Source organism: Sulfurimonas sp. (genome assembly GCF_028713515.1).
Lineage (GTDB): Bacteria > Campylobacterota > Campylobacteria > Campylobacterales > Sulfurimonadaceae > Sulfurimonas.
Genome location: NZ_JAQTOD010000001.1, coordinates 173,015 through 288,357, shown reverse-complemented (window position 1 = coordinate 288,357; position 115,343 = coordinate 173,015). Strand labels below are relative to the sequence as shown.

Annotated in this window: 103 protein-coding genes and 1 tRNA gene (2 of these 104 running past the window's edge); 29 read left to right on the top strand and 75 right to left on the bottom strand. The window is 35.6% G+C overall.

Annotated elements, in window-relative coordinates; translation table 11 throughout:
• The 11 genes in view from asnB to rsmH are tightly spaced (at most 51 nt apart) and all read right to left on the bottom strand, a layout consistent with a single transcriptional unit that may run on beyond the window.
• Positions 1–82, bottom strand: partial view of an asparagine synthase (glutamine-hydrolyzing) gene (gene asnB, locus PHV22_RS01465; RefSeq protein WP_295021357.1) — the beginning only. The gene continues 1,817 nt to the left of window position 1, outside the view; the window shows 82 of its 1,899 coding nt (coding positions 1–82); its start codon is at positions 80–82; its stop codon lies beyond the left edge, outside the window.
• The gene (locus PHV22_RS01460; protein WP_295021359.1) at positions 70–1,173 is read right to left on the bottom strand and encodes a glycosyltransferase family 4 protein; all 1,104 of its coding nucleotides are present in this window, start codon (positions 1,171–1,173) and stop codon (positions 70–72) included. Before PHV22_RS01460 ends, asnB begins: the two co-directional genes overlap by 13 nt.
• Positions 1,174–1,221: 48 nt before the next feature.
• Positions 1,222–2,079, bottom strand: coding sequence for a glycosyltransferase family 2 protein (locus PHV22_RS01455; RefSeq protein ID WP_295021361.1), 858 nt, complete (start codon positions 2,077–2,079; stop codon positions 1,222–1,224).
• Positions 2,076–2,960, bottom strand: coding sequence for a methyltransferase domain-containing protein (locus PHV22_RS01450; RefSeq protein WP_295021363.1), 885 nt, complete (start codon positions 2,958–2,960; stop codon positions 2,076–2,078). The genes PHV22_RS01455 and PHV22_RS01450 overlap by 4 nt, the downstream gene beginning before the upstream one ends.
• Entirely contained in the window at positions 2,960–3,625 is a 666-nt protein-coding gene (locus PHV22_RS01445) for a class I SAM-dependent methyltransferase (protein WP_295021365.1), read from the bottom strand. Before PHV22_RS01445 ends, PHV22_RS01450 begins: the two co-directional genes overlap by 1 nt.
• Positions 3,626–3,676: 51 nt before the next feature.
• The gene (locus PHV22_RS01440; protein ID WP_295021367.1) at positions 3,677–4,294 is read right to left on the bottom strand and encodes a CatB-related O-acetyltransferase; all 618 of its coding nucleotides are present in this window, start codon (positions 4,292–4,294) and stop codon (positions 3,677–3,679) included.
• A 35-nt stretch (positions 4,295–4,329) separates the two neighbouring features.
• Positions 4,330–6,045: an ATP-binding cassette domain-containing protein gene (locus PHV22_RS01435; protein WP_295021369.1), complete on the bottom strand. Its 1,716-nt coding sequence runs from the start codon at positions 6,043–6,045 to the stop codon at positions 4,330–4,332.
• The gene (locus PHV22_RS01430) at positions 6,046–7,299 is read right to left on the bottom strand and encodes a nucleotide sugar dehydrogenase (RefSeq protein ID WP_295021371.1); all 1,254 of its coding nucleotides are present in this window, start codon (positions 7,297–7,299) and stop codon (positions 6,046–6,048) included. It lies immediately after the preceding gene.
• Positions 7,296–10,415, bottom strand: a complete 3,120-nt coding sequence (locus PHV22_RS01425; protein WP_295021373.1) for an efflux RND transporter permease subunit — start codon at positions 10,413–10,415, stop codon at positions 7,296–7,298. Before PHV22_RS01425 ends, PHV22_RS01430 begins: the two co-directional genes overlap by 4 nt.
• A gap of 9 nt (positions 10,416–10,424) precedes the next feature.
• Positions 10,425–10,730 (bottom strand): hypothetical protein, encoded by a 306-nt coding sequence (locus tag PHV22_RS01420; RefSeq protein ID WP_295021375.1) that lies wholly within the window; start codon positions 10,728–10,730, stop codon positions 10,425–10,427.
• A complete protein-coding gene (rsmH, locus tag PHV22_RS01415; protein ID WP_299945894.1) occupies positions 10,727–11,656 on the bottom strand; it encodes a 16S rRNA (cytosine(1402)-N(4))-methyltransferase RsmH in 930 nt (309 codons plus the stop codon). The genes PHV22_RS01420 and rsmH overlap by 4 nt, the downstream gene beginning before the upstream one ends.
• A 122-nt stretch (positions 11,657–11,778) precedes the next feature.
• Here rsmH and PHV22_RS01410 point away from each other — a divergent pair, with 122 nt between their 5' ends.
• Complete coding sequence (locus tag PHV22_RS01410) at positions 11,779–12,801, top strand: hybrid sensor histidine kinase/response regulator (protein WP_299945260.1); 1,023 nt, start codon at positions 11,779–11,781, stop codon at positions 12,799–12,801.
• A gap of 40 nt (positions 12,802–12,841) precedes the next feature.
• On the opposite strand, the gene PHV22_RS01405 is transcribed toward PHV22_RS01410, so the two are convergent.
• The 5 genes from PHV22_RS01405 to PHV22_RS01385 all read right to left on the bottom strand — a co-directional run bounded on the left by PHV22_RS01405 (position 12,842) and on the right by PHV22_RS01385 (position 17,832).
• Complete coding sequence (locus PHV22_RS01405; protein WP_295021379.1) at positions 12,842–13,144, bottom strand: iron-sulfur cluster assembly protein; 303 nt, start codon at positions 13,142–13,144, stop codon at positions 12,842–12,844.
• An 8-nt stretch (positions 13,145–13,152) separates the two neighbouring features.
• Positions 13,153–14,388 (bottom strand): MFS transporter, encoded by a 1,236-nt coding sequence (locus tag PHV22_RS01400; RefSeq protein ID WP_299945256.1) that lies wholly within the window; start codon positions 14,386–14,388, stop codon positions 13,153–13,155.
• Positions 14,389–14,394: 6 nt separating this feature from the next.
• Positions 14,395–14,736, bottom strand: a complete 342-nt coding sequence (locus PHV22_RS01395) for a hypothetical protein (protein ID WP_295021382.1) — start codon at positions 14,734–14,736, stop codon at positions 14,395–14,397.
• A 228-nt stretch (positions 14,737–14,964) separates the two neighbouring features.
• The gene (locus tag PHV22_RS01390) at positions 14,965–16,197 is read right to left on the bottom strand and encodes a glutamate-5-semialdehyde dehydrogenase (protein ID WP_295021384.1); all 1,233 of its coding nucleotides are present in this window, start codon (positions 16,195–16,197) and stop codon (positions 14,965–14,967) included.
• Positions 16,198–16,269: 72 nt separating this feature from the next.
• A complete protein-coding gene (locus PHV22_RS01385; protein ID WP_295021386.1) occupies positions 16,270–17,832 on the bottom strand; it encodes a phosphoethanolamine transferase in 1,563 nt (520 codons plus the stop codon).
• Between the two features lie 78 nt (positions 17,833–17,910).
• Here PHV22_RS01385 and PHV22_RS01380 point away from each other — a divergent pair, with 78 nt between their 5' ends.
• On the top strand, positions 17,911–18,669 hold the full coding sequence (locus PHV22_RS01380) for a pyrroline-5-carboxylate reductase (protein ID WP_295021388.1): 759 nt from the start codon (positions 17,911–17,913) through the stop codon (positions 18,667–18,669).
• An 18-nt stretch (positions 18,670–18,687) separates the two neighbouring features.
• On the opposite strand, the gene PHV22_RS01375 is transcribed toward PHV22_RS01380, so the two are convergent.
• The 10 genes from PHV22_RS01375 to PHV22_RS01330 all read right to left on the bottom strand — a co-directional run bounded on the left by PHV22_RS01375 (position 18,688) and on the right by PHV22_RS01330 (position 29,767).
• The gene (locus tag PHV22_RS01375; protein ID WP_295021389.1) at positions 18,688–19,899 is read right to left on the bottom strand and encodes an EAL domain-containing protein; all 1,212 of its coding nucleotides are present in this window, start codon (positions 19,897–19,899) and stop codon (positions 18,688–18,690) included.
• A gap of 36 nt (positions 19,900–19,935) precedes the next feature.
• Complete coding sequence (thrC, locus tag PHV22_RS01370; RefSeq protein WP_299945250.1) at positions 19,936–21,408, bottom strand: threonine synthase; 1,473 nt, start codon at positions 21,406–21,408, stop codon at positions 19,936–19,938.
• A gap of 38 nt (positions 21,409–21,446) precedes the next feature.
• Positions 21,447–22,673, bottom strand: a complete 1,227-nt coding sequence (locus PHV22_RS01365; RefSeq protein WP_299945247.1) for a peptidoglycan DD-metalloendopeptidase family protein — start codon at positions 22,671–22,673, stop codon at positions 21,447–21,449.
• A complete protein-coding gene (locus PHV22_RS01360) occupies positions 22,670–23,482 on the bottom strand; it encodes a cell division protein FtsX (protein WP_295021394.1) in 813 nt (270 codons plus the stop codon). The genes PHV22_RS01365 and PHV22_RS01360 overlap by 4 nt, the downstream gene beginning before the upstream one ends.
• Positions 23,469–24,140 carry a cell division ATP-binding protein FtsE gene (locus tag PHV22_RS01355; RefSeq protein ID WP_295021396.1) on the bottom strand — a complete coding sequence of 224 codons (672 nt, stop codon included), beginning with the start codon at positions 24,138–24,140 and terminating at the stop codon, positions 23,469–23,471. The genes PHV22_RS01360 and PHV22_RS01355 overlap by 14 nt, the downstream gene beginning before the upstream one ends.
• Complete coding sequence (gene trmB, locus PHV22_RS01350; protein WP_299945243.1) at positions 24,133–25,305, bottom strand: tRNA (guanosine(46)-N7)-methyltransferase TrmB; 1,173 nt, start codon at positions 25,303–25,305, stop codon at positions 24,133–24,135. The genes PHV22_RS01355 and trmB overlap by 8 nt, the downstream gene beginning before the upstream one ends.
• A gap of 12 nt (positions 25,306–25,317) precedes the next feature.
• Entirely contained in the window at positions 25,318–26,691 is a 1,374-nt protein-coding gene (locus PHV22_RS01345) for a hypothetical protein (protein WP_295021399.1), read from the bottom strand.
• Positions 26,639–27,613 carry an RluA family pseudouridine synthase gene (locus PHV22_RS01340; protein WP_295021401.1) on the bottom strand — a complete coding sequence of 325 codons (975 nt, stop codon included), beginning with the start codon at positions 27,611–27,613 and terminating at the stop codon, positions 26,639–26,641. Before PHV22_RS01340 ends, PHV22_RS01345 begins: the two co-directional genes overlap by 53 nt.
• Before the next feature lie 73 nt (positions 27,614–27,686).
• A complete protein-coding gene (locus tag PHV22_RS01335; protein WP_299945239.1) occupies positions 27,687–29,213 on the bottom strand; it encodes a GGDEF domain-containing protein in 1,527 nt (508 codons plus the stop codon).
• A gap of 14 nt (positions 29,214–29,227) precedes the next feature.
• Complete coding sequence (locus PHV22_RS01330) at positions 29,228–29,767, bottom strand: multiheme c-type cytochrome (protein WP_299945236.1); 540 nt, start codon at positions 29,765–29,767, stop codon at positions 29,228–29,230.
• A gap of 203 nt (positions 29,768–29,970) precedes the next feature.
• On the opposite strand from PHV22_RS01330, the gene PHV22_RS01325 reads away from it, so the two are divergent.
• Positions 29,971–30,360, top strand: a complete 390-nt coding sequence (locus PHV22_RS01325) for a hypothetical protein (RefSeq protein ID WP_295021407.1) — start codon at positions 29,971–29,973, stop codon at positions 30,358–30,360.
• Positions 30,361–30,398: 38 nt separating this feature from the next.
• Here the strand turns inward: PHV22_RS01325 and PHV22_RS01320 are convergent, their stop codons facing one another.
• Genes PHV22_RS01320 through PHV22_RS01305 form a run of 4 tightly spaced genes read right to left on the bottom strand, consistent with a single transcriptional unit; the run spans position 30,399 to position 33,680 of the window.
• Positions 30,399–30,728, bottom strand: a complete 330-nt coding sequence (locus tag PHV22_RS01320; RefSeq protein ID WP_295021409.1) for a hypothetical protein — start codon at positions 30,726–30,728, stop codon at positions 30,399–30,401.
• The gene (gene murC, locus PHV22_RS01315; RefSeq protein ID WP_295021411.1) at positions 30,728–32,041 is read right to left on the bottom strand and encodes a UDP-N-acetylmuramate--L-alanine ligase; all 1,314 of its coding nucleotides are present in this window, start codon (positions 32,039–32,041) and stop codon (positions 30,728–30,730) included. Before murC ends, PHV22_RS01320 begins: the two co-directional genes overlap by 1 nt.
• The gene (locus PHV22_RS01310) at positions 32,038–32,547 is read right to left on the bottom strand and encodes a hypothetical protein (protein WP_295021412.1); all 510 of its coding nucleotides are present in this window, start codon (positions 32,545–32,547) and stop codon (positions 32,038–32,040) included. Before PHV22_RS01310 ends, murC begins: the two co-directional genes overlap by 4 nt.
• Positions 32,544–33,680: a succinyldiaminopimelate transaminase gene (locus PHV22_RS01305; RefSeq protein WP_295021413.1), complete on the bottom strand. Its 1,137-nt coding sequence runs from the start codon at positions 33,678–33,680 to the stop codon at positions 32,544–32,546. The genes PHV22_RS01310 and PHV22_RS01305 overlap by 4 nt, the downstream gene beginning before the upstream one ends.
• A gap of 264 nt (positions 33,681–33,944) precedes the next feature.
• Between PHV22_RS01305 and PHV22_RS01300 the strand changes: the two genes are divergently transcribed.
• The 4 genes from PHV22_RS01300 to PHV22_RS01285 all read left to right on the top strand — a co-directional run bounded on the left by PHV22_RS01300 (position 33,945) and on the right by PHV22_RS01285 (position 40,686).
• Entirely contained in the window at positions 33,945–34,688 is a 744-nt protein-coding gene (locus PHV22_RS01300) for a FecR family protein (RefSeq protein WP_295021414.1), read from the top strand.
• A 92-nt stretch (positions 34,689–34,780) separates the two neighbouring features.
• Positions 34,781–36,076, top strand: coding sequence for a porin family protein (locus PHV22_RS01295; protein WP_295021416.1), 1,296 nt, complete (start codon positions 34,781–34,783; stop codon positions 36,074–36,076).
• 6 nt (positions 36,077–36,082) lie between these two features.
• Positions 36,083–38,299, top strand: coding sequence for a CHASE2 domain-containing protein (locus PHV22_RS01290; protein ID WP_299945230.1), 2,217 nt, complete (start codon positions 36,083–36,085; stop codon positions 38,297–38,299).
• A 2-nt stretch (positions 38,300–38,301) separates the two neighbouring features.
• Positions 38,302–40,686 carry an HD domain-containing phosphohydrolase gene (locus tag PHV22_RS01285; RefSeq protein WP_299945227.1) on the top strand — a complete coding sequence of 795 codons (2,385 nt, stop codon included), beginning with the start codon at positions 38,302–38,304 and terminating at the stop codon, positions 40,684–40,686.
• Positions 40,687–40,775: 89 nt separating this feature from the next.
• Here the strand turns inward: PHV22_RS01285 and PHV22_RS01280 are convergent, their stop codons facing one another.
• The 4 genes from PHV22_RS01280 to PHV22_RS01265 form a co-directional block, all read right to left on the bottom strand.
• A complete protein-coding gene (locus tag PHV22_RS01280) occupies positions 40,776–41,297 on the bottom strand; it encodes a hypothetical protein (protein ID WP_295021422.1) in 522 nt (173 codons plus the stop codon).
• 13 nt (positions 41,298–41,310) lie between these two features.
• Positions 41,311–41,982 (bottom strand): ThiF family adenylyltransferase, encoded by a 672-nt coding sequence (locus tag PHV22_RS01275; protein WP_295021424.1) that lies wholly within the window; start codon positions 41,980–41,982, stop codon positions 41,311–41,313.
• Positions 41,983–42,068: 86 nt separating this feature from the next.
• Positions 42,069–43,883, bottom strand: a complete 1,815-nt coding sequence (gene glmS, locus PHV22_RS01270) for a glutamine--fructose-6-phosphate transaminase (isomerizing) (RefSeq protein ID WP_295021426.1) — start codon at positions 43,881–43,883, stop codon at positions 42,069–42,071.
• An 8-nt stretch (positions 43,884–43,891) separates the two neighbouring features.
• Entirely contained in the window at positions 43,892–46,405 is a 2,514-nt protein-coding gene (locus PHV22_RS01265) for an HD domain-containing protein (RefSeq protein WP_299945891.1), read from the bottom strand.
• 102 nt (positions 46,406–46,507) lie between these two features.
• On the opposite strand from PHV22_RS01265, the gene PHV22_RS01260 reads away from it, so the two are divergent.
• The 6 genes from PHV22_RS01260 to lsrK all read left to right on the top strand — a co-directional run bounded on the left by PHV22_RS01260 (position 46,508) and on the right by lsrK (position 51,789).
• Complete coding sequence (locus PHV22_RS01260; RefSeq protein ID WP_299945221.1) at positions 46,508–46,795, top strand: putative quinol monooxygenase; 288 nt, start codon at positions 46,508–46,510, stop codon at positions 46,793–46,795.
• A 43-nt stretch (positions 46,796–46,838) separates the two neighbouring features.
• Positions 46,839–48,548: an AAA family ATPase gene (locus tag PHV22_RS01255; RefSeq protein ID WP_295021429.1), complete on the top strand. Its 1,710-nt coding sequence runs from the start codon at positions 46,839–46,841 to the stop codon at positions 48,546–48,548.
• Positions 48,535–49,425, top strand: coding sequence for a hypothetical protein (locus tag PHV22_RS01250; protein WP_295021430.1), 891 nt, complete (start codon positions 48,535–48,537; stop codon positions 49,423–49,425). The genes PHV22_RS01255 and PHV22_RS01250 overlap by 14 nt, the downstream gene beginning before the upstream one ends.
• Positions 49,426–49,573: 148 nt before the next feature.
• Positions 49,574–49,822: a hypothetical protein gene (locus PHV22_RS01245; RefSeq protein ID WP_295021432.1), complete on the top strand. Its 249-nt coding sequence runs from the start codon at positions 49,574–49,576 to the stop codon at positions 49,820–49,822.
• A 2-nt stretch (positions 49,823–49,824) separates the two neighbouring features.
• A complete protein-coding gene (locus tag PHV22_RS01240; protein ID WP_295021434.1) occupies positions 49,825–50,217 on the top strand; it encodes a PIN domain-containing protein in 393 nt (130 codons plus the stop codon).
• 9 nt (positions 50,218–50,226) lie between these two features.
• Positions 50,227–51,789 (top strand): autoinducer-2 kinase, encoded by a 1,563-nt coding sequence (gene lsrK, locus PHV22_RS01235; protein WP_299945217.1) that lies wholly within the window; start codon positions 50,227–50,229, stop codon positions 51,787–51,789.
• A gap of 80 nt (positions 51,790–51,869) precedes the next feature.
• Here lsrK and PHV22_RS01230 read toward each other — a convergent pair whose 3' ends face one another.
• On the bottom strand, positions 51,870–52,880 hold the full coding sequence (locus tag PHV22_RS01230; protein WP_299945214.1) for an NAD(P)-dependent oxidoreductase: 1,011 nt from the start codon (positions 52,878–52,880) through the stop codon (positions 51,870–51,872).
• A gap of 331 nt (positions 52,881–53,211) precedes the next feature.
• Here PHV22_RS01230 and PHV22_RS01225 point away from each other — a divergent pair, with 331 nt between their 5' ends.
• Positions 53,212–53,964, top strand: a complete 753-nt coding sequence (locus PHV22_RS01225; RefSeq protein ID WP_295021440.1) for a tetratricopeptide repeat protein — start codon at positions 53,212–53,214, stop codon at positions 53,962–53,964.
• A 59-nt stretch (positions 53,965–54,023) separates the two neighbouring features.
• Here the strand turns inward: PHV22_RS01225 and PHV22_RS01220 are convergent, their stop codons facing one another.
• Positions 54,024–54,311: a c-type cytochrome gene (locus tag PHV22_RS01220; protein ID WP_295021442.1), complete on the bottom strand. Its 288-nt coding sequence runs from the start codon at positions 54,309–54,311 to the stop codon at positions 54,024–54,026.
• Between the two features lie 262 nt (positions 54,312–54,573).
• Here PHV22_RS01220 and PHV22_RS01215 point away from each other — a divergent pair, with 262 nt between their 5' ends.
• Entirely contained in the window at positions 54,574–55,035 is a 462-nt protein-coding gene (locus tag PHV22_RS01215; protein ID WP_295021443.1) for a c-type cytochrome, read from the top strand.
• Between the two features lie 80 nt (positions 55,036–55,115).
• Here PHV22_RS01215 and ccsA read toward each other — a convergent pair whose 3' ends face one another.
• From ccsA to PHV22_RS01160, 11 genes are all read right to left on the bottom strand, one after another.
• Positions 55,116–58,331, bottom strand: a complete 3,216-nt coding sequence (ccsA, locus tag PHV22_RS01210) for a cytochrome c biogenesis protein CcsA (protein ID WP_299945209.1) — start codon at positions 58,329–58,331, stop codon at positions 55,116–55,118.
• 119 nt (positions 58,332–58,450) lie between these two features.
• Positions 58,451–58,945 carry a hypothetical protein gene (locus PHV22_RS01205; RefSeq protein WP_295021447.1) on the bottom strand — a complete coding sequence of 165 codons (495 nt, stop codon included), beginning with the start codon at positions 58,943–58,945 and terminating at the stop codon, positions 58,451–58,453.
• The gene (locus tag PHV22_RS01200; protein ID WP_299945206.1) at positions 58,929–61,016 is read right to left on the bottom strand and encodes a cytochrome c3 family protein; all 2,088 of its coding nucleotides are present in this window, start codon (positions 61,014–61,016) and stop codon (positions 58,929–58,931) included. Before PHV22_RS01200 ends, PHV22_RS01205 begins: the two co-directional genes overlap by 17 nt.
• Positions 61,013–62,041 carry a 6-bladed beta-propeller gene (locus PHV22_RS01195; RefSeq protein WP_295021451.1) on the bottom strand — a complete coding sequence of 343 codons (1,029 nt, stop codon included), beginning with the start codon at positions 62,039–62,041 and terminating at the stop codon, positions 61,013–61,015. Before PHV22_RS01195 ends, PHV22_RS01200 begins: the two co-directional genes overlap by 4 nt.
• 22 nt (positions 62,042–62,063) lie before the next feature.
• Positions 62,064–63,821 (bottom strand): hypothetical protein, encoded by a 1,758-nt coding sequence (locus tag PHV22_RS01190; RefSeq protein ID WP_295021452.1) that lies wholly within the window; start codon positions 63,819–63,821, stop codon positions 62,064–62,066.
• 19 nt (positions 63,822–63,840) lie between these two features.
• On the bottom strand, positions 63,841–64,785 hold the full coding sequence (locus PHV22_RS01185) for a peptidyl-prolyl cis-trans isomerase (RefSeq protein WP_295021453.1): 945 nt from the start codon (positions 64,783–64,785) through the stop codon (positions 63,841–63,843).
• Positions 64,782–65,849, bottom strand: a complete 1,068-nt coding sequence (locus tag PHV22_RS01180; RefSeq protein WP_295021454.1) for an SMP-30/gluconolactonase/LRE family protein — start codon at positions 65,847–65,849, stop codon at positions 64,782–64,784. Before PHV22_RS01180 ends, PHV22_RS01185 begins: the two co-directional genes overlap by 4 nt.
• Before the next feature lie 146 nt (positions 65,850–65,995).
• Positions 65,996–66,697, bottom strand: a complete 702-nt coding sequence (locus PHV22_RS01175) for a cytochrome c3 family protein (protein ID WP_295021456.1) — start codon at positions 66,695–66,697, stop codon at positions 65,996–65,998.
• Positions 66,698–66,957: 260 nt separating this feature from the next.
• Complete coding sequence (locus PHV22_RS01170; RefSeq protein ID WP_299945200.1) at positions 66,958–67,989, bottom strand: cytochrome c3 family protein; 1,032 nt, start codon at positions 67,987–67,989, stop codon at positions 66,958–66,960.
• A complete protein-coding gene (locus PHV22_RS01165; protein ID WP_295021459.1) occupies positions 67,990–69,210 on the bottom strand; it encodes a cytochrome c3 family protein in 1,221 nt (406 codons plus the stop codon).
• A gap of 38 nt (positions 69,211–69,248) precedes the next feature.
• Positions 69,249–69,596 carry a c-type cytochrome gene (locus PHV22_RS01160; RefSeq protein WP_295021460.1) on the bottom strand — a complete coding sequence of 116 codons (348 nt, stop codon included), beginning with the start codon at positions 69,594–69,596 and terminating at the stop codon, positions 69,249–69,251.
• Between the two features lie 190 nt (positions 69,597–69,786).
• Here PHV22_RS01160 and PHV22_RS01155 point away from each other — a divergent pair, with 190 nt between their 5' ends.
• Positions 69,787–70,287 (top strand): hypothetical protein, encoded by a 501-nt coding sequence (locus PHV22_RS01155; RefSeq protein ID WP_295021463.1) that lies wholly within the window; start codon positions 69,787–69,789, stop codon positions 70,285–70,287.
• Between the two features lie 203 nt (positions 70,288–70,490).
• Here PHV22_RS01155 and PHV22_RS01150 read toward each other — a convergent pair whose 3' ends face one another.
• From PHV22_RS01150 to kdsB, 11 genes are all read right to left on the bottom strand, one after another.
• Positions 70,491–71,666 (bottom strand): glutathionylspermidine synthase family protein, encoded by a 1,176-nt coding sequence (locus PHV22_RS01150; RefSeq protein ID WP_295021464.1) that lies wholly within the window; start codon positions 71,664–71,666, stop codon positions 70,491–70,493.
• Between the two features lie 3 nt (positions 71,667–71,669).
• Positions 71,670–72,251 (bottom strand): hypothetical protein, encoded by a 582-nt coding sequence (locus PHV22_RS01145; RefSeq protein ID WP_295021466.1) that lies wholly within the window; start codon positions 72,249–72,251, stop codon positions 71,670–71,672.
• Positions 72,248–72,679, bottom strand: coding sequence for a hypothetical protein (locus PHV22_RS01140; protein WP_295021468.1), 432 nt, complete (start codon positions 72,677–72,679; stop codon positions 72,248–72,250). The genes PHV22_RS01145 and PHV22_RS01140 overlap by 4 nt, the downstream gene beginning before the upstream one ends.
• 2 nt (positions 72,680–72,681) lie before the next feature.
• A complete protein-coding gene (gene carB / locus PHV22_RS01135) occupies positions 72,682–75,939 on the bottom strand; it encodes a carbamoyl-phosphate synthase large subunit (protein ID WP_295021470.1) in 3,258 nt (1,085 codons plus the stop codon).
• 69 nt (positions 75,940–76,008) lie between these two features.
• Positions 76,009–76,770: a rod shape-determining protein MreC gene (gene mreC, locus PHV22_RS01130; RefSeq protein ID WP_295021473.1), complete on the bottom strand. Its 762-nt coding sequence runs from the start codon at positions 76,768–76,770 to the stop codon at positions 76,009–76,011.
• Entirely contained in the window at positions 76,763–77,800 is a 1,038-nt protein-coding gene (locus PHV22_RS01125; RefSeq protein ID WP_299945192.1) for a rod shape-determining protein, read from the bottom strand. The genes mreC and PHV22_RS01125 overlap by 8 nt, the downstream gene beginning before the upstream one ends.
• Positions 77,801–77,809: 9 nt before the next feature.
• Positions 77,810–79,054, bottom strand: coding sequence for an ATP-dependent Clp protease ATP-binding subunit ClpX (gene clpX / locus PHV22_RS01120; protein WP_295021476.1), 1,245 nt, complete (start codon positions 79,052–79,054; stop codon positions 77,810–77,812).
• On the bottom strand, positions 79,051–79,836 hold the full coding sequence (gene lpxA, locus PHV22_RS01115) for an acyl-ACP--UDP-N-acetylglucosamine O-acyltransferase (protein WP_295021478.1): 786 nt from the start codon (positions 79,834–79,836) through the stop codon (positions 79,051–79,053). The genes clpX and lpxA overlap by 4 nt, the downstream gene beginning before the upstream one ends.
• Positions 79,837–79,838: 2 nt before the next feature.
• Entirely contained in the window at positions 79,839–80,288 is a 450-nt protein-coding gene (gene fabZ / locus PHV22_RS01110) for a 3-hydroxyacyl-ACP dehydratase FabZ (RefSeq protein WP_295021479.1), read from the bottom strand.
• Between the two features lie 46 nt (positions 80,289–80,334).
• Positions 80,335–81,417 carry an epoxyqueuosine reductase QueH gene (locus PHV22_RS01105; protein ID WP_295021480.1) on the bottom strand — a complete coding sequence of 361 codons (1,083 nt, stop codon included), beginning with the start codon at positions 81,415–81,417 and terminating at the stop codon, positions 80,335–80,337.
• Entirely contained in the window at positions 81,418–82,134 is a 717-nt protein-coding gene (gene kdsB, locus PHV22_RS01100) for a 3-deoxy-manno-octulosonate cytidylyltransferase (RefSeq protein WP_295021481.1), read from the bottom strand.
• A gap of 52 nt (positions 82,135–82,186) precedes the next feature.
• Between kdsB and PHV22_RS01095 the strand changes: the two genes are divergently transcribed.
• From PHV22_RS01095 to trpC, 4 genes are read left to right on the top strand one after another with little or no spacing between them, the layout of a single operon-like run.
• Entirely contained in the window at positions 82,187–82,882 is a 696-nt protein-coding gene (locus tag PHV22_RS01095) for a methyltransferase (protein WP_295021482.1), read from the top strand.
• On the top strand, positions 82,870–83,253 hold the full coding sequence (locus tag PHV22_RS01090; protein ID WP_295021483.1) for a YkgJ family cysteine cluster protein: 384 nt from the start codon (positions 82,870–82,872) through the stop codon (positions 83,251–83,253). The genes PHV22_RS01095 and PHV22_RS01090 overlap by 13 nt, the downstream gene beginning before the upstream one ends.
• Positions 83,243–84,523: a hypothetical protein gene (locus PHV22_RS01085; protein ID WP_295021484.1), complete on the top strand. Its 1,281-nt coding sequence runs from the start codon at positions 83,243–83,245 to the stop codon at positions 84,521–84,523. Before PHV22_RS01090 ends, PHV22_RS01085 begins: the two co-directional genes overlap by 11 nt.
• Positions 84,520–85,305, top strand: coding sequence for an indole-3-glycerol phosphate synthase TrpC (gene trpC / locus PHV22_RS01080; protein ID WP_295021485.1), 786 nt, complete (start codon positions 84,520–84,522; stop codon positions 85,303–85,305). Before PHV22_RS01085 ends, trpC begins: the two co-directional genes overlap by 4 nt.
• Positions 85,306–85,416: 111 nt before the next feature.
• On the opposite strand, the gene PHV22_RS01075 is transcribed toward trpC, so the two are convergent.
• Together PHV22_RS01075 and thiC are read right to left on the bottom strand one after the other, a co-directional pair.
• A complete protein-coding gene (locus PHV22_RS01075; RefSeq protein WP_295021486.1) occupies positions 85,417–86,526 on the bottom strand; it encodes an Mrp/NBP35 family ATP-binding protein in 1,110 nt (369 codons plus the stop codon).
• An 89-nt stretch (positions 86,527–86,615) separates the two neighbouring features.
• Positions 86,616–88,004: a phosphomethylpyrimidine synthase ThiC gene (gene thiC, locus PHV22_RS01070; RefSeq protein ID WP_295021487.1), complete on the bottom strand. Its 1,389-nt coding sequence runs from the start codon at positions 88,002–88,004 to the stop codon at positions 86,616–86,618.
• A 218-nt stretch (positions 88,005–88,222) separates the two neighbouring features.
• Here thiC and PHV22_RS01065 point away from each other — a divergent pair, with 218 nt between their 5' ends.
• The 4 genes from PHV22_RS01065 to PHV22_RS01050 are packed head-to-tail and all read left to right on the top strand — an operon-like array spanning position 88,223 to position 91,918.
• A complete protein-coding gene (locus PHV22_RS01065) occupies positions 88,223–89,344 on the top strand; it encodes a bifunctional 2-C-methyl-D-erythritol 4-phosphate cytidylyltransferase/2-C-methyl-D-erythritol 2,4-cyclodiphosphate synthase (RefSeq protein ID WP_295021488.1) in 1,122 nt (373 codons plus the stop codon).
• The gene (locus PHV22_RS01060) at positions 89,341–90,228 is read left to right on the top strand and encodes a response regulator (protein ID WP_299945181.1); all 888 of its coding nucleotides are present in this window, start codon (positions 89,341–89,343) and stop codon (positions 90,226–90,228) included. Before PHV22_RS01065 ends, PHV22_RS01060 begins: the two co-directional genes overlap by 4 nt.
• A complete protein-coding gene (locus PHV22_RS01055; RefSeq protein WP_295021490.1) occupies positions 90,206–91,396 on the top strand; it encodes a sulfate adenylyltransferase in 1,191 nt (396 codons plus the stop codon). Before PHV22_RS01060 ends, PHV22_RS01055 begins: the two co-directional genes overlap by 23 nt.
• A gap of 45 nt (positions 91,397–91,441) precedes the next feature.
• Positions 91,442–91,918: a methylated-DNA--[protein]-cysteine S-methyltransferase gene (locus PHV22_RS01050; RefSeq protein ID WP_295021491.1), complete on the top strand. Its 477-nt coding sequence runs from the start codon at positions 91,442–91,444 to the stop codon at positions 91,916–91,918.
• A 69-nt stretch (positions 91,919–91,987) separates the two neighbouring features.
• Here the strand turns inward: PHV22_RS01050 and PHV22_RS01045 are convergent.
• From PHV22_RS01045 to PHV22_RS01020, 6 genes are all read right to left on the bottom strand, one after another.
• Positions 91,988–92,077: transfer RNA gene (locus PHV22_RS01045), tRNA-Ser, on the bottom strand.
• A gap of 70 nt (positions 92,078–92,147) precedes the next feature.
• Positions 92,148–92,831, bottom strand: coding sequence for an orotidine-5'-phosphate decarboxylase (gene pyrF, locus PHV22_RS01040; protein ID WP_295021492.1), 684 nt, complete (start codon positions 92,829–92,831; stop codon positions 92,148–92,150).
• Positions 92,832–92,871: 40 nt separating this feature from the next.
• Positions 92,872–93,465: a class I SAM-dependent methyltransferase gene (locus PHV22_RS01035; protein ID WP_295021493.1), complete on the bottom strand. Its 594-nt coding sequence runs from the start codon at positions 93,463–93,465 to the stop codon at positions 92,872–92,874.
• Between the two features lie 95 nt (positions 93,466–93,560).
• Entirely contained in the window at positions 93,561–95,507 is a 1,947-nt protein-coding gene (gene acs, locus PHV22_RS01030; protein ID WP_299945176.1) for an acetate--CoA ligase, read from the bottom strand.
• Between the two features lie 161 nt (positions 95,508–95,668).
• Entirely contained in the window at positions 95,669–96,040 is a 372-nt protein-coding gene (locus PHV22_RS01025; protein WP_295021495.1) for a hypothetical protein, read from the bottom strand.
• Between the two features lie 57 nt (positions 96,041–96,097).
• Positions 96,098–97,330: an MFS transporter gene (locus PHV22_RS01020; RefSeq protein WP_295021496.1), complete on the bottom strand. Its 1,233-nt coding sequence runs from the start codon at positions 97,328–97,330 to the stop codon at positions 96,098–96,100.
• Positions 97,331–97,501: 171 nt separating this feature from the next.
• Between PHV22_RS01020 and ppsA the strand changes: the two genes are divergently transcribed.
• Positions 97,502–99,880: a pyruvate, water dikinase gene (gene ppsA / locus PHV22_RS01015; RefSeq protein WP_295021497.1), complete on the top strand. Its 2,379-nt coding sequence runs from the start codon at positions 97,502–97,504 to the stop codon at positions 99,878–99,880.
• A gap of 91 nt (positions 99,881–99,971) precedes the next feature.
• Complete coding sequence (locus PHV22_RS01010) at positions 99,972–100,475, top strand: peptidylprolyl isomerase (RefSeq protein WP_295021498.1); 504 nt, start codon at positions 99,972–99,974, stop codon at positions 100,473–100,475.
• A gap of 51 nt (positions 100,476–100,526) precedes the next feature.
• Here PHV22_RS01010 and rpsO read toward each other — a convergent pair whose 3' ends face one another.
• The gene (rpsO, locus tag PHV22_RS01005; RefSeq protein WP_295021499.1) at positions 100,527–100,802 is read right to left on the bottom strand and encodes a 30S ribosomal protein S15; all 276 of its coding nucleotides are present in this window, start codon (positions 100,800–100,802) and stop codon (positions 100,527–100,529) included.
• Between the two features lie 137 nt (positions 100,803–100,939).
• On the opposite strand from rpsO, the gene PHV22_RS01000 reads away from it, so the two are divergent.
• From PHV22_RS01000 to PHV22_RS00990, 3 genes are read left to right on the top strand one after another with little or no spacing between them, the layout of a single operon-like run.
• Positions 100,940–101,341: an Rrf2 family transcriptional regulator gene (locus PHV22_RS01000; RefSeq protein WP_295021501.1), complete on the top strand. Its 402-nt coding sequence runs from the start codon at positions 100,940–100,942 to the stop codon at positions 101,339–101,341.
• Between the two features lie 4 nt (positions 101,342–101,345).
• A complete protein-coding gene (gene flhA / locus PHV22_RS00995; RefSeq protein ID WP_295021502.1) occupies positions 101,346–103,517 on the top strand; it encodes a flagellar biosynthesis protein FlhA in 2,172 nt (723 codons plus the stop codon).
• Positions 103,518–103,525: 8 nt separating this feature from the next.
• The gene (locus tag PHV22_RS00990) at positions 103,526–104,605 is read left to right on the top strand and encodes a phosphoesterase (RefSeq protein WP_295021504.1); all 1,080 of its coding nucleotides are present in this window, start codon (positions 103,526–103,528) and stop codon (positions 104,603–104,605) included.
• Positions 104,606–104,658: 53 nt separating this feature from the next.
• Here PHV22_RS00990 and PHV22_RS00985 read toward each other — a convergent pair whose 3' ends face one another.
• From PHV22_RS00985 to PHV22_RS00950, 8 genes are all read right to left on the bottom strand, one after another.
• Positions 104,659–106,062, bottom strand: a complete 1,404-nt coding sequence (locus tag PHV22_RS00985; RefSeq protein ID WP_295021506.1) for an N-acetylmuramoyl-L-alanine amidase — start codon at positions 106,060–106,062, stop codon at positions 104,659–104,661.
• Positions 106,063–106,068: 6 nt separating this feature from the next.
• Positions 106,069–107,160 (bottom strand): nitronate monooxygenase, encoded by a 1,092-nt coding sequence (locus PHV22_RS00980; RefSeq protein WP_295021507.1) that lies wholly within the window; start codon positions 107,158–107,160, stop codon positions 106,069–106,071.
• Positions 107,160–108,359 (bottom strand): tyrosine--tRNA ligase, encoded by a 1,200-nt coding sequence (gene tyrS, locus PHV22_RS00975; RefSeq protein ID WP_295021509.1) that lies wholly within the window; start codon positions 108,357–108,359, stop codon positions 107,160–107,162. Before tyrS ends, PHV22_RS00980 begins: the two co-directional genes overlap by 1 nt.
• A 24-nt stretch (positions 108,360–108,383) precedes the next feature.
• Positions 108,384–110,531 carry a RelA/SpoT family protein gene (locus PHV22_RS00970; RefSeq protein WP_295021583.1) on the bottom strand — a complete coding sequence of 716 codons (2,148 nt, stop codon included), beginning with the start codon at positions 110,529–110,531 and terminating at the stop codon, positions 108,384–108,386.
• A 9-nt stretch (positions 110,532–110,540) separates the two neighbouring features.
• Entirely contained in the window at positions 110,541–110,759 is a 219-nt protein-coding gene (locus PHV22_RS00965) for a DNA-directed RNA polymerase subunit omega (RefSeq protein ID WP_295021510.1), read from the bottom strand.
• 111 nt (positions 110,760–110,870) lie between these two features.
• Entirely contained in the window at positions 110,871–111,581 is a 711-nt protein-coding gene (pyrH, locus tag PHV22_RS00960; RefSeq protein WP_295021511.1) for a UMP kinase, read from the bottom strand.
• Positions 111,582–111,688: 107 nt separating this feature from the next.
• Positions 111,689–113,596, bottom strand: coding sequence for a ferredoxin--nitrite reductase (locus PHV22_RS00955; protein WP_295021513.1), 1,908 nt, complete (start codon positions 113,594–113,596; stop codon positions 111,689–111,691).
• Positions 113,597–113,668: 72 nt separating this feature from the next.
• Positions 113,669–115,343, bottom strand: partial view of a molybdopterin oxidoreductase family protein gene (locus tag PHV22_RS00950; protein ID WP_295021515.1) — the 3' portion only. Its footprint extends 314 nt past the window's final position; 1,675 of the gene's 1,989 nt are visible here — the last part of the coding sequence; its start codon lies beyond the right edge, outside the window; it ends in the stop codon at positions 113,669–113,671.

The window sequence follows — 115,343 nt, the reverse complement described above, 5'->3', positions numbered from 1 at the left end:
CGCGGTACGACTGAATTTCCAGCATATCCTTAAGAGTATCTATATTTTTTTCTCTGCCAAGAAACCCAACTAATCCACACATAATAAATCACTTTTTTTATTGGTTAAATCTTCAAATAGCTGAAAAATAGTTGGCTGCGTAACTTGTAGTGAGTATTTCTGCTCAACTTTTGTCCTTGCTGCTTTGCCAAATTGCCCTCTTAATGTTGGTTTTTCAATCAACTTTATTAGAGCATCTTCCCATGAAGCATCACTGTCTGCTAGATAACCAACATCTGGAGTGACAATATCATGATTTGCTCCAACGGGCGATGCTATAACTGGTTTACCTAAAGCCATATACTGAATAAGTTTATAGCCGCATTTACCTCTCTCCCATGGTGAATCAAACAGTGGCATAACACCAATATGGATAGAGTTTAACAAAGAGACTTCTGTTTCAAGCGTCCAGTCATGCTGTTCAACCAGAACTCCAGAAAAGCTTAATTTTGGCGCACCAATAGTTACAAGTATAATTTTTTTTACTAACGCAACTTTACGAAGTGGCTCTGCTAGTATTTTCAAATAAGGTGAAGTTGATGGGCTACCTATCCATCCTATCCTTATAGTCTCATCGCTTGGCTCATGCTTAAGCATATATCTATTTATATCAACAACCGTAGGACAAAGATAAACATTTTTTGCACCACTTTGGTATGAGAGATTTGCCAGATATTGACTACCTGCTGTTACTGCACTAGAGTTTAACAGCAATGGTTTTAGCTTGTTCTTGAGCAGAAATCTAGTGATAAACGATGATGCTAAATCATAATTATGAAATATTGCATCATCATAATCAACCACATACTTAATCCCTCTCATAGATAAAATAAGCTCACATAATCCAGGACAGTATGGAAAAATCTCTTTTTCAATCCACACAACATCATAATTTCTACAAAACAGCACACTACGCAATCGTTTAAAATAGTAAGTGATAATTTTACCGAGATTCAAAAATCTATTTAAAAATCTGTTTTTTGATTTATAAAGCAAACGGAGATATTTATCATCAAACAGAGGCGATACGGTAACCTCTGCTCCCATTTTTTCAAACCATGGAATATATTGCAACATTCTCACTCTACTGCTAGCTCCAAGCTGATCATAGCGACTTAGTATCAATATTCGCATACTCAACAGTTACCACTCTCACTTTGAAATTTAGTAAAAAAAGAGAAACTAGTCATGATATTTTCCAAAAATATTACGCTTATAATCAAGATAGCCACGCAACATCATTTTAAATTTCTTAAATTTTTGTTTTTCATACAACAGAACAATAACAGCATCAACAAAAAATCTTGATTTTTCAAACTTACAGTAGTCTGGAAGATGCTCTTTATAAATTTTTATAATTTTCAAACGATTTCTAAAAGCGTAATATCGTCGAATTGGACTATGGTTGGTACTATAAAATCGCTTCCAAAGAAACTTATGTCTTTTTAAATCTCCTAGCTTATGATTTAGTATAGCTCTACTAGCTTGGATAACATGGTAGCCCATTTTATTGCTTCGCAGGCAGTATTCGTTATCAACATAATCAATAAAAAACTCTTCTAGAAAAGGACCTATCACTTTGTAAGCCAAAAGGTTGAGCAGATTGCCTGATGTCATTATCACTAAGACAGGTGAACACTGCTCCTCTGAGACAAGTGATGTATGATAAGGATTAGCGTGAAATGGCGCAATAATACTAATAGTTGATAGATCTTTATCATGGGTACACTCAAACATCTCATGCAGCATTGTTTGTGTCACTTTACTATCTTGATCCATTGTTAAAAGCCACTTATAACCAAGCTCTATTGCCTTGTTTGCACCAACATTTAACGCGTGAGCTATTCCTTGATTACCACCATTGTTAATATATTGAATTTTTGAGTTTTTGGTTAGTTGTTCAACAAAAGATTGATTTATTGCTTCTGAATTATCAACAGCAAAAAGAGCATCAACATCGTTGATATAAGAGTTGATATTGCTTAAAATAGTATCGTCTGGATTATATAAAACGACTACACCAGCAACAAGTGAAATCATAATCGGTCAGAGTAAAATGGAGATTTAAAAGAAGGCATTTTAAGAGAACTCAATAAAGCATCATTTTTAACATCTATATTTGTGGAGAGTTTTTGTGCCACAATCATAATGTGCATCGGGTCAATGGGTTCTATCGCAACAATCTTTAACTGGATATAATCAATTAACTCCGCAAGCGATAAAGTAGTGAACGCGTGATGATGAAGAGATCTATTTTGATAGTTGTCATAAGATCTTTTTTTGAAATTTTCATATGAGCCTGCCTCTGGGTCACGCAACAAGTCATGAAATTGTAGAATTTCTTCTAAATGAGTTAAATCATCTTCTTTTATATCATTTTTATAGTCATGTATTAGATGTTTTAGCGTCGTAGTTGGTCGCTTGTGATCAAAAGTACCATCTTTGTGTGGCACTAAAAGAATTAGATGCCCATCAACTTTCAATATCCGCTTCCACTCCTCTAAAGCCTTAATTGGATTTGCAATATGCTCAAGCACATGAGAAGAGAGTAAAAACTCATACGATTCTGACTCTATTTGAGCCAAATCAACACTATCTTGGATAAACTGATAGCCGTCCACTTTGGATGGATGATACTTATAGGAATATCCCTCTTTAAGATTAGAATTCCACAAAGTATTATTTTGAAAATTACAGTTATCTAGTTTTTCTATATAAGGGTAAATAGGGAGTATATTACTACTTTGAAAGATTGTACTAGGTCCACCAATCTCAATACCTTTGCCATGAGACACAATCTCTTTAATAAGAGGTAATGATTTTGGTTTTTGTTTAAAAATCCGTTTTACAATAATAGACACGGTCTCTATTATGCCTTTTGTTTTATACACGCTATAGATTTTTTTACCAAGTACTAGCATTATTTATCCTTTTTTCTAGCAGTTACAAGGAATTGATAGACAAAAAAATCATGAAAAATTCCAAATGTAATTTTATTAAGCCAATATTTTTTACTTTTTATTGTCTCTTTGTCGAAGGAGGATGTAATAAGATTAATCTTCAAATCAGCATTTTCCAGCAACTCAACAATGTTCTTTTTGCAAAAAAATCTTAAATGAGTTTTATCCAAAATACCACGCTCTTTATATTTAAAATCACCATCAAATACTATTGATTTAACAACACTATAGTAACGAATATTTGGGATACTTGTGATGATTAGTCCATCTTTTGCAAGAAGTTTGGATATTTTTTTCAAGGAAGACCACGGGTCAACCAAATGCTCCAATACATCGCCTAAAATAATAATATCAAAAGCGCCATGTATTTGGGCTGGAAAAATTATTGTCTCAATATTTTCAGAAAAGAAATAATCAATAAAATCATAATAATTATCTTTTGATGCAAAAAGTTCTATGCCTGATGTTGTTCCAGCAATGCCAAGCTGCTTAAGCCTGTGGAGTGTTGCTCCACTACCACACCCTACTTCAAGCACATTGCATCCTTTAAAACCCACAGGAATTAAAGATATTAAATCTTCTCGTACGCTTGAAAAGTAGTCTTGATTTTTGTCATCATATAACATATTTTTCTCTTAAACTATATTTTTGTGATACTAAAAAATTTTAAATAGACATTATTGTTCAATATATAAATCTTTTGCTGCTTCAATAAACCTGTCAATATCATCACTTAACATAAATGGAATCAAAGATTCTACTGTTTTATAATCAAAATTCCACCAAGAAATACTTAATAATTCTTTTATTATTTTTTCACTAAATCTAAATCGTATATGACTTGCTGGATTTCCGCCTACAATTTCATAGGGCTTGACATCTTTCACCACCAAACTTTCAGCCGCTACAACAGCACCATCACCAATCGTTACTCCACTCATAATAGTAGCGCCCCTACCAATCCAAACATCATTGCCAATAAAAATATCGCCCTTAGTTGTAGGATGACCCTCAATATTTGAAAAATTCTGGTAAATAGAGCCAAAAGGGTAAGTTGTTATCCAGTCTGTTCTATGCTCTCCGCCCATAAAAATCGTAACATTATCAGCGATAGAACAATATTTTCCAATTTTTAAAAAATTTCCCTCATTCCAAGACAAAATTTTTGGATTACCATAAGTGTAGTCGGCTATTTGTATATATTTAGATTTATAGATGGGGTTTGTATTTGTATAAAAATAGTTTCTTTTAAAAAGAGAAACTACTTTATTTTTAATTGTATTAAATATCATCATTGAAAATAAAAGTATAAAAAATTGTACTTACCATTTTACTTATCCATCCTAGTAATCTGCTGATGTACTAAAACATTCCCTTCAATTTTATAAACAGTTTCACACCCCTCAATCGTACTCAATCTGTGGGCAATCACTATCAATGTTTTATCATTGCGTATTTTATAGATTTCTTCCATAATTTTCGCTTCAGTATCGGTATCAAGGGCACTAGTCGCTTCATCAAGCACTAAAATCTCAGGATCACTGTAGAGAGTGCGCGCTATTGCTATTCGCTGACGCTGTCCACCGCTTAGTTTTATTCCACCCTCTCCAACATCGGTATCTATTCCATTATGATTTATTTCTAAAAACTCTAAAATATTCGCCTGCTGAAGAGCATCCTTAATTTTGTCTTCATCAAAACTCTTTCCAAAAGCTACATTTTGAGCAACCGTGCCATCAAAAAGGTAGATACTCTGAGGAATGTAACCTATCTTATGTCGCCATGTTTTAATATTATTTTCGTCTAGTGTTACACCATCCACCACAATCGCACCATTTTTTGGACGATAAAGACCCATAATGAGATCAAGAAGGGTAGATTTACCGCTTCCACTCTCACCCACAAAAGCTATCTTTTGGCCTTTTTTTATAACTAGACTTATATTTTTCAATATTGACTTGTTCTCTTCATACTCGAATGAGATACTTCTTAGTTCTATCTGATCGTTAAAATTTATCTCTTCATCTCCTAAATTTTCACTATCATACATGAGGTCATTATGGATAATATCTAATGATTTATGATAAAACATAATCTGATTGTAGCTAGTCATAATTCTGCTTACCGATGGCATAAGCCGATAAAGAGCAAGAATAAACATTGATATAATAGAAAGCATGCCGGAGATATTAGTTTCATACTTATAAACTAAATATGAGATAATAAAAATTATCAGCCCAAATCCAACGGCCTCTAAAAAAAGCCTTGGTACATGCGAGAGGGTTTGGTGTGTGATGTTTGACTTAGCATATACAAGGCTAGCATCGGAAAACTCTTTTAAAATCTCAGAATCATTCAAACTAAGCTTTATGAGTTTAAAATTTCCAAAACTTCGATTTATAATCTCATAAAATCTTTTTTGAATATCCGCTCTTATAGTTCCAGCTTTTTTGATAGTTATTGCAACACTCTTCATCATTAATACAGCATTAAAAAATAGTATGATTGTCAACAAAAGCGTAATTTTATAATTAACATAAAGCATCATTAGATAGATAAAAATAACTATAAAAATTTCACTCATCATAAACAAAACAGCAGAAATAAGATTTGTCAAATTAGCTGCTTCACTTATAATTGATTTTGTAAGTGTAGAGGAGTTTCTTTTTATAAACTCATTATATGGAAGTCCCATATAGTTTTCAAAAAGCCTATAAACTAAAAGATGGTAGCGTCCCTGTGTAAACCTATTTAAAAAATAAAAATAAGCAAGATTTATAAAACTTCTAAATATATAAAAAAGTATTAAAATAGAGCCAAATGAGATGACAAATTTTACATCATTTTTAAAATTAAAAAAATCATATATAAATTTATAATATTGATTTGAGTGAATGATAGTAAAGTCTGTTGCCACTGCAATAAATGGCATGATTACTGATATACCAGCTGTCTCTACAACCGAGATAAATATAGAAAAAAACAGTAGACCAAGTAGAAGTTGCTTATCTCTTTTTGTTAATAGACTTCTTAACTTTTTTATCAACTATAGCCCTCCGTCACAATGTTCTAATACAGATTTGATGTCATAAACAACCTGTTTTTTACTATCAAACTTTAATCCTCTATACTCGTCATGAGCGACCGCCAAAACAACTGCGTCATAGTTGCAAAAATCTACTATACTGTTTTCAACTAGTCTAAATCCATACTCGCGCTCTACCTCTTTAGCATCCGCCCAATAATCACTTGCATCGACTCTGCAACCAAACTCTTTAAGCTCTTTTATCACATCTATAACTTTTGAATTTCTTATATCTGGGCAATTTTCTTTAAAGGTAACTCCTAAAACCAACACTCTTGAGCCCTCTATTTTGTGACCTTTTTTTATCATAAGTTTTATCACCTGATTTGCCACATAAATGCTCATACTATCGTTTAACCTTCTTCCAGCCAATATGATTTCTGGGTTGTAGCCTACCTCTTGGGCTTTATGTGCAAGATAATATGGGTCCACGCCGATACAGTGTCCGCCAACAAGTCCTGGGCGAAATGGCAAAAAATTCCATTTAGTTCCAGCGGCTTTTAAAACTGCATTTGTGTCGATTCCTAGACGGTTAAAAATCATGCTTAGCTCATTCACAAACGCTATATTTATATCTCGCTGGCTATTTTCTATAATCTTTGCAGCTTCTGCTACTTTAATAGTTGGTGCAAGGTGCGTTCCTGCCGTGATAACGCTAGCATAAAGCTCATCTACTCTCTTGCCTATCTCTGGCGTACTTCCTGAAGTAACTTTTAGGATTTTTGTAACCGCATGCTCTTTATCTCCAGGATTAATACGCTCTGGCGAGTAGCCGCAAAAAAAATCTACATTAAATTTCAGTCCGCTAAATTTCTCCAGAACCGGCACACACTCCTCCTCTGTACATCCAGGATAAACAGTTGATTCATATATAACAATATCATCTTTTTTAAGTACGCTTGCAACACTTTTGCTAGCCATCATAAGTGGAGTTAAATCTGGTTTTTTATGTTTATCTATGGGTGTCGGAACGGTTACGATATAGATGTTACACTCTCTGATGTCGTCTATATTTGTAGTAAATGCTATACTATTTGCTAGAGCCTCTTTTACTTGTGCTTCATCTAGCTCCAAAGTTCTATCATATCCACTGCATAACTCATCCACTCTACTTTGGGCTATATCAAAACCAATTACTTTATACTTACTACTAAAAGCATGAGCCAGAGGAAGTCCAACATAACCCAAGCCCACAACACAGATTTTGTCTTTCATACTATTGCTCTCTCCTCTTTGATTTTATACACAACCGCATAAAGCAGTGGTACAAAAATAAGATTTAGCAGAGTTGCCCAAGCGATTCCAAACCCGAGCGATACCGCCATTGGCTGAAGTATAATCGCCTGACCAGAGGCAAAAAATATGAGTGTAAAGAGTCCAAGAATAGTGGTTAAAGATGTCAAAATAACAGGTCTAAGTCTAGTTTGAGCCATCTGCATCAACTCCTCTGTATTTTTTGCATCTCCTATGAAGCTTACAACCAAAAGTCCATCATTCACAACAACTCCTGCCAAACCAATTATTCCTATCATTCCTGGTATACTCAAGTTAATGCCCATCAAGATATGACCAACTAAAACTCCAACCAAAACAAGAGGTATAACGCTGATGATTATAAGTGGCTTTTTTATAGAATCAAAAAGCCAAATAAGGGTGATAAAAATTAAAAATATTGCAATTAGTGCTGATTGCATCAACTCTCTTTTGTTTTTATTGTTCTCTTTCTCTTCGCCTTTTATCTCTATTTTATAACCATCTTTTTTAAGCTCCTCAAGTATCGAGTTTAGTTTTTCAATTGCTTCTGATGAAGTTATAATCTTTTTATCAAGAGATGCCATAACGCTTTTTTCTCTAACTCCATTCTCTTTTTTAAGCTCAACAAACCCCTGAACCATAACAAAATCGCAAATATCTTTAACCAAAACAAACTGATCTGTTGATGGAATCTGAACCTCAACTCTATTTATAGAATCAATTTTTTCATTTATATGGCTCTCAATTTTTATACGAACAATCCCACTGCTATTGAACATTTTTCCCTGCTCACCCTTAAGGTAGTAAGACCTAAGCTCCCTAGAGATAAGCTCTTCATTGAATCCGAGCTGCTGTCCATATTCGTTTACTCTAAGTTTTAGCTCTTTTTCTCCTAAAATTGAATCATCCGAGATATTGTTAACTCCATTTATTGAGCCTAGCACATTTTCTAATTTTTTTACTCCACCAACCATCTTTTTCTCATCTACGCCACTCAAACTTATCTCAATATCTGAAGAGACTATTCCAGCTCCTGGAACTCTTACGACAAGCTCTTCATAAACCAAACTTCCATCTTTTTTTATCTCTTTAAATGGTTTTACTATTTTTTCTATATCTGATGCTATGCTTTTTGCATCTCTTTGTCTCTTTAGAAGATCCTTGTTGTACTCTATTGAGAGATATGGATTTATATACTTATCAAAAAAGTTATCAGGTGCTCTCTCTTTTAAATCAACAAATATATGAAAAAGATGATTGCCAGCCTCGGCTTCATTTTTTGCATCAAGTCTAAAACCAACAATAGAAGTTATAGAGGATACATCATCTCCTTTTATATTTTCTAGTAGTTTTTTCTCCAGTGCTGTAACTATTGCTTCTGTATCTTTTAGCTCATTGTTTATATTTACTTTTCCATAGACATAAACTTGCGTTGTATCAAACTCGGGGAAGAGTTGGAATTTGGAGTTTTTCAGAAGCATGAATGTTGAAAAGAAAATTGTAGAGACAATCACTATAAGAGATATCCACTTCTTTTTAAACACAAAATGCAATACCTTGTTGTGCAAAAAACCCATTTTTTTCCATACTTTTTTTGTGAAACTGCCCTCTTTTGAGACCTTTAAAAAATCATGCGCGTGAAGTGGTAGAAAATAAAATGCTTCAAATAGGGATGAAAGAAGAAGAACAGTTATCATAATGGGGATTATTTTTATAAACATCCCCATTTCACCACTCAAAAGAAGCATTGGCAAAAATGCAAAAATCGTCGTCAGCGTAGATGCTACGACCGCTGGAAACATCTCTATCGCGCCCACAATTGTCGCCTCTCTTTTATCCATTCCATTTTCTAAGTGTCTATAAATATTCTCAGCAACAACTATTGCTTCATCGACTAGCATCCCAAGGGCGACAAGTGTGCCAAGCAGAGAAAGCATATTTAAACTATCATTCATAAGCTCTGTCGCAATAAGCCCTATCATAAGACTAACTGGGATTCCAAGTGCAACAACAACAGCGATTCCACGATTTATGAGGATTAGCATAGAGAGAAAAACAAGGATAAGACCAAAAACTATATTTGAAAAAACTGTATTTAGGCGATTTTTTATCCAGATTGATGTGTCTGTATATATCTCATACTTTAATTCTGGATACTGTTTTGATTTTGCCTTTAAAACTTCTCTTATCTCTTTAACAAGTGCTATAGCGTTTCCGTCTTTGGATTTTGAAACATTAAGAGATATATTTCTCATGCCATTATAGTGAGAGAGTTCCGACTCATCACTAAGTCTAAAAGAAACATCCGCAATATCGCCTATCCTAACTCTTGCATCTCCCACACCAATCACTGTATCTTCTACACTTTTTTTATCTTTTTCACCATTAAATGTTGATATATAAAGGTGTGAACCTCGCTCTTTTATTGTTCCAATTGGAAATATTGAACTAATGTTTTTTAAAGATGCAACCACCAAAGAGGGCTGAAGTCCAAGAGCTAAAACTTTTTGTTCATTTATCCCAAACACAAGCTCAACATCAGCGTCACCGCGAATAGTTATCTCATTTAACTCTTTAAACTTGCTAAGCTCACTCTTTAGCTCTTCTGCTTTTTCTAGAAGTTCTTCTTTACTTTTATCCCCAGCTAGCGCAATTAAAATAAGTGGAAAACTGTTTAATTTTATCTTTGCGACAGGTTCATTCATGTCGGATGGCAAATCTTTTCTTACTTTGGTTATTGCATGATTTACATCATTTAAAACATTGATATTTTGTGAACCTGGTTTTATCTCTGCCACAATAGAAAAAGAGCCATTTTTGATGGTTGATTTTACTTTGCTTAACTCATTTATATTTTGAAGATCATCCTCTATAGTTTTTACAACCATCCTATCCAAGATATCAGCAGAAGCACCAGAGTATCCACCCGTAACGATTATTTTGTCCATGCTCATGGGTGGAAATATCTCTTTTGGAACATTTATATATGCAAACACCGAGAGGACAACCACAAAAAGAAGAAGTATATGATTTAGTAGTGGCTTATCTATTGCAAACTCTAAAAAGCGGCGAAGCATCTGTTACCTTTAAAAAAGTGGGTCTATTATCTGGTTTTTAAACCTAATCGACTCTACTGAACTACTAATTAGCCTATTTTCCTCTTTAAGTCCGTCGTACTCGCCCTTTAGTTTAGCTACATCTCTGCTTATAAAGTATATCTGTTGCTGTATATATATCTTTGGAAACAGCACAACTAGCACAAACAAAATCGAGAACAAAACATACGCTAGAAATTTTTTATCTAGCATCATCTTAGGGTTTATGGCTTCATCAATCTCTTCAAGCAAATCTGCTTTATCATTTGCTTCCAACTGCTCTATCTCATCACTCATTTTTGGCTTTCCATATTAAAAACTCTCATCTTCGCACTTCTACTTCTTGGATTTTGCTTTAGTTCATCATCTTGCGCCATTATTGGCTTTTTTGTCAATATTTTACCCAATGAATAATTATTTGCGCACAAACATCTCATCGCTTCTGGTGGACAGATACAATTTTCCTTCCATTTTGTAAAAGTATTTTTAACAACTCTATCTTCAAGCGAGTGAAAAGAGATAATTGCTATCTTTGCATTTGAGAATTTTGCCTCTTTTATACTTTCTAGAAGTGACTCCAACTCGCCGAGTTCATTGTTAACCTCTATACGAATTGCCTGCATCAAAAGTGTTGCAGGATGGATTCTTTTATCTTTTGGTAGCATCGGCGAAAGTGCATCACTCAACTCTTTTGCGGAACTAAATGGGCGATTAAGAGCTATAAAAGATGCAATTTTTTTGTAGTTTCTAAGTTCTCCATACTCCCAAATCACTCTCTCTAGCTCTTTTGTAGAATAATCATTTACAACACTCATGGCACTTAGCGGAGCATCTCTGTCCATTCTCATATCTAGATTATCACTCTCGTATGAAAAACCTCTATCTTTTTGATCTAATTGAAGAGATGAGACTCCAATATCAGCCAAAACTCCCCTAATATTGCCAACTCCGCACTCTTTAATAATATCTTTTATGACTGAGGAAAAACGACCTTTTCTTATCTCCGCCCTATCACCGTACTTTTTCAGTCTGTTTGTGGAGAAATCTATTGCAGTTTGGTCTTGGTCTATGCCAATAAGTTTAATATGTGGATTTGCCTCTAAAATCATAGAGGAGTGCCCGCCATAACCCATAGTACAATCAATAATAATTCCACTTTTTACATCACTGAAATTTTCCAAAACTTCACGATACAAAACTGGGATATGGGGAACATCTTGCATAAAACCTACTGTATTATATTTGACATCATTATACATTAGAGTTCTTTTATCAGCTATGAAAAAAAGATTATTAGGTTTGTAAAATTTGAATTTTTACAGTATTATAAAAAAAAGGATTTCAAATGGGATTTATAAATAATTTTTTTACGGAAATAGTAGCGGTCGTAGCGGTTGTTATAGTAGTGACAATTTATGTAGTCACTAAAAAAAGTAAAAGCAACTCAGAGATAACTCAAAATGAAACAGCAGAAGAGAGTGATAACAAAACCAACAAAATACAAAGCGTAGTGGCAGAGGAAAAAATAGTTCCTCAAAAAAAGATAGATGCACCAAAAATAGCTATAGATAGAAAAAAAAGAGCCTTGTTGCCACACGAAAAAATAACAAAAGATGATTTTTCTATATTTAAAAACATAAGAATTTTAGTGGCCGAAGATAATGTCATAAACCAAAAAGTGCTAACTGGAATTTTAGGTGGCTCTGGTATGGATATTGTCATAGCAAATGATGGGCAAGAGGCACTGGATATGCTAGAAAATGATACTAATTTTGCATTGATTTTAATGGATGCACACATGCCTGTACTAGATGGTTTTCAAGCAACAAGACTCATAAGACAAAACCCAAAATATGAGCATATTCCAGTCATCGCACTAAGTGGTGATACTGCGGCTGATGACATAAGAAACATGTTAAATGCCGGCATGGAAGCACATCTTGAAAAACCAATAAGGATGGACTCGTTGTATGATGTGCTTTTCGTCTACTCTTCTGGCAACGAGTCAAAGCTGGCGCAAGATAGTGATTTGGAGTTTGATAGCGAAAAGGGATTAGAGATATCTGGAAATGACAAAGATTTCTATATAGAGATACTAGATGAATTTATACTCAAATATTCTGATTCTGCTTCAGAAATTCAAAGACTCCTAGCAACTGCAAACAGTGCTGGTGCAGATAAACTACTTTTAGATATATCTGGAATAGCAGCAAATATCGGTGCCGATAATCTGTATGGCATCACTATCACACTAAAGCAGAGTATAATAAATCCAACCGATTTAGAGTACATCACAAACCTAAAAAATTATCAAAGAGCTTTAATAAAAGTTTGCGACGCCATTAAAGAGTATAAATTAAATGCTTAACATTAATATAGTTTATTTTTGTGATATTAAAGGAGTGCAACTAGCTTCTATTTAGTGCTTTTTTAACATGCTCATCAGCCATTGTGATATTCCACTCTGGCTCCCACACCAAATCAATCTCAACTTCTTTTATGTTTGCCATCTTTAAAACAGCCTCTTTTACCCATTGTTGGATTAGTTGATGCATAGGGCACGCTTTTGTTGATAGTGTCATTTTTACATACACTTTACCATCATCATCGCATGAAGCGTCATATATAAGTCCCATCTCTACAAGATTAAAACCAACTTCTGGGTCGATCACGGTTGAAATAGCTAAAAATAGCTCCTCTTTTGAATACATCTTAACTCCTATTTATAATTTATCATATAAAAAATACTTCTCACAAAAGCAGCAGCGCCTATTAGTAAAAACGAAGCACCTGCTTTTATGAGCATGTCATCTTTTAGTAGTATCGCAACAGCAACAACCACAACTCCAACCCCACAAAAAAGAACTTGAGCAGATGAACTTTTTTTTGGGAGCATATCTGCAAGCATAGGCACTTTTTGTTTTCCGACAAGCGGGGAAAATCTCTCAAACCAGACTAAAAATGGGACAATTTTGTATATATGTCCAGTAATTGCAAAACCAAAAAAACCAAAAAACATTAACCATCCAGCGCCAAGCAATAATGGCTCATACCCAACAATCAAATAGAGTGTCGCTAAAGCCAGAGAAGCAAGCATTGAAAAATAGGCAATTATAAGTGATTTTGCATATATATCTATCTCTTTTCTAGCTCTTGTTTTGTAGATAATCTGTACCAAATAAAAGTAGATAAGAAGGGCAGCAGTTGCTAGTAAATATCCAAAATACTCAAACAAAACAGAGTTTGTAAATGAAGAGAGTATAACAAAAAGCACCGCTGCACTCATCATACCAATAGCAATTTTAAGTGGTTTCAGGGAAAACCCATGAGATAGTCCAAACATTGGTAAAAGCACAATAGAAAGCCCCATAAGCGTAATGGTTACATATCCGCCGATTACAGAAAAAACATGGCTTCTAAGAAGTGCGCTTATATTCAAATTGATGATTCCAGCGTATGAGAGCGCCATTAAAAGTCCAAAAATTATCCCAATTAACAAGAAAATATTTGCAATTAAAACACTACTCATTATGATATTTAGTTTTAGAACTTTTTTTATTGTTAAAAATATCTCAACTATAAATATCATAATAGCAATCAAAACAGTAACGCCACCAAAAGGTAAAAGCATAGGGTAGCTCACAAAACCAAGCACCATCAAAAGAGTACCTATCATAAGAAGTGGCCAAATAGCGTAAAAAAGCTCCACTCCAAAGTGCCCAACTTCAAGTACAACTGGCACTAGTTGCGCCATTGCTCCAAAGATAATCATCATCACAAAGCCAAGTAAAAATAGATGCACAAAACCTAAAACAGCACCACTAAGCATTGTTATATTTTCACCAGTTATAAAAAATAGAAACAAAACAGAGAAAAGATAAAAAATACTCCCTATTATAAAAAATGGGGAAATTAGCTTAAATGGCGGTGCAAAATCTTGTGAGATTGAAAACATCTGATTTTAGTGTTTTATGCTATCAAGATTTGAAGTTGTTGTTGAAGTGCTGTTGCTAGAAAAAGTAACTTTAACTAAACCATCTTCTGTATTTTGCATCTCATGAGAGATATCATCCCCAAGTTTTGCAAGCAGACCACCAGGAGCTTTATGGTTAATCATAACAAGCTTATCACTAGTTCCACCAATCAGTTTAAGTCCACAAACAGCGTTTACCATCGGATCTGGCGGACCACATTTTGAAGTATCGAAATAGTAAGTACTCTGTCCATCTTTTTCTAATTTAAAAAAATCAACAGTTGCTCCAACTACTTCTATTTTTAGAGCATCATTTGGAATATTTGACATATAAAAATCCTTTTTACTGATATTACACACTAAAGTGAACAAGCCACCTTTGGCGGGAGGGACTCTTCGTCCATACCAACCCCCTAAAACTACAAAAAAATGAGTTTTTCGAGAACTACAAGACACCTTCCAACTTTTTCACAAAAGTATATAATATCAATTTTAATATTAAGTATTATATTTAAGATATTTATCAGTATCGTTGATTTGTATCAACAATTTGTCACTTTATCTTATCTGTCCGCTTCCGTAAATTTTGAATTTGTAAGTAGTTAAACCCTCAATCCCCATAGGTCCTCTTGCATGAAGCTTGTTTGTGCTAATACCAACTTCAGCGCCAAATCCAAACGCTCCTCCATCTGTAAAACGAGTAGAGGCATTTACATACACAACTGCCGAATCTATCGCGTTTAAAAATCTCTCTGCGGTTGTGATATCCTCTGTTATAATCGCCTCTGAGTGACCTGAACCAAATCTTACAATATGCTCTATCGCGCCCTCAACACCATCAACTACTTTTATATTTAGTATATTTGCTAGATACTCCGTGTCATAATCTTCATCGGTAGCATTCTGCACATCAATAATTGCCTGAGTATTAGCACACCCTTTTAGCTGGGTATGAGCTTTGTCAAACTCTTGTTTTAGTTTTGGCAACGCATCTTTTGCAATTACGCTATCGACCAAAAGTGTCTCCATGGCGTTACAAACTCCAGGTCTCTGAACTTTTGCATTTATGGCAATTTTTATGGCATTTTCTAGTTTTGCATCCTTGTCTATGTAGGTATGACACTGACCTTTATCATGCTTTACAACACTAACGGTGGCATTACTGCACACATACTTTATAAGCTCCGCACCACCTCTTGGGATAATTAAATCCACATATTTATCCATCTTTATAAGCTTTGCGACACCCTCTCTTGAGGAGTCTGGAATCAAAGAGATAAGAGCCTCTGGTAAAGAATTTTTTCTAAGAACCGTGCGTAAAATTTCTGCGATTGCCTCATTTGAGTTTTGTGCCTCTTTACCGCCCTTTAAAACACAAACATTTGAGCTTTTAAAACATAACGCCGCCGTATCACTTGTTACATTTGGGCGAGACTCATAGATGATTCCTACAACCCCAATTGGGATAGAGACTTTCTCAATCTTTAGTCCATCTTCAGTAACCCAGCCATCAATTATCCGTCCAACAGGCTCTTTTAGTGATGCTATCTCCTCAACAGCTACCGCCATTGCTTCTACTCTTTTCTCATCCAAAAGCAGTCTATCTTTTAATGCTGAAGTTAGTCTATTTACCTCGGCATCTCTCATATCAAGAGCATTTGCCTCAAGCAGACTCATCGTGTTTGCTCTTAGAGAGTTTGCCATTTCTCTTAAGATTCTATTTTTATCATGACCGCTAATTGTTAATAAAATTCTACTTGCTTTTTTTGCTTCGTCTAAAAATTTTTCCATAAAAACACCTTTTTTTTCAATAGCGTTATACTACCACAGCTGGGTAGTAATACATTTTAAAACACCGCTTGGCTACTTACTACCACCATAAAATTCAAGTCTGTCATAGTCAATGATATTTTCAGGTTCCAGTGCAAAAACATCATTTGAGTACGAAATATTGCTATTATTGCTCATGCCACTTATATACTCAATCATATAGTTTAGATTTTCAAGATTGAAGTATCTTTTTTTATTACTTTTATAAATCTCATCAATTCTACTATTTTTGACGCTGCTATATATAACAAAAGGAACATCATACTCATCTTTAAACGCTGGAAGAAAGCCATGGCCGTTTTGCTTGGCATTTATTACCTCTCCATGGTCTGAAACATAGATAAAGAGTATCTTTTTATCTGGGAATTTATCTCTGAAATATGTAAAAATGTTTTGCAAAACATAGTCCGTATAGTAGATACTGTTATCATACTCTTGAATTATGTTGGTTGGGTTTTTAAATAAAATATTTTTATCATCATATCTGTCTGTATAATCAGAATGAGAACCCATCAGATGTATTAGATAAATCTCTTTTGAAGAATTGTCCTTGATTCCATCTAAATAAGATAGCACCGCTTCATCTGATTTTGCGCTTGAAAACTCTAAATTTTCGACATATCGCACATCGGCTTCTTGAACCATAGAGGCGATAGAGGTATCATGTTTTCCAGCCAAACCTTGGTTTGAAATCCAATATGATTTGTATCCATGCAAGTTAAAATCACCAATAATTGACCTTGAGTGTATAAATGGTTCTGAGAAATCATGGACGGTTGCTTTGGTATGAAGAATCGGTACAGAGTATCTTGTCTGGTTTGTTGGCGCAATAGCGTTAAAGACGAACAGACTCTTTTTAGATTTTAAAAGAGATAGAAATGGGGTTGTGTCTTCATTGTAACCATAGATTGACATGTGGTGTTTGTTTGCGGATTCGCCTTGAATGATGACAACTTTATCATAAACCAAACTGCTATTTTTATCATAAACTTTTGCCATACCCTCAAGATAATCTGTTCTTGTTTTATAAAACTCACTATAACCTTTTAGCTCTATGTATTCTGCTGGAATATTAAAGGGTTCTTGATTTTTAATGGGATTAAAATAGTAACCAAACGCCACGATGACCGAAGTTGATGCTATAAAACTTAAAAATCTTATAACTTTAAAAGAGTGCTTGTAGTGAACTAAAAATCTATACAACAATCCCAATATAAAAATAGTATAAATAACCAACAGCGCATCTCTATAATCTACATATGACTTTAAATATTCTAAAGTTTCATACATAGGAGAGACCATGGAAACCGCCATTCTTGGCTCTATGCTTGTATTAAAATATCCCCAGTGGATAAAAATATGTCCAATAACTATGTTTGTCAGATTGATATAGATTATAAATATAGAAAAAAGCAGTTTGTTAAATTTTGAAATCAAAATAGTAGTAAACAAGACGGCAAATAAAAATAGAAGATGAGTTGAGTCATACGGCGCAGAAGCGATACTTTGCGGGATTATTGTTAAAGTAGCTATCAAATAACTAAGATATATATATTGTCTATTTTGCCCTATCTCTTTTTTAATTTTTCGTATCAATTAATTCCCTTTGACTTAGATGCATATACTTTTTAGTTTAGCAAAATGCTATACTACCATAAAAAATAGGGGCATTTTATGGAAACTATTACTTTTATTGGAAATGGAAATATGGCACTAAGCATCGCAAAAGGGCTTAGTGGTAAATATGATATTGAGGTTGTTGGAAGAAACTTAGATAAACTGAGCGAGTTTGAAAATGAGCTTGGTACAAAAATAGAAAAATCACTTATTTACAACTATGACACGCAAGGCAAAACTATTATTTTATGTATAAAACCTGCAAATTTAGAAGAGGTAGCAAAAGCAGTGAAGGGAAAAGCTAAGGTTATCTTTTCTGTTTTGGCTGGTACATCCATAGAAAAAATAAAACATAGTCTTAATCCAGATGCTGTAGTCAGAGCTATGCCAAATCTAGCCGCTAGTGTTGCAAAATCTATGACAACACTCACAGGCGATGAGGCTTTTAAGGAGGAAGCGCAAGGGCTACTTAACTCTGTTGGTCAGACTCTTTGGGTTGCAAGTGAGAAAGAGATAGACATTGCAACAGCGCTCGCAGGAAGCGGTCCCGCTTACCTATGTCTAATAGCTGAAGCATTAGCTGATGGAGCCGTAAAACAAGGGATGAGAAGAGATGATGCGATGATTATAATGCGTGGTCTATTTAGTGGTTTTGGTGAGCTTATCCAAGTCATCCACCCTGCTCTACTAAAAGATGGTGTTATGAGTCCAGGCGGGACGACTGCAGCTGGATATAGCGCACTCGAAGATGGAAATGTTAGAGCTTCTTGCATTAACGCCATTGAGAGAGCCTATAAAAAAGCGAAAGAGCTATAATCGATATTTTAAGATATCTTATAGTCTGCTTCTATTCACCTTTATGCCGCCAAATCCTAGTGCATAAATTATATCAACCGTGTTTATCTTATCAAAGTTATCAATAACTAATCTTTTAAGATATTCTCTCTCGGACTCCTCTGCTTTAAGAAAGCTAAGAGCAAATTTTCCTTTTTTATCAACTACTAATGAAGTTATATCTTTATCTAGATTTACATACTTCATTAAGTCTTTCATATCCGTTTCCATTATTGCATCCATTAACGAAAACATACCAGCAAGGTAAGCTTTATCTTTATCAAGCAACAAGGCATCAGCTTCCATACGCTCTGCTCTCTTGGTAGCCATTTTTAGTATGATCTCTGATGCTGGGTTGTTTGATAGTTCAGAATAGACATAGACCATTAGCCACCTCAGCAACTTATCACGACCTAGCATGGTAATAATCTGGGTAATAGATTCGACTCTCTCAACAACTTTGCCCTGGTTGTTTAAAAATCTTAAAAGCTTGTATGATAGTTCAGGTCGTTGTTTAATATAAGCCTCTATTTCAGATGTCTCACCATCTCCCCTAATCAGCTTAATAAGATGCAAAATTATAATTTGAGTAGATTCTTTATATCGGTTAATCTCCAAAACTTCAGGCATATCAAGATAGTAGCCTTGAAATAGATCAAAACCCATTTTAGCATATTCATCATATGCCATCTTGGTCTCTATTTTTTCTGCAAGAAGTTTTATGCCCATCTGCTTTAGTCTTGAGATGACATTTCTTAGGTTTTCAGGTTCACTTTCCATTACATCTATTTTTATAAAATGAATATATTTTAAAATTGGGAGAAATTTCTTAATCATCTCACCGCTACAATCAAAATCATCAATAGCTATCTTAAACCCTCTATAGTGATACTGTTTTATTTTGTTAATTACTTTTGCAGTCAAATCTACTGTTTCCAAGAGCTCTAAAACAAATCTCTCTTTATTTAGAACATCTACAGCATCCGATAGTAAAATCTCTTCATCTATATTTACAAATCCAATTCCATCTATACCAAGCAGCTCGTTAGTGCTTATGTTTGTCAATGAATTGATTATTACATGTGAAGTTGCTTTTATATTTGTTGGAAAATCTTTAATCCCATGTGCGTAATCTCTAAACAGCAACTCATGGGCATAAACTTTGCCAACCTTATCAAATATTTTTTGTCGAGCTATAAAGACATTATTCACGGCGTATCCATTTACTGTTTTTTATGGTTTTGTAACTTATAAAAATTTTAATATCTCTTTTTCAATATCCTCTTTTTCTATGATTGTGCTTTGAGCTATCTTTTTGCTAAATAACTCTTTTATCATAGATGGAATCTCTAATTTCGCCTCTTTTGAGATAGACTCTAACGCCACAATATCCTCTGCATCAACCTCGCCAGTGAGTGCATTGGCAATAACTGGAGAAAACTTTGTCCACTCAGCCGTAGAGTATGCTATGGTTTTTATCTCTGGGTTTGAACATGTCTCGTAAGACTTTAAACATGTTGCGGTGTGTGGGTCTAAAAGATAGTTATAATTGTAAAACATCTCTTTTATGTACTTTTTACCCTCTTCCCCATTACAAAAATCAGCATCAAAACACTCTCTGAGTTTTGTAAGTTCATCACTGTTTAACTCATAAAAATCATCTGCTTCAAGGTTTTGCATCAACTCTTTTGTTCTTTCAAATCCAAACATATCATACAAAATTCTCTCGACATTTGATGATCTTAGTATGTCCATAGCAGGCGAAGTCGTACTCACAACCTTGCAATCCCTTAAATCATACTTTCCTGTTTTTATAAGTTTTGTTAAAACATTGTTCTCGTTTGAAGAGATAATTATTTTCTCAACAAAAAGCCCCATTTTCCACGCATAGTAAGCTCCAAGAGCGTTTCCAAAGTTTCCACTAGGAACATTTAGATAAACTTTTTCACCCATTTTTATACCATCTTGACGGACAAGTTCTAAGTAGCTGTGGATATGATAGATAATTTGAAAAATAATGCGTCCAAAGTTTACAGAGTTTGCAGCTGAGAGAAGTATATTTTTCTCTTTTAAGGCCGACTTGAATTGACTAGAAGCTAAAAGCTTTTTAAGCGCATTTTGAGCATCGTCAAAAACGCCATTTATTCCAATCACTTTTAGGTTTTTAGCATCTTCTGTAACCATTTGAAGTCTCTGAACATCACTAGTTCCGCCATCAGGATACAAACAAGCCACTTGTACATTTGCACGGTTTTTAAAAGTCTCTAATGCCGCTGGACCTGTATCACCACTTGTTGCAGCTAAGATAAGATAGTTCTCGTTTCTCTTTTGAGCAATCGATGATAAAACCACGCCAAAAGGCTGAAGAGCCATATCTTTAAAAGCGCGGGTCGGCCCATGGTAAAGTTCACTAACAAAAAAATTCTCTTTTACTTTTACGACAGGTACAGGGTTTGATGGAGTGTCAAACTCATCGTAAAGATTAAGCGCCTCTTTTATAACGCTAGGTTCTATGTCTATCTCAAATCGCGAGAGCATATCAAATGCTAACTCTTTATATGAAGAATCTAGATGTTTGCTTAAAAATTCTTCACCTAGTTTTGGTAAATTCTCTGGCACATAAAGACCACCAAAAGAAGCAATTGGACTTAAAATTGCCTCAGAAAATGTAACACTCTTTGCTCTGTTTTTATCGCATCCGCGAGTTTGAATAAAGTTCATAATATCTCAACCTAAATTTTTTTTGAAAGTATACCAAACTATCGAAAAAGATTAACTGGGTTTAGGTGGAATGATTTTTGAGTGGCTGAAAAAATCAACTCTTGCTCAATTCGTCCTATTGTATAGCCCTGTCTTATTTTTTTACCTTTTACAATATCTGGAGATATTTGAGATAAGTTTGCATATATTGTGTGAAGACCATTGTCGTGCTCAACAATTACTATATAGTTTAAAACCGCTGTTTTGGCTGCATATATTACTTTTCCATTTAAGACTGTTTGGATTTTTGTATCTCTACTACCTGATTTCATTGTGATGGATTCATTAAATGTCTTGATACCATAAATTGGATCTGTATAGTTACCAAACGATTTTGTTATTGTGTATGACTCAAACGGTGGAATTGTTTTTTCACCATCATATTTTTTTGTCTCAACGCTTGCGTAACTGTTACCATGTTTTTTTACATCTGGAAGTTTTGCTTCTCTTGAAGATGGCGATGGAGCACTAAATGCTTCTTTAATTTTTGCATCTTCTGCTGCTTTTTTTATCTCATCTATTTTTATAATATTTAACTGCGCCAAAGTTCTCTTTAACTCATCTTGCTTACGAATCAACATCTCAAGCTCTCTTTTGTAAGAAGACTCTGCAACTGTTAATTTTTTCAGTGACTCTTCATTTTTGGCTTTAATGTTTACCAAATCTTTTCTTTTTGCATCAATACTTGCTATGGAGGCTTCCAAAGAGTTAGTTTGCACACTCAATGAACTTATATTTTTAGAATTTGATTGAAGCTTTTCATTTAACTCTTCAATCTTCGACTTTGAATTTTTCAACATAATTTTTAGTACTTCAGACTCCATAAGTGACTCTTTTGTAGCAGAATATTTCTCCTCAAGTATCATAGAGAGTGAAACGCTCTGTGCTATTGTAAAAACAAGATCTTCTTCTAAAATATCCCCATTTTTTTTAAGCGCATCTTGAGTACTTTTTAACTCTTTAAGTCGCTTTTTGTTCTCTTCGTAGCTGCTTTCTTTTGTTGATAACTCATCTTTTATAATTGTTAAGTGTTTTTGCTGCATACTTATCTCATTTTTATGTTTTGAGACCTCTATTGCGTTTTGTTCCATTTTTTTGTTAATCTCTTCATAACTTCTGCCATAAGAACTTAACTCTGAACTTGTGTGCTTTATCTTGTTGTCGATACTTGTTTTTGCATCCAAAAGCAGCAGTATGGACATCAAACAGAGAGAGAGTCGAATCATACTTCTTCTTTATGACCAAAAACAATCAATGATGCCAAAACTATAGAGATAGAGACAGAAACACCGAGCATAATTAGAGAGTCTTCTAGCGGATTAAATATCATAACCTCTATCCCAATATTTTTAAGCTGATCAAGCACCCACCATGAGTTTGATATATATATAAAAATTCCAAACGATACTGCACTCGCTATAAGAGCATCCACTACCGCAAGTCTAAAAAGTACCATAGAGCGAAGCCAAAGAGCTGCCCCAAAAAGACCCATGATATTCATTCTCTCGTTGTGTTTATACTGCCAAATCCTAAGCTCTTTAAATATAAGAAGGAGCGTCACAATTAGTACAACGATAGCAAAGACAGAAACAACATATTTAAATAGAAGAAGAAGCTTATAGGTAGAATCATGGCTATATGAAAAATTTTCAACTTTAACGATTGAGCTATTTTTTAACAGATCATTTGTTAGTTTATTTACCTCATCTGTACTCGGATAGTAAGCTAGGATTAGTTTATAAAATTTTGGCAGAGTAAGTTTAAGCAGCTCAATATTTCTACTTTTTATTCCGCTGTTTAATCTTTTTATGACATCATCTGGAGAGAGCTCTTCACTACTTGTAATAATCTTATTTATTTTTAGAAAATTAGCATTAGATAATGTTTTTTGACTAACAACAATAACAGAGTAGTTAGATGCTAGATTTTTATTATACGCTTCTATGGATCTATTCACAACCATAAAAATTTGAATTGAAAAGAGGATACTTAAAAGTGCGATTATAAGCGAGAGATGATTTCTAATTGATTTCACTAATGCCTCCAAGCTCTATATGAAGATGCTTGTAACTAACATTTAAGGTCTGAGGAATATTGTGTGTGACAACAACAATTGTAGTGTTTAGTTGTTGATTTGCACCCTCTAAAAGCTTCCATATAAGTTCTGATGAGTACTCATCAAGATTTCCCGTTGGCTCATCCGCTAAAATAAGCATTGGATTGTGTGAGAGCGCTCTAGCCATTGCGGCTCTTTGCTGTTCCCCGCCACTTAACTCAAGTGGAAACTTTCCACTTTGATGATTAAGTCTAACATGCTTCAAAAGTTTCTCTACCTGATCTTCAGCGACACTTTTGGCATACCCATTAATGATAAGTGGAAGCATAATATTTTTATCCACAGTCCACTCTTTTACAAGCTTGTAATCTTGAAAAACTATGCCAACATGTCGTCTTAAAAAATTTAATTTATGACGAGAAATACCATTTAGTTCTACCCCACCAACAATCAAACTACCATGCTTCGGACTAAGTGCGCCATAAAGTGATTTTAATAGCGTTGATTTTCCACTGCCACTAGCCCCAGTTATAAAAACGAAACTACCAGAAGCGATGGAGAAATTTATTTTATTGATTATAGTTTCATTGCTTGAGTACGACAACGACAAATCACTTGCCACAATAACCTTATCCATGAAGAGCCTCATTTAACAATTTATGTGCCATCAAGTTACTTTTTGATTTAAGTGGAAGTGATGGGAAGTAACTTACACTATCCTTTTTTACTATAACAAAAAGATTTTCAGGTTTATCAAAACTGCCCATAGAGACACGGAACATCAAACCATCATTCATCCTGTAAGCTCTCTCAAAGTGCATAAATCCTCCATCAAATCTTTTTGTTTGACCGTAAAGCTTGATTGTCTCATCACCTAAAAGCTTTTCATTGGAAAAATTAAAATCGCCATTTATAGATAGTTCTGGGGATAATTCTTGATTTATCATAGTAATATCATAAATATTTTTCTCCATTTTTCTCCATCTATCTTCATACTTAGACACAATAGCAATATCCTTGTTTTTATTTATATGAAGTGATGTTTTATTAAAATTTATAAAAGTCTCATAAGAGTAGGCGTAATACTCTTCACTGTCAGTTCTTAGCTCAAGCTGTCCATCAACTTTTAGCACTCTATTTACCTCTTCAATAAAACTAGTTGAAATAACTCTTCTATGAGGCTTTTTCTCCCATGGAACAGGAAAGTGAACAAATATTTTTCCCACAATATTTGAAGGAATCAGCTCCATAAAAAGTCTTGCATCATAATCAAGTATTAGTAAGTTTTGTATATTTTGAATTGCAATCTGTTTTAAAACTTGCTCGATTGATTGTCTGTGAATCTCAATGCCAATAAATAGTATGTCTGGATTTTGAACAACCTGATGCAACAAATGCCTACCAGAGCCAAAACCAACCTCAATTTGAAGCTCTTTATCGTATGAAAAATTGGATGCAAAGTACTCTATACTCTTTAGAGCACTTACTGTCTCAAGATGAATATTTTTCTGATTATCTGGCACATTTGAACTTAGTGTCTCAAGCTCTGCTAATTTTGCATAAGCTAGCAGTGCTTTATGCACATTATAGATAGAAGCAGGTCTTGTAGTCTTGTCAGACTTCAAAAGCACTCTACTCTCTTCTTCTCTAACAAGTAAGAAGAAATTATCATTCTCCACACTAACAGAGATCAGTTTTTCCTCTTTATGTGTTATGTTATCTGCGCTAAAATGGAAAGAAACACCATCTTTGCTGTTTGGATACTCTATCTCTTTAAACTTGGCTATATGTAGATGTGGCATAAATTCTCGTTCTTAATTAAAATCTTTTACTGGCGTAATTACACTCTCAACTGGAGCGCTTTTTTTCTCTTCTTGTTTTTTTTGCTCTTTTTTAACTTCTACTTGCTCTTTTTTTTGCTCATATGTCTCTAAAACTTTTCCAACTATTATCTCAACCTCAATACTAGATTCTGATATTATGTAGTTTGCATCTTGACTAAATACTCTGTAATAGTAAGTTTTATCAGACTGAATATCTGAGTCAACAAACTCGGACTTTTTTATATTCTCAATATCTTCTATTGACTCTTCAAAAGTACCTTTTTTATATCTTTTTTGGACTATAAAACTCTTAACCCTTGGATCAGAATTTGACCAAGATAATTTTACCTTTGAATCAAAAAACTTTGCTTCAACCAAAGATGGAGTAGCTGGTTTAACTAATGTTTTTCCATGAACAGAATTTTCATCACTCCTGCTCTCAAGTTTATCTTTATCAACAACACTAACTCTATAAAAATAGTCTTTTCCATCCTCTTTAAGAGTGTCAATATATAAATTTTCCGTTGTTGATGCAATTAAGCTGTAACTTCCATCTATATTTGTTGATCTATATACATTATAATGTAAAAAATCACTAGCTTCTGATTTCTCCCACTTAAGTTCGACTCTTTTAGGCAAATCAGTTGTTGCTGCAATCTTATTTACTGATTTTGGCAACTCTTTCGTGATAACACTAACTTCAACACTAGGGTTTGATACTAACCCATCATATGTTGTTGTTCGTATTCTATACTTGTATGTATATTTATCTTTTAAATTTTTATCTATATACTCAGCACTTAATCTTCCAAAAACAGTTGCAACACTATTCCATGCATCCTCTTCTAGTGTTTTTCTCTGGATTGTATATGAAACAACTCTTCCATCGGGATGCGGTCTCCAGATTATTTTTGCACTTCTTGGCATATTTTCAATGCTATGTATCCAGCTGACAGAGTTCATATTTGGAAGTGATTTTATTAACGATACATCACTCTTTAACGACTCGGCTTTATCACTAAATGTTTTAAAATAGTAGTCATATCTTGAATCAGCTTTTATTTTTGTATCAAGGTAGTGAGTCGCGAAACGGCTCTCAACACTATCATAAAACTCATCCTGTTTTGAGTTATTCTCATCAAGAGCTACCTTGTAAATAAAAATACCCTTTACTCTCTCGTCACTTATAGCTTCCCACTCTAATGCTACTGCATTGATATCAGCTATTGTTCCATTGCTTGTAAGTTTAATTACAGGAAGTGTTTTATCAATCAGAGGCTCTTTTTTTGGTACTGGCTTTGAAGAACAGCCACTAAAAATTAGTAATAAAACCGCACATGATGTTGCTAGCGTTGATAATCTCATCTATACTCTCCATATTAAATTTATCTTTTATGTATTGACTCATATGCTCATCTAATGGTGCTGTAAAAGTTAATTTTTCACCACTTGTTGGATGAATAAAATATATTACATAAGCATGGAGCAAAATTCGTTCCGACTTCTCTAGTTTTGGGTTTTGCGCATATATATGATCACCAATAATATGACGATTTAGACTTTCCAAATGAACTCTAATTTGATGAGTTCTTCCAGTAAAAAGTTTACAAGCAACGAGTTGATTTTTTTCGTCATCTGAGTAGGCTAGTGACTTAAAAATTGTTTTTGCGGTTTTTCCACCATTTGCAACACAAGCCATTTTTAATCTATTGTGAGTGCTTCTATCAATATTTTTCTCAACTATAGTGATATCCTCTTTTAAAGGCGGATTTAAAACTGCAATATAATATCTTCCCATACTTTTATCTTGCAACTGATTAGATAAAAACTCATGCGCTTTATTGTTTTTAGCAATAATCATAGCTCCACTTGTGCCCTTATCTAGTCTATGAACAATCCCATGTCGCTCTTCACCACTTATTGTCGAGAGCCTTATACCTTTTTGTTTCAACCACTCAATAAGTGTCGCTTCTTTAACACTTGGTGCTGGATGAACCACAACTCCAGTTGGCTTGTTTATAACCAAAACATCATCATCTTCATATAAAATATCTATATTAAAATCAAAATCCTGCAGTGGCTTTAACTCAGCCTCAAAAAATTCTACCTTAACGCTCTGTCCTACTTTTAACTTTACACCAGCGCGAGTAACTACTTTACCATCTACAGAGACACCATCTTTTTTGATCAACTGCGCTATTTGTGAACGACTTTGATCTATGTGGAGCGCCAAAAATGTATCTAGCCTCTCCTGCCCATCAGATAGATAGCTCTTTATTTCGCTCATATATTAAACCTTTGCAATACAATTTTTATACTAATTTTTATACTAGCCTAAAATGGGTCTAGCAAAAAAAGAACTATTGCCCATAAAGACTCACACGATTTCTACCATTACTCTTAGACACATAGAGTGCCTCATCTGCTTCTGAGAATATATCTTCATAATGCTCATGCTCGTTCCTGATAATGCTAACTCCTATACTGACGGTTACCGGTATTAACATTTCTCCAAATTTAATTGGCTTTGCTGCAACTGTGCTGCATAGCTTGTTGGCAATTTCTAATGTTTGCTCAATTGTTGTCTCCGATAAAATAACAACAATCTCTTCTCCTCCATATCTGCCTATAAAATCAGTTTCGCGCAAGCACCCAGAAAGACATCTGCTAACCTGACGCAAGACCTCATCTCCGCCTAAATGTCCATATGTATCATTAACTTTTTTAAAATAATCCAAATCAATAACTAAAATTGCCATCGTACTTTCATATCGTCTTGCATATTTAAATTTCATATCCATCATCTCTTCAAGATAGCCACGATTCCATATACCAGTAAGAGCATCTGTCTTGCTTAGGAGTTCGATTTCGTGAGTCCGCTCTTTCACAAGTCTCTCCAGTCTCTCTTTATCTTCACGAGAGCGCTCAATGGCACTATAATAGATAATTCTAGCAATAAAAAGAGCAAACAAGATAGCAATAACAGCCGTCAACATAGCAGTACGAAGGAGACGCTCCTCATTTTGAGCATATACAGTAGCATCAATAAGAAGCAACAGTTGCTCTTTTGTATTGCCATCAACTCCTATACTTGGTTTTATTAGTCGATAGATAGGCAGTTTATCAAGATTTACTATCTCTGGTGGTGGAAAATCAGCAATATGAAGAGTTTTTCCTATATCACTTTTGTTGCTACTAATAAGTACTTTTCGCTGTTGATTTACAATAGATATTTTTACAATATTTTTCGCTGATTCAACATATTTTTTTAAAAAATCATGAAAATCTGTTTTTGATGTAATCTCTATGCTGTTATGAATTGAACCCTCTATTGCTTTTAGAAGGTTAAGTATATCTATCTGTCTGCGCATTAAAGAAAAATCAATCTTGCCATGAGACACAACATCTTTATACTCAGTTATGTCAACAGCAAGATCAATAATGCCAATGACTTTTTCATCTATTTTAATTGGATAGTAAATGGCCATAACAGGAACATAATCACGGGTTTCAAAAATGAACTCTTTTGAATTTACAGTTCCTTGCAACAGTTGAGCAAAACTTTTCCCCTTAAAAGCTTTCCCTATCTCCTCTTTAAACATAGAGTTGCGAACTGTTCCATCTGTTTCAATATAGCGAAATTCAAATATCTCTAATCCAAGAGAGATGTCACTTACTAACTTCTGAACTCTCATTGTTGATTTTATATCATAAAATCTATTCATAGCCGCAGTAATTGAGCTAGCAATATCCTCTGCATCACTCTCCATCTGCTTTAATAGAAGATTCTTTTGTGTGTAGTAGTTAAAAAAAGAGAGAGCAGAAAGAGATACTACGAGAGATAACAATAGTATCGGTATATTATAGTTTTTCCAAAATTTAGTCACAAATCTATCCTTTTTTATTTTGGAGCTGGTTTTTTATATCGCGCATACGCATCTTGAAAATTAGCATTAGTAAATGAGTGATTCCAACGCGATGTGTGACAAGCTTTACACATCTTTTTGAGACGCTCATGATTGTCTGTTCCGACTAGAAATCCTCCCCCAATTTTCTTGATTGTAGCTATCTTTAAATGGTTGCTTCCAGGACCATGACACCCCTCACACTGAACATTTACAAGGCGGGGAGTCTGCTCAATTGTGGTAAAACCGCTAGGAACACCATAGCCAGTCGCATGACAAACAAGACAACGGGGATTATCTCGATGCTCGCTTGTTGTTATATACTCTAAAGAGTGATCATGTAGGTCATGTTTTCGTCCGATAAAAAAATCACGATGACATAAGCGACACTTATCATTACCAACATATCGATACTCATTTGAAGCCATAGCTTCATTGTATGCAGCTTCACCAATTGCACTCTTTAGTGGAATTTGTGTCATAGGACTTTTTAGCTCTTCCAACACACGACTATTTTCAGCGCAAAACACATTCATATTAATAAATAAAACTAATACAAAACTAATAATAAAAGATTTAAAATTCACGCCTACCTACCATTTACAAGTTTGTTATATTATAACATAAAGTTTAACAACTTAAATCTAAAGCGTTAGTAAACAGTAGCAAAAATAACTAGTAGCTTGAAATTTTGGTCTATAGTTAGATATTGTTATATTTATTAAAGGTATCAGCAGTTATGAATATTTATAAAACAGTTGTAGGAAGTTTGTTGGTGATGTCTAGTTTGCATGCAAATGATAGTCTTAGTAGCGAACTTAGTCATTTTGCAGGTGGAGCAGTAATGGCTGGTGGTATCACTGCCGTTGTTGATGTCTATTATCCTGAGTATCGTTCTGATCGTGGAATGATTGGCTTTGGAATCAGCTCTGCTGCTATTGTTGTTGAGCAAGGTGTTGAGTTTATTTTAAATGGAAACGCTAAAGGACAATTGCTTGATGTGGTCTCTCACATAGCAGGTTCAGCGTTTGGAGTATATATAACAGATCGGTACATTTTAACGCCAGTTATTAAAGATTGTGCTCTGGAGGGTAAATATATTGGTTTGGTTATGCAACACTCTTTTTAGTAAAAAGTGTTGCATACAGACAGGTAAACTGCTAAAAATTATTCACACGCAGAGACATTAATCATCAAGCCTTCTGCTGAGGTTTTGTTTTTGCCTATGAAAGTATAAGTTCCAACACTAAGAGAATAGTTTGTGTTGTTTACCTCTTTATCTTGGCATTTTATGCTCTTGCCTTGCTTAAACTTTGTGATTACATCTAATGTTTTTTGTGATTGCGCATTGCTTTGGTTATTGTAGAAAAGTGCAGAGAGTATGACGAGAAAAACAACTAGCGTTGCTATGAGTTTTTGCTTAAGGTTAAGCTCTGTAAAATTGTGCAAAATTAGAAAAAAAAGTCCTATCGCAAGAGTAGCAATCAAGTAACCCACTAAAGAGTTCCTCTGATTTGGTAGGTTATATCTCCAGCACCAAAGCTGATAATGAGACCTTTGTCTATGGTTTTTAGTGTCTGGTGATTTTTTACAATCTCAACTCCACTACCGACTCTTTTTATACTATCCGCCATTATTGGATTATATTTTTGAAACTCATTTTTAAAGTCAATATCTCTAATAGCCTCGCCAGCAGCCCATACAGGAAGTATAATAAGTTCAGAAGCTCCCTCAAAACAGTTCACAAACTCTTTTAGATTATCAATAGTTCGAGAGTATTTATGAGGTTGCCAAATCGCAGTTATTTTGTCAAAACCTTTTAGCTTGGCATACTCTTTAACTGATTCAAAAGTAGCTTTTATCTCTGTTGGATGGTGACCATAGTCGTCTATTATAACGCTCTCTTTTTCTAATCCAACAATGTCAAATCTCTTTTTAATTCCCTTAAATTGAAGTAGATTTTTTCTAATATCCTCAATATCCATAGACTCTATAGCCGCTAAAATAGCCAAAGAAGCATCAAGCGCTATGTGCGTTCCAAATCCCCAAACAACAAAGTTTCCTAACTCTTTAAGTGAAAATTTTGTGTGCGGCTCATCATCTATAAGGATAAATCCTATGTTTGTAATATCCTTGGTTGGATAGAGCCAGTTAGCTTCAATCTCACCAATAAGAGTGCTTAAAAAAACATCTTCTGCATTTAAAACACGGTGTCCAGCCGATTTTATAAAAGTTTTATAGGAGTCATAAAATCTATCATAGTTATAGTCATAATACTCCATATGTTCTGGTTCTGCGTTAATTACTACTGCACAATATGGATTTGTATTTAAAAAACTTCCATCGCTCTCATCAGCTTCAAAAATCATAATATCTGAATCTTTTTCATATCTTACATTTGAACCAAACGCTTTTGATTCTGCGCCAATGATTGTTGAGCCATTCATGATGGATGCTAAAATTGCAGTAGTTGTGCTTTTTCCATGCGCTCCAGCAACTGAGTAAACTTTGGAACCTTTTAATATTTGTGGCAAAGCTTCACGACGAGCCACAACTTCAATACCTTTGGCTTTTGCCTCTATAACTTCTGGATTATCGGGGCGGATGATAGCGGAGTGAACCACTAAATCTTGATTTGTTATAGCCAAAGCATTATGAGGAACAGTTACTTTTATGCCTGAGGCAATAAGCTTTTTAGTGATTGCAGAGTTTGAAATATCAGAACCACTTACCTCATGACCTCTGTACTGCATAAATTGTGCTAATCCCGATATACCGATTCCGCCAATTCCAATAAAATGAATTTTCATCTCTCTCCCTCATCTACTTGCTCTTTATTGAGCAATTTTTGTGCCTCTTTTGTAAAACAACTTATATAAAAAGTTCCAGCTTTCTCAGTCTCATCAATATCTGCAATATTTGATAAAAAATCATCCAAAGATAGATTCTCATTTGAAGCAATCCAGTGAAATTTTAGAGATGTTGAGAACTTTTTATCATTACTGAGTCCGCTGAGAACTTCAAAAAGAGCGCTTGCATCGCTGATTTTACCAGCACTATAGTGTTCCATGGCATACTCATAAAGCGCTCTAAGCGTTGCAAAGTCCTGAACTTCACTCATATCCATCACTCTTTGAATTTCAAGAACATCAGTCAATCTCTCAAGCGCCAAATCAAGAATATTTGCATAAAAAGCCTGCAATATCTCTTCATCAAATGTATCTTGTGCTTTTTGTTCCAACACAAAAAGTGAGGCTATATCTGAGTTTTGTTGCGCCTTTAAAACCTCGGCTTTAAGTTTCTCTACTTTACTCACAACATCGCCTCTTTAACTCGCAGTAGTGCACTTCTGGTTTTATCTGCATCTTCAACCAAAGCGATTCTTATGTAATCTTTCCCAGGGTTTATTCCATTTGCATCAGCTCTTGCTAAAAACTCCCCTGGTAGAACTTTTACATTGTAATCATTATAGAGTTTTTTTGTAAATTCTATTGGATTTTCCACTCTTAGCCAGATATAAAAAGTTCCAGCTGGAATAGTTATCCCCAAAATCTCTTTTGCAATCGCGAAGTTGTTTTTATATATCTCTCTTGAAGATGCAACATGAGCTTCATCGTTCCAAGCCGCAGTTGCAGCACTTTGAAGAGGAAGCGGAGATGCGCAGCCTACATAAGTTCTGTATTTCAGATACTCTCTTAGTATATTTTCATCTCCTGCAATATATCCAGAACGAAGCCCAGGAGCAGAGGAGCGTTTTGAGATCGAGTTTACAACTACAACATTCTTGAAGTCTACATTTCCAACAAACAGAGAAGCTTCTAAAAGTGATGGGATAGGCTCATTTGTATAAATCTCGCTGTAACACTCATCATTTAGCAGAACAAAATCATGTTTTAGCGCCAAAGAAACCCACTCCCCAAGCTCTTCTACGGTTAGAGTTGAAGTTGTTGGATTGTTTGGAGAGTTCAAAATAACCAAGTCACATTGTGTCAACTCCTCCTCATTTATCTGAGGTTTAAAATCATTTTGTGGCAGTAGATTTAGATGGATAACTCTAGCTCTTGAAGCAATCGCAGCACCCTCGTAAATCTGATAAAATGGGTTTGGATAAGCCATAACCGGCTCTTTTTTGTCAAACAATAAAAACTGAGGAAAATTAAAAAGAACCTCTCTGGTTCCAAATGTAGGGATAATCTGCTCGTTTTTTAATTTTACAGAAAATCTCTTTAAGACAAAGTTTTTTTGAGCTTCTATAAGAGTATCTTCTCCGCTTGTTTTAGGGTATCTTCTAAGTAGATGCGAGTTTTCACAAAGCGCTTTTTGTATAAATAGTGGAGTTTCAAACTGAGGCTCGCCGATAGTAAGAGCAGATGGTTCATAATTTTTGTTTGGAGTTATATTTTTAAGTAAATCGTTTAATTTTTCAAATGGATATGGTTCAAAATTCATAGTTAATAGCCCCTTTTTAGTGGGCGAAATTATATCTAAAATAATTATCAAATATAAAAATCATCCATAAAAAATAGTTAATTGTTCCTCTATGCTATTTTATATTTTAGTTAAATTTGATATTATATAACATAGTTAAAAAGAACTTAGAGGGGGCTTATTGTGTCTTTAATTTTGCGTGCATCTATTTTGTCTTTGGTATTTGGTTGCTCTTTACTTTTTGGATCTATTGGGAGGGTTTCATTACTTAAAGGAGAAGCTTCATTGGAGAGGTTTGGGTCAGCATTGAGTGTTAAAAATGGTATGGAACTTGAGGAAAAAGATAGTATAAAAACCTCGAAAGGTTCACAAATACAGCTTATCTTTACTGACAAAACAGTTATCACCCTAGGTAGCGAGAGTGACTTTAGAGTTGATGAGTATTTAAGCGATGGAAATAGACCTAAAGCAAAGTTTAAATTTAATCAAGGTACTTTTAAAGCTATAACAGGGCGAATTGGAAAGAGTGCTCCTGAGAGTTTTAAACTTGAGACCAAAACAGCTACCATCGGCATCAGAGGGACTACAATAGGTGGGATTGTTGGAGTGTTACCTACTCCTGATACTATTTTTTGTTTTGGTGGACGGATTATAGTGGGATCTCTTTTAACTGGAGGCGTAGTAAATCTTCCTGCAGGAACAATAACTACAGTCCCTCTTAATGCCCCTCCTGCATCTCCAAGAAAAATAACACCGCAAGATATAATACAATTTAATGAGGGCTTAGGAGTGCCAGGCTCACTAGGGACTTCAGGCTCACTATCTGATGGCCTACAAAGTGGTAGCAACGAATTTCAATCTATGAATTTTGATGCAACCCTATCATCTCCACTGTCAACTTTTCAAGGAATACAAACATTTGAACCAGCCGCTGCAACGACTGCGCAACAGATAAATTTGCAAAATGTACAAAATATCGACCTTCAACAATCTGTTAGTCCCAATTACGACCCCACTCATCAACCATGAAAGATTTTTTTTACAGATAGTATAGGGATGGCATGGAACGAAACTTTTAGAAACTTAAACGAAATAGGTGCATTCAAAGGAGTAAAACAATAATGAAATTTTCAAATATTACTATAGCGTTACTACTATCTATAAATCTTATCGCGGATGAGAGCAGCTACAAAGATGCAATGCAGAGTTACAATACAAAAGAGTTTGCTAAGGCTTATACTATGTTTGAGGAACTGAGCCTAAAATCACCTGAGAGCGCAGAGCTAAGCTTCTTTTTGGGTCGCTCTGCATTGGAGCTAAAGAGATACGATGATGCACTTGCAGCTTTTGATCGTGTACTTATGTTGAATCCATCCCACACAAGAACACATCTGGAACTAGCACGCCTTTACTCTGAGACAAATCAGCTAGAGCTCTCTTTAGCAGAGCTAGATATAGTTCTAAAAGAGAACCTCCCTCAAAATATTCGTGATTTAGCTAATGCTTTTAAAGCAAAGATTAGTGAGCAGATGAAGCGCAACACATTTAGTGGTGTGTTTATCTTTGGTATTGGATATGACAGCAATGTGAACAATGATATTGGACGAGATAAATTTATTCTTCCGCTCTTTGGCAGTACCCCTGTTGGCAATGAAAAGGCAGACGACACAAACCTTTTTGCAACTCTCGTGTTAAACCACAATTACGATTTTGGAGATAGACAAGGGTGGTCGCTAGATAGTTCTTTAGTAGCGTATACCAAACTATATAATGAATACAACGAAAATGATATAAGTCTCTTCTCAATAAGCATGGCACCAACTTGGAGTGAATCTAATTACAGACTCTCATTTCCACTTACATACGACCGAGTATTTATAAATAACAATGGATATCTATACAACTTAAGCTCAGGCGTAAGAGCTACCTACATACTTAGCTCTATATCTATGCTTGAGGGTGGATACACCTATAAAAGAAGCTACTATGATGAGGATGAAACTCAAGATAGTAAAACCCATACCATCAATGCTGCTTACAAAAGAGCATTTGGTGATGATCCAATTTTGTTCTCTTTAAATACACTTTACACGCAAACTTCAGAAGTAAATAGTGGCAGAACGGATGTTGAGAGTCATGGATGGGGAGTTGGAGCAGAGATAGCTAAAAATTTCAAAAATAGCATAAGGACGGCTTTGGGCTATGCAAAAAGAGAAACTAATTATGACAAAGTTGATACGCTCTTTCTAACAAAAAGATCTGATAGCCGTGATGAATATCAGTTTAGCCTAGGCTATAGCGTAAGTAAAACTATCATGTTAAATACAACCATCGGATATATAGAAAACAACTCTAATCACGAAACATTTAATTATGACAAAGTTACAGCAATAGCAAACGCGATAATAAGCTTTTAAAATTTTATGAAAAAATCTTTAGCTCAGCTATTTGTTGCTCTACTAATAGCTTTTGCGAGTACTTTAGTTTATCTGCACATGTCTGCACTTTATCTTCCGTTTGAAAACAAGATAAAAGATTTGATGTTTAAAGTTAGAGGCGAAATTAAAGGCAATGAAAATATCATCATTATAGATATTGATGAGAGAAGTTTAAAAGAGCTTGGACAGTGGCCTTGGAGTAGAGATGTAGTCTCTAAACTTCTGCAAAATTTAGCAGAGTATGAAGTTGGTATCGTTGGGCTTGATATAGTTTTTGCAGAGCCCGACAATAGCTCACCTAAAAAAGTTTTTCAAAAATTAGGACTTAAGAGTGATGGGATTGCGGATTATGATGCGCTTTTAGCAGAGACCATTAGCAATACACCCACCATAGTCGGTTATATTTTTGCTCTATCAAACGATGGTATCAAGCCAGATGCACCTCCAAAATCAAACGCTATTATAATTGAGAGAGATCGCCCAAAACACTCATCTTTAATAAAGCCTTATCGCACCATTTTAAATATTGAATCCATTCAAGAAGGTGCTTACTCAAGCGGTTACTTCAACACCATCCAAGACAACGATGGAGTTGTCCGCTCTATACCACTAGTAATGGAGTACAATGGAATCCTTTATCCATCACTTAGCCTCGAGATGACGCGGATTATGCTTGATAAAAAGAAGATTGCAGTTGCATACGATGATAGAGGGGTTTCCCAGATAGAACTTGGTGAAACCATTATACCAACAGATTTTTTTGCTCGAATGCAGGTTAATTACAGGGGTAAACAGAGCAGTTATCGCTATATTTCCGCAGTTGATGTTTACAACAAAACAGAGGATGCTTCACACATAAAAGGCAAGATTGCACTTCTTGGAACCTCTGCTGCGGGTTTACTTGATCTTAGAAGTACACCATTTGATAGTGTATTTGCTGGAGTGGAAGTTCATGCAAACGCGATTGATAATATTATAAATGGTAACTTTATCTCCAAACCTATCTGGGCTGTTGGCGTTGATATAGCATCTATAACTATTTTAGCACTACTGACTTTTGCTATTTTACTACTTCCATCCGCAACACTCAGTTTTATCTCTTTTGTTTTTTTAAACTCCATTATCGTGGGAACCCACTACTATCTTATGATGCACAAAGGTGTTATGCTTGATACATTTATACTGCTCTTGACTCTTAGTGTGCTTTTTGTGCTTGGTCAAGCCATCAACTACTTTTTGGAGATAAAGCAAAAAGAGATGATAAAGGGTAAATTTGCAAGCAAAGTAAGCCCTGCTGTTATGAACGACCTGCTCTTAGTGGAGGGGGATATATTTACAGCGAAGGAGAGAGAAATCTCTATCTTTTTCTCCGATGTTAGAGGTTTTACAAATATCTCTGAGGCAATGGGAGACCCAAAGAGTCTGATTCATCTTATGAACACTTACATGGACCCAATGACTGAAATCATTATAAAATCCCATGGAACCGTAGATAAATTTATAGGTGATGCTATTATGGCGTACTGGAATGCACCAAATGAGGTTGAAAATCATGCGGATGTTGCAGTATGTGCGGCATTAAATCAACTTCATGCCTTAAAAGAGTTAAACGAACAGATAAGACTAAATCCAGAGTTTAAAAACGCAGTTCTTATGGCAGATGAAAAAGGAATTCCTATCATTGATATTGGAATAGGAATAAACACTGGAATGGCTATTGTCGGAGAGATGGGTTCAAGCAGCAGAAGCGACTATACGGTTATGGGAGACCCCATAAATCTTGGTTCTCGTCTTGAATCACTCTGCAAATACTACTCTTCAAAACTCAATATCTCAAACTTTACAAAAGCGCAACTTAATGGAAACTATATCTTTCGCTTTTTGGATTTAGTAACCGTAAAGGGCAAAAGTGAGCCTATAGAGATTTGGCAGATACACGACTACGACAAGCCTCTAGAAGGTACACTTTATGGTGTAACAAAAGAGGAGCTTGAGGAGGAACTAAAAATCTATCATCATGCCATTTCTCTCTATAAAGATACTAAATTTAATGAAGCCTTAGAGATCTTTAAAACAGTAGATGCAAAAGAGAACAAAACAAATAAGATGATTTATGGAATCTATATTGAGAGATGTCAGCACTACTTAGAGATACCACCACAAAATTTTAATGGTGTATTTGTACACACAAGCAAGGGGTAAGAATGGATACCATAAAGATACTAGGCTCCCATGGAGGCAGATCTAAAAACTCTTTTACAACATCAATCATGGTTACACAAAACAGCGTAATAGATGCTGGAAATATTATGCAAGCCCTCGGCGAGAATGCAAAATATATAAATAAGATTTTCTTCTCTCATTCTCATCTAGACCACATAGTTGATAGCGCTTTTTTGATAGACAATAGCTTTGCTTCAAGAGTTGAACCACTGCATCTGTGTGGACTTCCACAAACCATAAAAGCACTAAAAGAGCATATTTTCAACTATGAAGTTTGGCCAGATTTTAGTGAAATATACCTCATAAATAGCCAAGCTCCTGCCATAATTTATGTAGAACTTGAACTGAGCAAAAGGTATGAGATAGAGGATGGGATTTTTCTAACTCCAATTGAAGCAAATCATACTGTTGAGTGTTGTGGCTATCTTATAGAGAGTAAAGATGGGGCTATTCTTTTTTCAGGTGACACCTTTAAAAACCCTAAGCTATGGGATTTAATAAATAACAATGACGCTATAAAAGCTCTTGTTATAGATATATCTTTTCCAAACAAACTTGCTAAAATCGCAGAACTTAGCAAGCATTTAACACCACAATTTTTAAGTCAAGAGTTGGAACTTTTAAAGCGCAAAGATATTGAGATTTATGTAAACCATCTTAAACCTTTTTATGATAAAGAGATTATCACCGAACTTGATGAGATTGGGATTTCTAAAGATAGAGTTCTAAAAGATGGCGAAGAAATCTACTTTAAAAATGGCCTTATAAAAATAGCTTCTTTGCGCTACACAACTGAGCAAAAAATACAAAAACTAAATAAGATAGGCACCGCTCTCTCGGCTGAGACTAATATAGATACTCTTTTGGAGATTATAGTAACAGAGGCGAAGGCGCTAGCAAATGCTGATGCTGGAACGCTCTATATTTTAGAAGATAAGCATCTACATTTCAAAGTGGCGCAAACGGACTCATTAAATATAAAAATGGGTGGAACAAGTGGCGTTATAACATGGCCACCACTTCCACTATATCTTGAAGATGGCTCGCCAAATAAAAAAATGGTCGCAGCAACTTGTGCCCTGGATGATATAGTTATAAATATTCCAGATGTCTATGAAGCCGTTGGATTTTCTTTTGATGGAACAAGAGAGTTTGATAAGGGAACAGGTTATCGCTCAAAATCTATGCTAGTTATTCCACTTAAAAATCATGAGTTTGAGATTATAGGAGTCTTGCAACTTCTAAATAAGCATGATAATAGTAATGAGATTATCGCTTTTGACAAAGAAGATGAAGATTTAACCCTATCCTTAGCATCGCAAGCTGCAATTGCTATCACAAACGCAACTCTCATCCAAGGGTTAGAGACACTACTTGAAGCATTCCTGCAAAGCATCATCTTCGCTATTGGTAAAAAATCCCCATATACAGCAGGACACATAGAGAGAATGGTAAAGCTAACGGTTATGATAGCTGAAGCTATAAACAAAGATAATGGAGTATTTAGCACTAAAAACTTCAGCGCACAAGAGATGAAACAGATAAATTTTGCAGCACTGATGCACGATATAGGAAAACTCGCAACTCCAGAACAAGTAGTTGACAAATCTACAAAACTTGAAACTATTTTTGATCGTATCGAGGTTGTCAAAGGTCGCATAGAGCTCATAAAAAAAGCTCTTGAGATAGAACTTTTAAATAAAAAAATTATGCAAAATGACAAAAACTCACTTGAAGAACTAGCACATGTGTTTAAAGAAAAAGTGGATTTGCTGGATAGCTATTTTGAGGCGATAAAAAGAAGCAACAAAGGTACGGAATTTATAACCAATGAGCAGATTGAACTTATACAAAATATAGCGAACCAAAATTGGGAGATAGATGGTAAAAGTTACTTTATCATAAATGAAAACGAAGCATATAACCTAAGCGTGCAAAAAGGAACGCTAACGACGCAAGAGCGAAATATTATAAACGAACACGCAAAAACAAGCCTTGATATTTTAAACAAATTACCATTCCCTAAAAAGTATAAACAGATTCCTCAAATCTCTGGAAATCATCACGAGAAAATAAATGGAAAAGGCTACCCACAAGGACTAAGAGGTGATGAGATAAGTTTTGAAGCAAGAATTTTAGCGGTGGCTGATGTTTTTGAGGCGCTAACTGCGAGTGATCGCCCATATAAAAAAGGAAATCCACTCTCAAGTGCCATGAAAATTCTCTACTTTATGGCAAAAGATGATGACTTAGACAAAGAGATAGTTAAGTTTTTCTACAACTCAGGAATATATCTTGAGTATGCAAAAAAACTGCTTCCACTAGAGAGTATAGATGAAGTTACTACTGACTTTAGTTCCCTTTAGTTTGCTCTTTTAAATCACAACACAACGGAAATAGATAGCTATAAAAAACCAAACTCTATATATTTCCAACTATCTTCAACTAGCTATTTCTAAAACTCCTCCAGACATGATGCAGTCCCCTCTGATACTCTGCAGTACTTTGAATCTTTATCAAACGAAATCATATATGGACGAAGCTTCATATCCAGTTTTTTTGCAACCTCCGAGACTTCCACTAACATTTTAAGTGTTTTTTCATTCGCTTTAAAATCTGCTAAATCAACTTCATCTCCATCCACCATTATTTCAATTAGACTTTTTTGTGGATTATCTGACTGATAAATATATTGCATAGTTTTTTCAGAGTCAAGTCTTGGCAATCTGTATAAAAATATATGGTAAGTGTTTGAGAGTTGAAGAAGTTTATTTGCGTTTATCTGCTTCATAAGAGTGCGAGACGAGCTACACAATGGGTCTAAAAAAACATAAACATCACTCATATGTCCGGTTCCAATGTTTATGGCATTGTGTGAGATTTTCTCTAACATAGCTTTTGGTTTCTCTTCAAGAGAAACATTTTGTCCACCAAGAAGTGTTGCCACAAACAGAAGAAGTGCGATTATATATCTCATTTTAAATCCTTTTCTATGGTTTTGGGAGGGCAAATTTTTGCGTTACTAGCTCTCCATCATTATTGAAAAACAGATAGTAAAGCCAATCTTTCTTGACACTAAGCCCGGCCAAATATCTTAGTGCCAGATTTGCTTGAAGTGACGCTATGTGCATAACTATCGGGGCAGTAATACCCTGTGGTGTTCTAGAGGTAATTTTAAAGGCATCACTGAAATTTGCATTTTCAAAAAAACAGACCTGACCGTGAAATGCCTCCACGCTCCCATAAATCCACGGTATATTTTTACTCTTTGCCCAGATACTTATCTGCTCTCTTACAACAAGATTGTCTGTTGCATCTAAGATCAAGTCAAACTTCAAATCTTTTTTTGTAAACCCACTAAAATCGCACTCATGAGCAAAAGCTTTTACAAATGGGCATCTCTGCTCAATAATTTCTGCATTAAGACGCGCTTTATTTTTACCCTCATCACCTATCTTAAAAGCAATTTGACGATGAATATTATGGGTAGAGACTTCATCAAAATCAACCATGTGTATTTCGCCAATCCCACTTGCTCCAAGAGCAAAAGCGAGAGAACTGCCAAGTCCTCCAGCACCGATAATGGCAATTTTTTTGTTCTGAAGTGAAGCTTGGGTCTCTTCGCCCCACAACTGAATTTGTCTATGAAAAAAATTTATCATAGCTTTACCTTTGTGAAAAAATCATTACATAATACAAATATGACAGAAAAATCAAAATATTTTAAAATAGAGCTTCGCTAAAACTACTACTCTACCGTCACACTTTTTGCAAGATTTCTAGGCATATCAACATCGTTGCCAAGTCTTACAGATATTTCTAGAGAAAGAAGCTGAACTACAATCATCATCTCATAAAATTCAAGCATATAGTGTTTACATGAGGAAATCTGCACAAAGTCATCTGCTTTGTCAAACTCCTCACTGCTTATAACACATATAGTTGAATCCCTTGCACTAAGTTCTTCTACATTGCTTTTTGTTTTTTCATAGTGAAGATGTTGCGGAAGTAGTGCAATAGTGAAAAGTTCTGGGTCAGCTAAAGCTATTGGACCATGTTTCATCTCTCCAGCTGGATAACCCTCAGCATGTAGATATGAAATCTCTTTAAGTTTTAAAGCACCCTCAAGCGCCAAAGGATAAAAAATATCTCTACCTATAAAGAAAAAGCCATGTCCGTGAAGGTATCTTTTCGAGAGTCGCTTCATCTTTTCATGAAGCACTTCTGTTACTTTTGTGTGTTTTGGAACTTCTCTTAAGAGTGCAATCTGATTGGCTATATCTGTGCCACTTAGAGAATTTCTTATTTTTGCTACATAAAGAGAGAGCATCCAAAAAACAGTAACTTGCGTGGCAAAAGCTTTTGTTGAGGCAACACCTTTTTCTATACCAGCTCTAGTAAGAATGGCTGCATCAGCCAAACGAACCATAGATGAGTTATCAACATTACAGATAACTAAAGTTTTAAGTCCTGCTTTTTTTGCCATTTTTAGTGTCTCTAGCGTATCGGCCGTTTCTCCGCTTTGGGAAATCACAACAAAAAGAGTGTCTTTGCTCATAATTGGGTTACGATATCTAAATTCACTTGCAACCTCTAGTGAAGTTTTGACTTTTGCATATCTTTCAAAAAGATAAAATGCGCTCATAGCTGAGTGATAAGATGTTCCACAAGCACAAAACTTTATCTCACTTATCCCATAAAAAAGATTTTCATTAAGCTCTTCAAAAATAACTTCACTTTCACTCAGCCTGCCCATAAGAGTATCCGAAATCACACTGCTTTGCTCATAAATCTCTTTTTCCATAAAAAATCTAAACCCATCTTTTTGAGCGGAGAGTTTATTTTGTGAAAGAGGCACAAACTTAGCGTCTCTTTGTGTGCCATTTGCGCTGAAAATCATAAGTTTTTTAGGTGTAACATAACCAAAATCACCATCTTCAAAGTAATTTACACTGTTACACTGCCCAATCAAAGGAGTATCAGAAGATGCGAAATAACTATCATTTTGCTCATCAACTCCAATCAACATAGGAGAACCTTGCTTTGCAAAAAATATTGTATCAGGCTCTGATTTTGTCACAAGTAAAATTGCATAAGCACCTTGAAGCTCACCCACTGTTTTTGAAAAAGCATCAAATGAGTTTTTTAACAACTTTAGATTTTTCTCAAACTGATGAACTATAACCTCAGTATCCGTTTGACTAAGAAAAACAACACCCTTGTCTTGAAGCTCTTTTTTGAGTTGGGCATAGTTTTCAATAATGCCATTGTGAACAACATAAGATGACTCACCCAGATGCGGATGAGCGTTTAACTCCGTTGGTTTTCCGTGTGTCGCCCATCTTGTATGACCTATGCCAACCGCAAAACCATGACTCTCATAATCTTTAGTTTTCTCCTCTAAGTTTACCAATTTTCCAACTGCTTTATAAATCGAGAAATTACCATCTTCTAAAACAGCAATTCCAGCAGAATCATATCCACGATACTCTAACTCTTTAAGACCTGAGAGTAAAATTTCTTTTATATTTTTTTTGCCTAAGTATCCAACAATTCCGCACATTATTTAATTTATCCTCTTTTTATGGTTTTTTTTGTTAGTAATTCATAAATCTTGTCAACATTATCACATATATTGTTCTGTTTTTCCATTAAAAAGCTATCTCTTACTTTATGTTTGGTGCTGTGGATTTTAGCGGTTACGATGTTGATATTTAGCTCTTCAAAACACTCCATTATATACGCCAAAAGACCTCTTTGATTTTGTGTTTTTATGCTTATTTCAGCATGAGTTAGAGAGTGTTCACAGTCGATGGCTATCTCATCACGGTTTATATTTACACTCTTCATCTCAACATGCAAACTCATATCAAAAGCTTTTTTGATTATATCTTCAAGTTCCACAACCTCATCACTATCAATATTTTCTATAAATTCTATTTTAAAATATTTTACGCCGTCAAAAAGTGTAAAAATCTCCATAGATGCAACATCAAGACGGCTAAGAGTTGCCAACAAAAAACCTATGTTTAGCGGAATTTTTCTATATATTTCAATACTAAGAGAACCACTTGTCTCTATAGTGTAATCATATTTATCGGTTTTATTGGCTTTAATAGCGATGCTAATGATGTCTGAGAGCGTGTGTTTAAAGAAAAATAGATTCGACTCTATGCGAAGAAGTTTGCTTTGCAGCAACTTTGGCAGTTCATTAAACTCTGGAAGTCTCTGAACCCTTTTTTCAATACTTGCTCTTTTTGAAGCATCTGTTATCCTCTCAAAATTTTGAGTAACTTCCAATGCACTTATGTAAAGATCATACAGAAGTTTTGAGTTAAATGAGTTGTAAATTTCACCGCCAACACCGTTAATATCAGCATAAGTCAACACATATAAAAGATCTAAATTTTTAGCATCACCTATACTTGACATAAACTTATAGAGGGTTTTTTCGTTGTGAATATTCTCTTTAAAAGCGGTTTCACTCATGGTTACATGCTGTCTAACCAAAAGCGCACATCTCTCAATATGCTCTTCTTTTAGTTTTAGTTTTCTTGCAATCGCAACCACCAGTTTTGCTCCAACTTCAGAGTGATCTTGTCTTCTGCCTTTGCCTGTATCATGAAAGAGAGTTACTACTTTTAAGAGAAGTTTTTCATCTGGCGTAAAACTCTCATATAGATTTTGTATAAACGGCTCTTTTATGTTCTCTAGTGCCTCAACGGATTTTATAGAGTGAATATCCACTGGATAGACATGATACCCATCAAATTGTGGTAGATGAAGAACTTTTTTAAAGTTTAAAAACAGTTTATCTAAAACTCCAGCATCATAAAATAGTTTTAAGAAGCAGTACATATCTCTTTTTTTAAGAAGCTCTTTTAGTAACATATAGGTTTTTGATTTTAGCGGATATGAGATTTTTGTATATGTAAATTGGTTCAAAAAGCCAGCATCAAAGTGATACGGTTTATCTGGAAGCGCTACTAAAATTTCCAACAGTGTGTTTATGGGTTGAATTGTGAGATTATAAGATGCAAAAACTCTTCCGTCTAGCTCATAAATACCTTTGCTTATACGATTATGTCTAAATTTTGAAACATACGAAAAATCAACTATATAAGCTCTCGCCATTTTTTTAACAAAAATTTGAGTGAAATTACTTATGCGCCACTGAGCTTCAAGCACTTTGGAGGCTAGCTTTTGCTGATTGCTAAAACCTAACATCCTGCTAACTTCTGGTATATGCTCCAAAAGAAGTCTATCTTCTTGTTTGTTTGCGATGAGATGTAGAGCTGTTCTTACCCGAAAAAGTAGCTCTAAAGCGACTCTGTACTCTTTATACTCCTCTTCCGTGTAGAGTTTATTTGTCAAATCTTTGAGTGTAGTGATACCGTATATAGTTTTTGCTATCCAAAAGATAAGATTTGAATCACGAAGTCCTCCCACGCTCTCTTTTATATTTGGCTGCATGGAGTTTGGATACTTTTTGCGTCTAGTCTGCGCCTCTTCAATCTTTGATAAGATAAACTCTCTTTGATTATAAAGTCGTATCCTGTTTAACTCTTTGGCAGTTGCGTGCCATGTGAAGTTTGAACCGGTTACAAACCGAGACTCAATAAGTGAAGTTTTTATAGTTATATCTTCATTACTAGCACGAAAAAGATCCCCAACTTCATGAACTCTATGTCCAAGCTTCAGTCCCGAATCCAAAATCAGATAAAAGAGCTTTTCTATAATCAACCCAGTGTTATATCCCTCGTTTTTTTCATAAACTATAAGCATATCGACATCGCTATGAACTGACAACTGCTCCCTCGCATAGCTCCCAAGCGCCACAATAGCGATGGGAATAGAGCCCCTCATGGGCAGATAGTTTCCAAAAACTCTTCGCAGAATTGTTTTATACATCAGCGAGATAATGGAGTCAAGCTGTTTTGTATGGTGAACCAAAAAATCTTTACCCTGATTTTTTGTAAAAAGCTCCGGCAACGAAGTTTTGTACTCTCTTATATAAGCTTTAAAAAGTTTTGAGAGCTCGAAATCACTACCATTTTTCTCTATGATATCTTCAATTTGTAGCACTAAATCCAAGTGAGCGTCCTAATTTTTTTACTCTATTATAATCAAATAACTCTAATCGGATATAATTTGTCAGATTAAAATTTAAACATCAAGTGAGAAAAAATGACAATAACAAAAAAAGTAACATTTATAGCAAAAGATGACGGCATAGAGATGATGAAAAAGTTGCTAAGTGCAATGGTTAAACCCTCTAAAGCAGAAGATGGGTGTATATTTTACGATATTTTCCAATGCAAAGAGAGACCAGAAAAATTTTTTGCAGTAGAGACTTGGAGAGATGAAACGGCACTAGACGGACACAAAGCGTCAGAGCATTATAAGGTCTATAAATCGAGCTATGAAGAGTATTGTTTGGATAAATATAGTGACGAATTAGAGGTTTTGGGGTAAGTATTAAATACAACGATTTATAAATATTTGTTAGAGGTGTAAAATGGAACTGGTTTATCTTTGGGTAGAAGAGTATAAAAATATCAAGAATCAGGGGTTTAATTTTTCGCCGAGGTTTAAATGTAAGTATGAAGATGGCAAATTAACTATTGATGAGAATAAAGCACATGTAAGTATTTTTCCTGACAATATCAATGTCACGGCTATTGTGGGGGAGAATGGGAGCGGAAAAAGTACACTTTTAAAAATGTTACTTAATATATTTGCTGAAGGCTATGACAAACCACCCTTTGATTATATATTAGTATATGATGATAATGGTAGTTTGTCATGTTCTAAAAACATAAAGTTTAATGATATTAATAACTTAATTAAAGGCTATAGAGATTTTAATATTTATGATGAAGGTTTATCAAATTACCACGATGATGTAGTAGCTGTTTATTTAAATAATGAAGTTCAAAATATATTTACAGATAAAGAATCTCATTCTAATGAACAGCTATCTAAACATCATATTCCATTTTTAACAACTAGAGAAAGAAGCTTATTTGTGCTAGAAAATCATATGCGAGGTAAATATGATTTTCTAAAATATAAAGAAAACTTTTTTATTTTAAATAAAATAATAATAAGTTTTAATGGGCATGATTATATACCGTACAAGTCGTTAACAAATGACATTGAATATTATGATGAAGAAGGTGAAAAACATATAAAGGATATTTCTTCTAAGTTTAGAGATTATACTTTTTTTGAAAAGCTAAAAGAATTGCATTCTCTTTTTGACTTTAAAATAAAGAATCATCTAGCAATTAACACTTTAATGGATTTAAGTTCAAAAAAAAGTGCAAGCTATTTTAGAAAATACAAATTAGATGATAATTTTTTAGAGTTAATACCTAATAAAATACAAGATTCTGACACTAAATTACCTCGGTTTGAATTCAATATAGATGAATTAGATACTAAGTTATTTAAATTCTTAAAACTTCTACCGGAAGATGTGTTCACAATAGAGTTAGTAGATGTAAATAATACTTTTTTTTCACAATTAAGTTACGGAGAAAGACAATTATTAACGCAATTGCATCTTATATTAAATAGCATTAGTAAACTAGACTATAAAACTTATCACCCTGAACAGAGATATGAGGATGGAAGTATACGAGAAGAATATTATACAAAACATGACATAAAAAAAGTTCTTCTTTTTATTGATGAATTTGAATTAGGATTGCATCCATTTTGGCAAAAAAATGTAATGAATTACATAATTGGATTTTTGAAAGAAATTGAAAAAGATTTTAATCTCGTATTAACTAGTCATTCTCCATTTATCCTTTCAGATTTACCAAAAGAAAATGTAATATTTTTAAAAAAAGATGAAAATGGAAATTGCAAAAATGTAACTAAAGAAACAAACATAGACACTTTCGGAGCAAATATCCATACTCTTCTCTCTCACGGTTTTTTTATGAATGGTGGGCTTATGGGGGAGTTTGCGAAAGAGAAGATAAATGATGTTATCTCTACTATTAAAAAAGATACTTTATCAAAAGATGAAATAAATACATGTAAAAATATTATCTCTATTATAGGTGAGCCTATATTAAAAAAGACACTAGAGCATAAGCTTAATGAAAAGCTAAACTCTAATGAGAGTGAACTTGAAAGACTCGAAAGAGAAAAAGAAGAAATTGAAAAAAAAATAAAAAAACTCACAGGTAAATCGAATAATGAAACAAATTGATTTATCAATAGTTAATGAAGCATTTTTTCAAAGTTATTTAGAGTCTGTTGATATAGATAAAATCAAAATCTCTTTAAAAAAATTAAAACCTCAATCAAAATTTAAAAACCTTATTGACAACCTAGAAAATTTGATAAAAGCAGACATAAGTAATATTCAAACAAAATATTTAACTTTACTAAACCACTGTTCTCCAAAAGAAAAAAAGAAAATCGAAAATATATTTAATTACTCAGCTAATAGACAAAAAGAAAATTTTATGGAACACTTCAAAAAACTAAATCTAAAAAGTTGCCCTTTTTGCAATAACAACTATGTTTATTTTTATAAAGTAGGTGCAAAAAAGTTTAATACATTAGCCACATTAGAACACTATTACCCAAAAGTAAAATATCCTCACTTATCGTTATCTTTTTATAATCTCATACCCTCTTGCGCTACATGTAACAGTAAGTTTAAAGGAAACGAAACTCAGGAGGGAAATATACTTCATCCTTATTATGAATGTTTTGATGAAAAAGCGAAATTTAGCGTAAGTGTAAACACGCTTGGTATCGAAAAAGATATAGAACTAGAAGTAAATATAAAATCTACCGATGAAAGATGCAAAAAAAGCATAGAGCGATTTCAGCTAGATAAGATATATAAAGAGCACAACGACATTGCAAAAGAGATATGGAACAAAGCACAACTTTACAATGAATCAAGAATAGACGAACTTTATAAGAGTTTTTATAAAGAGTTAGGGTATTTAAAAGAGGATGTAAAAAACTTTGCTTTTTGCAGTTATTTAGACAAAAAAGATATTCATAAAAGAAATCATACGAAGTTAACACAAGACATTTTAAAACAGTTTAAAATAATAAAAAAAATATGATAAAAATAATCATCCAAAAAAACATTAATAGAGAAAACCACAAAAAGACAATAGAAATATTAGATATTAAATTTAACTAAATCTCTAATATTTTCTTTACAAAAATAGCGTAAAATTATATACTATCGTAAAGATAAAGGGGTTTAAAATGAGAAGAGCTGTTAATATAAGGTTGGATGAGAGGGTTATTATTACTCTAAATCAATTAAGTGGTGAGTTACACACTACAAAGACAGATGTAATAGAAAAAGCCATTGAATTTTTCTCTCAACAAAATTCTTTAAAGCAAAACAAATTACTATCTTTTGCAGGCAAGATAAAAAACAGTGATGCTGACGCTATGCTAGAGGCTATTTCAAGTGATAAAAATAGTAAAGATTTTGAGTTAGAGCTATAGAGATGAAAAAATATTTAATAGATAGCGACATATTGATATATTTTCTCAAAGGTAAACAAGAGGTAGTGCAAAAACTTGCCAAATTGCCTATGGACGAGCTTTATATCTCTAGGATAAACTATACAGAGCTTCTTTATGGAGCTTATAACTCAGCGAGAGTTGAAGAAAATTTAAAAATAATAGTACCTTTTTTAGAGAACTTTGAAATGCTAGAGTTTGATGAGCAATCAAGCGTTATATTTGCAAAAGAGAAAGCCAGACTTAAAAAAAATGGAAATATTATCGCGGACATGGACTTGATGATTGCAAGTATCGCCATAAAAAATAGTTGCACTTTAGTAACTAATAATTTAAAGCATTTTGAGCGAATACAAAACTTGAGTATTGAAGCATAAAGGAAAAACATGCAATATTTAATGGCAATAGACGCAGGAACTGGAAGCATTCGGGCTGTAATTTTTGATACTTTGGGCAACCAAATCAGCGTTGCTCAAAAAGAGTGGACGCATCTGGAGGAGGATGGAGTTGCTAACTCCATGAGCTTTGATTTTAATGCAAATTGGGTTTTGGTTTGTGAGTGTATAAGAGAGGCGCTTGAAGTCGCAAACTTAAATGGCGAGGATATTTTAGCGCTTAGTGCTACGAGTATGCGTGAAGGAATTGTGCTTTATGATAAAGATGGAAAAGAGCTTTGGGCGGTTGCAAATGTAGATGCAAGAGCTGGCGATGAAGTTAGATATCTAAAGGAAAATTTCGCTGGAATTGAAGAGGAGTTTTATGCGGAATCTGGTCAGACTTTTGCGCTTGGAGCAATTCCGCGTATTTTGTGGCTTAAAAACAATGCACCTGAACTTTATGAGAGAGTTGCAAAAATCTCTATGATTGGGGATTGGATTTTGTATAAGCTTTGTGGAGTAATCGCAACAGACCCAAGTAACGGCGGAACCACAGGGATATTTTCGCTAAAAAATCGTGGCTGGGTTAGTGAAATGGCAAATCAAGTTGGTTTAAAAAGCGATATATTTCCAAAAGTGCTAGAGACTGGAACTTTGATGGGAACACTTACAGAAAAAGCTTCTCAATCTACACTTTTATCGACCAATACAAAAGTAGTTATGGGTGGCGGAGATGTTCAGCTTGGATGCGCTGGCTTGGGTGTTGTTGATGTTGGGCAAGTGGCAATTCTTGGCGGTTCATTTTGGCAACAAGTTGTAAATATAGACAAAAACACGCCGCCGCCAAAAGATATAAGCATAAGAGTAAATCCGCATGTAATCTCAAATCAATCACAAGCAGAGGGAATAACATTTTTCAGCGGTCTTGTTATGAGATGGTTTAGAGATGCTTTTTGTGACATGGAAAAGCTGGAGGCGAAAGAGAGAAATTTAGATGTTTATAGCATCTTAGAAGGGAAGGCAAAAGCCGTTCCTGTTGGCTCTTACGGGATTATTCCTATATTTTCAGATAGTATGAAATATGGCAAATGGTACCATGCGGCTCCTAGTTTTTTAAATCTCTCCATAAATTCAGATATTTGTAATCGTGCCTCAATGTTTAGAAGTCTGCAGGAGAATGCTGCGATTGTCTCAAGCATAAATTTAGATAAAATAAGAGATTTTACGGGCGTTAGGATTGATGAGATTGTCTTTGCAGGAGGGGCAAGCAAGGGCGAACTTTGGTCGCAAATAGTTGCGGATGTGACTGGATACAGAGTAAAGATTCCAAAAGTTACAGAAGCTACAGCTCTTGGTGCTATGATGGCGGCTGGTGTTGGTGCTGGAGTGTATGAGAGTTTAGCTCTTGCTTCAAAAAAATTAGTTGTTTGGGATAAAATGTATGAACCGAATTTAGAAAATAAAAAGATTTACAATGAGATAAGAGTGAAATTTCAAAGGGCTTATGAAGTGCAGTTGGGACTAGTTGATGGTGGTGTTACGACTTCTATGTGGAGCGCCCCTGGGTTGTAAAAACTTCAAATACTCTATCATTGGTAAACAAGCTAGAATTTTGAGCAAAAAAAACAACATGATAAAGAAGATACTAAATGTTAAATAACTGGAGTAATGAGAGTTCCGTTCTCAAGAAACGCATGGATATTTTCTACGCTCATAGCAAGTATTCGCTCTAACGCTTCAGTTGTATTATAGGCATTATGTGGCGAGAGAACAACATTGGATGAGCGCAGAATTGAAAAGGCGAGCATTGCTTTTTGAAGCTCTTGTGCTGAGAGTGTATCATTTTTTAGATATTTTTCCTCTATCCAAATATCTTCTGACTCAAAAGTATCTAGTCCAACTCCACCTTGAAGATTACCTAGATGTAGTTGCTCCACAATCGCCTCAATCTCAACCACATTTCCGCGTGCCGTGTTGATGAGCATTGCAGAGGGTTTCATAAGTAAAATATTCTCTTTGTTTATAAGATGAAGTGTTGATGGATTGGCTGGAATATGCAGCGTGACGATATCGCTTTGCAATAAGAGAGTCTCTAGTGGTACATAATTGACATGAGAGAGTTTAACTAGGTCTGCGTCTTCATGATGAGCATGACATAAAACTTCCATACCAAAACCTCTAGCAATAGAGACGACATGAGAGCCAATTTTACCAGTACCAATAACGCCAATCGTTTTACCAAAGAGATCAAATCCCTTTAGTCCATCACGACAAAATTCTCCTCTTGAGAGTCGCTCTATCATAGGTTTTACTTGGCGAGCAAGAGTTAAGATAAGAGTAAAAGCATATTCAGCAACTGTATTTTGTCCGTAACTAGGAACATTTCCAACAGCAATTTTATGTTTTTTGCAAGTTTCTATATCGATATGATCGGTTCCAGTTGAACGAGTAACTACGGCTTTAAGGTGAGGAAGTTGGGCAAGAGTAGCACTATCGACACGCGAATGTATAAACACACAAAGCAGTGTTGCCTCAGAGAAAAGTCCAGCATTAAGAGCTGTTATACTCTCTTCAAAAAAACAGAGATTAGCGTGATACTTTTTATCAATTAAACCAAGTAGTGTCTCTTGCTCCTGTGGTAATGTCTCCGTAAAAATAATCATTTAATCAACCTTGTGTAAGTTTATCACTTTTGGTTATTGTATCTACTTTTTTCTTTAGTACATAGCACTAGTGAACTGGTTTATAAATTTTTATTGTCAAAAAAACAGATACTATCATTCATGATTTTCATATCCAATGTATATTTAAAGTCAACAATACATCCTATTTTGTGAGCATAAAAACCTTGCTAATAAATCAAGCAACTTTTAAATCTATTTTTTAACTAATAATATATTTTAATATAACAAATAACATATTTTAATATAACTATAAAGATATATTAATAATTTTTTATATAAAATAAAGGACAGATTATCTTAAGGAGATATTATGAAAAAGATTATTTTTGTTGCTATCATCAATACTGCTATATTGACTTCAACGGCAATATCGGCAGAATCATCAATGGGAGATATGAAAGAAAAAGCTGTTAAAGCTGCAATAGAAAAAGCTGAAGGAGGAGATGCTAGTAGTCAGTTTGCCTTGGGTGGTTTTTACTATCATGGAATAGTAACAAAACAGGACTACTCTAAAGCCATATTTTGGTTCGACAAAGCAGCCAAGCAGGGTCACGATAAAGCGGAGTTTAATCTGGGCTGTATGTATTATGATGGAAAAGGAACACCAAAAGATTTTGTAAAGGCTTTTGATTTATTTAAAAAATCAGCGGAACAAGGCGATGCTAAAGCTCAACTCTATATGGCAGACATGTATTACAACGGGAATGGCACAAAACAAGATTATCAAAAATCATTTTATTGGTATAAAAAAACAGCAGATAGTGGTTATCCAAAAGCACAGCATGAAGTTGCAAAAATGTACCGTGCTGGACTAGGAACAAACAAAGATATGGCTAAGGCAAAAGAGTATTTAAACAAAGCGTCTAAACAAAATTGCGGTGATGCACAGTATGACCTCGGTAAAATGTATCTAGTTGGTGATGGAGTAGAAAAAAATGCTGAGGAAGCAAAAGTACTTATGCAAAACGCTTATCTAAATGGAAACAAAGATGCTAAAATAATTTTAGATGAGAACAAACAAGAGACACTTCCGACATACGAAATTAAACAGTTGCCACAGTGAAGTTATAAATGAGAGGGAAGTTATAAAAGAGGCTAAAAGCCTCTTTTATAGAGATAAGACTATTTTAAACCTGCAATATACTCAGAAACTGCTTTAACATCATCAGCTGAAAGAGATGCTACCTGTGGTGCCATCATACCTTTCTTAGCTCCACCAAAACTTCCATCTTTGTAACCATTCAATTTTTTCTCAATTGAAGCCGCATCTCCTGAAAGAGCAACACCTGATATCGCTGTATTTTTACCATCTTTACCATGACAACTACCACATTTTGCATAGATAGCTGCGCCATCAGCAGCAAATAGTGTAGCTGCAGCTACAGCAACCCCAAGTATTATTTTTTTCATATTTTCTATCTCCTTTGTGTTTTGTTAAAAATAATTGTATCAGATGAAAACTAATTTATTTCAAAGAATCTATACTATCTTATGCAATATTTTCGTTCTGTTACTATATGTAACTATTTGAAATAGTTATAATATAAGCTTATTAAAACTATTAGAAAGTTACCATTTATATGCGAAAATACCTTAAATATTGTGCATTATGATATAGTATGGTTTTAAAAAATCAAGGTTTAGTGCCTTATTATGATTGGAGTGATTAAATATGAAACTTAAAATATTATTAGTTATATTTACTAGTACAGCAACATTATCAATGGCAGATGGAGCATCTGTATTTAAGCGTTGTATGGTGTGTCACGGAGAACATGGAGAGAAAAAATCTCTTGGTGTAAGCGAGATTATTGCTGGATGGAAAGAGGAAAAAATTATTGAAAAACTAAAAGCATATAAAGCCAACAAACTAAATCAATATGGCTTCAGTAGCATGATGAGTGGTCAAGCAGTAAAGCTAAGTGATGCTGATATAAAAGATGTTGCAAGCTATATCTCAACACTAACACCACCTCAACCACCCGTAGATGAAAATGCGTATAGTGACGAAGTTTTAACACCTGAACAAATTGAGTATAAAAACTTTATGCGTGACTATTTTATTGCCAATCCACAGTATGGAACAATCATAGAAGCAACAAAACTGTGGGAAGAGAAGAAACTTAAAAAATAGATAAACAAAAAAAGCTACTTATAGTTTTTTTACTATATATTTAAGACAGTTATAAAAACTGCCGAAAACGAAGAGAATTTCTACCCTTCTGCTGTGTTTGGATTTTTCAGACTTCCCGAAACTGCTTTACGATTTCTAGAGGCTAAAAGAATCAACAACAGCACTGTAGCCACCGCATAATAAACCCAAGTCGGCATAGGCACTGGATCACCAGCCGCATAAGAGTGTAATCCAGATAGATAATAATTAACCCCAAAATAAGTCATAATTACCGAACTATAAGCAACAACAGATGCCACCGTAAAGTTAAAGACTGAATTCAACTTCGGTATAAAACGCAAGTGAACTACAGTAGCATAAACAAGAATCGTAACCAATGCCCATGTCTCTTTTGGATCCCATCCCCAATAACGACCCCATGACTCATTTGCCCATACTCCACCAATGAAATTCCCAAGAGTAACAAGCGAGAGCCCAATAATCATTGCCATTTCACTGATTCTTGTTGCCTCTCGGATACTGATAATGGTTTGTCGTTTTGTATTTTCATTTTTAACGCGGTCAATCATAATGAAAAGCACAAGCGATATAAGCCCAAGCAGTGCGCTTAGTCCCAAAAAGCCGTAACTAGCAGTAATAACAGACACATGGATTGATAGCCAGTATGATTTAAGTACCGGAACAAGATTTGTTATTTGTGGGTCTAACCATGTTAAATGAGCAACAAAAAGAGCAACTCCAGATAGAATTCCTGTTGATGCAATTGCAAATTCTGATTGTCTTGCAAACATAATTCCCGCTAAAATAATTGTCCACGCAATATAAATCATTGACTCATATCCATCACTCCACGGCGCATGCCCTGAAACATACCACCGTAAACCTAGATTTGCTGTGTGAGCAATAAACCCAATTATTAAAACTCCAAGAACAACCTTTTGCACTTTCTCTAAATTTAGAGCAGGTTTGAAAAGACGAACAAAAATAAGTATTAAAAGAGTTAGACCTGCAAAAAGATATAGAGGAATCAATCTCTCAAAAATAGATGCTTTATTGTAGAGTAACTCTGCATTAACTCGTAATTCAGAAGGATAAATTGTAGCTCCATTTAATTTCTGAAAGCCGATTATCATCTTAGTTGCATCACTAAAAGTTTTCCAATTCCCCTTCTCTATCCCTTCATTAATTCCAGTATAGTTTAGTTGGAGAATTTGTCTAATTTTTTGAGAATCCTCTGGAGAAAGTGCTTTAAGTGCATCACTTGGACTAAGCCACGCATTTGCCTTATCTCCGACAAGAGGGAAAATTCGCATAAAATCACCAGCATATACACTATATGCAATATTTAACTTCTCATCTAGTTTAATCAGCTCTTTATCAAACTCATCTCGCTCAGCAGGTCGTTTTGTAATGGATGCCTGAACAGCATCTCCAAGCTTATACACACCAGCTGGATCTAAAACATCATTAAATGCAATATATTTTTTCTCATCTTCAATTCCAAGCATTGCTTTGATTTTTGAGTGTTTAACTTTAATCATTGCAATTTTTTGCCAAAGTACTGGTTTAGATGCCATACCAAGGATTATCTGATTTGCAGACAATCCCATAATAGTTGTTTGACCAGAGAGTTTATTTACTATGTCAATAGCAATAGAGTCTATCGGCTTAATCCGTCCACCCATATCTTGCATTAAAATCGTACCAAACTCTTCGGCGGACGCATAATCTACTTTTTTTACTGTCTCTAAGGCAGTAGAGAGATCTGCTGTTTGTTCTTTTTGATACTCAGCGTATGCAAATGCTGGTTGAGCCATAAATAGCCCCGCCAAAAACACTAACCCAATCATCACAGATGGTGCTGACCTATCATAACGAGTACGAGCCAATTTACCAAATCTACCATTAGGATTGAAAAAATTAAGGAACAGTCCTAGCGCTAACAATATATATCCAATATAAGTTGGTATTTTTCCTGGATCGCGGTTTACAGAGAGAACCGTTCCCATCTCATCTTGATCAAAAGATGATTGAAAAAATTTAAAACCACCATGCTCCATAGGGTTATTCATAAAAATCCTAAAACTATCGTTTATTTTAGCTTTTTCATCAATCAAGTGAACATGACTCTCGTATGATGATGGGCTCATTGATCCTGGATATTTGTCCATTACAAAATCATCAAGCTTAACAGAAAATGGTAACTCTATCTGCTTAGCTCCCCACTCAAGAGAGACATCAACATCTCCTAAACGAAAATTCTCTGTAAATCCTTTAAAGCGTTTTCCTTGCCCCATTAGAGCAACTTCACGCTTTTGTCCATCTAGTTCAGCCTCAACAATAAGAGCAGAGAGATTTTCACCGTTTGTATTCATATCCATCTTGAGCGAAGCGCGATACTCATCTTCAGGTATAACCTTGACTGCACCATGAGAGAGAACTGATTTGGTTGCTATTTGGATACCATTCACAGTATATAAACGGCGCGCTTCAAATTCTCCTTCATTTCCAGCAATCACACTTCCAGAGAGTTTATCTTCCATTCTTAGCCACTCAACATTGCTGTTAGAGACAAATGAGAACTTACCATCTTTTTCAGATATGCTGATGTAGAAACGCTCAACATCTGGAGCTTTGTCAAAATAGATAGCTATTGGTCCAACATCAACAAACTCGCCTTTAGATAAAAAGAACTTCTCAGGTCCACTTGGAGCCGGAATAACAAACATTACAACTGCTTTTCCAGCAGGATCTTCAACTGCTGTTTTAGCTGCTTTTTTGATAAACTGCTTAAACTTAACTGTTAACGCCTTGCCACCAACATCCAGATGTTCATTCAAATCGCCATCTTTTAGCCCTGCTGCATAAACTGCTTTTTCAGCATGATATTTTTGTGTGCCGTGAGTTGCATCAATCTGCAAAAAAGCCTCGCTTGAGAGCATACGGTTTTCTGTGTCTCCTTCACGAATATGCATAACTCCTTCGTATCCAAAATAGCGAGTTATACCAGAGCCAATTAAGATTATTAAAAATGCCACATGAAAAATAAAAGTTGGTAGTTTTTTAAGTGTAAACATACGAAAGCGGATGATATTTGCAAAGATTCCAACTCCAAGCATAATTTGAAGAAGTTCAAACCATTTGGCACCATAAACGAGAGCCCATGAAGTCTCTGTTCCATGGTCATTCTCTATAAATGTTGCAACACCGCTTGCAATACCAAATATTAGTAGCAGTGCCACCATAAACGGCATTGATGCCAAAAATGATCCTATTTTTTTAAGTTGATTCGCCATGAATTCCCTTTTGTAAATTTTAGTAAAAGATTTATACCACGAATGAAGTAAACGCGTTATACAAACAGACAAGAATAGAAAAAAATTATAATTCTTGTCTCAAAAAGTGACGCCCTGAGTTATTTTTTGGCTTTTTCCAGAGGTGTACTTTTTTCGTTAATAACTTTAACATCATTAATAATCCATCGCTTTTGATGAGGGTACAATGTGTATTTCATCTGATATACAACCTGTGTTGTCGGCATTGCATCTTTTTTATTTTCTGCATCATAATAATCATAGCTCCACTCCTCATATGTTCTAACCATACTTGCATTATTATCAACTCGAATCTCTTCAAATTTAAGTTTATTTAGTTTGGCGCGCATATAGAGATTACTATCTTGCCATGAGTGAATCCACGCATATGTTTTAGTAACAATTTTTTTAGTTGCTAAGGGTTCCAGTGTTGCAGTTTTTCCTGTTCTTGCTGATTCTATTAGCGCTTGGTTATACCGAACAACCGTCTCTTTTATTCCATCCTCTTTTTCTGCCCCAAGCATAACTGCTGGAGAGAAGAACACAAGAGCAACTACTACTAAATAACACTTCATGCGATTATGGATAGACATCATAAGCTCCTCCTACTGCTGATCCATGACAACCACATGTGCCCGTATCATTGGTCCAATGGTTTCCTTTTCCTCTATTTGCTGTTACATAATTAGCTGCCCCTAAAGCACGAAATCCTTTCATTTTTGCATTGCCATTAAAATTATAGGGATGTGGCATAGCAGCATATGCCATCAGACGAGATATTTTTGAACCATGTGGAATGCCTGAATGACAGTTAACACAAAGCATATTATTAAATCTACCACGATCAGATTTAAATACATGAACTCCAACTGCTTCAGTTCTATGACAATTTTGGCAGAAAAGATCAGGATTATCCACTGTTGTATCATCAATACCCCATAATTGACCGTTTGGTTTATATGGCCAATAGTTACCGCGTCCCTTGAGCATATACTTGTAACTCGAACCGTGTGGGCCTCGTGGGTCGGATGTCTGCTCATCAGCTCCATGACAGTCGGAGCAGTACATTGTGTTGTTTCCAGGATTATTTGACCATGGAGTTTTTAAATATGCACTTGTCAAAGAGTCTGCATACCGTCCCTCAGCTGCAGGATTTTTTGCTGCATTTCCGCCATAAGTTTTCATCGCATTATGAGACATAACTATCGGATGAGCCGATTTATTCTTCGGATTAAACTCCCATGCCTGATCAGTTGCTGGCTCTCCTGTTTTTGTTATGGTCTGAGAAGATACTGGCGTAGCAGAACTTCCAAGCGCCCATTGAGAGTGGCATTTTAAGCAGACCTGATACTCATAGGTTGCACTCTCTAGCGTAGTAAACGAAGTTGGTTGAGTCCATCCGGTAGCTGGCCATGTAGGTTCAACTCCAATCGCCCCTCTTAGTGGACCTGATTTGGATATAAGATTTGTTGGTGCTGATGGGTACATAGTGTTTACCCCATCCGGAGGATCAATATGACTTCCAGCTTTTGCCTGATGTGGGTTATGGCAATCTGTACACTCAGCATGTTTATTTGTATTCCAAGTTATAGCTCCTCCACCATCACTCACCACGCCAGTGCCATATAAAACATCAAGATTACTGTGTTGTCCAGAAATCAAATCTGTAGGGTGCGAGTACATTCTTTGAAGTGATGTCTGAATATCTTTTGCTCCACCAGTTCCATGACACGGGACAGTTGAAGTTGTGCCACTACCTGCTCCTTGAAAACAGGTATTTTCTTCAACTTTGCGCAACAGATATGGCTTCCCTTCTCCATTGTGTGGTTTATGACAGTTTACACACCCAAGTGAAGAAACAGTGCTTGTCTCATACGCTGCATTAACGGTTGCATCAGTATAACTATTTGTTACGGTAGCATGAGCCCCAGTTGCCCAGTTTGCTTTATCATGACATGAAGTACAAGTACCATATACATTAGCCCCATGACTTCCTCCAGCTGAGTAACGAAGAAACTTTTTAGTTTCTGTATGAGGATCATGGCAAGAGGAACACTCTACATACTGCTTACCACTATAAGTGTATAGTTTAATCGCGGCTCCTGGCGTTACTAAAAGCTCTATTCCTCTAGTTCCACTGCCAAAGTTTTTAGTCACGGTGTGGTTATATTCAATTCCAACCGGATGGTGACCTCTTAAATCAGTCCCAACATAGCCAGCTGCCGATGAGAGCATTGTTCCATCAGGGTTAACACCACTCATAGCTATTTGAGTACCTCCGAGTAGCGTACCACGAACCAAATAGACAGATCCAGCCGCAACAGTGCCATCGTGACAGCTCAAGCATTGACGAGAAAGTGTTCCTGGTGTTCCAACTGTATTTCCAAGTGATGCAGGAGTTGGATAGTTCATCCGTCTCATGTAGTCACTGTTATACATAGTGTATGAAGATGCTGGCATACTACGATTCCAAAGTGGTGTTCCAGTCTGAGCACTATGTGGAATATGGCAAAAAACACAAACTTCCGGCTCGCTTGTTGCTTTGATTGTTCCAGGACCCGCAGTTGACATATTGTGCTTAGTGTTGACAACTCCTCCATTAGCATTGTCTAAAGATAGTAAGATGATGGCAATAGTAAGTAGAGTGATATTAAATATATTCTTCATGGTAACTCCACATTTTCAGGATTTGGAAGTTTTTTCAACTTCTGAACTCGCATATTATAAAAATCAGCTACATATAGGCTACCATTGGTGTCAAATGCGATATCTTTAGGCGAGGAAAACTCGCCTTTTTCTGCTCCAAAACTTCCTAAGGATAACAACAGTTCTCCTTTTTGATTAAAGATTTGAACAGCATGAAAAAGAGAATCAGCTACATAAATATTGAGGTCATCATCAAGAGCGATACCTCGTGGACTTCCAAAATTTCCGATATTATCGCCAAGCTTGCCAAATGTACGGATAAACTTTCCATCTTTATCTAAAATCACAACACGATGATTCATCGAATCGGAAACATACAGATTGTAATTTTTATCTAAAGCCAAATATGTTGGGCGATTAAACTCTCCATCTCCAGAGCCTTCTGTACCAATCGATGTTATAAATTTTCCCTCAAGTGAAAAGACTAAAATAGTCCCAGCAACGGTGTCTGATATATAGATTCTGTTTAAGTTGTTATTTATTGCCATACCTGTTGGACGAGTAATTTTTACCTTATCTCCTCCAATTGTGTATAAAAACTTACCTTTTTTATCAAAAACAATAACTCTCTCCAACACCGAATCAGAGAGATAAATATTTCCTTTGTTGTCAGTAATAACATCCACAGGGGAGACAAGTCTTGTATCATTAAACCCCTCAATCACCTTCATTTCATTTTCAATTGGGTCAAATATAAATAGAGCTTGATTCCCCCCATCAGCAACATACAGCTTGCCACTCTCATCAACATGAATCCCAAACGGGGCAGCTAAAATTTTTTGCTCATTACCAGCTAAAAAATCCCATATTTTTCCCCAAAATCCTCGTTTTATATTTAAATCTTCACTCTTTGTTATGCTACCTACATACTCAAATCTAGCTGGATCAGGTGCGGATGGCCAGACAATTCTCTCCTGCTCAACTGCATACAACGAAGAAATTGTGAGACCAACCAATACCGTCTGTATAAAAAGTTTTTTTGTCATTGACGCTCCTTTGCTTGATGTTTCAAAATGATCTAGATATCTTGAAAAAAACTGAACTTTGAGTACTTTCTTGATTGACTCCACTTGCGCCCGATGAGGCTCCACTAGTTTGATAAAAATATCTTGTTCCAAAAGACATTATAATTTTTCTTAATGTATAATTTAAACCTATATAAGCTGAGTAATTTGTTAAGTCACTTACAGAGTCTTGTGATGCACTAAGGTTAGAGTTAAAAAGTAGTGTCCTAAAAAATTTATATGTAAAACTGCCCTCAGCATGAGGGAAAATACGAACTAGTTTCTCCTGCTGGTTATACTGTGACTCACTATAAGTTACTCCACCACCAAGAGATATCTTTCCATCATATCCAACATCATACCAATATCTTAAGTTATTATCAACAGTAACTGACTCTAAATCCATCTGGATAGCGCCAGTTGTTGGATCTGTATAGTACCTACCAGTTTCACTGGTATAATATCCCGATAGTGTATTATAAAAATTATTACTTATCATGGTAGAGAGCATCATATTGGCCGAAATACGCTTCGTGCTATCATTGAGAGTTGATTCAGAATTATAATATGATAAATTCCCAGAGAGGCTTGAGCTGATTGCCTCAACTCTTTTTGAGGCACCAAAACTGGCAGTATAGGAGTAACTATTTCTATCTGGGGCTGTTATATTTATATCAGAGACAGCTTTGTTTTTCTCAACTTTACCTATAACATCAAGACCAGCAGTCAACACAAGATTATCCTCTAGGGCCTTAGTATAATGCCCACCCAACATCGCCGTTCCCATAGTCATATCAGAATAATCACCAGCAACACGATAAAGCGATACATTTTGAGTTGTTGTAAACTCCGGAGTTACCATATATGAAGAGTTTCCAAAAAGCATAACGGTATCACTGCTCTTACCGCCAGAAGATATTGTACTAGCTGTTGCACCAACACTTGCCATATACTTGGCAGTTGGATTCCAGTTTATATTTACACTTCCCATCATATTTTTCATGTCACTATAACTACTATCCATATAGGTAAGATATGAGTCAATGCGGAGTGTTTTATCTACATTCCAAGAACCATTTATTCTTATATCTTGTGCTTGATCACTCCACTCTTGTTTGGATTGAAAATAGCGATCATCTCGTAAATAGTCACGAGTTCGATTACTATAAACAGCAGAGAATGTGCCATCATTAAATCTTTTATCAACAGAAAGTGTATAATTTTTGTTTTTACGAGTCTCATCTGCATTAGTCTCATCTCGTTGCATATCAGACGACTCGCCACTATACCTAAGATTGAAATATGGAAGTTCAACTGAACCATTAACACCATATCTATCATCTGTTTGGTTATAGCTCATAGATGAACCAGCTTGAATGCTAGAATATGGATTTGATGTTTTTTCACCATAAAGTGAAAAAGGATATTTTGTCGAGCGGATAAAATCAGTACTAACACGATAATTCATACTCTTATTTTTAGAATCATAAGATTGATCATTTGTTTTATTTGTGGTATCTGTCACCATTAGTGATCCTTGCACCAAATAGCTCATCAAATTAGGATTATAAACATATCCTGTTTTTCCAAGAGTATAGTTTTGAATCATAGCCTCTTGTGATGACTTATTGTTTACATCACTAGCTCTATTTTCTGTATATCCATACTCTAAATTTCCATAAAATCCATTTGACTCCGCTTGAAGTATAGTAAAAGAGGAGATTAAAGCGATAATAGCCCGAGCAACCATATGTTTTTTCATAAATTGTTGCTCACATCAACTATCTTTTAATCTTTGCCTGTTTTTTTAGAGACTCCAAAAGAGAGTCCATCTTCTCTTTCTCACGACTTGCAGTTAGCTCACCTCTAAGACTCTCTTTGACTTTTTCAAATGAAAGCTGAGCAGCTTCTTGTCGTCCGTTAAGATGAAAAATAAAACATCCCACATCAGTTTCAACAACAGTGCTCGTTTCTCCTTTTTTAAGAGCAAAAGCAACTTTTTCTGCCATAGCATTTTCTATTCTGCCCTTATGTATCATTCCCAAATTTCCGCCCTTAATACGGGTCATATCATTGGAGTATTTAGATGCAACAGTTGCAAAATTTTCACCTTTTTTAATACTTGCCATTGCCTCATCTATTCGCTTTTTGGCAATCTGACCTCCATTTTTTACCTCTGGATTATTACGAGTATAAATCATCTGAACATCAATCTTTTCAGGCTCTTTAAACTTATATTTATTTTTTTCATAATAGGCTTTAAGATCATCATCTGAAAAAGTTAGTTTAATTTTTTGCTCATAAAGCTTTCGGATAGACTCCTCTGTCTTTAACTCATTTTGAAACTCACTTAGTGGTATTTTAGCCTGAGCTAGAGCTTGTTGAAAATTTTTACGCCCTGAAAATCCACGAACAACCGCCTCTTCTGCCTCTGAAAGTTCTTTATCAGACACTAAGATTTGCTGTTTTTTAGCGTACTGAAAAAGTAGTTCTTTGTTTATAAGACTATCAACTGCTTTTTTTTCTAGCTCTTTGATTTTTTCATCATCAACATTAGCATGATAACTCGCCTGAGGAATCAAAGCGGTAACTTCACGATCAACTCGTTTTTTTAAAATTGGTACACCATTTACTGTTGCAACTACATTATCAACTACTGCAAACAACTCTGAAGAAGTAAGCACAAACAACAAAGTAACAACAATTTTTTTAGCTAATCTATTCATCTTGGCTCCAAAAGTTTTTTATATTCATTTGGATGATTTTTCTTCCAAACTTCACTTATATATTGAAAGACTTGAACTTTTGAGTTAAATCCTTCTGTCGTATAGAGCCTATCCTCTTCATCACAATAAAGAGATGACGGTAGATGGAATGTTCCAGGGGTAGTACCGGCACCGCCAAAATAGAGGAGAAGCTCTCCTTTATCATTAAAAATTTGAACATTATTAAAAGCAGCATCTGCTGCATAAATATGACCCTCACTATCTACTGCAACGCCTTTTGGACGAGCAAACATGCCAGGCTTATCTCCAACTTTTCCGAACTTTGATAAAAATTTACCATTTTTATCAAAAATCTGAATTCTAAAATTCTGTGTATCCCCAACTATAAGATTCCCATTTCGGCGGTCAATGCTAAGGTTTGTGGGATAGTTGAACTCACCATCTTCTATTCCCCGTTTTCCAATAGTCTGAACCATCACTCCATCTAAAGTATAAACTTTAATATTATGTTGGAGTGTATCAGTTATATAAAGTAATCCAAGATCTCTATTTATAGCAATTCCAGTTGGCCGAGTAAATTCATCCTTTACACCAAAAATTTTCTGAACAGAACCATTATCATCGTATGCGTAAACTTTTTTTAACTTCGCATCGGATACATAAGTAAGTCCCTTACCATCAAAAGCGATACTTACTGGTAGCCCTAGTTTACCTGATGGCTTATCTCCCAAAAAAGATACTTTTTTAGTAGCTCGATCAATAACAAAAACAACACCTTGCGCGGTATCAGTTGTAAAGATTTTTTCCTTATATGCAGCTACGCCGTAAGGTTTCACCATGCTCTTGGCCACTTTAGCGTCCTCAACACCTATAAAAGTATCAAGCGTGCTCTCTTGCTCAAAATCACGCTCTCCAGTATAAGTAGCAATATAAAAAAGTCTTGGTTCTTCCGGAAGCACCGGAACAACAAAGCCCTCTGTAATTTTCTCTTTTTGGGCAACACATCCAGTTGCTAAAATCAATGCCAAAAAAAGCATTGAATTATAAACCACCAACTTAATCATCTTTATCTCCTTACATTAATTTTCATAATAAATAGAGTATACACAATTTCATAAGATAATGCCAATGATGTTTTACAATATAAGTATTATGGATAATTTTAGCAAACCCACCTCGGAAGAGGTGGATATTTGCTAGATGAAGAAGATTATTTTGCGTGACAGCCTATACATAAAGCACTTCCTGTATTTGCAACACGAAGGAATGTTCCATTTGTTGCTTCATGGGGATCATGACAACTACCGCACTCCACTTTGCTGTTTCTAAGAAGATTGGCGATAGTCGTTGCTCCAGCCCAACCAGTTAATGCTGTTGCAGTAGCTTTTAGCCCTGCTTTACTTGGATCATAAGTAATTGATACTGGATGATCATTTCTCAAATCTGTACCGATTGCTGTTACTCCAGCAGGCATTACAAACGCACTCCCAGCAGCCGTAGCACCAAACTTAACATTAGCTCCAAGAGCAACATACCCACCTGAGCCTGGTGCATTAACCATAGAGTTAATTGCACTAACACCATCGTGACAACTTAAACATGCCATAGACGGGCTGTTTGGCGTTGCATCAGTTGCTGTTCCACCAATAGTAGTACCATACATTGTAAATACACCAGATGGAGTTGCTTTATTCCATAATGGTGCGCCAACAAAAGCCGTGTTTGCGGCGTGAGGAGTATGACAATAAACACAAATCTCGTCATTATTATCCCCAGCATCAGACTTAATTGTTCCCGTACTAGTACCTGAAAGATTATGTTTTGTTGCCGTAATATTTGATGTTGCAAAAGCACTCGAACCCAATGCTACTATCACTGCGATAGATTGCACCACCCTTTTAAAGGTTACCATAGTACACCTCCCTTAAACTTTGTGTACTTAAATTGTAGTAGTGATATGCTTAATGTTTTATTAAGTATACAACTTTTTTTGTTATAGGAGATATTAGTTTTTATAATAAAATATAAAAATATATAGTGTTGTTTTAGCACGCTCCCGTGGGAAAGGGAGTTCTATTTATGAATGTAAATCAATGTGATAAATTAATTATAAAAAAAATAATGTTTTATTAGAAAATATTTTCTTTATATTATTACAATTATTACAATTATTTATTTTTTGTGACAACGAACGCATACACTAAAAGCAGTTTTACCTTTTGAGCGTAGCAAAAATATCCCCTCCGACCCATGAGGATCATGACAACCTGAGCAAACTAACTCTCTTCCAGGACGAGCAGGATCTTGCACGCCTTTTGTTGGATGAGTGCTTCCTCTAACAAAACTACTTATAACATGAGCTCCAGTTGCTTTTTCAGAGTGACAAGTGGTGCACAGATCCCAAATCGACTTGCGCAAAAAGAACTCTTGATTTGAGCCATGGGGATTATGGCATCTATTACATCTACCATCACGAACAGGTCCATGTTCTGATTTTTTTGCAAACCAAACATTTTTGATATTTTCATGGCAGCCAAAACAGCGATCCATAATTGGATCTGGAGTTGTATATTTTGATTTATCTTCTTTTGCATTACTATACTCTCCCTTTTCTCCCGTATGGCACTCTGTACACATCCAGTTTAGAGCAGGAGCATGTCCTTTAGTTTGTGATACTAAATTTTTATGGCACTGATAGCAAGAGGAGTCTTCTGGATTCTCAACAATTTCACCTTTTTTACGCGGCTTGTCGCTCATAACATGGCAAGTTTTACAAAGTTGTTCATTTTTATCATTATGAAGAAGATTTTTTTTAAATCCCGAAGGTTCATCTTGAAATCCAGGAGAAATCTCAGAGCGAAAATAGACAGAAATTGTTTTACTCTCTTTAACTTCCTTCTCTTTGTATGAAACAACGCTAAGAGGATTATCACCAAGATTTGCTTTTAGTGATTGACAATAGACCTGTTTGTTTGCTTTTATCTCGCGTTCAAACTGATTTCCCTGCGCATCAGTGAAGACAACTCTGCTAATCTGAGGATCTGTAACTTTAACTACAATAGTTATTTCGCTCTCATCTATAACAGTTTTAGCAAGAGGACGGATAATTTCAAGTGTAGTAGCAGAAAGCGTAAGTGAGGTTAAATAAAAAAGTGAAAAAAATGTAAGAGGCACAAGCCTCTTACGGGTAGATAAGAGTTTCATCTACTTGAGATTTTCTATAGGTTTTTTACGATCGTAATGGCGTCGTGCATGACACGCTGGAGCACACGATCCTCCAGTAGGAGTTTCAATGTAACGAATTGGAAAATTAATCGCACCAAAACTTGTTTTTGTTCGCAAGTGGTGTGGATACTCTTTTGTTCCATGAAAATCATGACACGCTCTACAAGTACGACCTTTATCTTTATTAACATGAATAAAGTGCATATTTTTATCTCCATTACGGAAATTTGTTGCCGTTGTTGTCATCTCATCTTGAATCTTTGCAGGCTCATGACACTCAAAACAGATATAGTTTTTTTCATCAAACTTAGCATAGAATGTTTCTGGAAACGGTTTTTTTAACATTCTAAGATTATCTGAACCATGAGGATTGTGACACACAGCACAATCTCCCCACAAAATAGGTCCATGATGATCAGGATTGTCTTTTAAATGCTGATCCATATTTGTCAGCTTACTACCATCAGTTGTCATTTTGCTGTTGTGGCATGATAAACATAGGTCTTTGCCTGTATCTTTAACCAACATTTTAGGAGTGTTTGTTCCATGAGGGTTGTGACACTCTAGACATTTCTTAGGTCGGTCTAATGCACCATGTTTATGCGTTACTTTTGCCAAATGCTCTTTCTTCTCTACATGGCACATAAGACACAAATCCTTATTGCCATCCGCTTTAAGTTGAAATTTAAAATTCTCTGTATGAGGATCATGACAGTTTGTGCACTGATCTTGCACTGGAGGATGAATATGCTTTGTTGTTTTCAAAAATACACCTTTGTCTGCATGACAAGATGTGCAGAGTTGATTTATATTTGAGAAGCGAAGTAGCTTCATATTGTTAGATTCGTGTGGATCATGACAAGCAGTACAAGCACCTGCACCAACTGGACCATGTATAAATTTTTTGCTATCTTTTGCTTCATGGCACTGACTACAAAGGTCAGGCATATCCATCTTTAAGGCACCGCTTTTACCATCTTTTTCTGTATGACAAAATGAGCAATCTTTATCTGCTTTTGCCATCTCATATGGTGGATGAACTACCTTTTTGGCACTTTTAAGATTTGGCTCAAAATCTGGGCGCTCTATTGGAGCAGCAACAACCTTAACTGGTTCACTTCCAGCTACTGCAAGTTCCGTAAACACAAACCCACTTGCTATCATAAGAACTACTGCCAATTTTGTAATTTTTTTATACATATCTCATGTTTTCCTTAATCTAAATTCTATCTAATCTACTAAAAATCTGTACGCATAAATGCTTGGATCATATATCGTGCCAATGAACGATACTCATCCTCATAAAGATTTCCTATCTTCATAAGCTGAGGGCGCATCATCCCATCTCTCTCTGGATAAACAATCGGCTGACTTTGACCTTTTAGGTATGCAACAAGTTTATTTTCATTACCGCTATAACGAATCCCAATCATTCGAATAGATGGTCCAACAGTATCATTATCTTTTGCATGACACATAGCGCAACCACGCTCACTAAAAATAGCGGAACCAGACTCACTGTTCACTCCTGCAAAAAGTGCAGTTCCATATACAAAAACAACTAATACAATAAATTTGTTAATCATACTTAAACTCCAAATTGATGAATTATAAAAAATAATAATCCAGCACGATTATTCTTTAATAATAATATCTTATCACAATTAAATAAATAATGTCAACAAATCTTAACAAATATACCATTTCAGCAAGGTTTCTATGAAAAGTTTAAGTCATAAATGTTAATATGTTGCAATAAAATTAAAAGGAAAAAAAATGATTCAAAGTCGTATTATTGCACTAAGTTTAGTTGCGTGTTTTGCTCTCAGCGGATGTAACGATAAAATTGAAGAGGCAAATAAGACATCTCAAAAACCAGCTACAGAAGCTCAAGCACCTCTACAACAATTACAATTAAATCAGCCTGCAAATCAGCCTGAGCAAGGACACGAGGGTCATCAACACGAAAAAGCACAGGCTAGCGGAGGACTTACTATTGCTGATCTTTATGCAAAAAAAAGTGAGTTAAGCGGAAAAGTTATCTCTATTCATGGAAATGTTGTTAAAGTTTCAGAAGCAATTATGGGCAAAAATTGGATTCATATCCAAGATGGCAGTGGTACAAAAGAGACTAGTGATATAGTTTTTACATCAGATACTCAATCGGCAAAAGTGGGTGATCATATTACCGCTAAAGGAAAAGTGGCTATTGATAAAGATTTTGGTTATGGCTATTTCTACTCAGTAATCGTTGAAGAAGCAACTTTTTCAAACTAATAAATTTTAACTAAAAAAAGATAGATTGTTATAAAATTTAAATTGGTATTTTATTCCAATAGATAAATTCAATCCATCTTAAAAAAATTTTCTACTCTTGACTACAGTGAATTTTTCTTATGGTTTTTAATCTTTGAAAATTTTCACTGTGATAAAGATATAAACATTCTCAAATACATCTAATTTAATCTTGTGGTCATATTTTATACTATAGCGTGACCGACAAACTTACTCATATTATTCATAATTTCTGAGCCTTTTCTAAAACTAACCCCACAAGCTTCATAGGCAAAAAATACTCCCGCTTGATACTTAGCACCTTTTTCATCTCTGTTGAACTCAACATACTCTTGATAAACTTTTTTGTAGTTTCCATAAGGTCCATCATTTTCTTCCAACACGGCTCCATCTCTGTCGACTATCTTTACATTCGCACCTTCTCTACCAAAAACACTCTTTTCAACATACTTAATACCTTTAAGTGGCTCAAATGATGTCTTTAAGAGATATGGTGAGTCAGGAAACAAGTCACAAAGGATCTTTAACATTCCTTTTGATTGAAACAACAGCGTGTATGCTGGGTTTAAAATTATTGCTTGTTGGTTGTTCATGATATTTGTTAGCATAGTCGCCAACTCTGGCTCATCAATAGCTATATCTTCCCAAGGATATAGTTTAAACCAGTACTCGTACTGATTGTTGTCTCTATCAAAAATTCCATTTTCATCAAATTTAACATCTTGCAGATACTCAAAACCTGTATTAAAACCTGCATCTGTTGCTATTTGCTGAAGTAGTCTTGTTGTAGTCTCTTCCTCTTCATTTCCTCTAACAGACGAGAAAAGTATCTTCCATCCATCATATCTCTCATTAAAGAGTTCGATATCATCAAAAAGTGTGATTAATCTTTTAAAATTTTCGCCAATAGCATCGTAAACATTGTTAAACTGCTTATCTTCATCCATGCTATTATACTTTAAAAGCGCCCACTGAAGCAGTGCTGTCTCAAAAAGAGCAGTTGGAGTGTCTGCGTTGAACTCTATTAGTTTTATAGGTTTACCATCCATGCCGCCAGCCACATCAAATCTACCATAAATATGCCAATGAACATCATTTTCCCAACTTTTTTTAATTGCATCTATAAGATTAAAAGGTATTCCAAGCTCAAAAAAAAGATTATTATCTATAACATGTTGAGCCGCCTCGGCATACATATCATAAATCTCATTTATAGCCTCATAGTAAGCTTCTGCTTCATTTTGGGATATCTTTATAATCTCATCACTAACATATCTACTACCATCTTCATCTGTATGCCACGCAAATCCTAGCTCTTCAAGTATCTCTGGAGTAAGTGATTTTATCTTTTGCAAGTTCATATATCACCCTCCATAGCTGCTAGAGCCACCAGACGATGAAGCTCCGCTAGAACCACCAAAAAAGCTTTTTTTCGCACCGCTACTACTTGATGATGAAGCACCAGATGCGCTTCTGCTGTATGCGCTTCTATTTGAGGCCGTGGAGTTACTCGCAAAACTTTTGTTTTTCATAAGAGCATTGCCAATCATATTTCCCATAAGTGAGCCAGCTGCAACCGCTAAAATAGTTCCAGCTAGACCCATCCCAGCATTTCCTTCACCACTTTTAAGTGTTTCAGAAGAGCCACTTTGAACTTTTTGATACTCCTCTTCTGCTAGTTTTTTCATCTCACCTTCGCTCATAATTCTCTCAGTGATATTACCATCACTGCCTTTTTCACGAATTATTGCCCTGCTTGGACCACTTGTTGGAGTTTCTTCAACTACAATATACTTTCCGTTTGTAAGCTGTTCAATAACTAAAAATTTATTTTGTTGTTGTTTTTCTTCCTTCTGCTCTGATTGACAACCGCTCAATACGCTCATCATTATCAAACCAGCACTTCCTAATGCTACACCACTCGCTATTGAAGAGATATGTTTCATCTTGTTTTCCTCGCTTTAATGTTATTTATTTTAATCAATTTAGAAGATTCTCTCTCACATAAACCGTTTATATCTTCTATAATTATATCGGATTTAGTTTCACAAAAATCTCTACTAAAGCTCTCGCTACTTTTGTTTGCAGAAGTTGAATAGCACCATGATAGCTTTCTTACAATCTGTGAACTCTGCTTAAGTGCCGAAATCCTAAATGCTCTATTTTTTACAATAAATGTTGTTTTTTTAGCATAACGGATAGCTCGTCTTTTGCTTACTGGAACTCTGTTTCCAGTTTCAACAAAACTTTTAAAACTACTATAAACTTTTATAAATGGTTTTGTGTTTGAGCGAGATTTTATCTCATAAAGTTTTTGTGAACTTTGAGATAAAAAACCGACAGTAGTATCGGTTTGAATGAGTATGGTGGGCATTTTTAAGCTAGAAAATCTTGTAGTGCTTTAGCGTCCGACCAAGAGTCATCTTTCATCTCTTCAAGCGCTAAAATTAACGCTCTTGCTGCGCTAAGCGTTGTAAAGTATGGGATTTTTCTTTTTAGGACTTCTTGTCTAATAACAATTGCATCTTTTTTAGATGTATTGTTATCAGATGTATTTATCGCCATTGAGATAGCGTCATTTTTCATACTATCTTCAATATTTGGACGACCTTCAGAAATTTTTAGAACTATCTCGCAAGGGATTCCAGCTTTTTCGATGATAGTTTGAGTTCCTCTTGTTGCAACTAGCTTAAAGCCATGCTTGTGAAGTCCTCTTGCAATCTCAGGAGCGTGCTCTTTATCGACATCTACAAAAGACAAAAAGCAGGTTCCCTCAGTTGCTATTTTGTTTCCAGCTGCGAGTTGAGCTTTTGCAAAACTGATACCAAAGTTAGAGCTAATTCCCATAACTTCACCAGTTGATTTCATTTCAGGTCCAAGAACCAAATCTGCACCATAGAGTTTATTGAAAGGGAAAACAGCTTCCTTAACAGATATGTAATCTTTTAAGCGAGGCTTCAATAAACCATTAACTTCTTGAACAACACTGTATTTGTCATAGTACTCTAACGAGCTTCTAAGAGTCTCACCTACCATAACACGAGTCGCAACTTTAGCAAGTGGCATACCTGTTGCCTTGCTTACAAAAGGAACAGTTCTTGATGCTCTAGGATTTACCTCAATTAGGTAAATTTCATCCTTATAAATTGCGTATTGAACATTCATGAGACCAACCACGCCAAGTCCAAGAGCGATTACTTTTGTCTGTTGCTCAACTTTTTCAATCATCTCAGCTGAGAGATTTACAGGAGGAAGAGAGCAAGCGCTATCTCCAGAGTGGATTCCAGCTTCTTCAATATGTTGCATAACTGAGCCAATGTAAACATCTGTACCATCGCAAATAGCATCTACATCAAGCTCTATTGCTTGATCTAAAAATTTGTCTATTAGAACTGGAGCGTTATTTGAAACTGAAACAGCTAAATCCATATATTGTCTTAACTCATCTTCGCTGTAAACAATTCTCATCCCACGACCGCCAAGTACGAATGATGGACGGACAAGAACAGGATAGCCCAATTTTTCTGCTATTGGATAGGATTCCTCTTTCGAGCGAGCGAGTCCATTTGCCGGTTGTTTTAGACCATGCTTAGTAACAAAATTTGAGAATTGCTCTCTGTCTTCAGCTAGATCAATAACAGCAGATGGAGTTCCTGAAATCTTAGCCCCAATTTTTGTTAGACCGTCTGCTAGTTTAAGTGGAGTTTGACCGCCAAAGTGAACTATTACACCATCTGGATTTTCTGTTTCAATTACAGCTCTTACATGTTCAAAATCAATTGGTTCAAAATATAAAACATCAGAAGTGTCATAGTCAGTTGAAACCGTTTCGGGATTACAGTTATACATGATAGTCTCGATGCCCATCTCTTTAAGAGCAAATGCTGCATGTACACAGCAGTAATCAAACTCGATACCCTGCCCGATTCTGTTTGGACCACCACCCAAAATAAGAACTTTTTTCCTATCGCTCTCTCTTTTTTGAACATTTGGTAATTTTGTGATATTTGTTGTTGAATAAAGATATGGGGTAAGCGCTTCAAACTCCGCTCCACAAGTATCAACTTCATTATATTCAGAATTTACACCAAGAGCTTTTCTTGCACTATAAACATCTTCTTCGTTTACTTTTTTACCGCTATTTTTAGTGATTAGTTGTGAGATTCTTTTGTCTGAAAAACCATCAACTTTGGCATTTCTCATAAACTCTGCATCACTTAAAATAGAGTCGTTAATCTCGCTCTCTGTTTTTAAAATTTCTTCTAATTGATACAAAAACCATGGGTCAATCTGGCAAGTGTTAAACATATCTTCAATGCTCATACCACGACGAAAACCCTCTGCAACATATAAAACTCTGTCCGCATTTGGACGACGAATCTCATGCTTGATAAAATCAAAATCAGCATCAATTGGGTCAAATCCACAAAGACCAGTTTCAAGCGAGCACAGAGCTTTTTGGATAGACTCTTTAAAAGTTCTACCAATTGCCATAACTTCGCCAACACTTTTCATACTCGTACTTAGCGTATTTTGTGCTTCTGGGAATTTTTCAAATGTAAATCGTGGGATTTTTGTAACAACATAATCAATTACTGGCTCAAAAGATGCAGGAGTTCCTGTAATATCATTTGTAATCTCATCAAGAGTAAAGCCAACAGCTAAAAGCGTTGCAACCTTTGCTATCGGATAACCTGTCGCTTTACTTGCAAGCGCAGACGAGCGACTAACACGAGGATTCATCTCGATTACAATCATCCTTCCGGTTTTAGGGTCAATTGAGAACTGAACATTACTTCCACCAGTATCAACACCAATCTCTCGTAAAATATCAAAAGAAGCATTACGCATTCTTTGATACTCTTTGTCTGTTAAAGTAAGTGCAGGTGCTACCGTAATACTATCTCCGGTATGAACACCCATTGGGTCAAAATTCTCGATAGAACATACGATAATACAGTTGTCAGCTTTATCGCGGATAACTTCCATCTCGTACTCTTTCCAGCCTAAAAGAGACTCTTCGACCAATATTTCTGTAACAGGAGACTCATCAAGACCGCGAGCTGCTAGTTCTTTAAACTCATCCATATTGTATGCAACACCACTACCACCGCCAGCTAGGGTGAAAGAGGCACGGATTATTATAGGAAAACCTATCGCATCCGCAGCTTTTAACGCATCTTCCATGTTGTATGCGTACATAGAAAATGGCAAATCCATTCCGATTTTGATCATAGCTTCTTTAAATGCAGAACGATCTTCACCCTTATGGATAGCTTCAGGGGATGCGCCTAAAAATTCAATTCCTTTTAACATTCCTTTTTCATACATACTTGTAGCAACATTTAACGCTGTTTGTCCACCCATTGTAGGAAGAATAGCATCGACACTCTCATCTTTTATAATCTTAGCAATTATCTCTTCTTTGATTGGTTCAATATAAGTTCTGTCAGCGAATTCTGGGTCTGTCATAATTGTTGCAGGATTTGAGTTAATGAGAACAACGCGGTAACCTAACTCTTTTAAAGTTTTAACAGCTTGCGTTCCAGAGTAGTCAAATTCACAAGCTTGACCAATGATGATTGGACCAGATCCAATCAATAAAATAGTTTTAATATCAGTGCGTTTTGGCATTTTTCACCTTTAATTTATTCATAAAAAAATCTGTTAATTATAGGCAAAAAGCACTTAATATTTGATGAGTTACCTAACTTTTTTGATTATATGAAAGTAGTTTGGATTGTTTGATTTGTAGTATGGTACAACTTCGGCCGTTTGAAAACCCTGAGCTTTTGTGATTGAGAGTATTGTTCCAACCTTAAGTCCACTAAAAAATATTCCATCAAGTCCAGAGGTCGTAACTAAGTCTCCTTTTTTAACTGGATACCAAGCTGGGATAAATGTTACAACTAAATTTTTAGAGTTATTTCCATGAGCAATTCCAGGTGCACTTTCATCACCCACATAAACAGAATATGAGCTTTTTATATCACTATTTAAGATACCAAGAGCCCTTCCGCCGTCTGAGACAACTATACCAGCAACAACTTCTTTGTTGATTAATCCATATATTTTTGAAGAGTTATAATCCTTAATCTCCAACCAAACTCTATTAAAATCTCCAAATCTTTGATAAGAGATTGCTCTTACTAGCTGTACTTCTGGCTCACTTTTTAAGCGTGAGCTATTTTGTGAAAGTAGTCCATTTACTTCAGAAGCTAATTGTTGCATTAAAAGATGATTTTCTTCATATTTGCTTAATTGTTTTTTGAGTTGCAGTATCTGCTGTGCTTGAAAAAAGTGGCTATCTATTTTACTGTCAATAAATTCTACGGAGTTGTGATAGTCTATTTTTATACTATTTAGGAGTGATATGATTGGCGATTGAATAACGCCCGTGAAGTAAAGTGCACCTACTAGAAGTGCAATAAACAGAGATAAGGAGCCTATTAGCTTCTTAGTCATTATCGAAAAGTTCTTGTAGTAAATCTATCTCCTCTAAAGCCCTGCCTGTTCCTCTTGCAACCGCCAATAAAGGCTCATCTGCCACATAAACTGGAATTTTTACAATATCAGAAAGATATTTATCAAGCTGGCGAATCAAAGCTCCACCACCTGTTAAAATAATACCGTGATTTACAATATCGCCAGCCAAGTCAGGAGGCATCTGTTCCAACACATCTCTAAGGGCTTCTGCAATCTCTTTGAGAGGATCTCTCATAGCCTCTTTTGCATCTTCACTTGTAAGTTCAACTGAGCTAAGTAGTCCCTCAACTTGATCTCTTCCTGTAATAATCATCTTTAGCTCAGTTTCAAGTGTTGTAGCAGTTCCTATGTCAATCTTTATCTCCTCAGCAACTCTCTCGCCTATAAGAAGATTGTATTTTTTTCTAACATAGTTCACTATTGATTGATCTATTTTATCACCGGCAGTACGAATTGATTTTGAAAGTACGAGTCCACCGAGAGAGACAACACCGATTTCAGTTGTACCACCACCAATATCTACAACCAAATTTCCTTTTGGCTCTCTTATTTCAATTCCAGCTCCAATAGCCGCAGCCATCGGCTCTTCGATTAGAAAAACTTGTCTAGCACCAGCGCTAAGAGCTGATTCGCGAACAGCTTTTCTTTCAACCTGAGTTAGTCCATAAGGAACACAAATGATGATTCTAGGACTAATAAGACTTGTTCTTCCGTGAGCTTTTTCTATAAATTTTCTTATCATCTTCTCAGTCATATCAAAGTCAGCAATAACGCCATCGCGCATCGGGCGGATAGCTTTGATATTTCCAGGAGTTTTGCCAACCATCTCTTTAGCTTCATGCCCAACTGCCAAAACTCTTTGTTGCCCATATCTCTCAGTCTTCACTGCTACAACAGATGGCTCATTTATTATAATACCTCTGCCTTTTGCTATTACTATGGTGTTTGCTGTTCCTAAATCTATGGATAGATCATTTGAAAAAAGTCCTATTAATTTACTAAATATCATTATTTTGCCTTATACTATTTTTTTAAGTTGTTTTTTTATATACACAGGTGCCTCGCCATCATCAATCACGGCCTTTGTGATCAAGACTTCATAACCGCTATATTCCGGAAGTTCATACATAATATCTATCATATTTTCCTCTAGAATTGCGCGAAGCCCACGAGCACCAGTTTTTCGTTTGATAGATTTTTTTGCTATAGCTTTTAGAGCATCATCTTCAAAATTTAGCTCTACTCCGTCTATTGAGAAAAGTTTCTTATACTGTTTTATTACAGAATTTTTTGGCTCAGTCAGAATGCGAACCATATCCTCTTCTGTAATCTCATTCAGCGAAGCAATAATAGGAAGTCTTCCAACTAGCTCAGGAATAAGTCCATAACTAACTAAATCATCAGGCTCAACCATAGCATAAGTTGTTTTTTGCTCATTTTTAGTTTTCTTTTCTTGGTTAAAACCTAAAACATTTTCACCCTGTTTCTTTTTTAAAATCTCATCAAGCCCATCAAATGCACCGCCACAGATAAAAAGAATTCCTGTAGTATCTATCGCAATAAAATCTTGATTTGGGTGTTTTCTCCCACCTTTTGGCGGAATATTTACGATTGAACCCTCTATAATCTTAAGAAGTGCCTGCTGAACACCCTCTCCTGATACATCGCGAGTAATAGAACGATTTTCGCTCATACGAGAAATTTTATCAATCTCATCAATAAACACTATCCCTTTTTGAGCTTTATCTACATCCCCATCAGCCGCTTGAAGAAGCTTGGTTAAAATATTTTCAACATCTTCTCCAACATAACCAGCTTCGGTAAGACTTGTGGCATCTGCAATTGCTATTGGTACATTTAAAACTCTAGCAATAGTTTGAGCCATAAGAGTTTTTCCGCTTCCAGTAGGTCCTATAAGGAGCACATTTGACTTTGCAATCTCTGTCTCATTATCACTTAAATTATCTGCTCTAAATATTCTTTTATAGTGGTTATAAACAGCAACACTTACGAGTTTTCTAGCTCTCTCTTGTCCAATTACATAGTCACTTAAAAACTCATTCAGCTCTTTTGGAGTCATAAGTTTTGTCACTGCATCAACAAGTTTATTTTTTTTTGAACCTAGCTGCTCAACTTCATCGCCAAACATTATTTTATAAGCAGATGTAACACAATTTCTGCATATATAAACGCCATTACCAGCAATTAGAGGATTTGCGTCACTCTCTAGCGCATCACAAAAACTACAAGATCTACTAATCATATATTTTTTCTCTCAAATGGAATTCCTCGTTTTGTTTTTAATATAAAATTACAAAGATTATGAATATTGTAGCTGTTACTACTTTCTAAGAGTTCGTTAGCAACATCTTTTAACGCTTTTCCTGACTCAAAGAGATCTCTGTAAGCAGATTTAAGCTCATCAATTTCTTCTCTCTCCATATGTCTTCTTAGCCCAGTTAGATTTAGCCCTCTTATATATGCACGATTTCCCTCCGCCATACAAAATGGTGGTATATCTTGTGCGAGTGCGGAAGCTCCAGCTATCATCGCATAATCGCCAATATGAACAAACTGATGAATAGGAGTCATACCTCCAATAACGGCATAATCCCCCATCTCAACATGCCCTGCAAGAGTTGCACCATTTGCAAGAACACAATGATTTCCAATAATTACATCATGACCTATATGAACATAACCCATAAAAAGATTATGAGAACCGATGATAGTTTTTCCACCACCACCTTTTGTTCCAGGGTTAAAAAGAGTAAACTCTCTGATTTTGTTATTGTCACCAATAATTAGCTCTACATCTTCCCCGTCAAACTTCAAATCTTGTGGAGCCGAACCAATTACAGCATGTGAAAATATATGATTATTTTTACCTATAGTTGTTTTTCCATAGATAAGTGAGTTTTGGTCTATTTTTGTTCCATTACCAATGGTTGTATTTGCTGAGATAAAACAATAAGCTCCAATCTCAACATCTTGCCCGATAGTTGCGCCGTTTTCTATGATAGCTAGAGGGGAAATTTTATTCATATTTATTTATCAACAATCATAGCTTTTAGCTCAGCTTGTGAAACCAAAACATCATCAACAAAGGCTTTTCCATCAAGTATCCAAATAGTGCCTTTGTTTTTAATTACGCTGATTCTGTACTCTAGTCTATCACCTGGCTTAACGGGAACACGGAATTTTGCGTTGTCTATGCTCATAAAGTAAACAACTTTTGTTGCCGCCTCTTCTTCTGTCATATCACCCATACTTTTAAATGCTAAGATACCACCAGCTTGTGCCATACCTTCAAGTATCATAACTCCTGGATAGATTGGATGACCTGGAAAGTGACCTTGAAATACATTATCACCGATTGTTACATTTTTAAATCCTATCAAAGACTCTTTTGGCTCAATATGAGTAACTCTATCTAAAAGTAAAAAAGGGTAACGGTGAGGAATAATTTTTTGAATTTCAACAACATCCATAGTCATGGGTAGCCTTAAGTATAAATTTTTGATGATTTTAGCTAAAAAAAGATTATAAAATGATTAGTTTTTCTCCACTATCTTCATATATTTTTGAATCTAGCTCTACCAATAACTTAGAGTTTAAAATATTTTTAACAACAATTATAGGTGTTAAATCATAACCAGAATCAAGCAAAATATCTCTAATTTTTGTCTCTTCATGGAAATTTGGAGGATTAAAAATAAGCTCATTTATACTCTCATAACAGCCACCACAAAGCTCGTTAAAAAAATCCAAAGTTATAAATTTTATCTCATCTCGATTAAAATAGTGGATATTTTTAGCTTCAAAATCTACACGACCAGATGCCGTTTTTCTCGGCAGAGTTGAGTAAGATAGAGCATAAGCGGGAATCACATCATTTCTGTTTTCAACCACCCTAAAACTAAATTGACGGTAATTTAAAAACTTATATTTCACTATTTTATACTCAACTCCACTATCTTCAAGCTCTACTCTTTTTTTATACATCTGAATTCTCTCCTCAATTGAAGAGGGGAGAGTTTGATTTGAGATTGGTGAAAACATCTCATCCATAAGCCTATTTTGCTGCTCTCTTTGCATGGTTAACCCATAGATACATCCGCAATAATCTTGTCTGTAGAGCTGCTCCTCTTTTGTGATGCGACTCTGCTCTTGCGTCCCACCATTTGTACGATAGTCAAAAGCAATAAACTCAACCCCATACTTTTTATAAAAAATATCACCGCTTTTTTTTAATTGCTCTTGTGATTTTAATGGGCTTACTAAAAGCGTCGTAGTTATCTTTGTCTCTCCAAGCTCAAGCGCTTTTTTGACACTTATTTCAAAACGCCTATCAAAACAGACTTCGCACCTTTTTCCTTTTTCAGGTTCGTTCTCTAATCCTTTAACTGCCTCCATCCATGCTTCAAAATCGTACTCTCCTTCAAGTAGTTCGATACCTAGTTTTTTACATGAACGCTCTACATCTAAAAGGCGCAGTTGATATTCGGAGTATGGATGGATATTTGGGTCATAAAAGAAGCCAATTAGCTTCTCATGAGGAAAATCGCGTTGGAGTTTTTCTAAGAAAAAGTGTGAGTCAACACTACAGCAGATATGTACGAGCATCTACAAAAAAATCTCTATTGCTCGTTTTAAATCTTCTTCTGTATCTATCCCAAAGCCAGTGCTTGCGACTTTTACCATTTGAATTTTTTTTTGATGATAGATTGCACGGAGTTGCTCTAACTTTTCAATATCTTCTAACGGAGCATCTTTAAGATTACAAAATTCGCTTAGGCTTTTTTTACTAAACCCATAAATACCAATATGCCCAAAATAGCTAGCATCTCCACTTCTGTTATATGGGATTGGCGAACGAGAGAAGTATATTGCGTTATCTCTATCGTCAAGTACTACTTTTACAAGATTTGGATCTTTTGCAGACTCTTCATTTATGGAGTTGTAGCAACTTCCCATGATAAACTCCTCGCCACTTTTTTGAAGCTCTGTAAGTTTTAAAAGTAGTGAGTTTACAACCTCAGGCTCAATAAATGGCTCGTCTGCTTGAACATTTATGATAAGCTCATCATCATGAAGATTTAAAATATTTGCACACTCATTGATGCGATCAGTTCCACTTTTGTGAGTTGTTGAAGTCAGCATAGCTTCCACACCGTGTTCTTTGCATATTGAGATTATCAACTCATTATCTGCGGCAACCACAACTCTACCTAGGTGTGCTACTCTTTTTGCAGTTCTTACAACCATTGGCAACCCGCCAATATCTGCCAATACCTTTTGCGGAAATCTTGTTGATGCCAATCTTGCCGGAATAATTATCATTTAGTCCCTTTTTATCAGTATAATTACGAAATTATACTAAAAAAGGGTGTAGATGCTTCTTTACCAACCAGATTCTGGTTACTGCTATAATAGCGACTCTATTTTTCTTTATGATTTTATAAGCTTCTTTAAGCCAAAAGGTAGAGTTTTAGATGTTGGCGCAGGGTGTGGTGTGATAGGACTTTTAGTAGCAAGAGATAATGAAAAAGTTGAGCTAGAAGCGGTTGAAAAACAGGATATTTTTGTAGAATACGCAAGAGTAAACGCAAGAGTAAACAGTATAAAGTATAAAATTCATAACAGTGATTTTTTAGAGCTAGATGAAGGGCTAAAATATGACTATATTATCTCAAATCCGCCTTTTTATCATAATGGTGTAACTAAAAGCGAGAATAAGATGCTTTTTGCTGCGAGATACAGTATAAACTTGCCCTTAGATAAGTTTTTTAAGAAGGTCTCAAGAATCTTAAAGCCAAACTCGCATTTTATATTTTGCTATGATGCTTCGCAGTTTGGGCTGATTTGTGCTGAGCTTGAGAAAGTGAAAATGAGAGCAGTTGATGTGCAGTTTATTCATCCAAAAAAAGATAAAGTAGCATCATTAGTTATGATACATGCAAAAAATGGTTCAAAATCGCTTATGAAAATCTGGGAGCCATTTTTTAACTTTGAAGATAGTGATATTTCCGATAAAGCAAAAGAGATATATAAAAAAGCAAAAACACAGAGTATAAAATGTCAAATTTAATCAAAAAAGATGGATATAGTTACACCTTTGATGCCTCAGCTTGCTCTACTTGTCAGGCTAGATGCTGCACCGGAGAGAGTGGCTACATCTTTGTTACAAAAGAGGAGATTAAAAATATCTCAAAACTCCTTGATATGAAAAAAGATGATTTTATAAAAAAATATCTTTTTAAAGAGGGATTTAAACACTCGATAAAAGAGAGAAAAGTAGGCGAGAGCTATGAGTGCGCTTTTTACAATAGTGAGTCAAATGGCTGCAGTATCTACGAAGCCAGACCTTTGCAATGTATAACATTCCCTTTTTGGGACTATTTTAAAAATAGAGTTGATGAGTTAAAATTAGAGTGTCCAGGAGTTGTTGATGTCAAATAAAATAGTTTTATTTATGCTACTTATCTTATCGGTCGCATTCAGTGGCTGCGTAGGGAAATACGGCAAAGATGTAAAAGCAAATCAAAAAATGTTTAACGAAGAGGATATTTATATATTTGCTGGACTTAACTCAGAGCAGGCAAAAGAGAACAATGCATCATCTGTGATATTTAACTCATTATATGAAAAAACTGGCAGAAGAGAGTATTTTATTCGCTCTATAAAAAATGATATTGAAGCCAGCGAGAATGAAAGAGCTATTTGGCGAATAGATGAAATTATTGGCAAAAAGATTAATGATTTTGAACTTGTACGATTTAAGATTGTTGCTCTAATGAACCTAGATAGGCTAGATGAGGCAAAAGAACTGGTGTTAAAACTTGTTGCTAATTCTGGCACAGTTGATGATTATCTCTTGAGCGCTGATATATATATAAAACTAAAAGAGTTTGATACTTGTGTTAAATATTTAGAGAGTGCTTACTTAAAAGAGCATGATGAAAAACTACTAGATAAAATTTCAGTAATCCTATATGTGAACCTTCAAAGAAAGACAGATGCCATTGCTCAACTTGAAACACACTCAAGAGTTCTTGGTTGTTCAAAAATAATATGTATGAGACTTGCTAGTTTTTATAGTAATGATAACAATATAGACGGGCTGCTCTCGGTTTATCTTAGACTCTACAAGATCGAACAACATAAAGAAATAGGCGAAAAAATTCTTCAAATATATGGATATAAAAAAGATTTCTTGAAGATGATGATGTTTTTGGAGGAGAGTAAGATAAATGATGAAGCCCTACTGCAACTCTACATCCAACAAAAAAATTATAAAAAAGCATCGCTACTAGCAAATGAACTCTATAAAAAAATCGGCGACATTAACTTTCTTGGACAAAGTGCTATTTTTGAGTACGAGAGTAGTGATGACAAAAAAGATAAAGTTATGGTAAAAAGCATAATTGAAAAACTAGAATCTGTTGTGGCCATAAAAAAAGATGGATTGTACCTCAACTATCTTGGATATGTTTTAATTGATTATGAACTGGACATAAAAAAAGGAATACAATATATAGAGGAAGCGCTAAAAATGGAGCCAGATTCTATCTACTATCTGGATTCTTTGGCGTGGGGTTATTATAAACTTAATGATTGCAAAAAAGCTGGTGAGCTTATGGATAGAGTAATAAAAGACGACAACACTAACAATGAAGAGATTAAAATTCATCTAGATGCAATAAACAAATGTAAAAAAGGTAAAAAATGATTTTAGACGAAATAATTAAAAAAACAAGAGAAGATGTTATTAAAAGAGAAAAAGAGTTTTCACTAGATTGGCTTGGTCGCTCATTAGCCTTCAATGCAAGAGCGCCGCGAGATGTGTTTCCATACTTAACTGCAACAGAAAATGACCCTTTTAGAATTATTGCAGAGGTAAAAAAAGCTTCTCCATCAAAAGGTGTTATCAGAGAAAATTTTGACCCGATTGCGATTGCTCAGAGTTACGAAAGAGGCGGTGCTAGTGCAATTTCAATCCTCACGGAACCTCACTTTTTTCAAGGTAGTTTAGATTATCTAGGGCAAATCAGAAGATATGTTGGAATTCCACTTTTGAGAAAAGATTTTATAGTTACAAAGTACCAGATTTTAGAGGCTATGGTTCATGGCGCTGATTTTATACTTCTCATTGCCGCTGCACTTAGCAAGAGCGAACTAAAGGAGCTTTTGGGATACACCAGACATCTAGGCATGGAAGCTTTGGTTGAAGTTCATGATAAAACAGACTTAGTAAAAGCCATCTATGCAGGAAGCGACATCATAGGGATAAATCATAGAAACTTACAAACTTTCGAGATGAATATGAACCTATCTTACGAGTTGATTCCAATGATACCTAATGGTAAAGTTATAGTAGCAGAGAGTGGAATTTATGAGCATGGACAACTTGAAGATCTATCTAAAGCCGGTGTGGATGCATTTTTAGTTGGAGAATCTCTGATGCGTCAAGAAAATGAAGAAGAGGCACTTAAAAAGTTAAAATTTGGGTGAGTAAATTCTGATAAATCTTTCGCATTAATGCGAAAAGCTTTAGGGAGTTGGAAGGGACAAGTAGTCCCCTCCCCCTAAAGAGAACTTGTTCACTTTAGAGTGTAGCGACAGCTATTTAGATGAACAAGCGCTTACGCCTGGAGGTGTAGTTGGCTGAACGCTCTCGTTACTAGCCCCACCGCTCGCATTTACAGCTTCAATTGTAGCCCAAATAGACTCAGCAGCAACCATGTATCGTTTTGCACTCTCGCTAGTTGGATTTACAAAAGTTATTGGTTTTCCTTCATCTCCACCCGTTCTTATTGATTGTTCTATCGGTATTTCTGCAATTATTCTTGTATCAAACTCTTTTGCCATCGGCCCAGAAGTTCCTTTACCAAAAATATCATACTCAACACCAGTATCTGGAGCAATAAAACCGCTCATATTTTCAACTATTCCCGCTATTGGGATGTTTAATTTTTTAAACATATCCAATGAGCGACGAGAGTCATCAAGAGAAACACTCTGAGGAGTTGTAACAGTTAAACCTGCTGTCACTGGAACGCTTTGAGCTAAAGTAAGTTGAGCATCACCAGTTCCCGGAGGCATATCGATAACTAAAACATCTAAATCGCTCCACATAATATCTCTTAAAAATTGCTCGATTGCTTTCATAATCATAGCTCCACGCCACATAAGTGACTGACCATCTTCCATAAGTGAACCCATTGACATCATCTCTAATCCGTAAGCCTTGATTGGAAGAACTTTGTTTCCGATTACTTCGGGCTTGATGTTTGCAACACCTAACATACGAGGAATATTTGGACCATAGATATCAGCATCCAAAAGACCTACTTTTTTACCTTGCGCTGCAAGTGCGATAGCGATATTTACTGATGTAGTTGATTTACCGACCCCGCCCTTACCTGAACTTACCATCAAAAAGTTTTTAATATGTGGAGCTATATTTTTACTCTTTGGCTTTGACGCCTCTGGCATTTTTGGTGCTTTTACATTTACACTAACCGCTCCTGCTCCAACAGCTTTTAGCTCTTTTATTGCATCATCTGTAATCTGTTGTGCTACTTCTGGAGCGCTTGATGTAATCTCTACATTGAAACTAACATCATTTCCATCTATCTCTATACTATTTACAAAACCAAAAGTTACGATATCTTTGGTAAAACCAGGATATAGAACTTTTGAGAGTGCTGAATTTACAATATCTTTAGTCATATCTCATATTTTCCTTATATTTTTAATTTTTAAAACTCTACCATAATTAAATAAGACAAAAATTATCCTATATCAATTAATTGCTCTTTTTAAGCTAGCACTTCTTGTTCTTCTTTCTCTTTTGCTTCTCTTGCAATCTGCTCGATAGCCCCTGGATTATCCATGATGCTTTGTGTTATTTTGTATGAACAAAATTTTGGTCCGCACATAGAGCAAAACTCTGCATCTTTAAATACATCTTGAGGAAGCGTCTCATCGTGATACTCTCTCGCTCTCTCACTGTCAAGAGCTAACTCAAACTGCCTGTTCCAGTCAAAACTATATCTTGCATCGCTCATCTCATCATCAACATCTCTGGCACCTGCTCTGCCTCTTGCAATATCTGCGGCATGAGCTGCGATTTTATAAGCTATGATTCCCTCTCTAACATCATTTGCGTTTGGCAATCCTAAATGCTCTTTTGGTGTTACATAACAAAGCATTGAAGCTCCATGCCATCCGCCAACAGCAGCACCGATAGCTGAACTGATATGGTCATATCCAGCTGCAATATCTGTAACAAGCGGTCCTAAAATATAAAAAGGTGCCTCATGACAAAGCTCTCTTTGAAGTTTCATATTTCGCTCAATTTGATTAAGAGGAACATGCCCAGGACCTTCTATCATAACCTGAACATTCTTCTCCCAAGCTCTTAATGTCAAATCACCAAGTACTTTTAATTCACCAAGCTGTGCATCATCACTTGCGTCTGCCAAACATCCAGGGCGAAGCGAATCTCCCAAAGAGAGTGCTACATCGTATTTTGCACAGATGTCAAGTATCTCATCAAACGCCGTATAAAATGGGTTTTCCCTATGATAATGCATCATCCAAGCAGCCATTAAAGAGCCACCGCGACTAACTATTCCCATTTTTCTTTTTGCAATCTTAGGCATAGTCTCAAGTAAAAAGCCAGCATGAATAGTAAAGTAACTAACGCCCTGTTTCGCTTGACGCTCTAAAACCTCAAGCATAACTTCAATACTCAAATCTTCAATCTTATTTTTAACATCATGAAGTATTTGGTAAATTGGCACCGTTCCGATAGGGATTTTTGATGAAGCTATAACAGCTCTTCTTATCTCATCCAAATCACCACCAGTTGAGAGGTCCATGGCAGTATCAGCTTTATAATGCTGAGAGACTTGCATCTTCTCAACTTCGCCCTGAACATCAGAAGCAATAGCAGATGAGCCAATATTTGCATTTATTTTACATTTTGCCGCTATTCCAATCGCCATCGGCTCTAAAGAGGTGTGGTTAACATTTGCAGGGATAATCATTCTACCTCTTGCAATCTCACTTCTAATGAGCTCTGATGGTAAATTTTCTATCTTTGCAACGAACTCCATCTCCTCGGTTATGATGCCTTGCTTGGCATAATACATCTGAGTTCTTACCGGATGTTCCTTGCGTTTTTCTACCCATGAAGATCTCATTTTAGCTCCTACTTTATGGTTCAAATTAAAAATTTTTATACTTATACACATTTTTTATTAAAAATATTAAGTCGTGAAAATATAGTCAAAAATTATTAAAGTTATATTAATCAATGATTCTCTTGTTGCTAATATACTGCCTTAATATACAAAAAATTAAGAAAAAAAAAGTTTTTATGTGTATAATTTCGTAACACTTCTGTATATAAGGAATCAATTTGCCTGATATAACTATTATACTGCTTGCAGCTGGTAGTTCTAGCCGTTTTGAGCTAGATGTAAAAAAACAGTGGCTCAGGATTGGACATAAACCACTGTGGCAATTTGTAGCAGATAGACTAAACGAAACAGTCCAATTTCAAAAAATAATTATAACTTCTTCAAAAGATGATATCTCCTTTATGAAAAATTACGCTTCTTACACTTTTGTGCAGGGTGGCGCAACCAGACAGGAGTCGCTAAAAAATGCACTTTTGGAAGTTGAGAGTGAATTTGTTTTAGTTAGCGACATTGCTCGCTCTTGTATAAGTGAGGAGTTTTTAGAGTCGATAATCTCTAAAAAAGGCGATGCAGACTGCATAGTCCCATATCTTAAGGCAAATGATACCATCGTTTACGAAAATAAAACCATTGACAGAGACAAGGTGAAGAGAGTTCAAACACCGCAACTCTCAAGAACTTCTGCACTAAGAAGTGCACTTGAGACAAAAGTAGAATTCACCGATGAGAGCAGTGCAATTGTTTCAAATGGTGGCACACGAGAGTTTATACTTGGGGAAGATAGTGCGCATAAGATTACACATATTTCAGACTTAAACCATCTCTCATGTTTAAAATCACCATCAAACGACACGCTTAGCGGCACAGGATTTGATGTTCATGCTTTTGATAATAAAGGTGATATGTATCTTGGTGGAGTAAAAATAGAGTCGGATTATGGTTTTATTGCCCATAGCGATGGTGATGTGGCGATTCACGCACTCATAGACGCACTTTTGGGTGCTGGTGGAATGGGTGATATTGGGATGATGTTTCCAGATAATGATGACTCATTTAAAAAAATAGACTCAAAAGAGCTACTAAAAATGGTTGTTACAAAAATAAACAATCTAGGATTTGTTATAGTAAATGTAGACATAACAATAGCTGCCGAGAGACCTAGGATTGCAGACTATAAACTACCAATGAGAAAAGCACTTAGCGCAATTCTAAACATAGATACAAGCAGAGTAAACATAAAAGCTACAACAACCGAGAAGCTCGGCTTTATAGGCAGAGGCGAAGGCGTTGGAGTTATTGCAAATGCAAATTTAAAATATTTTGATTGGACAAAAATTTGAAGATATTAATTATAGAAAATGAAATTTATTTAGCGCAGAGTATTGCCGCTAAGCTTAGTGAACTCGGTCACATTTGTGAAATGTGTACATCAACAAGAGATGCGATAAAAAGTAGCACATATGATGTTGTTTTACTCTCAACAAATATTAATGGACAAGATTTTAGTCCAATTATCGAGACATTTCAAAAGTCTATTATTATCCTGATGGTTTCATATATCAGCAATGATACGGTTTCAAAACCGCTCTCTATCGGTGCAAAAGATTATATACTTAAACCTTTTATGATAGAAGAGCTTATTAGAAAAATAAATCACTATCAAGATTATGATAGACTAAAAAAGAACAATGAAACATACGACAACTATCTCGCCCATATCTTCTCTTCAGTAACACAAACACACAACCTAAGCAACTTAGAGCTTCCATTTATGATATCTTCATCTTTTCAAAAAAACGCAGACTCTTTTGCCTTTGAGTATGTAAAAAAGAAAAATTTTTCAATGTGTTTTGTATCTCTTAGTAACCCAAAAGCTATGATGGAGATTGAAGCTGCACCTCTTAGCTCTTTAATCTACATCGTTGATTTTCAAACACTTAAAAAAGTTGATCGAAAAAACTTTTATACACTTATTCAAGACAGAAGAGCGATTGTCTCAAGCACTGACATAATAGACGATTCTGAGTTTAAAGTTATGGAAATAAAGTGTGAAGAGAATATCTTTGCACAGGGCGAAATTCTCCCAATAGAAGAGTATGTTAAATTTATGATTTTAAACTACCAACACAAACTCCCAGACACAGAACTTTCAAAAAAACTAGGAATTAGTCGCAAAAGCTTATGGGAAAAAAGAAAGAAATATGAAATCATCAAGAAAAAATAAAACTCTTCTAATAGACTCAGAAGCAGCTTCTGCACTTGAACTCTTAAGTGATGGCTTGCTATCTCCTATCACAAAATTAATGAACTCAAAAGAGAGTAAAGAGGTTTTAACAACAGCTCTTTTTGATGGGAAATCTTTTCCTTTTCCTTTTATTTTGGCTCCATCAGGAAGACTAAACGAAGAAGTTTTGAGTTCTCTTGTAGCTGGGGAAGAGGTTACTATCCTTCTTGGGGATGAGCCGTTTGCTACTTTGGTTGTAGAGGAAGTTTTTAAGATAAATCCAAAGGATAGAATCAAGCAAATATATGGCACCGACGACCTAAGTCACCCCGGCGTATCAGCTACAATAAACAGAATTGGTTCTTTGGCTGTCTGTGGAGAATACAAACTTATAAACGAGTCTAAAAACAAAAATAAACAGAAAATTCAAGAAGCAAAAAAGCTAATTGACGCCAAGCACACAACAGCAATTGTTATGGCAGCAAATCCACTACATAGAGCCCACGAGAGGCTAATCCGTCAAGTTCTTGACACAACAGACTTACTTGTCATCTTTTTGCTAAAACCATATACAGAATCAAATCTTTCATATGAGATAAGAAGAGACTCCCTTGATTATTTCATAAACAACTTTTTAACCAAAAATCATGTTGTTGTGGTTCCTCTTGAAAACAGTTACATTTTTGCTGGATACAATGAGATAATAATTGATGCCATTGTTGCTAAAAATTATGGTTGTGACAGACTAACAATAGGCACAAATCACGCTGGTCTTGGGATGTTTTATGATTGTAATTCAAACAAATCCATAATTGATAAAGTAATCGGAATAGATATAGAGATAACAGTAGCGAGTGAGTATGTTTACTGTAACAAATGCACAACACTAGTTAGTAAAGGCAGATGTCCACATGGGCAACACCATCATATTTCGTATAAAGCAGATTCAATTCTAGAGCTTTTAGAACTTGGGATTTTACCGCCAAGTATTTTACTAAGAAAAGAGATTTCAGCCGCGATTTTATCAAAACTCTTTCCAAACAGATTTAAAAACTTAGGAAAAATTTACTATGACATATTCCCAGTAGAGGGGCTTTTGCAAGAGCATACAGAAAAAGATTTTTATCTAGAGTTAGTTAAACTATATCAGACAACTTCACTTACTTAAAATTATGCAAAAATTTACAAATCTAACAACTGGCTTGGTCTGTTTATGAAAGATAAAACGGACTACTTCATCCGTATAATCAACTCTCCAATAGGTAAAATAATTGCTACTGCCGAGCATGACAGCATTACAAATTTAGATTTTATTGATGATACAGAGGCGTATATCAGCTCAGATAATCCACTTCTACTCCAACTAGAAAAAGAGCTGTTTGAGTATTTTGAGAAAAAACGAAAAATCTTTACACTTCCGCTAAACCCAAAAGGCACCCAATTTCAGCAAGGAGTTTGGGAAACGCTAAAAACCATTCCTTATGGTCAAACACTCTCATATGCCGCAGAAGCACAAAGATTTGGCAGTCCGAAAGCAGTCCGAGCAGTAGCAAATGCAAATGGTAAAAATCCTATATCGATTTTAATCCCATGTCATCGCGTAATTAGCTCAAGCGGTAAGATTGGCGGATACAGTGGGGGAATTTATAAAAAAGAGTTTTTGTTGGCTTTGGAAAAAGAAAACGAGTAGAGCTAGTGTGTTAAAAAAGTGATTGTTTGGCTTGATTTGAAGTTTTATAAAGTCCCTAAGTGGGCTCTATGGTGGACGAGGAGGGATTTGAACCCTCGGTACAGTTACCCATACGCATCCTTAGCAGGGATGTGGTTTCAACCGCTCACCCACTCGTCCTTTTGAAGATGGAAATTATACTTTTTTATATATAACATATAGCTTAAAAGTGCCTTTAGCACTTTAGTTTCTAAATTATCTCCAATATTTTTTTTATAACCTCTACAGGATTCTCAGCTTTATAGATTGGACGACCGACAACTATAAAATCTACTCGTGCATTTTTTGCAAAAGCAACATCTGCGACCCTCTGCTGATCTCCTGCATCTTCGCCAAATGGACGGATTCCTGGAGTTAGTGTCATAAAATTTTTATCTGTTATATTTTTTATAGACTCGCTCTCATACGCGGAACAGACAACACCATCAAGCCCGCTCTCATAGGCATCTCTTGCAAACTGATCTGCTTTTGTAGCAATTTTACTTCCATAAACATCGCTAAACTCATCTTCATTAAACGATGTAAGGGCAGTTACAGCCAAAACAATTGGGCGGTTGTCATATTTTTCAAGCCTGCTCATAACTTCACTCATCGCTCGTTTTCCAGCGCTTGCATGAACATTAAACATATCAACATTAAGTCCCATGATAGACTCAGCGGCATCTGCCATAGTGTTTGGAATATCGTAAAGTTTCAAATCTAGAAATATTTTAAAATCAGGGTTTATCTTTTTTATATCTTTTAAAAACTCTTCCCCATCTCTTATATAGGAACGAAGTCCTACTTTTAACCAGAGATCATAATCTTTTATTTTATGAATCAGTTCTAAATTTTCTTCTTTTGTTGGCAAATCAAGGGCTACGCAAAGTTGCATTACTTCTCTTTTTTATTATATTTTGGCTGAAATTGTAACATTATTTTGTTGCAGTAAGTAAAAAGACTCCATACTCTTTCTCTGGTTTTTTAATAGTATTTACTTGTATGCACTCTACATCTTTAAAACCGCAACTCCTTGCTATATCACAAAGTTCATCCGTATTAAAACCATAGTGAAATACTCCGCTGTTATCCGAGTGAAAACTTCCATCTTCAAGCTCAAGATCTGCTATCGCTATAAACCCACCATCTTGTATGTTTGTGTATATTGTAGAGAAAAAGCGCTCTAAATCCTCTATATGATGCAGAGTCATAGAGCTTATGAGTCCATCAAAGCTTCTCTTCAAAGGTGAAGCAATTATATCTTGATGGAGTGGTTCGATGCTTAGTTCAGGGGTATTTTTAGCGCGTAATTCTTCTAGCATGCTGTGTGAAGTATCAACTCCAAAAACTTTTTTAACATGCTGTGCTATCTCAAACCCCAAAAGTCCTGTTCCGGTGCCAAAGTCTAGAAGCTCCATTTCACTCTTTAGAGCAATCTTCTCTAAAATTGCTTCGCCGATTGTTTTTGTGTTGGTATTGCTATTTTTATCCCAATTTTTTGCTTTGTCTTTGAAGTTATCATGTAGCATTTTCTCATCCTAGCTTAAATTTTCAATCTGATACTAAAAAGGGAAACTAATACTCTTTTTGAAAAAAAACTTACCTCTATAAAAGAGGTAGAGATCTAAATTTGAACTGCTGATGCGATTATAGCCACAATAGAAGGGTCCTCAAGAGTTGAGATATCTTGTGTAATCTCTTCGCCTTTTGCAATTGAGCGAAGGATTCTTCTCATGATTTTTCCTGAACGAGTTTTTGGCAATCCTAAAGTAAATAAAATGTCATCGCAGATAGCAATATTTCCTATCTCTTTTTTTATAACATCATTAATGGCTCTCATCTCTTCAAGTTCGTCAGCTATGCCGTTATCTGATTTTAAAACAACATAGGCAAAAATACCCTCCCCTTTTATCTCATGAGGCTTTCCTACAACTGCAACCTCTGCTACATTTGGATGTTTTTTAATAGCCGCTTCAACCTCTGCAGTGCCCATTCTGTGACCTGAGACATTTATAACATCATCTGTTCTACCTGTAATTGTTATATATCCATCCTCATCATAGACAGCACCATCACCTGTGAAGTAGACTGATTTGCCATCTTTTTTTATATCACTAAAGTAAGATTTAACAAATCTCTCTTCATCTCCCCAAATACCTCTTATCATGGATGGCCAAGGACGGGTTACGCACATTAATCCCTTCTCGCCAACCTCAGCTCTAACTCCATTTTCATCTAAAATTTCGGCAATTATTCCAGGAAGAGCGAATGTTGCACATGCGGGTTTGATTGGCGTTGCTCCTGGAAGTGGAGATATTATATGTCCTCCTGTTTCAGTTTGCCAATAAGTATCAACAATTGGGCATCTGCTTCCACCGACCGCTTCATAGTACCATTTCCACGCCGGAGGGTCAATCGGCTCGCCAACTGTTCCAAGAACTTTTAAAGATGAGAGATCGTACTTAGTAGGCTCGTCCTCACCAGACTTATGTAATACCCTGATAGCTGTTGGAGCGGTGTAGAACTGGTTAATTTTATACTCTTCAACCATCTTCCAAGGTCGTCCAGCGTCTGGGTATGTTGGCACTCCCTCAAACATTACAGTTGTGGCGCCCATCGCCAGTGGTCCATAAACTATGTAGGTATGTCCTGTAATCCAGCCAACATCTGCTGTACACCAATAAGTGTCATTCTCTTTAACATCAAACACCCACTCCATAGTCATCTGCGCCCACAAAATATAACCTGCTTGATTATGTTGAACACCCTTTGGTTTGCCTGTGCTTCCTGAGGTGTAGAGTAAAAAGAGTGGGTCTTCCGCATCCATAACTTCTGATTCACACTTCACGCTCTGGTGCTTTATTATCTCATTGTATGAGTAGTCTCTTCCTGCTACCCAAGTTATATCTTCAAAGTTTCTCTCAACAACCAAAACTTTTCTCACAGGAGTCTCCCCAGCGAGAGCCTCATCTACAACCGGTTTTAACATATATGGAATACCTTTTCTAAAGGCACCATCAGCAGTGATTACCACTTTTGCATCAGCATCAATTATCCTATCTTTAAGCGCTTCTGCTGAAAATCCACCAAACACTATTGAGTGAATTGCCCCTATTCTAGCACAAGCAAGCATCGCATAAGCCGCCTCTGGAATCATTGGCATATAGATAACAACTCTATCACCCTTTTTAACATCAAACTCATTTTTAAGCAGATTTGCGAACCTGTTTACATTGTAGGAGAGCTCCAGATATGTAATAATCTGTTTGTCTCCTCTGTCGCCCTCGAAGATAATAGCTGCTTTATTTTTACGACTGCCTAGATGACGGTCAATACACTGTGCGGAAACATTTAATTTTCCACCAATAAACCATTTTACAAATGGGAAATTACTCTCGTCCAAAACATTATCAAACGGTTTTATCCAATCAATCTTCTCTTTTGCATAACTTCCCCAAAAACCCTCATAATCAGTTGTTGCCCAATCTTGAAGTTCATGATATTCACACATGTTTTTAATTCTTGCATTTTTACTAAATTCTTTATTTGGTCTGAAAATCTCTCTATTCATCTACATTTTCCTCTATTTTATTGGATAATTTCTTAAATTGTATCGAAGCAGAAATCAATATTTCCTTGAGAAATAATTATAATCTTTAAATTATATTTAAAGAAATAATATCTTTATCTCATAATCAGAAATAGCATTTAAACATAAGTTCAATCTTGCCTCTAAGCAATCTTGCAAGGGATTACGGCATCCTCATCGGCTGCATAGATAGCGCATAGGCGGTGGTATCCATCAGCAATTATAACCTTGCCATTAGTTTTGTCTCTAATCAACAGAAGTGGTGAAAGCACAATTCTTGCGTAAATCTTTTGACGATCTTTATTTACATGATGATTACTAACTCCAAGCAGTGAGAGACCTGATGCTCGAAAGATATCTTTAGAATTAAAATGAGAAATTTGTGCTTGTTTAAGATTGGTAACCAATTCGATTACCGACTCGTTATCATAGATTAAACTCAGATAGGATTCTGCGGCAGCATAATCACTCTCTTGTGGAGTATCTAACCATTTAGCTATTGTTTCTTTACTCATATCTATCTCCTTGTTTGTTTTATTTTTTAAAATCTGTATTACTTTTTGCTTTATCTTTTATGTCTCAATATAGTCCAAATCTTTATGGAAAGTGTCCTGCGTTAAGACCAGAGCAACTATTCCCAAAAAAAATGAGACAACACCCACAATAGCTCCAGCACTTAGCACTCCCACACTCTCTTTTAGTAAAATAAAAGAGGAGGTAATGGGAACAACGGCACCACGGACAAAATTTGGAGCCGTTGTTGCAACTGTGGCACGAATATTTGTTCCAAACTGCTCTGCTGCCATCGTGATAAATAACGCCCAGTATCCACAAAAAACACCCATTATAAACGCTGCAACATAAAACTGCTGAGCTGTTGCACCATTTAGTGTGTAATAGTATAAAACACTAGCAACTGAAAAGAGTAGAAAAATAGCAAATGCTTTTTTACGGCTTTTCATCATTTGAGAGAGGTATCCGCTAGCAAAGTCGCCAATTGCTAAACCAATATAGCAGTACATAAGCGCTGTACCAGCACTCACATTCCCCACAATAAAGAGAGCTTTTGCAAACTCTGGAGAGAACATTACCAAGACTCCCACTACATACCACAACGGAATACCAATCGCAATGGCTTTAATATACTTTGTAAAGAGTTTTTTATTACGAAAGAGTGAGAGAAAATCTCCTCTTTTTACATCATCACTCAGGTTATGTTTAAACATCCCAGATTCAGCTACTTTAAATCGCAACAAAAGAAGCAAAAAGCCTAAAACTCCACCAAAAATATAAGCATTTCTCCATGCAAAATGCTCTGTCACAAGGTTTGCTGCGACAACACCTAAAACGCCAAAACTAGCAATTGTCATGATTCCATACCCTCTAAGATGTTTAGGAAGAATCTCAGCAACCAGCGTTACCCCAGCTCCAAGCTCTCCAGCTAAACCGATACCAGCGATAAAGCGAAGTGCTGCGTACTGCTCAACATTTATAACAAATGCGTTAAGTAGATTTGCTACAGAATAGAGAGTAATTGAAGCAAATAGCACTGACAATCGCCCTTTTTTATCTCCGAGCATACCCCACAAAATTCCGCCTATCAGCATTCCACCCATCTGCATATTAAGAATAATCGAGCCCCAAGAGGTGATTGCTTCACCACTGAGACCAAGCTCAGAAAGGCTTGCAACTCGAACAACACCGAACAAAATCAGATCATAAATATCCACAAAATAGCCCATTGCGATGACAATAACAGGAAGCACAAGAACCTGACGCATAACAGACAAGCGAGGGTCATTCATTAAAATACCTCGTTTTGTTTGGCGTTATTTAAAATTAATTTTTGAAATATATACAATTTGGCGCCTTTTTGGGTTGATTATATCAAAAAAGCTCTTTTATTTTAGCTAAAATAAAAACTTATCAGCTTTATGATAATATGTAACATTAACTACTTTTTAGGAGATTACTTTATGAAATATATTCGTTTTTTTAAAGAACTAAACATCCATGATGTTCCAACTGTAGGCGGTAAAAATGCCTCGCTTGGTGAGATGTATCAAGCCCTTACTCCAAAGGGCGTAAATATACCTAACGGCTTCGCAACAACGAGCAGTGCGTATTGGTTGTTTTTAAAAGAAAATGACATAAAAGAGAAGATGCAGGAGATACTTCAAGACCTAAATATTTCAGATACTGATAATCTACAAAAGCGGGGAGCTGCCCTTCGTAAACTTCTTCTAAACTCAAAACTTCCAAAAATTCTTGAAACTGAACTGCTTGAGGCATATAAAATCCTCTCAAGTGAATATAAAACCCAGAGTGTTGATGTCGCAGTACGCTCTTCAGGAACAGCAGAGGATCTGCCAGATGCTAGTTTTGCTGGACAACAGGAGACTTTTTTAAACATAAGCTCTACAGAAGCGTTGTTAAAAAGTGTTGTACTTTGTTTTGCTTCTCTTTTTACAGATCGTGCCATAAGCTATCGTACAAGTCGTGGATATGATCATTTTAAAGTTGCTCTCTCTGTTGGAGTACAAAAAATGGTGCGAAGCGATATCTCCTCAAGCGGAATCATGTTTACCATAGATACAGAGAGCGGTTCGCAGAATCTAGTGCTCATAAACTCAATCTGGGGTTTAGGCGAGAATGTAGTTAGCGGCAGAGTAAATGCTGATGAGTTTTTTATCTTTAAACCTACATTAAAAACTGGGGCGAATGCCATCTTGAGGCGCTCTCTTGGTAGCAAAAAAGAGAAGATGCTCTACAGCGACAAAGAGACAAGCACTATCAATGTGCAAACATTAAAAAAAGAGCAACAAACATTTTCTATAAATGACAATGAAGTCATAGAACTCGCAAGACAGGCGCTCATAATAGAAGATCACTACAAGCGTCCAATGGACATAGAGTGGGCAAAAGATGGACATGATGAAAAACTCTACATCGTTCAAGCTCGTCCAGAGACAGTTCAAAATAACATTAACAAAAACATAAGCATTGAAAAATATTCACTTACTCTACCAGATGGCGCAAAAATATTGACATCTGGACGAGCAGTTGGTGAGAAAGTTGGTATTGGAAAAGTAAATATTATAAAAAATATATCAGAGTTTGCGCACTTTGAAGATGGAGATATTTTAGTTGCAGATGTAACCAATCCCGATTGGGAACCCATCATGAAAAAGGCATCAGCCGTTGTAACTAACCGCGGAAGCAGAACTTGTCATGCAGCAATTGTTGCTCGTGAAATAGGAGTACCTGCTGTTGTTGGATGTACAAATGCAACTGATGTGCTAAGAAATGGTGTTAATGTTACTGTTAGTTGTGCCGAGGGGGATGAGGGATATGTTTATGAGGGTAAAATACCTTTTGAAATAATCACAACCGACATAAGCAAACTAAAACCTACTAAAACAAAACTCTACATGAATATTGGTAATCCAGCAGAAGCCTTTAAATTTGCAAAAATGCCAAACGATGGGGTTGGACTAGCTAGAATGGAGTTTATAATAAACAACCTAATCAACGCTCACCCTATGGCTCTTGTTGATATACATTCTGGAAACAGAGTCAAAGACGAGGATGAAATTCGCTCTTTTATGGTCCCACACACCGATGCAAAAGAGTTTTTTTTACAAAAACTAAGTGAGGGCATTGGCATGATAGCGGCTGCTTTTTACCCAAAACCTGTAATCATAAGAACGAGCGACTTCAAGAGTAATGAGTACAGAAATATGCTCGGCGGTGCTAGTTATGAAGCAGTGGAAGAGAATCCAATGATTGGTTTTAGAGGAGCGAGCAGATACTATAATGAGAGTTATAAAAAAGCGTTTGAGTGGGAGTGCGAGGCGCTAAAAAGAGTGAGAGATGATATGGGGCTGACGAATATAAAAATAATGCTTCCTTTTGTTCGTACACCAGATGAAGGAGGGAAAGTTATAGAGATTATGAACTCACAAGGACTTATCCAAGGTGAAAACTCCCTTGAAATTTATGCGATGTGTGAAATACCAGCTAATGTTATTTTGGCTGATAAATTTCTTGAAATCTTTGATGGATACAGCATTGGCTCAAACGATTTAACACAATTAACTCTTGGAGTAGATAGAGAGAGTGCAAAAATAGCACATATTTTTGATGAGAGAAATGAGGCGGTAAAACGGATGATAAAAATGGCAATAATATCATGCAAAGAGAGAGGCAAATATATAGGTATTTGTGGGCAAGCGCCATCTGATTATCCAGAAATTACTGAGTTTTTAGTTGAAAATGAGATTGACTCAATATCTCTTAATCCAGACTCTTTATATAAAATGCATAAAGTCGTAACTGATTTGGAAAACAGATAAAAAGTGTGAATATATTGCATCTGATTATCCACTACAAAAAAGAATTTTAGTTTTTACACTATAATTGTGGAAATTATTTAAAAGGAATAGTATGTTTGGTAGAACTAAATTAAAAACTTATGATTTAAGTGCGGAGGAGTTAAGCAAACTTCAATGGGCAAAAATCTCAACAGAAAAAGGCATTATTTGGATAAAACTATTTCCAGATGAGGCACCACAGGCAGTATCAAACTTTGCACATCTAGCAAACAGTGGTTTTTACAATGGTCTTGATTTCCACCGCGTAATACCTGGATTTATGGCTCAAGGCGGTTGTCCTAGTGGAACTGGAACTGGCGGACCTGATTGGGCTATTGCTTGTGAAACTAAAAATAATAACTTAATTCACACAAGAGGAGCTCTATCTATGGCTCACGCAGGAAAAGACACAGGCGGAAGTCAATTTTTCATCACTTTTGTTGCTACTCCACATTTAGATGGCGTTCATACTGTTTTTGGTGCTATTGAGAAAGATGATAATGATAGTTTTGATGTTCTTGATAGTATTAAGGGCAGAGACACAATTAACTCTATTGAAGTGTTGGAAAATAGATAAATTTTCAAAGCTCTTTGGATAATCCAAAGAGCTAAGTAAAAAAACTAGAACTTAGATGTTATCACGGATACTTAAATCTTGAATAAGAGTCATGTAACCAGCTCTATTTGTTCTTTTTAGGTATTTCATCAAACGACGGCGTTGTCCTACTAGTTTAAGCAGTCCTAATCTTGAAGCGTGATCTTTTGAGAATGTTTTTAAGTGTTCAGTTAAGTCACTAATTCTTTGTGTTAAAAGCGCAATTTGAACTTCACTTGAACCAGTGTCATTCTCTTTACGACCATATTTTGCAACAATTTCTTGTATTTTAGCCGAATCTAAAGCCATAATAGCCTCCAAATGGTATGTAATCTAACATTTTATTGCATATGCCATAAAAGTTGAAGTGAAACGATACCTAATTTTTCTTTTAATTCAACTTCATTGGATATAATCTAAAAAAATAATAATATAAAAGTAGCAAAATGTTAATAACTCGTGCAAGTGAATATGCCATACTCTCACTCATAGTTCTGTCTAAAACAAACTCGCCAATGGACAGCGAAACACTATCAAACCAGCTCTCTATTCCTAAGAGTTTTTTAGCAAAAATTTTGCAATCTTTAGCAAAACAAGGGATACTAAAGTCATACAAAGGCGTCAACGGTGGCTTTGCTCTTTTGCTTGATCCAAAAAGCATAAATATGCTGCAGATTATGCTCTCTGTTGAAGGAAAAGCGCCCGCTGTTTTTGATTGTGCCGCATCTATACATGATTGTCCATCAAGCAAAGCCGAGCTATGCTCTATCTGGCCATTTTTTAATAAACTTCAAGGCAGAATAGATCATTTCCTTGAAAAACTAACTTTGGCAGATATATTAGAGTAATAAATTGGCAAAAAAACTCACAACCAAACAGCAAGTCGGAACAGCCTTAAACTTTCTACTTGGGCAAAAAGATTTAAGTGTAGTTGCTTTCGTAATGGCTATTTTAGCCATTATTATTGTCCCTCTACCATCTTGGATGCTAGATTTTCTTCTTACTATTTCTATCGCCGTAGCTGTTTTAGTTCTTCTTATTTCACTATATATTCCAAAACCAACTGACTTAACAACATTTCCAACTCTCATCCTTATCATAACGCTCTTTAGGCTCTCGTTAAATGTTGCTACAACAAGATTGATATTAAGCAAAGGAAGTGAAGGACCTGAAGCCGTTAGTGATATTATTAGCAGTTTTGGTAACTTTGTTGTTGGTGGAAATTTTGTAATTGGTATTATTATCTTCTCCATATTAGTCCTTATTAATTTTATGGTTATCACAAAGGGCTCAACAAGGGTTGCGGAAGTTGCTGCTCGTTTTACACTTGACTCGATGCCTGGTAAACAAATGGCTGTTGATGCCGATTTAAATGCTGGACTTATTGATGACGCAACAGCAAAAAAAAGAAGAGCTGAAATCCTTCAAGATGCCAACTTCTACGGAGCAATGGATGGATCTAGTAAGTTTGTAAAAGGTGATGCAGTTGCTGGCATTATCATTACTCTTATCAATATTATTGGTGGATTTTTAGTTGGTGTCTTTCAACACAATATGAGCATGGCTGATAGCGCATCCACATTTACACTTCTAACTATCGGTGATGGTTTGGTTGCACAAATCCCTGCGCTAATCATCTCTACTGCAACTGGTATTATGATTACTCGCTCATCTGGTGAGGGCGACAACTTCGCTGAGGGTGCAATCAACCAGATAATGGGTAACGCAAAAACCATGATGATTGTTGGTTTCATTATGATTTTGTTCGCACTAGTTCCTGGACTCCCTACTATATCTATGGGTCTTGTCGGTATCATCTTTGCTGGTCTTGGCTGGTCTTTATATAAATTTGAAAAAGGCGAGTTTGGCATACTTGATACTGCTAACAAGATGTCCTCAAAATCAAAAGATCAACAATCAGGCGAACAGGCTCCTCAAAAGTTCAAAAGAACAAACGAAGAGATTGCACAAGATGAACAAAATGCACTTGAAGATATACTTAAAGTTGAGATGCTTGAATTAACCCTTGGTTACCAACTCATTCGTTTAGCTGATGAGCATCAAGGTGGCGATTTATTAGAGAGAATTCGCTCTATGAGAAGAAAGATAGCTTCAGATTTTGGTTTCTTAATGCCACAAGTACGCATAAGAGACAACCTCCATCTAAAACCACAACAGTATCAAATACTCTTAAAGGGTATCTCTATCGGTGAGGGAGAGATAAAACCAGATAAGTTTTTAGCGATGGACAGTGGTATGGCAACTGGGGAGATTAATGGAGAGCCAACAAAAGAACCAGCTTTTGGACTTGATGCATTCTGGATAAATCCTGAGCAAAAAGAGGATGCCATCATAAATGGATATACAGTTGTTGACCCCGCAACTGTTATCTCAACACATATGAGCGAGCTTGTCAAAAGAAATGCGGAAGATCTACTTACTCGTCAAGAGATTCAGACTATCATCAATAAAATCAAAGTTGACTTTCCTGTTATTGTTGATGACTTACTAAAAGTGGCTTCTATTGGGCTAATTCAAAGAGTTCTAAAAGCTCTTTTACATGAGAAAATTCCGCTTAAAGATATGCTAAGCATACTTGAAACCATAGCAGACATAGCAGAGTACACAAAAAATGTAGATATTATCACAGAACAAGTACGAGCAAAACTCTCTCGCATTATTACAAAACTCTACACCGGTGAAGATAAAATCGTACGACTTCTCACATTTGACACGGCATCAGAACAACTTATGCTTGAAAAATCCAAAGAGATAGATGGAAGAAGAACCCTCATGCTTAATGTTGCAGAGATTAACGCCCTCATACAAGCAACAAGTGCAAAAGCAGCAGAGCTTCTACAAAAAGGAATCTCTCCAGTTATAGTTATTGTTGATCCACAACTACGCAGAGGAATTGCTGAGATTTTTGAAAGATTTTCTCTTGATATCGTAACACTTTCGCATGCAGAGATAGACTCAAGCGCCTCTTTTGAGGTTATGGGTTCAATCTCTATAAAAATTTAAGGAAAAAAATGAACACTAAAACCATCCACCATCTATCACATACCGATCTTGACGGCTACAGTTGTCAACTGGTTATGAAACAGACTCCATATAAATTGTTTAATTACAATGCAAACTATGGTGCGGAAGTGAAACAGACACTTGAATTAATCGTAGAAAATATTACAAAAAGTACCGTAGATGCAACTATCCTTATAACTGATTTAAATCTCACTGCGGATGAGTCAAGATGGCTTGACAATGAAGTAAATAAGCTAAAAGAGAATAAAAGAGATATTACACTTCTGCTTCTTGATCACCATGGAAGCGGCGAGGATAGTGCAAAAAAATACAGTTGGTACAACCTTGATACATCAAGATGTGCTACAAAAATGACATATGATTATGCAAAAGAGAATTTTGAATTTAATGAGCCCACTTGGATGGAAAAGTTTGTAAATATCGTAAATGCTGTTGACTTATGGAAAATGGAGGAGACGGAGAACTTTGAATATGGAAAAGTTTGTATGCGTCTTATATCTGAAGCCAGAGAGCTCAATAAAATTATGTTTGCAGATGACGACAACAACTATAAAATCTCGCTTCTTATGGCATCAACAAAATATATTGATAATGAAAATGCAAACATTACTTTGGATGAAAATATTCACAATCTTAAAAAAGGATTTTTTAGAGATGGGAACAATGACACACTGGATAATCTTGCAACAAAATATATTGTTAAACTTCTAGGTGAGGCAAGAAGTGAAAAAACAATCTACTATAAAGGCTATAGAGGCTTTTTAAGCTACGGTGTTGGAAATACATCAATAGTTGGAAATGGTTTTTTACTTGGGTATCCAGAGTATGATTTCATAGTAGATGTAAGCTACCGTGGAACTATGAGTTTTAGAGCAAACAACAAAGTAAGCGTTTCACAAATATCAAAAGAGTGGGTAGATGGAGGAGGACATCCAAATGCTTCTGGAGGGCGAATTATAGGCTTTAAAGAGCAGTATCGCTACGATAAAGTAAAGAAGCAGATTGAGAGTCTTATAAATGAAAAAGAGGCTGTTGCAGGGGATTTGGAGTATAAAAAAGAGGCTTAAGCTTCATTTTTATACTCTACACAAAGGGGAATTGTCAGTTTAAATGCACAACATCAGTTATTGGCGAAATACCTCTCAACCCCATCTGCCATACCTTTTGCCATTGTTTGCTGGTATTTCAAATCAACCAATCTTGTTGCCTCCGTTGGATTTGTTATAAAACCAACCTCTATTAGAACCGATGGCATAGATGCTCCAACCAAAACCCAAAATGGTCCCTCTCTAACTCCACCATCAACTACACCATCGTATTTTGATTTAAGAGCGCCGAGCATTCCTCTTTGCAGGTCGATTGCTAGTTTATTTGAAGCCAAAATATTATGATGGTTAACTAGGCTTAAAATACTATCTTTTGCATACATATTCATATCACTAATATCTGCCGAGTTCTCCTTGGAGGCAATTCTCTTAGCTCTGTCTGAGCGAGATGGAGAGAGGAAAAAACACTCTATTCCATTCACTGATTCAGAACTCTCTTTACCGACAGCATTTGCATGCACACTGATAAAAAGGTCTGCTCCCTTATCATTTGCCAATCTAGTTCTACCACTTAATTTTACAAAAACATCACTGTCTCTCGTCATATACACCGTGTATCCACGAGATTTTAGAATTTTATTTAACTCTTGAGCAATACTAAAAACAACATCTTTTTCTCTATATTTATTATATCCAATAGCCCCCGGATCTGTACCGCCATGACCAGCATCAATCATTATGGTTTTTGTTCTATCAGTTCTTTTTGGTGGCAAACTAGCGTTTCTCGCCTCTTCGACTGAGTTTGCTTGCAGATTAATGATAAGTTTTTCGGATTCAAGAGAGTGTTCTATCTCTATTTTTGTACTATTTTCTATCACTATCCTTATAGAGTCAGAGCCATTTTGTGCAAACTTAATCTTATCTATGCCATTTTTTTTGATAATTTGTGACTTTATTAAAGCCGATGAAGATATATCAAAAACATATTTATATAGATTTTTCTTTGGGTTGTGAAGTGTAAAATAGTGAACTTCATTCTCTTTGAGCTCTCTATCAAATGTTAAAATAAGTTTAGACTCCACCCATTCGGTGCCAACCAAGCTGTTTAATGATCTGTTCCAAATATCATCTTGCTTTTTAGTTTTAGTTTCATCGAACGCTGCTGTTGCTATCTCTTTTGATTGTTTAAAATTTACCTGTTTTGGTGTTTTGTTTTTTAACTCATCTGAATATTGTGAAACATCTATATCTAAAAGGGTTCCACTTTTGACTATCCCTTTTAGTGAACTACTCTCTAGCTTTGAATCGCCAGACATAACGGCACGAAGATACATATCTTTATAGCTATCATATGCTCTAAATTGATCACTCTTACTTGTACTTCTTAAAAGTCTATCTGCTTTTTTTAGTGACGCTTCATCACTAAGAGCATAAAGGGCTATATAGAAAATAAAAAAAATAGAGAGTAAACGAATCATATTGAATTATTCACCATCTATAAGTTTATCCATCAGCTCTTTTACTGAAATAATTTTGTCAATTTTGTATCCGTTTGTGCCAGAGAAAAAGAGTCCTGTTTCAAGATTCCCTTCAAAGGCATCGCTTAGCCTATCTGCTATACAAAAACCAACCTCTTTTGCTTCTACTCCACGATTACAAGGAGCAACGCAATTTGATATACATTTTATCGCTGGACCTTCTCGCTTTTCTACTAGTCTTGTGAGATTAGTTCTAACACCCTGTGCCGGATAGCCAACAGGTGAAGCCATAAGCACAATGTCCTCTTTTTTTGCATCTATTAGAACCTGCTTCATATTTTCATGAGCATCGCACTCGTGAGTTGCAATAAAGCGAGTCCCCATCTGAACGCCTTTTGCACCTAGTGAGAGCATCTCTTCTATATCTTTTTTATCCCAAATTCCACCAGCTGCAATAACTGGGATATTTCCCCATAGTGCAGCCTCTGCAACAACAGGTGCAACAAGATTTTCTAATTGATTTTCAGGCATTGAGCACTGTTCATAGGTAAATCCCTGATGTCCGCCGCTCTTTGGACCTTCAAGAACTACTGCATCTGGAAGCCTGCCATATCTCATCTGCCATCTTTTGCAGATAATCTTAAGCGCTTTCGCAGACGAAACAATAGGAACAAGTGCTACATCTGGGTAACCTTCCGTAAACTCTGGCATATTTGTAGGAAGTCCTGCTCCAGTTATGATAATATCAATCCCAGATTCACAAGCATCTCTAACAACGCGCCCATAATCAGTTATAGCATATAAAATATTTGCTGCTAGTGGTTTATCATCACAAACTTTTCTTGCATTTTTTATAATAGCATCAAAACCCTCTCTTGAGTAAAAACCGAGCGAATCAAGAGGTCTTCCCGATACTAATTTTGAAGCATGTATTTTGTTTTCATAATAGCCGGTTCCAACAGCGCTAATAACGCCAAGACCACCCTCTTTTGAAACATTTCCGGCAAGTTTATCCCAACTAATGCCAACACCCATACCACCTTGAACAATCGGTTTCTGTATAGTGTGCTTACCTATTTTTAATGGTTCAAAACTCATTAATCTACCTTCAATTTTGCAAATTTTCTTTTTCCAACTTGAAGAATATACTCTCCAGCCACCAATTGTAACTGTTCGTCTAATATCTTCTCTTGATTTATTTTAACAGCACCTTGCTTAATATCTCTTCTTGCTTGTGAAGTAGATGGTTCCATACCACAATCTACTAAGGCTTTAGCTACCCAAACTTCACCCTTACAACTAAACTCTTCTATATCTGTTGGAACTTCATGATTTGAGTGCACTTTTTCAAATTCAGCTTTTGCACTGTTGGCTAACTCTTGTGAGTGAAATCTAGCAGTTATCTCTAGAGCTAAATTCTCTTTAACTGTTTTTGGATGCAGAGTTGTATCTTCTACACCTTTTTTTAAGAGCTCAATCTCTTGCAATGTTTTTGCACTAAGAAGCTCATAATATCTCCACATTAACTCATCAGATATACTTAAAATCTTCCCAAACATATCATTTGGCTCATCAGCAACTCCAATATAGTTATTTAAAGATTTACTCATCTTTTGAACGCCATCTAAACCCTCTAAAATAGGCATCATAAGCACGGCTTGCTCTTTACCTATCTCATAAGCCCTTTGAAGATGACGACCCATTAAAAGATTAAATTTCTGGTCTGTTCCGCCTATCTCGATATCGCTCGCCAGATGCACACTATCATAGCCCTGCAAAAGCGGATATATGAACTCGCTTATAGCGATAGAAGTACCGCTTTTATATCTTTTATCAAAATCATCTCTCTCTAACATTCTCGCTACATTAAAAGTAGTTGTTAGAGACAACATTCCAGTTGCTCCAAGAGCATTTATCCACTGAGAGTTAAAAACAATCTCCGTCTTAGAAGCATCAAGAATTTTAAAAACTTGATCCTTATAACTCTTTGCATTCTCTTGTATTTGAGAGGCACTTAGTGTTTTTCTTGTTACGTTTTTTCCTGTTGGATCACCAATTTGTGCTGTAAAATCACCTATTAAAAACTGAATCTTTGCTCCATACTTCTGAAAAGCTGCTAGTTTTTGCAAAAGAACCGTGTGACCTAAATGCAAATCTGGCGCAGTTGGATCAAACCCAGCCTTAACAGTGTAGCTTTTACCATCTTTAAAATATGCTTCTAGCAACTTTTCAATCCTAGCATCATCAATGATTTCGGCACTTCCTCTTCGTATCTCTTTTAGGGCAACTTGTAACATATTCTATATTTTCCTATTTTAATTTTATTTATAAGCATCATCAGTTCTGATAAGATGTATAACTTTTATTTTTTGCTCAATCTTAACACGCAGCGCGTTAATATCCGCTTCTTTTGACTCAAAGCCTATCTCACAAAATTTTGTTGACTCACTTTTGTTTTTACCAAGTTCTATTAAATTTATATCTATTTTTAGTTTTGCTAAAAAATTTAGAAATTCAGCTAAAGTCCCTACTCCACTATGAAGCGAAACTATCATATTATAGTTATATGTATTTGTCTTTTCCCATCTCACAAAAACCATTGGCTCTTTTGCTTCAACTTTTTTTATTGCTGTTTTACACATTTTATGATGAACATGCGCTTTTCCTTTCTCTAAAAAAGCCATTACTTCATCTCCGTTCTTTGGATGGCAACAGTAGTCAAAAACAACATCGCTTATATGCGAAGTGCTGTATATTTCTAAATCTCTAAGATTGAATTGTCTTAGTTTAAATCTATGTTTAGACAAGAACCCCTTAAAGCGACTATTTTGCCTTATTTCTGAAATATACTTGTTAATAACCTCATGAAAGTGGTCAATATCCACAGGAATCATTGCTCTTTTTTCGCAATTGCTCTCTTCAAACCACTCTTCAACTCTTGAGTTATTTAGATTCATGGCCGTTGCTAAAATATTTACACTAGATTTTAAATCTATATCCTTAACCCTAGCATTACACATATGCTTCATATTTGTTTTTGCTTTAGATGTCTTGACTGCATCAATCCAACTACATCTTGTTATTGGTTTATCTGAGAGCTCTATTTTTACAATGTCTCCATTTTGCAACTCTGCAAGAAGTGATGTTTTAGTTTTATTTACTAATGCAGCTTTTGCATTGTCTCCAACTTCCGTATGAACCGCATATGCAAAATCGAGAACGACAGCACCACGAGGCAGTGTATAAACCTTACCCTTAGGAGAGAAAACAGATATATCTTCACTGTAGAGATCATTTTTGATAAGATCATAAAAATCTTCGACGGACTCATTTTGATATCCTAGATTATTAAGCCAATCTAGTTTTATATTATTATTTCCACCATTTTTATATTTCCAGTGAGCAGCAACGCCAAGTTCTGCAGTATTGTGCATCTCATAGGTTCGTATTTGAACTTCAATAATCGCTGCATTATAAAAGACCGTCGTATGAATTGTTTTATAGCCATTATCTTTTGGAACTGCTATATAATCTTTAAATCTTGAGGAGAGTGGTTGGAAGTTTAGATGAATCAAGCCTAGAATGTTATAGCATTTAACTGCGTCTGTTGTTAAGATTCTAACAGCTAAGAGATCTAAAACCTCCTCTATTCCAACACCTTTTCTTTGCATTTTCAGATAGATAGAGTATTTATGTTTTACACGCGAGAGTATTTCGAAATCTTCCTCGCAAAAACCATTTTGAATAAGGATTTTGTTAATCAACTCCTTAAATTCACTTAGTCTCATCTCAATAGCGTGGTAATGTGACTCAAAATAGTTATCAATATTTTGCTTTTCTTCTTTAAAAAGGTATGAAAAACTCAAATCTTCTAATATATTTTTTAAAAAAGAGATACCCAATCTATGAGCTATTGGAGCATAAACCACAAGTGTTTCTTCTGCTATTCGTTGCTGTTTTTGCTCAGAGAGAGCGTCTAGAGTTAACATATTGTGAAGTCTGTCACAAAGCTTCACGACCAGAACTCTTACATCCTCGGTACTAGCAAGAAGCATTTTTCTAAAAGAGAGCGCTGAGACAACTAGCTTTTCGTTAGAGCTAGATGAGATTAACTCTATATCTCTTATGCTATCTATTTTTGTAAGCCCCTCAACCAGGTGAGCAACATCGCTTCCAAAAACAGAATTTACTTCGTCTATGGATATCTCTGTATCTTCTACTACATCATGAAGGAGAGCAGCAATAGCCATAGCTTCATCATTTGTAATTGATGCAACAATACTTGCCACCAGTATTGGATGAACAATATATGGCTGACCACTTTTGCGAAACTGATTTTGATGAGCTTTTTTTGAGTACTCTAAAGCATTTTTAAGAGCATCACTTTGTGGAATCTGTAAAAAAAGATAGTTGATTGCTGAGTCAACATCTTGGAGATGCTTGACCGTCTCTATATCAATTTGACTCAGGGTAGATCCTTATTCAGATATATTTATAAAACCTTTGACTTTTACAAGACCTTCCGCCATTTCCATTAAAGCCAAATCTGATGCCTTTATATTTTTTGAAGCACTAAGCTTACTTATTGCACCATTTAAAAGTTCATCCGTTCTCTTTGCTATTGCGATTGCCAACTGGTATCTATCTATGTTTGGATTATCATTTAAAATCTTTGCTGTTAATACTTCTACTTTCATACTGTTTTCCCTTAATTTTATTTTATAAAATGAAGGGAATCCCCTCATTTGATTTGAACGCTCAAAGGAACTCGTCCTTTTGAGCTACTTAAATAACTTTATTTTTAATCTCTACCTAACTATCGAGCAATTTTGTGTATTGCCGTTTATGATGTCTAGTAAGTTACCTTTTTTAAACATATCACAAACTATAATTGGTAGGGAGTTGTCTTTTGCCAAGGCGATTGAAGTGTCATCCATTACTTTGATGTGATCGCTCATTGCATCATCGTATGTTAAAACATTCATTTTTTTAGCATCTGGAAATTTATTTGGATCTCTATCATAAACACCATCGACTTTTGTAGCTTTTATAATAACCTCTGCACCAATCTCTACAGCTCTTAGTGTTGCAGCCGTATCTGTTGTGAAAAATGGGTTTCCAGTTCCTGCTGCAAAAATTACAACACGGCCTTTTTCCAAATGACGAACTGCGCGACGATTGATGTACGGTTCAGCTATCTGTTCCATCTTTATGGCTGTTTGCATACGAACTTGAAGTCCTACATGCTCGCAAGCTTCTTGTACTGCAACGCCGTTTATAACTGTTGCCAACATTCCCATATAGTCACCAGAAGTTCTCTTGATGATTCCATCTTGAGCCGCTGTTACTCCGCGAATAATGTTGCCACCACCCACAACAATCCCTACCTCTATGCCTGCATTTACGAGTGATTTTATCTCTAAAGAGATATAGTTTAGAATCTGCATGTCGATTCCATGACCCGCCTCACCAGCAAGTGCTTCACCTGAAAACTTAACCAATACCCGTTTGTTAGCCATACAATTCCTTTGTATCAATTACGCGAATGATACTTAAAACTCTCTTTGATATTGCTTTGAAGAAATCTCCTGACTTGCGAGTAGCACTAAAAAATAAAAAAGAAGTTCTAATCCAGTGATATAAAAGAGACAATTTCCGAGAAAACAACCGCTCTATTGGACTCTTTAGTGTCTAAGATTCTCTCACAAAGCAGAGCAAGATTTTCATCTATATTTGGTGCTAAGGAGCGAATATTTTGAAGTTTCTCATTTTTAAGAGTGTTTGTAAATCTATCATATGCCGAGTAAGCCTCTTGTTGTGAGAGTTTATAGTAAAGCTTTCTGCCTATCTCAAAGAGTTCAAACTCCTCATTTTTTCCGCTGTTTACTCTCTCGCTAAAACCTATCTCTATATCTATTTTTCGCTCTCTCAAATAAGCACCAAGTTTCATTAAAAAGCCTATTGCAGAGGGTGTGTAGAGTTTTAGAACTCTCTCATTAAATAGTTCAAAACTCTCATCTCTGTTTTTTAATCTTTTATACTCAAGCATAAGTGTCTCTACATAAAAGTTGGCATATCTAAGCGGAGCGGATTTTATGACGCTGTATCCCTCAAGCCCCTCACTTGTTATTTTTCCACCCAAAGAGATGTGCACACCGCTTTCCATTTCATTGCCAATTTTTACTTTACAACCCTCAAATCCTATATCTCCAAGCCCATGCAGACCACATCCTTTTACACATCCAGACCAGTACATTCTTATTCTTGCATCACTTAGCGGTACAGCTTTTTCAAGATACTCCGCCATACTTAACGCATCGCTCTTGTTCTCTATAACTCCAAACGAGCAATGCTGTGAACCTGCGCAGGCGATTAGATGGTTTTTGTATGGCGAATCTACACTTTTGTATTTTTGAAATATCTTCTCTTGCAAAAGAGCATCATAATCCACAACCCCAAATATGTAGATGCTCTGCTCTATATCAAAATGAATTTCACCATTTCCAAATTTCTCGCTTGTGCGTGAGACTTCTATCAGATCACTTCCGCTAAATATTCCAGCAGGGACAATCATATGAACTCCAAAAGTTCCATCACGCAGTTGTACTTTTCCGTGATCTGGATCATTAAAATCAAGCTTTGTCATAGTCTCACCAGCACCCAAAAACTGAATCCCAGCATTTTCTCTTATTGCGCTACTTATCTCTTGCATTCCAACGGCTTCTATCAAAAATGAGAGTCTGTTTTTATTTCTATTATCTCTAAAACCAAATCTTCTAAAAATATCCGTCAGTGCGCTGTATGCGAACTTTACTTGGTTTGGAAGTAAAAAAATATCTGCACTTTTTGCAACTCTTCCAACTTTTCCGCCGAGATACATGTTGTAGCCATAGATACCATTTTTTTGAGCTAACACAAAACAGCAATCATGACTAAAAGCGTTACATCTGTTTGAGATTGAGCCTGTAATTGAAGTGTTAAACTTTCTTGGAAGTGCACTTATCCACTCATAATTATGTAAAAAAGTGCTCTCGAGCTCTTTGAGCAGCAAAAATGATGGTAAAACATTGTCAAATCCACGACTATCAAGTGGATCTGTTACTATGTTTCTAAAGTTATCCACGCCAGTCTGATAAGAGCTTATACCAACAGCTCTCATCTTCTCAAAAATTAGCGGTATGTTTTTTATATCTATAAAGCGAAACTCTATCTGCGCTCTTGTGGTTATGTCTATGTAATCATCTCCGAACTCTTTTGCAATCTCACCTAAAACTTTTGCTTGAGCTGCATTTAGATATCCACCGGTTATACGAACTCGTATCATAAACTTTTTTGGTGTTTGTGAGTCTTTATCATAAATTCCAAAACATTTCAAAAAGTAGCTCTTATCCTCCTCTAAAATTGAGTCATAACCATTTTTTGCATACTGCTCCAGCATCTCAAAAGCCTCTTTTGGAGTTCTAAGCGCTTTTATCTCTTCTATTTTATTTACTTTTTTTGCTCTTGCGTCATAAGCTTTTTGTAACTCTTGCATCGTAACTCCGATCTCTATCGAATATAGTCACAATTTTATCAGCTACAAAAACTATAGTAGGCAATTTATTGATTATTTTTTATACACAACTTCAATATTCACTGCACTATGGTTGTAATCCGGTTGCAGTGACTCAGGATCTAGTAGATTATTTGTAAGATAGTTCACATCGCTGTTGCTAATTGGGATAAAAATTTCTCCTTCTCTTACACTAGAGCTGACAAGTGCGCTAGTTGTTAAAGAGCCTCTTATGGATGACACTATTAGCTTATCACCATCTCTTATACTCATTCTAGTTGCGTCTCGTGGGCTTATTTCACAAAAATTAAGTGCTTTATACTTCATCAAAGATGTCACATTTGCGGACTTTGTTCCACTATGCCACTGATCTCTTGTTCTTCCAGTTAGAAGTAAAAACGGGTACTCATCAGTTGTTGCTTCACTGAGATTTAGATTTTGGACAAAAAAGAGGTTTCCTTTTTTTGAGGGAGTGAGAAAATCTTTAATCTTCTCTCCCCAAACAAATGGCTTATTTGAGAGTTCATCATAAGAAGCTTCGCTCATATCCATATAGCTGTTAAGTTTACTCATCTGCTGATACTCTTCAAATATCTCTTTTGGATTTTTATAGTCAAACTCTTTTTTATAGCCTAACTCTTGGGCTAAGTGCATAAAAATCTCCCAATCTGCTTTGATATTTTTAAATGTTTTACCGAGTTTTTGCTGTTTAGTGATTGTTCTATCCAAGTTTGTTTGAGTCCCCTCTTTCTCGCCCCACGGAGTTGCTGGAATCCTTATATGTGCAAACTCTGAGGTTTGAGAATTGTCATATGCGTTTATCTCTACAACCAATGGGATTCTTTTTATAAGAGTCTCATTTTTATTTCTGTTTGGAAGATGATAGATTGGATCCGTGTGACAGATAATGAGAACATCAAAATCACCCTCTAACATCTGGGTTGCACAGACTCCTGCTTTGTTATCTATATTTTTTGTATGCCAAAATTTTGATACTTTTTCTATACTCTGCTCATCAAAACCAAGATGAACACCAAGCATGGTTGAGAGTCCTCCGACTTCTCTTCCACCCATTGCATTGGGCTGACCTGTAAGACTAAGGGGACCGTTTCCTTGTTTGAAAATCTTACCGCTGAGAAGGTGTGTGTTTATAAGCGAGAGGTTTTTATCTACGCCTTGAGATGACTGGTTTATCCCCATCGTCCACGCTGTGATAATGTTTTGACTCTCTTTGTATAGAGAAAAAAACTCTTCAAACTGCTTATTCGTTAAACCGCAACCATTGAGCATATCTTCACTTTTCAAAGATAAAAGCCCATCTTTTAGGGCTTCAAAGCCATTTAATTTGTTTTTTACAAACTCTTTGTCATACAGCTCTTCTTCAATTAACCTCTTAGATATAAGATTAAAAAAATCTATATCACCACCAACTTTTATGGGCAGATAAATATCCGCACTCTTAGCGCTCTCTGTAAATCTAGGGTCAACAACTACAACACGCAGTCCATCTTTTTTTGCTTTTTTTATCTTATTATGAAAGATTACATGAGATTCCGCCGTGTTTGCTCCTGCTAAAATAAGCAAATTTGCACTAAAAATATCATTCATCCTAAGAGGAACAAAATCCGCACCAATACTCTTTTTGTAACCAACAACAGCGCTTGCCATACATGTACGACTGTTTGTATCTACGCTGTTTGTACCGATAAACCCTTTTGCAAGTTTGTTT

Coding starts and splice junctions, on each gene's coding strand:
- PHV22_RS01460 (WP_295021359.1), bottom strand. CDS start 1,173: ATGCGAATATTGATACTAAGTCGCTATGATCAGCTTGGAGCTAGCAGT.
- PHV22_RS01455 (WP_295021361.1), bottom strand. CDS start 2,079: ATGATTTCACTTGTTGCTGGTGTAGTCGTTTTATATAATCCAGACGAT.
- PHV22_RS01450 (WP_295021363.1), bottom strand. CDS start 2,960: ATGCTAGTACTTGGTAAAAAAATCTATAGCGTGTATAAAACAAAAGGC.
- PHV22_RS01445 (WP_295021365.1), bottom strand. CDS start 3,625: ATGTTATATGATGACAAAAATCAAGACTACTTTTCAAGCGTACGAGAA.
- PHV22_RS01440 (WP_295021367.1), bottom strand. CDS start 4,294: ATGATGATATTTAATACAATTAAAAATAAAGTAGTTTCTCTTTTTAAA.
- PHV22_RS01430 (WP_295021371.1), bottom strand. CDS start 7,299: ATGAAAGACAAAATCTGTGTTGTGGGCTTGGGTTATGTTGGACTTCCT.
- PHV22_RS01425 (WP_295021373.1), bottom strand. CDS start 10,415: ATGCTTCGCCGCTTTTTAGAGTTTGCAATAGATAAGCCACTACTAAAT.
- PHV22_RS01420 (WP_295021375.1), bottom strand. CDS start 10,730: ATGAGTGATGAGATAGAGCAGTTGGAAGCAAATGATAAAGCAGATTTG.
- rsmH (WP_299945894.1), bottom strand. CDS start 11,656: ATGCAAGATGTTCCCCATATCCCAGTTTTGTATCGTGAAGTTTTGGAA.
- PHV22_RS01410 (WP_299945260.1), top strand. CDS start 11,779: ATGGGATTTATAAATAATTTTTTTACGGAAATAGTAGCGGTCGTAGCG.
- PHV22_RS01405 (WP_295021379.1), bottom strand. CDS start 13,144: ATGTATTCAAAAGAGGAGCTATTTTTAGCTATTTCAACCGTGATCGAC.
- PHV22_RS01400 (WP_299945256.1), bottom strand. CDS start 14,388: ATGTTTTCAATCTCACAAGATTTTGCACCGCCATTTAAGCTAATTTCC.
- PHV22_RS01395 (WP_295021382.1), bottom strand. CDS start 14,736: ATGTCAAATATTCCAAATGATGCTCTAAAAATAGAAGTAGTTGGAGCA.
- PHV22_RS01390 (WP_295021384.1), bottom strand. CDS start 16,197: ATGGAAAAATTTTTAGACGAAGCAAAAAAAGCAAGTAGAATTTTATTA.
- PHV22_RS01380 (WP_295021388.1), top strand. CDS start 17,911: ATGGAAACTATTACTTTTATTGGAAATGGAAATATGGCACTAAGCATC.
- thrC (WP_299945250.1), bottom strand. CDS start 21,408: ATGAACTTTATTCAAACTCGCGGATGCGATAAAAACAGAGCAAAGAGT.
- PHV22_RS01365 (WP_299945247.1), bottom strand. CDS start 22,673: ATGATTCGACTCTCTCTCTGTTTGATGTCCATACTGCTGCTTTTGGAT.
- PHV22_RS01355 (WP_295021396.1), bottom strand. CDS start 24,140: ATGGATAAGGTTATTGTGGCAAGTGATTTGTCGTTGTCGTACTCAAGC.
- trmB (WP_299945243.1), bottom strand. CDS start 25,305: ATGCCACATCTACATATAGCCAAGTTTAAAGAGATAGAGTATCCAAAC.
- PHV22_RS01345 (WP_295021399.1), bottom strand. CDS start 26,691: ATGAGATTATCAACGCTAGCAACATCATGTGCGGTTTTATTACTAATT.
- PHV22_RS01340 (WP_295021401.1), bottom strand. CDS start 27,613: ATGAGCGAAATAAAGAGCTATCTATCTGATGGGCAGGAGAGGCTAGAT.
- PHV22_RS01330 (WP_299945236.1), bottom strand. CDS start 29,767: ATGAATGTGTTTTGCGCTGAAAATAGTCGTGTGTTGGAAGAGCTAAAA.
- PHV22_RS01325 (WP_295021407.1), top strand. CDS start 29,971: ATGAATATTTATAAAACAGTTGTAGGAAGTTTGTTGGTGATGTCTAGT.
- murC (WP_295021411.1), bottom strand. CDS start 32,041: ATGAAAATTCATTTTATTGGAATTGGCGGAATCGGTATATCGGGATTA.
- PHV22_RS01305 (WP_295021413.1), bottom strand. CDS start 33,680: ATGAATTTTGAACCATATCCATTTGAAAAATTAAACGATTTACTTAAA.
- PHV22_RS01295 (WP_295021416.1), top strand. CDS start 34,781: ATGAAATTTTCAAATATTACTATAGCGTTACTACTATCTATAAATCTT.
- PHV22_RS01290 (WP_299945230.1), top strand. CDS start 36,083: ATGAAAAAATCTTTAGCTCAGCTATTTGTTGCTCTACTAATAGCTTTT.
- PHV22_RS01285 (WP_299945227.1), top strand. CDS start 38,302: ATGGATACCATAAAGATACTAGGCTCCCATGGAGGCAGATCTAAAAAC.
- PHV22_RS01280 (WP_295021422.1), bottom strand. CDS start 41,297: ATGAGATATATAATCGCACTTCTTCTGTTTGTGGCAACACTTCTTGGT.
- PHV22_RS01275 (WP_295021424.1), bottom strand. CDS start 41,982: ATGATAAATTTTTTTCATAGACAAATTCAGTTGTGGGGCGAAGAGACC.
- glmS (WP_295021426.1), bottom strand. CDS start 43,883: ATGTGCGGAATTGTTGGATACTTAGGCAAAAAAAATATAAAAGAAATT.
- PHV22_RS01260 (WP_299945221.1), top strand. CDS start 46,508: ATGACAATAACAAAAAAAGTAACATTTATAGCAAAAGATGACGGCATA.
- PHV22_RS01255 (WP_295021429.1), top strand. CDS start 46,839: ATGGAACTGGTTTATCTTTGGGTAGAAGAGTATAAAAATATCAAGAAT.
- PHV22_RS01250 (WP_295021430.1), top strand. CDS start 48,535: ATGAAACAAATTGATTTATCAATAGTTAATGAAGCATTTTTTCAAAGT.
- PHV22_RS01245 (WP_295021432.1), top strand. CDS start 49,574: ATGAGAAGAGCTGTTAATATAAGGTTGGATGAGAGGGTTATTATTACT.
- PHV22_RS01240 (WP_295021434.1), top strand. CDS start 49,825: ATGAAAAAATATTTAATAGATAGCGACATATTGATATATTTTCTCAAA.
- lsrK (WP_299945217.1), top strand. CDS start 50,227: ATGCAATATTTAATGGCAATAGACGCAGGAACTGGAAGCATTCGGGCT.
- PHV22_RS01230 (WP_299945214.1), bottom strand. CDS start 52,880: ATGATTATTTTTACGGAGACATTACCACAGGAGCAAGAGACACTACTT.
- PHV22_RS01225 (WP_295021440.1), top strand. CDS start 53,212: ATGAAAAAGATTATTTTTGTTGCTATCATCAATACTGCTATATTGACT.
- PHV22_RS01220 (WP_295021442.1), bottom strand. CDS start 54,311: ATGAAAAAAATAATACTTGGGGTTGCTGTAGCTGCAGCTACACTATTT.
- PHV22_RS01215 (WP_295021443.1), top strand. CDS start 54,574: ATGAAACTTAAAATATTATTAGTTATATTTACTAGTACAGCAACATTA.
- ccsA (WP_299945209.1), bottom strand. CDS start 58,331: ATGGCGAATCAACTTAAAAAAATAGGATCATTTTTGGCATCAATGCCG.
- PHV22_RS01205 (WP_295021447.1), bottom strand. CDS start 58,945: ATGATGTCTATCCATAATCGCATGAAGTGTTATTTAGTAGTAGTTGCT.
- PHV22_RS01200 (WP_299945206.1), bottom strand. CDS start 61,016: ATGAAGAATATATTTAATATCACTCTACTTACTATTGCCATCATCTTA.
- PHV22_RS01195 (WP_295021451.1), bottom strand. CDS start 62,041: ATGACAAAAAAACTTTTTATACAGACGGTATTGGTTGGTCTCACAATT.
- PHV22_RS01190 (WP_295021452.1), bottom strand. CDS start 63,821: ATGAAAAAACATATGGTTGCTCGGGCTATTATCGCTTTAATCTCCTCT.
- PHV22_RS01185 (WP_295021453.1), bottom strand. CDS start 64,785: ATGAATAGATTAGCTAAAAAAATTGTTGTTACTTTGTTGTTTGTGCTT.
- PHV22_RS01180 (WP_295021454.1), bottom strand. CDS start 65,849: ATGATTAAGTTGGTGGTTTATAATTCAATGCTTTTTTTGGCATTGATT.
- PHV22_RS01175 (WP_295021456.1), bottom strand. CDS start 66,697: ATGGTAACCTTTAAAAGGGTGGTGCAATCTATCGCAGTGATAGTAGCA.
- PHV22_RS01170 (WP_299945200.1), bottom strand. CDS start 67,989: ATGAAACTCTTATCTACCCGTAAGAGGCTTGTGCCTCTTACATTTTTT.
- PHV22_RS01165 (WP_295021459.1), bottom strand. CDS start 69,210: ATGTATAAAAAAATTACAAAATTGGCAGTAGTTCTTATGATAGCAAGT.
- PHV22_RS01160 (WP_295021460.1), bottom strand. CDS start 69,596: ATGATTAACAAATTTATTGTATTAGTTGTTTTTGTATATGGAACTGCA.
- PHV22_RS01155 (WP_295021463.1), top strand. CDS start 69,787: ATGATTCAAAGTCGTATTATTGCACTAAGTTTAGTTGCGTGTTTTGCT.
- PHV22_RS01150 (WP_295021464.1), bottom strand. CDS start 71,666: ATGAACTTGCAAAAGATAAAATCACTTACTCCAGAGATACTTGAAGAG.
- PHV22_RS01145 (WP_295021466.1), bottom strand. CDS start 72,251: ATGAAACATATCTCTTCAATAGCGAGTGGTGTAGCATTAGGAAGTGCT.
- PHV22_RS01140 (WP_295021468.1), bottom strand. CDS start 72,679: ATGCCCACCATACTCATTCAAACCGATACTACTGTCGGTTTTTTATCT.
- carB (WP_295021470.1), bottom strand. CDS start 75,939: ATGCCAAAACGCACTGATATTAAAACTATTTTATTGATTGGATCTGGT.
- mreC (WP_295021473.1), bottom strand. CDS start 76,770: ATGACTAAGAAGCTAATAGGCTCCTTATCTCTGTTTATTGCACTTCTA.
- PHV22_RS01125 (WP_299945192.1), bottom strand. CDS start 77,800: ATGATATTTAGTAAATTAATAGGACTTTTTTCAAATGATCTATCCATA.
- clpX (WP_295021476.1), bottom strand. CDS start 79,054: ATGATTAGTAGATCTTGTAGTTTTTGTGATGCGCTAGAGAGTGACGCA.
- lpxA (WP_295021478.1), bottom strand. CDS start 79,836: ATGAATAAAATTTCCCCTCTAGCTATCATAGAAAACGGCGCAACTATC.
- fabZ (WP_295021479.1), bottom strand. CDS start 80,288: ATGACTATGGATGTTGTTGAAATTCAAAAAATTATTCCTCACCGTTAC.
- PHV22_RS01105 (WP_295021480.1), bottom strand. CDS start 81,417: ATGCTCGTACATATCTGCTGTAGTGTTGACTCACACTTTTTCTTAGAA.
- kdsB (WP_295021481.1), bottom strand. CDS start 82,134: ATGATAATTATTCCGGCAAGATTGGCATCAACAAGATTTCCGCAAAAG.
- PHV22_RS01095 (WP_295021482.1), top strand. CDS start 82,187: ATGCTTCTTTACCAACCAGATTCTGGTTACTGCTATAATAGCGACTCT.
- PHV22_RS01090 (WP_295021483.1), top strand. CDS start 82,870: ATGTCAAATTTAATCAAAAAAGATGGATATAGTTACACCTTTGATGCC.
- PHV22_RS01085 (WP_295021484.1), top strand. CDS start 83,243: ATGTCAAATAAAATAGTTTTATTTATGCTACTTATCTTATCGGTCGCA.
- trpC (WP_295021485.1), top strand. CDS start 84,520: ATGATTTTAGACGAAATAATTAAAAAAACAAGAGAAGATGTTATTAAA.
- PHV22_RS01075 (WP_295021486.1), bottom strand. CDS start 86,526: ATGACTAAAGATATTGTAAATTCAGCACTCTCAAAAGTTCTATATCCT.
- thiC (WP_295021487.1), bottom strand. CDS start 88,004: ATGAGATCTTCATGGGTAGAAAAACGCAAGGAACATCCGGTAAGAACT.
- PHV22_RS01055 (WP_295021490.1), top strand. CDS start 90,206: ATGAAATCATCAAGAAAAAATAAAACTCTTCTAATAGACTCAGAAGCA.
- PHV22_RS01050 (WP_295021491.1), top strand. CDS start 91,442: ATGAAAGATAAAACGGACTACTTCATCCGTATAATCAACTCTCCAATA.
- pyrF (WP_295021492.1), bottom strand. CDS start 92,831: ATGCAACTTTGCGTAGCCCTTGATTTGCCAACAAAAGAAGAAAATTTA.
- PHV22_RS01035 (WP_295021493.1), bottom strand. CDS start 93,465: ATGCTACATGATAACTTCAAAGACAAAGCAAAAAATTGGGATAAAAAT.
- acs (WP_299945176.1), bottom strand. CDS start 95,507: ATGAATAGAGAGATTTTCAGACCAAATAAAGAATTTAGTAAAAATGCA.
- PHV22_RS01025 (WP_295021495.1), bottom strand. CDS start 96,040: ATGAGTAAAGAAACAATAGCTAAATGGTTAGATACTCCACAAGAGAGT.
- PHV22_RS01020 (WP_295021496.1), bottom strand. CDS start 97,330: ATGAATGACCCTCGCTTGTCTGTTATGCGTCAGGTTCTTGTGCTTCCT.
- ppsA (WP_295021497.1), top strand. CDS start 97,502: ATGAAATATATTCGTTTTTTTAAAGAACTAAACATCCATGATGTTCCA.
- PHV22_RS01010 (WP_295021498.1), top strand. CDS start 99,972: ATGTTTGGTAGAACTAAATTAAAAACTTATGATTTAAGTGCGGAGGAG.
- rpsO (WP_295021499.1), bottom strand. CDS start 100,802: ATGGCTTTAGATTCGGCTAAAATACAAGAAATTGTTGCAAAATATGGT.
- PHV22_RS01000 (WP_295021501.1), top strand. CDS start 100,940: ATGTTAATAACTCGTGCAAGTGAATATGCCATACTCTCACTCATAGTT.
- PHV22_RS00990 (WP_295021504.1), top strand. CDS start 103,526: ATGAACACTAAAACCATCCACCATCTATCACATACCGATCTTGACGGC.
- PHV22_RS00985 (WP_295021506.1), bottom strand. CDS start 106,062: ATGATTCGTTTACTCTCTATTTTTTTTATTTTCTATATAGCCCTTTAT.
- PHV22_RS00980 (WP_295021507.1), bottom strand. CDS start 107,160: ATGAGTTTTGAACCATTAAAAATAGGTAAGCACACTATACAGAAACCG.
- tyrS (WP_295021509.1), bottom strand. CDS start 108,359: ATGTTACAAGTTGCCCTAAAAGAGATACGAAGAGGAAGTGCCGAAATC.
- PHV22_RS00965 (WP_295021510.1), bottom strand. CDS start 110,759: ATGAAAGTAGAAGTATTAACAGCAAAGATTTTAAATGATAATCCAAAC.
- pyrH (WP_295021511.1), bottom strand. CDS start 111,581: ATGGCTAACAAACGGGTATTGGTTAAGTTTTCAGGTGAAGCACTTGCT.
- PHV22_RS00955 (WP_295021513.1), bottom strand. CDS start 113,596: ATGCAAGAGTTACAAAAAGCTTATGACGCAAGAGCAAAAAAAGTAAAT.